A 115,343-nucleotide genomic window follows, 5' to 3' on the forward strand; every position below is an offset into this window, starting at 1 on the left:
ACGTGCCTCTTCAGACTCGCGATAAGCCTCTGCCAGCAGTACACGGCGCTGACGGTCGGCATCCGCACGGATACCTTCAGCCAGCTCGTTACCTTTGGCGCGATGCTCACGGGCTTCACGCTCACGCTCGGTGCTCATGCGCTCGAACACGCTGCGGTTCACTTCCTTCGGCAGGTCGATGGCCTTGACCCGAACATCGACTACTTCGATGCCCAGCTCTTTCTCTGCCATCGTGTTCAGCGAACGGGTGATGTCAGCCATCAGCGCATCACGTTCACCGGATACCACCTCGTGCAGGGTGCGTTTACCAAACTGGTCACGCAGGCCCGATTCCAGACGGCGCGACAAACGCTCATCGGCAATCTGCTTGAGGCCGGAGGTCGCGGTGTAGAAGCGCTCGGCATCCTTGACGCGCCACTTGGCGTAGGCGTCAACCATCACGGCTTTCTTTTCCAGGGTCAGGAAGCGTTGTGTCGGTGCATCCAGGGTCATCAGGCGGCCGTCGAACTTGCGCACCTGGTTCACGTAGGGGACTTTCACATGCAGGCCCGGCTGGACATCCGCCTGCACCACACGACCGAATTGCAGCAACACCGCGCGCTCGGTCTGAGACACGATGTAGAAGCAGTTCCAGGCAGCGATGACCACGACGACGCCCACAATCAGGGCGGTCAGCGATTTATTGCTCATCAACGACTCTCCCTGGTACGTGTTTGCTGTTGCAGCAAGTCAGCGGCCGCACGGGCGCTCGCTTCGTTGGCAGCGGCATTCGAGCTGCTCGACGGTGCGCTGGTGCCGCTACGACCACCTTCGATCATCTTGTCCAGCGGCAGGTACAGCAGGTTGTTCTGCCCACCCTTGCTGCCGGTCACGAGAACCTTGCTGGTGTTGCTGAAGACTTCCTGCATGGTGTCCAGGTACAGACGCTCACGCGTGACTTCCGGAGCCTTGCGGTACTCGGCAACCAGTTTGGTAAAGCGGTCCGCCTCACCCTTGGCGCGGGAGACCACTTCGTCGCGGTAACCGTTGGCATCTTCAAGGATGCGCTGGGCCTGACCACGGGCTTCCGGTACGACACCGTTGGCGTAGGTTTCAGCCTGGTTGCGCGAACGCTGCTCGTCTTCACGGGCGCGGATCACGTCATCAAAGGCTTCCTGCACTTCGCGCGGTGCCGCTGCGCTCTGTACGTTCACCTGAGTCACCGTGATGCCGGTGCGATAGGTATCGAGGAACCGTTGCAGGCGCTCCTTGATTTCGCTGGCCATCAATTCACGACCTTCGGTCAGCACCTGGTCCATGGCGGTGGAACCCACCACGTGGCGCAGGGCGCTTTCGGTTGCGTGTTGCAGGCTGATTTCCGGCTGATCAACGTTCAGCACGAAGTCCTGCAGGTTGCTGATCTTGTACTGCACGGTCAGCGGCACTTCGACGATGTTCTCGTCTTCGGTCAGCATCTGGCCCTGCTTGGTGTAGGCACGCTCACGCGTGACGTTCTCCATGTACTTCTTGTCGATCGGCGGGAAATAGATGTTCAGGCCTGGCCCGACAGTCTCGTAGTACTTGCCGAAGCGCAGCACCACGGCTTGCTCCTGCTCGTCGACTACGTACACAGCGCTGTACAGCCACACGGCTGCGAGCACGACAAGCCCGAGGCCCAGCAGGCCATAGCCGCCGCCCTTGCTTGTGCGACCGCCGTCGTCACCGCCACCACGTTTTTTTCCACCACCGAACAACCCATTCAGGCTTTCCTGCAGCTTTCGGAAGGCCTCGTCGAGATCTGGTGGCCCCTTGCGGTCGCCATTATTGCGGCGTTTACCACCCCAAGGATCCTGATTATTCGAGTTGCCACCCGGCTCATTCCAAGCCATAGCGCTCTCCATCTGATAAAGCAAAGACGCACCCACGGCGCGCCGACCAATGCTACAGAATGCCTGCTACTGCGGCACAACCGCTTTCGGAGGCTTTTATTGCAAAGTGTGTTGTTCGATGAACTCTGTCGGTACCACACCTTCACGGCTGACCAGCCGATTCAGCTCCGAGCGCGGCAATCGAACGGCCAGCAAGCTGACACCTTCTTCGTCGTATTCTTCTTTCTGTACGGCGCCCAGTTCGAAAAACTGTGCACGCAGTCGAGCAAAACGTTGCGGCAAGCGCAAGGTGCCGACAAACAAATCACTGCCCAGCAACTCGGCAATCGCCTGTTCAAGCAACTCCAGGCCACTGCCATCGCGTGCCGACAGCCAAACCCGCTGGGGCTTGCCGTCTTCATCGCGCTGGATTTGCGGCTCGACACCCTCAAGCAAATCGAGTTTGTTATAGACCTCGAGGATCGGCAAGTCTTGTGCACCAATCTCGCCCAGCACCACCATCACCTGCTCGATCTGCAACATGCGATCCGGTTCGGCCGCATCGATCACGTGCAACAGCAGGTCGGAATTGCTCGACTCTTCGAGCGTAGACCGAAATGCTTCGACCAGCTTGTGGGGCAGATGACGAATGAAACCTACGGTGTCGGCCAGGACAATCGGCCCCAGGTCGTCGATGTCCAGACGGCGCAAGGTCGGGTCGAGGGTGGCGAACAGTTGGTCGGCCGCGTACACGTCCGATTTCGTCACGTTGTTGAACAGCGTGGATTTGCCGGCGTTGGTATAGCCCACCAGGGACACGGTAGGGATATCCGCACGCGAGCGACCACGGCGTGATTGTTCGCGCTGGCTGCGTACTTTTTCCAGGCGGCCCTTGATCTGGCGCAGGCGCACCCGCAACAGACGACGGTCGGTTTCCAGCTGGGTTTCACCCGGGCCGCGCATGCCGATGCCACCACCCTGACGCTCAAGGTGGGTCCAGCCACGTACCAGCCGGGTGCTCATGTGGTCAAGCTGGGCCAGTTCGACCTGGAGCTTGCCTTCATGGGTACGGGCGCGTTGGGCGAAAATATCGAGAATCAGACCGGTGCGGTCGATCACGCGACACTCGAAAACACGTTCGAGGTTACGTTCCTGACTGGGCGTAAGGGTGTGATTGAAGATCACCAGATCGGCTTCTTCGGCGTGAACCAGGTCGCGCAGTTCCTCGACCTTGCCGCTGCCAATCAGGTATTTGGCGGTTGGCCGATGACGCGGTACGTTAAAAAACGCAACGGTCTCGGCGCCGGCCGAATTTGCCAACTCCTGAAACTCCTGCGGATCTTCGCGCGCCTCAGGGTCCTGTCCATCCAAGTGAACGAGGATTACTCGCTCACCACCACCGTGGCGCTCAAAGAACAAAGGAGACTCCTATCAGGCGTTACCTGGCTCAGCGTCACCCTGTTCATCACCTGCTGCGCTAGGCAGACGGATTGGACGAACTGGAACGACTGTCGAGATAGCGTGCTTGTAAACCATCTGGCTGACGGTGTTTTTCAGCAGGATCACGAACTGGTCGAACGACTCGATCGTGCCTTGCAGCTTGATACCGTTGACCAGGTAGATGGAAACCCCAACTTTCTCTTTACGTAAAGTATTCAAGTAAGGGTCTTGTAGCGAATGCCCTTTTGACATGTGCCGCACTCCTTTAAGGATCAATAATAAAATTCGGAAAATAGATAGCTCATGGCCGTCACACCCCCAAGGATAGACGGCAATTGCAAGGACTCAGCTCAATATGGAGACCGATCCCAAGTATTTCAAGGCGCGTGACAGATTGTCGCTGTCCAGGCTGTCCAACCAGTGCAAATCGCTCCAGCTGCGCAGCCAGGTGAACTGGCGCTTCGCCAATTGGCGCGTGGCAATGATGCCGCGTTCCTGCATTTCGGCTGACGTCAGCTTGCCATCCAGGTGTTCCCAGACTTGGCGATAGCCTACAGCACGCATCGAAGGCAACCCGGCATGCAGGTCACCTCTGGAACGCAGTGCTACGACCTCGTCCACAAACCCCTGTTCCAACATAATTGTGAATCTTTGTGCAATTCGTTCATGCAACACCTGGCGATTTGCCGGAGCAATGGCCAGATTCGCCACAGTATAGGGCAATTGTGACTGTCCAGATGCGCCTGCGTCAGCACTTTGCGCAGTTTGTTTCAGCCTGTGTTCAGTCATGGTCTGGCCGCTCACCCGCCAGACTTCCAGGGCGCGACTGAGGCGCTGGGGGTCATTGGGGTGAATGCGCGCAGCAGAAACCGGGTCGACTGCCGCCAACTGGTCGTGCAAGGCCTGCCATCCAAGGCGTGCAGCCTCTTCTTCGATTTCGCCGCGCACCTGGGCGTCGGCCGCCGGCATATCCGCCAAGCCTTCCTGCAAAGCCTTGTAATAGAGCATCGTACCGCCCACCAGCAGCGGAATATTGCCCCGCGCAGTGATTTCGGCCATGGCGGCCAGGGCATCGGTACGGAAATCGGCGGCGCAATAGCTCTCGGCCGGGTCAATAATGTCGATCAACCGGTGCGGATACTGTGCCAACAGTTCTTTTGAAGGCTTGGCCGTACCGATGTCCATGTCCCGGTAAACCAGGGCAGAGTCGACACTGATCAGCTCGCAGGGCAGCACCTTGGTCAGCTCGATGGCCAGGTCGGTCTTGCCGGCGGCCGTAGGGCCCATCAGGAAGATGGCGGGGGGCAAGGCGCTCATCAACGGCCGCGCAAGAACAGTTTGTCCAAGTCGTCCAGGCCCATTTGGGTCCAGGTCGGTCGGCCATGGTTACATTGCCCGCTGCGCTCGGTGTTCTCCATGTCGCGCAGCAAACCGTTCATTTCCGGCAGCGCCAGGCGGCGGTTGGCGCGGATTGCACCGTGGCAGGCCATGGTCCCGAGCAGTTCGTTGATATGTGCCTGGATGCGGTCGCTGGTGCCATATTCCATCAGGTCGGCCAGTACGTCGGCGACCAGGCGGTTGGCTTCGGCTTGCTTGAGCAGCGCGGGAATCTGGCGAATAGCCAGGGTTTCCGGGCCCAGGCGTTGCAGTTCGAAGCCGAGCTTCTGGAATACGCTGTGGTGTTCTTCGGCGCAATCGGCCTCACGCTGGCTGACCGCCAGGGATTCCGGCACCAACAACGGCTGGCCGCTCAGACCTTCACTGGCCATGGCGATCTTCAAGCGCTCGTACATGATCCGCTCGTGAGCGGCGTGCATGTCTACCAGCACCAGGCCGTGGGCGTTTTCGGACAGGATGTAAATGCCCTTGAGCTGCGCCAGCGCATAACCCAAGGGCGGAATATCACCGCCGCCCTCTGGCAACGCCACAGCGCCCGGTTCGGCACCCGGCAGCGGGGCAAAAAACTCGCGATAAGCGGCCTGGGCCTCGGCCACCGGCACTGTCGATTGCGGGCGTGGCGTGTATTGGTACTGGTAACCCGCGCCCGAACCGGAACCCGGTGCCGTATAGGAAGGCTGCGGCTGCGGCGATTGCAGCAGGTTGGCCGCCAGGCTCATTTCGCCCTGAGGGCCGAACTCGCCGGCCTCCGGACCGCTCGGCCTTACCACCGCCGTCACGATCGGCGCAGACAGTTGATCATCCGGGCGTACATCGCCCAAGGCGCGGTGCAGCGTGCCATAGAGGAAGTCATGCACCATGCGCCCGTCGCGGAAGCGCACTTCGTGCTTGGTCGGGTGCACGTTGACGTCGACCACCGACGGGTCGACTTCAAAGAACAGCACAAACGTCGGGTGCCGCCCATTGAACAGCACATCGCGATACGCCTGGCGCACTGCGTGGGCCACCAGTTTGTCGCGTACCGCGCGGCCATTCACGAAGAAGTACTGCAAGTCCGCCTGGCTGCGGGAGAAGGTCGGCAAACCCACCCAGCCCCACAGGCGCAAGCCATTGCGCTCGATTTCAATCGGCAGCGCCTGTTCCAGGAAGCCCGCTCCGCAAATAGCCGAAACCCGCCGAGCGCGCGCAGCGTCATCGTGGGCTTCGTGCAGGCTGAGGATGGTTTTGCCGTTGTGGCGCAAATGGAACGCCACATCAAAGCGCGCCAAGGCCAGGCGCTTGATGACTTCTTGCAGGTGATCGAATTCGGTTTTTTCGGCCTTGAGGAATTTGCGTCGCGCCGGCGTGTTGAAAAACAGGTCGCGAACTTCAACCGACGTGCCTACCGGGTGCGCCGCCGGCTGCACACGAGGCGCCATGTCACGACCTTCGGTTTCCACCTGCCAGGCCTGCTCGGCGCTGCGGGTGCGCGAAGTCAGGGTAAGGCGCGCTACGGAGCTGATGGAGGCCAATGCCTCACCGCGAAAACCCAGGCTCATCACCCGCTCGAGGTCTTCAAGGTCGCGAATCTTGCTGGTGGCGTGACGCGCCAGCGCCAGCGGCAGGTCATCCGAAGAAATACCGCTGCCGTCGTCACGCACCCGCAGCAGCTTGACGCCGCCCTGCTCCACGTCGACATCAATGCGCTTGGCGCCGGAGTCGATGCTGTTTTCCAGCAACTCCTTGATCACCGACGCCGGGCGCTCAACCACCTCACCTGCCGCAATCTGGTTGGCGAGGCGCGGGCTGAGCAGTTCGATGCGTGAACCGCTATTCAAAACTGATTCGCTCATTACTGCGCCGCCAATTCAGTGCCGGGAATGGTCAACACCTGGCCCACTTTCAACTCATCGGTCTTCAGGTTATTGGCGCTGCGCAAGGTCGCGGCCGAAACCTGGAAACGCACGGCCAGCATGGCCAGGGTGTCCCCGGGCTGCACGCGATGGTCACGCGGGCCCTGGGCGATTTTGCCGGAATCACGCAGCCAGGCAATGTAGGTGCCCGGCGGCGGGTTCTGCTGGAAGAACTGGCGAATACCGGCGCTGATCGAACGCGCCAGCGCCTGCTGGTGGCTGGCGCTGGCCAGCTTCGAGGCTTCGTTGGAGTTGGAAATAAACCCGGTTTCCACCAGGATCGACGGGATATCCGGCGACTTCAACACCATAAACCCGGCCTGCTCCACGCGTTGCTTGTGCAGGGACGTCACGCGGCCAATATTGCTGAGGACTTTTTGGCCGACGTTCAAGCTGGACGTCAACGAAGCGGTCATCGACAGGTCGAGCAGTACACCGGCGAGCATTTTGTCCTTGTCGTCGAGGGACACGTTGCCGGCCCCGCCGATCAAGTCGGAACGGTTTTCACTGTCGGCCAGCCAGCGTGCGGTTTCGGACGTAGCGCCACGGTCCGACAAGGCAAACACCGAGGCACCGAAGGCCGCTGCCGACGGTGCGGCGTCGGCGTGGATCGACACAAACAGGTCGGCGCCCTTCTTGCGGGCGATTTCGGTACGGCCACGCAGCGGGATGAAGTAGTCACCGGTACGGGTCAGCTCGGCACGGTAGCCTTTCATGCCGTTAACCTGGCGCTGCAGTTCACGGGCGATAGCCAGTACCACGTCTTTTTCATGCTGGCCGCGCGAGCCGGAGGCGCCTGGGTCTTCGCCGCCGTGACCGGCGTCAATCACCACGATGATGTCGCGCTTGCCCGCAGGCGCCGGCGGTGGCGGCGGCAATTTGACCTGCGGCTGCGACGGGTTGACCGGCACGGCCGGCACGGTCGCAACACTTGGCGGCGGCGCTGGCGGCGGGTTGGCATCGGCGGCGTTGTCGAACAGGTCGACCACCAACCGATTGCCGTATTGGGCGTTAGGTGCCAGTACAAAGCTTTTCGGGGTCACGGCCTTCTTCAGGTCGATGACCACGCGCAGGTCCGTCGGCGTGCGCTGGGCCGAGCGCATCGAGGTGATCGGGGTATTAGCGGTGGATACTTTCAGCGGCGCGCCCAGGGTGGCGCCGTTGATGTCGATCACCAGGCGATCGGGCGCCGTCAGGGTAAAGACACTGTGCTGGACCGGGCCAGACAGGTCGAACACCAGTCGCGTGTTATCCGGCGCTCGCCACAGGCGAACACTTTTCACCTGTGAAGCAGCCAGAGCATTGAAAGTCATTGCCGCAAGCAACACCCCTACGACAGCAACCATCGCGCGAAAGCGCATACCTAACCCCACCAATTTTATTTGAATTCCAATGCCAGGGCCGCGCACCAAGACTGGCCTCGCGCACTCTGGGGCAACAACTTCAGCTGACGTCCATGCTCATGCGGCGTAATGGTAATGGTCAGGTCCGGCTTTGGCAAAAAGCCTGTGCCTTTATCTGGCCACTCGATCAGGCACAGTGCATCTTCATCGAAGTAATCACGGATGCCCATGTACTCCAGTTCTTCGGGATCGACCAGCCGATACAGGTCAAAGTGGAAGGCGCGAACTGCCCCGATCTCGTAGGGTTCGACCAAGGTGAACGTCGGGCTTTTTACCGCGCCCGTGTGGCCCAGCCCACGAATAATCCCCCGCGACAGCGTGGTTTTGCCCGCGCCCAGGTCGCCTTCAAGGAAAATCAGCCCCGCGCCGGCCGTAACCTGTGCAATACGCTGACCCAACGCGACCATGGCGTCTTCATCAGCCAGAAAAAGGGTTACTTCAGACACGGCGACTGCTCCTCCAGCAATTGACGAATGGCAGGTATCAGGTCGCTGGCGGCCAGGCCGCGACCATAAGTGCCTTGGCGATCCCCCGCCGTGGCATGCAACCACACGGCCAGGCAGCTTGCCTCATAGGCGGGCATGCCTTGGGCCAGCAATGCGCCCACCAAGCCGCTCAGCACATCACCCAAACCGGCGGCAGCCATCGCTGGATGGCCTTGGTCACAGCGCGAAACACGGCCGTCCGGGCTGGCAATCAAACTGCCAGCACCCTTGAGGATAGCCACTGCATTGAATGTCTGGCTTAAAGCACGCGCCACGTTAAGGCGATCGGCCTGAACCGCGGCGGTGGTGATGCCCATCAACCGCGCCGCCTCGCCGGGATGCGGCGTGATCACGCTGTTGGCGGGCAGGCTTACACCGCCTGCGGCCAGCTGGTTCAAGGCGTCGGCATCCCAGACTTGCGGCTGCCGGGCGTTGGCGGCAACAGACAGCAGGCTTTTGCCCCAGGACGCTGCGCCCAGGCCAGGGCCGATAACGATCACCGACATTTTTTCCAGCAACCCCATCAACTGGTTGGCCGAACTCACGCCGACGGTCATCACCTCCGGCAAGCGCGCCAGTGCGGCTGGCACGTGCTCAGGGCGAGTCGCCAGCGAGACCATGCCGGCGCCACTGCGCAAAGCGCTTTCAGCACTCAACAGCGCAGCACCGCCAAAGCCATGGTCGCCGCCGATGACCAGCAGGTGGCCGAACTGGCCTTTATGGGCGTCCGGGTAACGTGCAGCCAGTTGCGGCAAATGGCCATGCAACAGCGGCTGTACGTCGGTAATTGGGTGTTTTGTCTGCGGCATGCGTCTTCAAGCTCCGATGTCTGGCAGAATTATACGCATCTAACCTGTGGTTTCCCGTGTCTCATGCCCGCAATTACCTCCGATCTGCCCGCCCTCGCCCAATCGATCAAAGACTGGGGCCGCGAGCTGGGCTTTCAACAAGTCGGCATCAGCGGCCTGGACCTGGCCGAGCATGAGCAGCACCTGCAACGCTGGCTCGACGCGGGCTACCACGGCGAGATGGACTACATGGGCGCCCATGGCAGCAAACGCTCGCACCCCGATGAACTGGTGCCGGGCACGCTGCGCGTGGTGTCGCTGCGCATGGATTATCTGCCAGGCGACACGCAAATGGCGCAGTTGCTGGCCAAGCCAGAAAAAGCCTACATCTCCCGTTACGCCCTGGGCCGCGATTACCACAAGCTGATCCGCAAGCGCGTGCAGCAGCTGGCCGACCGTATCCAGGCACAGATCGGCCCGTTTGGCTTTCGCGCCTTTGTCGACAGCGCACCCGTGCTGGAAAAAGCCATTGCCGAACAAGCCGGCCTCGGCTGGATCGGCAAAAACACCCTGGTGCTCAATCGCAAGGCCGGCAGTTACTTCTTCCTGAGCGAACTGTTTGTCGATTTACCCTTGCCGGTGGACGCGCCCCACGCCACCGAGCATTGCGGCCGCTGCACCGCCTGCCTTGATATCTGCCCCACCAATGCCTTCGTCGGCCCTTATGTGCTCGACGCACGGCGCTGCATTTCCTACCTGACCATCGAACTCAAGAGTGCGATCCCCGAGGACCTGCGCCCACTGATCGGCAATCGGGTGTTCGGCTGCGATGACTGTCAGATCGTTTGCCCGTGGAATCGTTTCGCCCGATCCACGGCCGAGAGCGATTTCAAGCCACGGCACAATCTGGATAACGCAGAACTGGCCGAATTGTTTATGTGGGACGAGGATAAATTCCTCAGCAGCACCGAAGGCTCGCCCCTGCGCCGCGCCGGGTATGAGCGCTGGTTACGCAATTTGGCGGTAGGCCTGGGCAATGCGCCATCGAGCATTCCGGTGCTCGAAGCCTTGAAAGCACGTCGCGATTATCCGTCCGAACTGGTGCGCGAACATGTGGAATGGGCGCTGAACCAGCACGCGGCCCGCTAGTGCACGTCGTCGTTGTAGACGAACTTGGGCATTTCCCAATGAAACCGGATCGCCAGCAGGCGCAGTAGAAAGCCGCTGAACAATGTCAGCAGAATCGCCTGTTCGCTCGGCAGTTCCAGATACAGGCACAGCAAGTAAAACCAGGCAGCCAGGAATGACACGCTGGCGTACAGCTCGCGACGAAAGATCAGCGGGATGTCGTTACAGAAGATATCTCGCAGAATACCGCCGAAGACCCCAGTGATCACCCCGCTGACCGACGCCACCAACATGCCGTGGCCCATCTCCAGGGCCGTCATGCAGCCGATCAGGGTAAACGCCACCAAGCCCAGGGCGTCCAGCGCCAGGAACAACGAACGCAGGCGGCGCATCAGCGGCGCGATAAAGATCGTCACCAGTGCTGCGATTGAGGTCAGCACCAGGTATTCCGGGTGTTTGACCCAGGTCAGCGGGTAATGCCCCAACAGCACATCGCGCACCGAACCACCGCCCAGTGCGGTGACGCAGGCGATCAGCACCACGCCAAACCAGTCCATGCCACGGCGCCCGGCGGACAGCGCGCCGGTCATGGCTTCGGCGGTGATGGCGATGAGGTAGAGCATCAACAGCATGAGGGCGATCCTTGCGAATAGGCGCGCATTCTAATCATTGGGTGATGGCACCAAAAGGGGGCGCATGGCGAAAGACCGTGTCGACAGCATCGCAGGCAAGCCAGCTCCCACACTTTGACTTGTGAACACATTCAAATGTGGGAGCTGGCTTGCCTGCGATAGGGCCAGAGCAGGCGCCACAGATTCAAGCCTTGATGAAATGCTTGCGGTAATGCTGCAACTCGGCGATCGACTCGCGAATGTCATCCAGCGCCAAATGCGTGCTGCCCTTATGGAAGCTGTCCTTGACCTCCGGCGCCCAGCGCGCCGCCAGTTCTTTGAGGGTGGACACGTCCAGGTTGCGATAGTGGAAGTAGCTTTCCAGCCCCTTCATGTGCGTATAAAGGAAGCGACGATCCTGGCAGATGCTGTTGCCGCAGATCGGCGACTTGCCCTTGGGCACCCACTTTTCCAGGAAAGCGATGGTTTCAGCTTCGGCGTCGCGCATGCTGATGCGGCTGTCGCGCACGCGCTGGGTCAGGCCGGAATTGCCGTGGGTGCGGGTGTTCCACTCGTCCATGGTGGCCAGTACAGCGTCGCTGTGGTGGATAGCGATCACCGGACCTTCGGCCAAGGTGTTGAGGTTGCTGTCGGTGACAATGGTCGCCATCTCGATGATGACGTCGGTGTCGGGGTTCAGACCGGTCATTTCCAGATCGATCCAAATCAGGTTTTGTGGGTTTTGCATGGCTTGATTCTCTTGGCCCTTGGCTTAGCTGCGCAGTTTAGCAGGCGGGGGCGTGCTAGACTCGCGACCGTTTTACCCAACCTTTGCATTATCGACACGGAACACCAATGGCCAAACGCCAGCTCAATCGCCGCCAAAACTGGCGCATCGAAAAGATTCAAGGCGAACGCGCCGCTCGCGCCGCCAAACGTGAATCCTCCGCCGTGGAAGCGCTCGAGGGCGGCGACCTGGGGCCTGAACAAACGGGCCTGGTGATCGCGCACTTCGGCGTGCAGGTCGAAGTCGAGGCGCTAGAAGGCGAACTCGCAGGTTCGGTGTCGCGCTGCCACCTGCGCGCCAACCTGCCTGCGCTGGTCACCGGCGACAAGGTCGTGTGGCGTGCCGGCAACCAGGGCATCGGCGTGATCGTCGCCCAGTTGCCGCGCACCACCGAACTGCGCCGCCCCGACAGCCGTGGCCAGCTCAAGCCGGTGGCGGCCAACGTCGACATGATCGTGATCGTGTTCGCACCGCTGCCCGAGCCGCACGCCAATTTGATCGACCGCTACCTGGTCGCAGCCGAGCACGCCGGCATTCGCCCGCTGCTGCTGCTGAACAAATTCGACCTGATCGACGAACAGAACGCCCCGGCGCTCAACGCGTTGCTGGCGGTCTACCGCACCCTGGGTTACCCGGTACTGGAAGTGTCTGCGCATCACGGCAATGGCATGGAACAGCTGCAACAGCAGTTGGACGGGCGCATCAGTGTGTTCGTCGGCCAGTCGGGCGTGGGCAAGTCATCGCTGGTCAACAGCCTGCTGCCGGAAGTCGACACGCGCGTGGGCCCGCTGTCGGAACTGTCCGGCCAGGGTACCCACACCACCACCACCGCGCGGCTGTTCCACTTCCCCGGCGGCGGTGAGCTGATCGACTCCCCAGGCATCCGTGAATTCGGCCTCGGCCACGTCAGCCGCAGCGATGTGGAAGCGGGCTTTATCGAGTTCAACGACCTGATCGGCACCTGCCGCTTCCGCGACTGCAAACACGACCGCGAGCCGGGCTGTGCGTTGCTCAAGGCCCTGGAAGATGGGCGTGTGCAGCAGCAGCGGATGAACAGCTATCGGTCGATTATTGCGAGCTTGCCGGAGAGCAGCTACTAAACCGCAGATACAACAAGGCCGCGATTATCGCGGCCTTGTTGTATCTGGACTACGAACCCGGCGCCGGCGCAGGCGCCGTAGGGTCTTTCACCCCGCCGTCATCAAACAGGTTCAGCTTCTGCCGCAGCTCATGGGCCGGCAACGGCTCCTGACCTGGCGGAATGGCATTCGGATCGGCCGGCACTTCACCCGGCGCGCCTACGCCCTGGGTCGGTGCCGCCGGGGGTGGCTGGTCACCTTCTATCGCACGCTGGGCTTTTTTAGTCAGTACCACGATATCGATACGGCGGTTGATCGGGTTGAACGGGTCTTTAGGGTCAAACAACTGCGAGGAGGCAAAACCCACTACGCGTGCCACTTGCGGGTCGGGATAGCTGCCCGCCACCAACGCACGGCGGGCGGCGTTGGCGCGGTTGGCCGAAAGCTCCCAGTTGCCGAAGTCGCCCTGGCCTGCATAAGGCTTGGCGTCGGTGTGGCCACTGATGCTGATCTTGTTCGGCACCGCCTTGATGGTGTCGGCCATGGCCAGCAGGATGTCTTCGAAGTACGGTTTCAAGCGCGCACTGCCGGAGTCGAACATCGGCCGATTGGCCGCATCGGTGATCTGGATGCGCAAGCCTTCCGGGGTGATCTCGAAGGAAATCTGATCCTTGAACTTCAGCAGCTGCGGGTTTTCTTCGACCTTGGTCTGCAGCTCTTGCAGCAGCAATTCCAGGCGCTCTTTCTCGACCTGTTCGGCCATGCTCTCGACGGTGTCGCGCTCGATCGGGATGTTTTCCTGCGGCGACTCGGTCTTGACCTCGGGGTTGATGGTGCGCTCAGGCGCCAGTTGCGGCGAGCCGCCCAGGTCGATCACGAAGGGCGTGCCGCTTTCCGAAAAGCCAATCGGGTCTTTGAAGTAACCGGCGATGGCAATCTTCTGTTCCGGCGTGGCGGTCGACATCAGCCACAGCACCAGGAAGAACGCCATCATCGCCGTGGCAAAGTCGGCGAAGGCGATTTTCCAGGCACCGCCATGGTGCCCCGCAGCGAAGCGCTTGACGCGCTTGATGATTATCGGCTGGTTGTTTTCCATGACTTAGCGACCGCGAACCGCTTGTTCCAGCTCGGCAAAACTTGGGCGATGTTTCGGGTACAGCACCTTGCGCCCGAACTCCACCGCCAGCGATGGTGGCATGCCGGACGCCGATGCCACCAGGCAGGCCTTGATCGCTTCGTACAAATTCACTTCTTCCTTGGCATCGTGGGCCAGGGACGTGGCCAGTGGGCCGAAGAAACCGTAGGCCGCGAGGATACCGAAGAAGGTACCGACGAGGGCCGCGCCCACGTGCATGCCGATAGCCTTCTGGTCGCCTTCACCCAGGGATGCCATGGTCACCACGATACCGAGTACTGCCGCAACGATACCGAAACCGGGCATGCCGTCGGCAACACCGGTCACGGCGTGGGAGGGATGTTCGAGCTCTTCTTTGAGGCTGAACAGCTCCATGTCGAACAGCCCTTCGAGCTCGTGCGGGGCCATGTTGCCGGAGGACATGATGCGCAGGTAATCACAGATGTAGGCGGTCATGCGCTCATCTTTGAGCACGGCCGGGTACTTGGCGAAAATCGGGCTGGCGGCAGCGTCTTCGATATCGCCTTCGATGGCCATCATGCCTTCGCGGCGGCTCTTGTTGAGGATCTCGTAGATCAGCCCCAGCACCTCGAGATAAAAGGTGTGGGAGAAGCGCGAGCTGAACATGCCCAGCGACTTCTTGATCACGTGCATGGTCATGTAGCCGGGGTTGGCCTGCAGGAAAGCACCAAACGCGGCGCCGCCGATGATCAGCACTTCGAAGGGTTGGATCAACGCGGCAATTTTACCGTGGGACAAGACGTACCCACCGAGCACACTTGCGATGACGACGATGATGCCGATAATTTTAGCCATAGGAGATTGGTACTTGCGCCGTCGGGTTCATGGACATAGTGGGTGCTGCAGAAAACTCTTGTACTACTTATCGGCAAAACTGCGCCAGACTATAGCCCGTTAAGGCGAAAAACCAATTCGGCCCGTTCCGGGCGTGTTGAACGCAAGTGATGATCGCGCCCCAATCATGGCAAACGAAACGACAGTTCCAAATACAAAACCCACCACCCTCGCCGCTTGGATCAAGCGCCTGGACGATGTGCTGCTGCCTGTTCCTCAGGCTAGTCACGAACGCGTGTGCAAGGCCATCCGCGACAGCCGTAGTTCTTTGCGAGATATTGCCGAGCTGATGCAAAACAGCCCGGCGCTGGTGCTCAGTGTGATGCGCGAGGCCAACAGCCAGGCGCACGGCAGTTTGTCGGGCCCGGCAGAAAACCTCGAAGTGGCGCTGAATCGCCTGGGCCTCAAACGCGCCGAAGAATTGCTCACGCGCCTGCCCGCGGTGCCGGAAAAAGACATCCCGGTGGCCTTGCGCCAATTGCTGCTGGTCAGCCAGCACGCCTCCCAGCAAGCCAGCGGTTTGTTCGCCAGCCGCCTGGCGCGGCTGTGGCAAGACATCCATTGGGGCAGCCTGCTGTTTCTGTCGCCACTGTGGCCGCTGGCCGTGGCCTACCCCAAGCTTCTGGAAGAATGGGAGCTGCGGGTCATCCACAAAGGCCAGTCGGCGCGCAAAGTCGAGCAGGAACTGTTCGGTGTACGCCTGCTTGACCTGTGCCTGGGCTTGACCGAAGCCTGGCACCTGCCGATCTGGGTATCCCAGGGCTACAACCTGCTGCTGACCGAACAGCGCTTGCTGGTCAAGGCGCTGCACATCGCCCGCGAAGACGACGCACTGCGCCAGCAGCAATTGCTCGATGCCGAACCCAACCTTCGGCGCTGGCTGAACCAGCCCGCCAATACCGTGCTGCTGGCCAACGGCCTGGCGATGTCGGCCCAGGAATCCTGGACCTGCCCGCACACCGAGCGCTGGCAATACCTCACCGCGCTGTACCTGCAAGCGCCGCTGTGTGACGTGCAGCAGCAGGCTCACCAACAAGCGGTGACCAGCGCGCGCACCACCTTGATGCCGGACCTGTGGCACCCGGCGCTGTCACTGATCTGGCCGTGGCATGTGCAGAAGGTCCATCGCGGCCTGCTGCCCGCGCCGCCGCCCACTGCCGAGGCGTTGGCCGTATGGCGCAGGCGCTGCACCGAGTTGCTGGTCGAGCCGAGCCGTTTTGCCAACGCCATGCACTTGACCACCTGCGCCAGGGAAGCCTTGGTGGCCAGTGGCATGCAGCGGGTTTTACTGTTTATGGCCGACCGCGCCTTGAGTACCTTGCGTGTGCATCAGGCCGATGGCTTGCCCAAGGACGCTGCCAACCTGAGCCTGGACGTCGTCAACAGCACGCTGCTGCAGCGCCTGCTGGAAAAGTCCGCCCAGGTGCGCCTCACGCCAGACAATCACGCGCAATTTTCCGCGTTGCTGCCGCCGATCCTGCGCCGCTGGTTTACCGGTGAACACCTGTTGCTACGCTCTCTGAGCTGCAATGGCCGCGTGGTGATGCTGATGGTTGCCGACCAGGGCGGCGGGCCGTTCTCGGAAACCACCGTGCAGGCTTTCGGCAAAACCGCTCAATGCATCGAGAAAGCGCTGCACAGCTTTACCAACCGCAGCGCCTGAAGCTTGCGCTACAATCGCGCTCTTTTATCGCCAACATTTGTGCCCAGGAGACCTCACATGCCTGACTTCTCTGGCTTGCCGCTGGTGATCGAGTCCAGCGACCTGCTTGGTCGCCTGGATGCCGATCACTTGATTCTGGTGGACCTCACCAGTGCCGCCCGCTACGCCGAAGGGCATATCCCCGGCGCGCATTTCGTTGACCCCAAGCGCACCCAACTGGGCCAGCCGCCTGCACCCGGCTTGCTGCCGCACAAGGCCGACCTGGAAAAGCTGTTCGGCGAATTGGGCCACACCCCGGACGCCACTTACGTCGTCTATGACGACGAAGGCGGCGGCTGGGCCGGGCGGTTTATCTGGTTGCTCGACGTGATCGGCCACCAGAAGTACCACTACCTGGATGGCGGCCTGCTGGCCTGGCTGGACGAAAAACACCCGGTGAGCACCGAAGTGCCCGCCCCGGTTGGCGGCCCGGTCAGCCTCACGCTGCACGACGGCCCCACCGCCACCCGCGAATACCTGCAAAGCCGTCTTGGTGCAGCCGACCTGGGCATCTGGGACGCGCGCGGCCCGCTGGAATATTCCGGCGAGAAAGTGCTCGCCGCCAAGGGCGGTCACATCCCCGGCGCCGTCAACTTCGAATGGACCGCCGGCATGGACAAGGCGCGCAACTTGCGCATCCGCCGCGACATGCCGCAGATCCTCGAAGACCTCGGGCTGACCCGCGACAAAGAAATCATCACCCACTGCCAGACTCACCACCGCTCTGGCTTCACCTACCTGGTGGCCAAGGCGCTCGGTTATCCGCGAGTCAAAGGTTATGCCGGTTCCTGGGGCGAATGGGGCAACCACCCCGACACCCCCGTCGAGATTTAAGGTTTAAGGACAGTTATGAAAAAGCAGTTGTTTATCCTCAGCCAGTACTTGCTGCCGCACCACTTGCTGTCGCGCCTGGCCGGCTGCATTGCCGAGTGCCGCGTGCGCTGGTTCAAAAATGCCTTCACGGCGTGGTTCGCCAAGCGCTACCAAGTGGACATGTCCCAGGCGCTGGTCGAAGACCTTACCGCCTACGAGCACTTCAACGCCTTCTTCACCCGCGCCCTGAAAGACGGCGCCCGACCGCTGGATGAAACCCCAGGCGCGGTGCTGAGCCCAGCCGACGGCGCGGTCAGCCAGCTTGGCCCGATTGAACATGGCCGGGTGTTCCAGGCCAAGGGCCACAGCTACAGCGTGCTGGAGTTGGTGGGGGGCGATGCGGCGCTGGCTGCACCGTTCATGGGCGGTGATTTCGCCACTATTTACCTGTCGCCGAAGGACTACCACCGCGTACACATGCCTTTGGCCGGTACGCTGCGCGAGATGGTCTATGTGCCGGGCCGGATTTTCTCGGTCAACCAGACCACGGCCGAAAATGTGCCGGAATTGTTTGCGCGCAACGAGCGTGTTGTCTGCCTGTTCGACACCGAACGCGGCCCGATGGCTGTGGTGTTGGTGGGCGCAATGATTGTGGCGTCGATTGAGACGGTGTGGGCCGGGCTGGTAACGCCGCCGAAGCGTGAGCTGAAAACCTTCCGTTACGACGAAGCTGCACGTGCGCCGATTCATCTGGAGAAAGGCGCTGAGCTGGGCCGTTTCAAACTGGGTTCGACCGCCATCGTGCTGTTCGGGCCGGACCAGGTGAAGTGGGCAGAAGAGCTGGTGGCAGGTACGCCGGTGCAGATGGGCCAGGGTATCGCCGCGCCTAAAGCCTGACCCGATCGCTCCCACGCTCTGCGTGGGAGCGCCCTCCTGTGACGCTCTGCGTCACGCCCTTGAAGCTGACGCGGAGCGTCAGGGGCGGCATTCCCACGCGGAGCGTGGGAACGATCAACAGTGCCAACCGATTACAGCTGCCCGTCGCGATCGCGAAAGCCCAGCAGATACAGCACACCATCCAACCCCAGCGTCGAAATCGCCTGCTTGGCCGATTGCTTGACCAACGGCTTGGCACGGAACGCCACGCCCAACCCGGCAATCGCCAGCATCGGCAAGTCATTGGCGCCATCGCCGACCGCAATGGTCTGCTCCAGACGCAAACCTTCCTTGTGGGCCAATTCCTTCAGCAGGTCCGCCTTGCGCTGTGCGTCGACAATCGGCTCGACCGCCACGCCGGTCACCTTGCCATCCACCACTTCCAGCTCGTTGGCAAACACGTAGTCGATGCCCAGCTTGGCCTGCAATTGCTTGGCGAAGTAGGTGAAGCCACCGGACAGGATGGCGGTTTTGTAGCCAAGGCGCTTGAGTTCGGCAAACAAGGTTTCGGCGCCTTCGGTCAGGCGCAGCGACGCACCGATCGAATCCAGCACGCTTACGTCCAAGCCCTTGAGCAGCGCCAGGCGCTCCTTGAAGCTGGCGCGAAAGTCCAGCTCACCGGCCATGGCGCGCTCGGTGATTGCGGACACTTGCTCACCCACACCCGCGGCCTTGGCCAACTCGTCGATGACTTCGGCTTCGATCAGTGTGGAGTCCATATCGAACACCGCCAGGCGGCGGTTACGGCGGAACAGCGAATCTTCCTGGAAGGCGATGTCGACGTTCAGTTCCTGGGCCACGCTGAGGAATTCGGCGCGCAGGGCTTGCGGGTCGGCCGGCTCGCCGCGTACGGAGAACTCGATGCAGCCCTTGCCTTTGTCCGCCGGTGTGTCCAATGGCATACGACCCGACAGACGGTCGATGTGGTCGATATTCAATCCATATTGAGCGGTGATCGAGCTGACCCGCTGCAATTGTTCGGCAGTTACTTTGCGAGTCAGCAGCGTCACGATGTGGCGCTTTTTGCCCTGGCCGTCGACCCAATGCTGGTAATCGGCTTCGGAAACCGGGGTGAAACGCACCTGCTGATCAAGCTTATAGGCCGTAAACAGGATGTCTTTGAGCACCGACGAGGCCTGCTCGGTGCTGGGGATTTCCACCAGGATGCCGAACGACAACGTGTCGTGGATCACCGCTTGGCCGATGTCGAGAATGTTCACACCACCCTGGGCCAGAACACCGGTAATGGCTGCGGTGAGACCCGGGCGGTCTTCGCCGGTGATGTTTATCAGGACAATTTCGCGCAAAGCGCACCCCCAGGCTGGAAAAAAACCGCATTCTACCCACTTTCAGTGACCATCGGGCACAGCGAGCGCTTTGCCGGTTCTAGGCCTGTCGCTATACTGCGCGTCAACTTCACGGACCAAGAGCCGAGCGCAAGTGAACCGGCCCACGCCAGTAAAAACCGATAACTTCTTCCTGCTGATCTTCCGGGCACTGCGCCACCGCCGTGTACCGATCGCATTACGCATCGCCAGCCATAACGTGATCCTGGTCGCTCTGGCCTTGGTGATCTACGCCTGCGTGATGGGTTTGCAGTTCAAGCAGGCCATGCACGAGCAAGCCGACGCCCTGGGCGAGAGCCTGACGACCCAGACCGCCACCTCGGCGACTGAGTTGCTGGTGTCCAACGACATCCTCAGCCTCAACGTGCTGCTCAATAACCTGACCAAGAACCCGCTGGTGGCGCATGCCGCCATCTACAGCGTGGACAACCGGATCATGGCCGAAGCCGGGCAGCGCCCGAAAAACGGCCTGTTGGGGGAGGCCGAAGGTCTGTATTCGAGCAATATTACGTTTCAGGATGTGAAGGCGGGGCAACTGCGCATCAGCCTCGACATGCAGCAATTCCAGCAGCCTATGACCATCAGCCTGCAAAGCATGGGCATCCTCAGCGCGATCCTGCTAGCCCTGGCCCTGGCCCTGAGCTTGCGCCTGGGTCGGCATATCTCCACGCCACTGATGCAACTGCGCATCTGGCTGCGCGATATCGACGAACACACCCCGGCCACCGACCGCCAGGATGAAATCGGCGACCTCGCCCGCCAGCTTCACGCCAGCTTTGCTCCCGAGCCGGTGGTGCCTGAGGTTGAACCCGAGCCTGAGTACGACGACACCGACTATGACGACGAGCCCGAGTTTGAAGTGCGCAACCTGCGTGACCCAGGCTTTGACGAAAGCGCGCCGGTGGCCGCCCTCAAGCCTGCGCCACGCCAGGTGATCAAGGCCGAAGAAGACGAACTGGACGATGAAGACCCGTTCGCCGACCTGCGCGACACCTCGGCCGCCGCACCCGTTGTCGCCCCGCAACCTGCGCCGGTGAAAAATACCGAGCCGCAGCACAGCGCCGTACTGGCTGTGCAACTGGGCTCGCAGGACCAACTGCGTCGCCTGCCCCGCGCCCGCTTGACGGAATTGCTGGAGCGCTACCGCGACTGCCTCGACCAGGCCGCCTCGCTTTACCAAAGCGAGCTGCACACCCTGAACGATGGCAGCACGTTGATGCTGTTCCACAGTGAAGACAGCGGCGAAGACTACCTGACCAACGCGATTTGCTGCGGCGAGCTGCTGCGCGCCCTCGGCCATGCCTTGCAAATTGAAGTGGCCGACAGCGGCATTACTTTGCAGCTGCAACTTGGCCTGACCGTCGGTGACGATCTGTTCGGCATGAGCCAGATCGACCTGCTGCTTACCGAGATTGCCCAGGATGCGCTGGCCTTGTCCCAACACAGCCGCAACCTGCTGCTGGTGGAGCGCAAGATCAGTGAAGATGCGTTGATCCGCCAGCGCGCACGTATCCGTCCGATTGCCAGCCCTGAAGGCGCGAGCTGTGTGGAGCGGCTGATGGAGCCGTACCCGTCGATGCTCGAACGGCAGTTGGCGCGGATGCACGAGACCCGTAACAAGCCCTGATGGCTGATCGTTCCCACGCTCCGCGTGGGAATGCATTCCGTGACGCTCTGCGTCACTGCTGCGCAGCGGGACGCGGAGCGTCCCAAGAGGCATTCCCACGCGGAGCGTGGGAACGATCCAAAAAGGCCCGCTGAGTAAGCGGGCCTTTTGTTTGGGCGCGATTCAGATCAAAACCTGAACACTTCCATATCCGTACGAATCGGCGTGGCCATCGGCATCTTAGGCTTCTGCGGAGCTGACGGTTTGGCCTGGGCCGGCGCTTGCTTGCGCGGCGCCTCGGCCACTGGCGGCTGGTTGGCCAATGGCTTGAGCGCCACCGACAACTGTTGCGCCAGATGCTGCAACAACACGCCCTGGGCCTGGACCTGGGACGCGGTGGTGCCGGTATGTTCTTCCTGCAGGTGCACGATGCGGTTATCGCGCACCTGGCCACGGCGGTCGATCAGGCGCCATTGGGCGTCAAGAATTGCCGGTTGCGAAGTACCCGAATCGAGCCGCGTGATGGTCAGCAATACCTGCACATCCGGGGTAAAACCCGCCGGCCCAGGTGCAAGCACCACACGCTGGCTGTCGAGATGGCCAGCCACCTGACGCAACATCAGCTGGTTGATATCGGACGACAAACTACCCGCCCAACGACCATCGGTTGAACCTTGCAGGCTGCCGTCGCTCTGACGTTGAAGCAGGGTTTCGCGTTGCAGGTAATCAGCAACGACGACCGGGCCAAGCAAAACGGCCATGCCTGCGGTTTGCGCAGGCTGAGCCGGACTTCCGCTGTCCAGCTGGTACAGCGACACCGGTTGGTGTGTGCTGCAACCCGCCAGCCCCAAAAGGCCAGCGAGCATCAAAAATAAAGGAAGGCGTGGAGCAGTCATCATCCCATCCAGGTGGCTGCCACAAGGCGAACCACAATGTAATACTAAAAATAACCTAAACACGCTCGGCCACGCCGGCGCTGGAAAGGCCATATCATCCGTGAATATGCGCCCTGACTCCAGCGCGAAAGCGTCGATCTACGCGTTAAATCCTAGATCGAGCCCTCTAAACCGCCTTAAACAGGCGTTTCCACCAGCAAAGCATCCACGCGCTGGAAGCCACGCGGCAGTTTATTACCCCGTCGGCCACGCTCACCCTTGTAGTGTTCAAGGTCGTCAGGGCGCAGAGACAACGTGCGTTTGCCGGCCTGGAGCACCAGGGTAGAACCTTCCGGAATCACGGCGATGTCGGTCACGTACTCTTCGCGACTGGCCACGCGCTCCCCGGGAATCCCGATAATCTTGTTGCCCTTGCCTTTACCCAGCTGCGGCAAATCGCTGATCTTGAACACCAGCAAACGCCCTTCAGTGGTCACCGATGCCAGCCAATTGCTCTCGCGGTCTTCCACGGTACGCGGCAGGATCACCTTGGCGTTGTTCGGCAAGCTCAACAACGCTTTGCCCGCCTTGTTCTTGGCCTGCAGGTCTTCACCCTTGACCACAAAACCGTAACCCGCGTCGGAGGCGATCACATACAGCGAATCGTCGTCCGGCAGCAGCACGCACTCGAAATTCGCCCCCGGTGGCGGCGTAAGGCGCCCGGTCAGCGGCTCGCCCTGCCCGCGTGCCGAGGGCAAGGTGTGCGCGGGCACCGAGTAGCTGCGCCCGGTGGAGTCGATAAACACCGCAAACTGGTTGGAACGCCCGGCCGCAGCGGTCTTGAAACCATCGCCGGCCTTGTACGAGAGGCCGGTGGCGTCAATATCATGCCCTTTGGCGGAACGAACCCAACCCTTTTCCGACAGAACGACGGTAATTTTCTCGTTAGGCAGCAACTCGGTTTCTGTCAGAGCTTTCGCTTCTGCGCGCTCGACAATCGGCGAACGACGGTCATCGCCATAGGTTTCGGCGTCTTTGATCAGTTCGCTGCGCACCAGCTTCTTGAGCTTGGATTCGCTGCCCAACAGGGCTTGCAGCTTGGCTTGCTCCTTGAGCAGTGCGTCTTGCTCGTCACGCAACTTCATCTCTTCAAGCCGCGCCAACTGACGCAAACGGGTGTCGAGGATGTAGTCGGCCTGGATCTCGCTCAGCTCGAAACGCGCGATCAGCTCGGCTTTCGGGTGCTCGGCGGTACGGATGATGTGGATCACTTCATCCAGGTTGAGGTAAGCAATCAGCAAACCGTCCAACAGGTGCAGGCGGCGCTCAACCTTGTCGAGACGAAATTGCAGGCGGCGGCGCACGGTCTGTACGCGGAACTCCAGCCATTCCACCAGCAGGTTGCGCAGGTTTTTCAGCTGCGGCTTGCCGTCCAGGCCGATGATGTTGACGTTGACCCGATAGCTGGACTCAAGGTCGGTGCTGGCGAACAGATGCTGCATGAGCACTTCGTGGTCGACCCGGCTGTTGGTCGGGATGATCACAATGCGGCAGGGGTTTTCGTGGTCGGACTCATCACGCAAGTCAGCCACTTGCGGCAATTTCGACGGCTTTGCCTGCATCAGCGCGGCGATCTGCTCCAGCACCTTGGCACCGGATACCTGGTGCGGCAGTGCGGTGACAATAATGTCGCCGTCTTCAATGTGGTAAACCGCGCGCATGCGCACCGAGCCCTTGCCGGTCTCGTACATCTTCAGCAGGTCGGCACGCGGCGTGATAATTTCCGCTTCGGTCGGGTAATCCGGGCCTTGAATATGCTCGCAAAGCTGCTCGACCGTAGCTTTTGGCTCATCAAGCAGACGCACACAGGCAGTCGCGACTTCGCGCAGGTTGTGCGGCGGCACGTCAGTGGCCATGCCGACCGCGATGCCGGTGGTGCCATTGAGCAGGATATTCGGCAAACGCGCCGGCAACACCAGCGGTTCGTCCAAGGTGCCGTCGAAGTTCGGCCCCCAGTTCGCGGTGCCCTGGCCCAACTCGCTGAGCAGCACTTCCGAGTAACGCGACAGACGCGCCTCGGTGTACCGCATGGCGGCGAAGGACTTGGGATCATCCGGCGCACCCCAGTTACCCTGGCCGTCCACCAAGGTGTAGCGGTAGCTGAACGGCTGGGCCATCAGCACCATGGCTTCGTAGCAGGCCGAGTCGCCGTGGGGGTGGAACTTACCGAGCACGTCACCGACGGTACGCGCCGATTTCTTGTGCTTGGAATCTGCGTCCAGGCCCAACTCACTCATGGCGTAGATAATGCGCCGCTGCACGGGCTTCAGGCCGTCGCCGATATGCGGCAAGGCACGGTCCATGATCACGTACATGGAGTAGTTGAGGTAGGCATTTTCGGTGAAGTCAGCCAGCGATCGGCGTTCTACGCCATCTAAGCTGTCTGCGAGGATGTCACTCATGCGGGCCTCATCATTGTTTGGTCTGGCGCAGCAGCATGGTGCCGCTGCGCTGGGTAAATTCAAGTTGTTTCAATGCACTCATGCCCAATAGCACCTGCTCGCCGCCCAGGCCCGGCGCTACCAGCGCACGCACGTCCTGCAGGACGATATCGCCCAGCTTCAGGCGATCAAGGCGGGTGCGGTAGCCCTGGCTACGCCCATTGGCGGTGCTCAAGGTCACTGGCGGGCCACGTTGGAGCCCGAGGCGGTCGGCCAACTCGGCCGGCACCGCCACATCGGTCGCGCCGGTGTCGAGCATAAACTCCACCGGTTGACCGTTGATCTGGCCGCTGGCGACAAAATGCCCTTGGCCGTTGCCCAGCAGTTTCACTTCGATGTAACCCTCGTGCTGCTCCGAGGTCACCACGGCATTGGGGTTTTCCTGACGCGCTTCCCACTGCCCAAAAAAACGCGTGGCCAAAAACAGCCCGGCGCCCCATGCCACGAACATCAGTACACGTCCGGCACGTTTGCCGGGCGGCGCTGCCGTCATGGTTGGGCGCCCCAGCCACCGGCCGGCGCGGCAAAACGATAGACCACCGGGCGTTTTTCACCGTCGGCACGCGGGCCAAAATTATTGTCGATGCCCAACCACGCCCCTTCGGCATCCACCACCAGGGCTTCGGCCAGGCCATAGGGCTGGGCATAACGCCGGTTCGGTGCCAGGGTTTCGTCGGCAAACGACCAGCACAGCTCGACTTTGGCCGTGACCCCATCGCGCCGGCAAATCTGGAACGCATTGCGCTCCAGGGTAAACAGCTTGCCGTTAAACAGCGCCAGGTCGGCAAAGTCCTTGGACACTGCCTTGGCATTAGTAAACTGCGCTGGCTGAACTTCCTGGCCGGCCTCGCTCAGCAGCACACAGGGCCCGTCGCAATCCCACACGCTCTGGCCACGCTTGATCGAGATCAACCCTCGTCGCTCACGCTCGGCCGCCAGCCAGATCTGATTGCCTTCGGGGTTGATCGCCAAGCCTTCGAACAAGGCATTGAAGTGCAGCAACATCCCGCTCGCCCGCGCTTCGCGGACCATGCCCGGAGCAATCTTCAACCATTCAGGCGCGCCGCTCACCGGCACTTGCAACACCGCCGCATGGGCTTCGCTGACAATGTAACGGTTGCCGGCCGCGTCACAAGTGATGCCTTCAAAATCCAGGTCGCCGCCCCGAATGAACGAGGCGGCCTTGGTGCGCGAGCGCAGCCCCCAAGGCAGACCGGACTCGGGCACCGGCGGCACCTCGATCTTGACGGTTTCGGCCTTCCAGGTCGGCGCGCTGATATCGAGGCGGTAGATCTGGTCGTCATCGCGGTCGGACACGGTCCACAGGTCCTGGCCACACAGCGCCAGGCCCGACAAGTTGCCACCGCGCATGCCGTCCACCGGGTGTTCGGAGACCAACTTAAGCTCAGCCACGGGCGCGGCCACCCCTTGGGTGGCCACCAACCCGCTCAACATCAGGATCGCCAGGGCGAAGCCTGTGCGCATCAGCCCAGTACCTCGGCCAGGTTACCCTTGGACTCCAGCCAGGCTTTGCGGTCCGGCGCACGCTTCTTCGCCAGCAGCATGTCCATCATTTCCGACGTGCCCGCGAAGTCTTCCAGGGTCAACTGCACCAGGCGCCGAGTGTTCGGGTCCATGGTGGTTTCGCGCAGCTGCGGCGGGTTCATCTCACCCAGGCCCTTAAATCGCGTGACCTGCGGCTTGCCGCGTTTCTTCTCGGCTACCAGGCGGTCGAGGATGCCATCGCGCTCGGCTTCGTCGAGGGCGTAGTAAATCTCTTTGCCCAGGTCGATACGGTACAACGGCGGCATGGCGACGTAGACGTGACCGGCATCCACCAATGGGCGGAAGTGCTGCACAAACAGCGCACAGAGCAACGTGGCGATGTGCAGGCCGTCGGAGTCGGCGTCGGCGAGGATGCAGATCTTGCCGTAGCGCAGCTGGCTCATGTCCGCCGCGCCCGGGTCTACACCAATGGCCACGGCAATGTTGTGCACTTCCTGGCTGGCCAGGACTTCGCTGCCGTCGACTTCCCAGGTGTTGAGGATCTTGCCACGCAACGGCAGGATCGCCTGGAACTCCTTGTCCCGCGCTTGCTTGGCGGAACCGCCGGCGGAGTCACCTTCGACCAGGAACAGCTCGGAGCGCATCGGGTCTTGCCCGGCGCAATCGGCCAGCTTGCCTGGAAGTGCCGGGCCCTGGGTGATGCGCTTGCGCTCGACTTTCTTGCTGGCCTTCAAACGACGGCCGGCGTTGTTGATCGCCAGCTCCGCCAGGGCCAGGCCCAGTTCCGGGTGCTCGTTGAGCCACAGGCTGAACGCGTCCTTGACCACACCGGAGACAAACGCCGCCGCCTCGCGGGACGACAAACGCTCTTTGGTCTGGCCGGAGAACTGCGGCTCCTGCATTTTCATCGACAGCACGAACGCGATGCGCTCCCACACGTCTTCCGGCGCCAGCTTCACGCCGCGCGGCAACAGGCTGCGGTATTCGCAGAACTCGCGCATGGCGTCCAGCAAACCCTGGCGCAAACCGTTGACGTGGGTGCCGCCCTGGGCCGTGGGGATCAGGTTGACGTAGCTTTCCTGCACGCTGTCGCCACCTTCGGGCAACCACAGCAGCGCCCAGTCGACGGCTTCTTTATTCCCCGCCAGGCTGCCGCAGAACGGCTCGTTGGGCAGGCGTTCAAAGTCGTTGACCGAGTCTTCCAGGTAGGAGCGCAGGCCATCTTCGTAGTGCCACTCGACCTTTTCGCCGGTGCCTTTGTCTTCAAAGCTGACCAGCAGGCCAGGGCACAACACCGCCTTGGCCTTGAGTACATGCTTGAGGCGGCTGATGGAGAATTTTGGTGAATCGAAGTATTTCGGGTCCGGCGCGAAGTACACGCTGGTGCCGGTGTTGCGCTTGCCGACGCTGCCGATCACTTCCAGATCGGTGGCCTTGTAGCCATCGGCGAAGGTCATCTGGTACTCGTTGCCGTCGCGCTTGACCTTGACCCGCACCAGTGTGGACAGGGCGTTGACCACGGAAATACCCACACCGTGCAAGCCACCGGAGAACTGGTAGTTCTTGTTGGAGAACTTGCCACCCGCATGGAGCTTGGTAAGGATCAGCTCGACGCCCGACACACCCTCTTCCGGGTGAATGTCCACCGGCATGCCGCGACCATCGTCGGACACTTCCAGGGAATGGTCGGCGTGGAGGATGACCTGTACCGACTTGGCGTGCCCGGCCAAGGCTTCGTCGACGCTGTTGTCGATGACTTCCTGGGCAAGGTGGTTCGGCCGACTGGTGTCGGTGTACATGCCGGGGCGTTTGCGCACCGGGTCGAGGCCCGAGAGGACTTCGATGGCGTCGGCGTTATAAGAGCTAGCGCTGGGAGTGGCCATGGGGTCTCGTCGTGAGTCGTTCGATTAAAAAGTAACCTTGGACTTTACAGTGCTGCAAAGTCCAAGGATTGATACTGATCTGCGCCAATGCCGGCAAAACTCAACATGGCCGGCAATTGCTGGGCGAACCCCTGGTAACCATGGTCGCCACCGGCCTGGATGCGCAAGGCACAGGCCCGGTAATACTGCTGGGCGAGGCGATAATCCAGGGTTTCGTCTCCGGTCTGCAACCACACTTGATAACGCGCGGCGTCCTGGGGTGCCGGCACTTCCAGTTCGGCCAGGGCCGTGACGTGGTCGTGGGTCAGCTCCCAGGTTTCATCGGTGTAGAGGTTCTTCTGGGTGCCCAGGTAACCGTCAAACATCCGATGCGGGCTGACCGCCGGGTTCACCAGCAGCGCCTTGAGGCCATGGCGTTCGGCAAGATGGGTTGCATAGTAGCCGCCGAGTGAGCTTCCCACCAGCAGCGGCCGTCCCAGCTCTGCAATGGCCTCTTCCAATTGAGGAATCGCCTGACGCGGATGGTGATGCAGGGCCGGCACACGCAATTGGTCGCTCAAACCGAGGCTGTCCATCACGGTGGTCAACTGGGTGGCCTTGTTGGACGCAGGCGCGCTGTTGAAACCGTGGATATATAGAATCGAAGCGGACATGCCGGGCTCTCCGTGCATCAGCCAAAGAGGCGCAGTTTACAGGGATCGGGGTGGTGTGTGAGTACCCTATTGTCCAGCCGGCAAAGAACCCATGTGGGAGCGGGCTTGCTCGCGAATGCGGTGGGTCAGCCAGCACATCTGTCGACTCTTAAACCGTATTCGCGAGCAAGCCCGCTCCCTCATTTTGGTCAGTGTTTACAGCCGTTAATAGCCGTTGCTGCCGTAGTCGACGGTAAATTCGAATCCTTTTACCCGCTCCACACCCGTCTCCAACCGTCCGTCGGCATGCAATCGCAGCCAGCGATACCCTGGCGCCTGCTCGCTGACCTTGAAGTCCTCGCTGCCCGGCGCGAACTGGATACAGGTGGACGGCGACGCCAGCAGGCGCACGCCATTACGCTCGCGGTCGATTTCCTGGTGCACATGGCCCCACAGCACCGCCTTTACCTGCGGGAAGCGGTCGAGTACGGCAAACAGGGCTTCAGGGTTGCGCAGGCCGATCGGCTCCATCCACGCACAACCGATGGAGACCGGATGATGGTGAAAACACACCAGATGATGACGGCTTGGCGCTTCGCTCAGGGCCTGGGCGAGCAATTGCAGTTGCTGGTCCTGCAAGTAACCGGGCACCGAGCCCGGTACCGCCGAATCCAGCAAAGTGACGCGCCAATGGCCAATGTCGACCACCGGCTCCAGCAAATCACTGTGCACGGCGGCATGGGCCATGACCTGCGGTTCGTCGTGGTTGCCGGGTATCCAGCGCGCCGGCGCGTCGATCTGCCCGGTCAGGTCGCGAAACTGCTGGTAAGACTCCAGCGAGCCGTCCTGGGACAAGTCCCCCGTGGCCAGCACCAGATCGATCTGCGGCTGCTGCTCGCGCACCAACCCGATCACGCGCTGCAGGCTGTCGTGGGTGTTCATGCCCAGCAGCGAACCGTCGGCCTCGGCAAACAGGTGGCTGTCGGACAACTGCACCAGCAGCGTCGGCGCATCAGGGTTCACGGTGGATACGCTCGGCAAGGCGCTCTCCCAAGGCAATCACAGGAATGGTTAACTGGCGCGATTATGCTGGGGCAGGACACAAAGAGGAAAGACGCAGTTCACATCTAGCGCACGACTTCAAATTCATGACCCAGGGCCAGGCAATGGCTCAGCCACTCACCGAGGAACACATTCAGTTGTGCTTTCTCATCGGGCTGGTGCATGAACACATTCGGATAAGGATAGATGCTGCGAAAGCGTCGCGCATGTTCGGCGCTGATGACTTCGGCCATGCGGGCATCGTGATACACCTGAACCTCCAGCTGCGGCACCGGCAGCCAGGGCAGGCTGTGCTCCTGGCGTACCCGCAAGGTGGTGGTGTACGGGCAGTTGACGATGACCTCAAGGGTCAGCACGCCCAGCATCTGGTCGCCATGGGTCACGGCAATCCGCCGCGCCTCAGGCGCGTGACGCATATCGGGGAGCAAGCGCATCAAGCGTGCATAGTTGGCCTCGCAGGCCGCTTGCAGCCCGATCAGGTCAACTCGGTATCGTTCCCGTGCCTTTACTGCCATAACCCCCTCACTTCCGCGCGATTAAGCGCAAGCCACTGCAGGGCGATAATGCTGGCTGCGTTGGAAATTTTGCCGTCACGCACCGCTTGCAGGGCATCTTCGAGCGCCCAAGGGGTGACGCGGATATCTTCTGCTTCTTCTTCCAGTCCATGGACGCCACCAGCACCCGAGCTGTCGCAACGGCCCAGATACAAGTGCACGAATTCGGTACTGCCACCGGGCGACGGGAAATATTTGGTGATCGGCCACAGCGCAGAGAACGTAAGGCCAGCTTCCTCCTCGGCCTCGCGGTGTGCAACCTCCTCCGGTTGTTCGTCCTTATCAATCAGGCCCGCGACCATTTCCACCAGCCATGGGTTGCCGGTACGGCCCATGGCGCCGATACGGAACTGCTCGATCAACACCACCTCATCGCGCTGCGGGTCGTAGGGCAGCACGCACACCGCGTCATGGCGAACGAAGACTTCACGATTGATCACCCGGCTCATGCCGCCATCGAACTTCTCGTGGCGCAGTTGCACGCGGTCAAGCTGGTAGAAGCCCTTGTAGGCATTGTCGCGCTGAACGATCTCGATGGTGTTCGGCGTCGATTTGGCAATGTCCGTCATATCCTTCCTCGTTACGCAGGTGCAATTCGCGCCATCCTAACGCGCCCATGGCTCTTGATGCAGCCCCTTTCCGGTTGCCGGGATAGACGGCGAGCGTCAAACTCACTCTAATCAGCTTAGTGGCGAACTGACGGCTTTGTTCGCAGTCGAAGCGCTACTCTTTTTCGCTTTCCATCGATTTCCGAAGGACGCACATGTCGCTTTTAAAAATCGCCTCCGTGGCCTGTATTGCCTTGACTCTGGGCGCTTGCCAGAGCCTGTTCCAGCCCAGCTACCTCAAGCCCCTGGACACCAGGCCGGACACTTCCGAACAGATCAAACCCGGCTGCAACAGCCCGGAATGCCCGCTGGTGAACATCGACACCGTGCACTTCCCCAGCGAGCCGCAGCTGGACAGCATTGTTGAGCAACGCCTGCTGCAAATGACCCGCACCACGCCCGGCGCCAGCGTGCCGCCGACCCTGAATGCCTACCGCGACAAGTTCCTGCGTGAGTCGCCGAACCGCAACAGCATGTACTTGCAAGCCAAGGTACGTGAGCAGCATGACGGACTGGTGATCGTTGAAGTGTCCAGTTACCTGGATACCGGCACCGCCCACGGCGCGCCCGGCCGCGGTTTCATCAACTATTCACGCCTGCTGCACAAAGAGCTGAGCCTGGCCGACATGCTGCTGCCGGGCCAGGAACAGGCGTTCTGGAACACCGCGAAAGTCGCCCACAACAGCTGGTTGATCAATTCGCAGATGGACCGCGACCCGGAGTTTGTGAAGAGCTGGCCGTTCCAGAAAACCCCGAACGTGGCCCTGACCAGCGCCGGTGTGGTGCTCAAGTACAACGTGAGCACCATCGCCCCTTACGCACTGGGGCTGATCGAAATGACCATCCCCTATGCGCGCCTCACCGGCGTGCTCAAGCCTGAGCTGATGCCGGCGCGCCACTGACCGCACGCCCCAGCACCAGCTGTAACAACCCTGCCAGTACCAGTGCCGGCAGGGTTGCGCCGATATCCGGATACAGGTTGGCCAGCACGTGATAGGTGGCGATGCCACCCAGCCAGGCCACCAGCGCCGGCCAATGCAGGTTGGCAACCCTGCCCTGGCCACGCCGGCGCAGGATAAAGTGATCCACCAGCACCACGCCGAACAGCGGCGCAAACACCGAGCCGATCAGCAGCAGGAAGTTCTGATACTGCGCCAACGGCGCCAGGCAGGCGATCAAGGTGCAGATCACACCGATGGCCAAGGCCAGGTGCTCGACCTTCAAGCGCAGCAACATACCGCTGGACACCGCCGCCGAGTGAATATCGGCAAAGGCGTTTTCCGACTCGTCCAACAGAATCAGCAGCAGCGGAATGCCCAAGCCGGCACCGGCCAGCGCCAGCAACAGCGCATTGACCTCACCGCTGGGCGCAAACGCCAGGGTGTAGGCCACGCCCAGGCTCATCAGCCAGAAATTACCGATAAAGAAGCCCAACGCCGTCCCGCCGAACACGCTTTTGGCGCGCTGGCCGAAACGTGAGTAATCGGCGATCAGTGGCAACCACGAAAGCGGCATGGCGATGGCGATATCAAAGCCCACCGCAAACGGCATCGAGCCATCGCCGGACTTGGCCCACAACCCCGCGAGGTCGGCCTTGGCGAACAGGTTCCAGGTCAGCCACAGGCAGGCGGCGAGCAGCAGCCAAATGCCCCATTTACGCAGGATTTGCCGCACAAACGTCAAAGGGCCGCTGACTGCCAGCAAGGTCGCCAAGCCACCGAAAAACAGGGTCCACAGCAATGGGCTGGCGAGCAGGCTGCCCTCGCTGAACGCGCGCGTGCCGAGCAAACTGGCGGCGTCGCGCATCACGATGATCTCGAACGAGCCCCAGCCAATCAATTGCAGCAGGTTCAGCAGTGCCGGCAGGCTCGCGCCCTTGCTGCCGAGGCTGAGTTTGAGCGCGGCCATGGCCGACAGGCCGGTATCGCTGCCGATCACACCGACGGCAGCCAGCAGCACTACGCCGACCAGCGTGCCGAGGAAAATCGCCAGCAACGAGCCGGACAAGCCCAGGCCCGGCGCGAGCAAGGCGCCGGTTTGCAGGACCATCAGGCCGATGCCGAGGGAGAACCACAGGGAGAACAGGTCGCGGGCGCCGAACACGCGCTTGTCAGCGGGCACCGCGGTTTCAGGGGAGTAAGTACTCGGTTGAATGCTCAAGGGTGTTATCTCTGAGGGACATGATCGTTCCCACGCTCTGCGTGGGAATGCCGCTAAGGACGCTCTGCGTCCGCCTTTGTGACGCAGAGCGTCACGGGATGCATTCCCAAGAGCGCGGGAACGATCGTGGGTGTCAGACCTTCTTGTACAGCTGACTGCCTTCCTGCTTGAACCGCTGCGCCTGCTCGGCCAGGCCCTTGGCCACGTCCACATCCACCGCTTCAATGCGCTGATTGGCGGCGTACTCGCGGACTTCCTGGGTGATTTTCATCGAGCAGAATTTGGGCCCGCACATCGAACAGAAATGCGCGACCTTGGCCGAATCTTTCGGCAAGGTTTCGTCGTGATAAGCGCGCGCCGTGTCCGGGTCCAGGCCGAGGTTGAACTGGTCTTCCCAACGGAACTCGAAGCGCGCCTTGCTCAAGGCATTGTCGCGAATCTGCGCGCCCGGATGCCCTTTGGCCAAATCCGCAGCATGGGCGGCGATCTTGTAGGTGATGATCCCGGTTTTTACATCATCCTTGTTCGGCAAGCCCAGGTGTTCCTTGGGCGTGACGTAGCAGAGCATGGCGCAGCCGAACCAGCCGATCATCGCCGCACCGATGCCCGAGGTGATGTGGTCGTAGCCTGGCGCAATGTCGGTGGTCAGTGGGCCGAGGGTGTAGAACGGCGCCTCGTCGCAGCATTCGAGCTGCTTGTCCATGTTCTCCTTGATCAATTGCATCGGCACGTGGCCGGGGCCTTCGATCATGGTTTGCACGTCGTGTTTCCAGGCGATTTTGGTCAATTCGCCAAGGGTTTCCAGCTCGCCGAATTGCGCTGCATCGTTAGCGTCCGCAATAGAGCCAGGGCGCAGGCCGTCGCCGAGAGAGAAGCTGACGTCATAGGCCTTCATGATTTCGCAAATTTCGTCGAAATGCGTGTAGGTGAAGTTCTCTTTGTGGTGCGCCAGGCACCACTTGGCCATGATCGAACCGCCACGGGACACGATGCCGGTCACGCGCTTGGCAGTCAGCGGCACATAGCGCAGCAGTACGCCGGCATGGATGGTGAAGTAGTCGACGCCCTGCTCGGCCTGTTCGATGAGGGTGTCGCGAAACAGCTCCCACGTCAGGTCTTCGGCGGCGCCGCCGACTTTTTCCAGGGCTTGATAGATCGGCACGGTGCCGATCGGCACCGGCGAGTTGCGGATGATCCACTCGCGGGTTTCGTGGATATGCTTGCCAGTGGACAGGTCCATCACCGTGTCCGAACCCCAGCGGATGCCCCAGGTCAGTTTCGCCACTTCTTCTTCAATGGACGAACCCAACGCACTGTTGCCGATATTGCCGTTGATCTTCACCAGGAAGTTACGGCCGATGATCATCGGTTCCAGTTCGGTGTGGTTGATGTTGGCCGGGATAATCGCGCGGCCACGGGCGATTTCTTCGCGCACAAACTCAGGCGTGATGATTTTCGGCACGCTGGCGCCGAAGCTGTGACCGGCGTGCTGCTGGTCGAGCAGGCCACTGGCACGGGCCTCTTCAAGCTTCATGTTTTCGCGGATGGCGACGTATTCCATTTCGGCGGTGATGATGCCTTTACGCGCGTAATGCATTTGCGTCACGTTGGCGCCGGCCCTGGCGCGACGCGGGTTCTTCACGTGGGCGAAGCGCAGCGCGGTGAGTTCGGCATCGCTGAGGCGCTGTTGGCCGAAGTGCGAACTCAGGCCGGGCAGGCGCTCGGTGTCGCCACGCACTTCGATCCATGGCGAACGCACATCGCCCAGACCTTTACGCACGTCGATGATGACATTGGGGTCGGTGTACGGGCCGGAGGTATCGTAAACCACTACCGGCGCGTTGATTTCACCGCCGAAATCGGTGGGGGTCACGTCCAGGCTGATTTCGCGCATCGGCACACGGATGTCCGGGCGGGTGCCTTGTACGTAGATTTTCTGCGAGCGGGTAAACGGCTGCACGGAACCTGCGTCGACCTTGGCCGATTCACTCAGGTGCACGGTATTTTTTGGTTTTGTAGTCATCACGGGCTCTCCAACTTATCCAGGCGGTGGATTTTTGTCGGAGCGAACCTGTGACGGATGGACGCACTGAAACCAGTGCTGTGCAAGGCACGAGGGCTGTTCGATTGTCGAACAACATCCCGGACGAAGCACAAGAGGACTCGCCGGGTGACGAGAAATCTTGTTCCCTACGCAGGCGTTAACCTGATCAGGTTCAACGGGATCCGGTATTTACCGATCTCAGCCTTCCAACAAGGCACCCCGACAAGAACGCGGCCAGTCTAGACCATGGCGTGGGCAAATTGCCAATAGCCGTGTATTCAGCGTGATGAATGGCGTGATTGCGGGATTGTTGCGCGGGGTCAGCGCCACTACACTCGGGCGTCGTCACAATGCTTGACGCCAGGAATGGCCAGCCTTAGCCTTGGGCGCTTAATTACAGCCGTAATATTCACACTAGGGATCGCCTCATGCTGCGCAAACTCTCACTGGCTCTTGCCGTGTCTTGTGCGACCAATGGAATGGTCTGGGCAGCTGAAGCGCCCTTGTCCGCCAAAACCGACTTGGTCAGCGTCTACCAGGAAGCGGTGAACAACAACGCCGACCTGGCCGCCGCCCGTGCGCAATACGGCGCGCAAAAAGAAGTGGTGCCCCAGGCCCGCGCCGGCTTGCTGCCGAACCTGTCGGCTGGTGCCGACAGCAATAACGTGCGCACCCAGATCGACCAGCCGGCAGCCACCGTCAACCGTGACGCGCATTCCTGGCGCGCAACCTTGAGCCAGCCGCTGTTCCGCGCTGATCGCTGGTTCCAGCTGCAAGCCGCCGAAGCGGTTAACGAGCAGGCCGCGCTGCAACTCTCGGCCACCGAACAGAACCTGATCCTGCAAAGCGCCGAAAGCTACTTTGCCGTGCTGCGCGCCCAGGACAACCTGGCCTCGACCAAGGCCGAAGAAAACGCCTTCAAGCGCCAGCTCGACCAGTCCAACGAACGCTTTGATGTGGGCCTGTCGGACAAGACCGACGTGCTGCAATCCCAGGCCAGCTACGACACCGCCCGCGCCAACCGCATCGTCGCCCAGCGCCAGGTGGACGACGCCTTTGAAGCGCTGATCACCCTGACCAACCGTCAGTACAATGCGATCCAGGGCATCGTGCACACGCTGCCGGTGCTGCCACCGGCGCCGAACGACGCCAAGTCCTGGGTTGAAACCGCCGGCCGCCAAAACCTGAACTTGCTGGCCAGCAACTACGCCGTGACCGCTGCCGAAGAAACCCTGCGCCAGCGCAAGGCCGGCCACCTGCCGACCCTCGACGCCGTGGCGCAATACGAGAAAGGCGACAACGACGCGCTGGGTTTCAGCAACCCGAACCAGTTGCCCGTGCCGTACGGCGGTGATGTGTCCCAGCGCACCATCGGCCTGCGCCTGAATATCCCGATCTACAGCGGCGGTTTGACCAGCTCGCAGGTGCGCGAATCCTATTCACGCCTCGACCAGACCGAACAGCAACGCGAAGGCCTGCGCCGTCAGGTGGTGGAAAACACCCGCAACCTGCACCGCGCGGTGAACACCGATGTGGAGCAGGTACAGGCGCGCCGCCAGTCAATCATCTCCAACCAGAGCGCGGTGGAAGCCACGGAAATCGGTTATCAGGTGGGTACGCGCAATATCGTCGATGTGCTGGACTCGCAGCGCCAGCTGTACTCGTCGGTTCGCAACTACAACAACAGCCGCTACGACTACATTCTCGACAACCTGCGCTTGAAGCAGGCGGCGGGAACCCTCAGCCCAGGGGATTTGCAGGACCTGACGCGCTACCTCAAGGCTGATTACAACCCGGACAAGGATTTCCTGCCGCCGGATCTGGCCAAGGCCGCCGCCGAGCAGCTCAAAGCCCGCCCCGGGTATTAACAACACAGCAAAACCAATGTGGGAGCTGGCTTGCCTGCGATGCAGGCAACTCGGTACATCAGACATGCCCAGTTGATGCTATCGCAGGCAAGCCAGCTCCCACATTTTGGTCCGTGTTGGTTCAGTGATTGAGCAGTTTGTCCAAACCATCCAGTAAGCGCTTGAGCGCGCCCTGGTTGGCCTGCATCACCTTCAATCCTGCCTCTGCCATCTTGCGCGCATCCTGCGGCAGTTCGAACAACTGCCGCACAGCTTCGGCCAATCCTTGCGCATCATCCACCTCACGCAACGCCCCGGCTTCACGCATCATCGCGCTGATTTCGAGGAAGTTGAACAGGTGCGGCCCCATGATCACAGGCTTGGCCAGCGCCGCCGGCTCCAGTGGGTTGTGGCCGCCGGTGGGCACCAGGCTGCCGCCAACGAAGGCGCTGTCGGCCAGCGCATAAAGGAACAGCAGCTCGCCCATGGTATCGCCGAGCAGCACGGAGGTCTGCGCCGTCACCGGCTCAGCGCTGGAGCGGCGCACCGTGGCAAAGCCTTGTTGCCCGCACAACTCGAACACCGGGCCGAAGCGCTCCTGATGACGCGGCACCAGAATCAGCAGCGCATTGGGGTAGCTTTCGAGCAGTTGGCGATGGGCGGCGAGCACCACTTCATCCTCGCCTTCGTGGGTACTGGCGGCGATCCACACCGGGCGCTCGGTGGCGCCCCATTGCTCGCGCAAGGCGGCGGCGCGTACCGGTAACTGAGGGTCGATGGTCAGGTCGAACTTGATCGAGCCGGTGACTTCGACAGTTTCCGGGCGTGCGCCCAGGCTCAAAAAACGCTGGGCTTCGGTTTTGGTCTGCACCGCAAACAGGCTCATCTCGGCCAACATCGGCGTGGTCAGCTTGGAGAAGCGCGCATAACCTTTGGCCGAACGTGCCGACAGTCGCGCATTGGCCAGCGCTACCGGAATACCGCGTTGAGCGCAGGCATGGATGTGGTTGGGCCACAGCTCGGTTTCCATGATCACGGCGAGCCTGGGCTGTACACGATCAAGAAAACGCTTGGCGGCGCAAGGCAAGTCATAGGGCAAGTAGCAGTGCTGAATGCGCGGTTCATTGGCGAACAGCGCCCGGATACGCTCCGAGCCGGTGGGCGTCATGCAGGTGACGGTGATCGGCAGCGTCGGGTGGCGCTCCATCAGCCCGCGAATCATCGGTGCGGCGGCAATGCTTTCGCCCACCGACACCGCATGCACCCAGATCCCCCCCGGTCGCACCACCGGCAAGCCATAGGAAAACCGCTCGCCGATACGTTTTGCATACGCCGGCGCCTTGCGCGCACGCAGCCACAGACGTAAAGCCACCAACGGCAGCGCCAGGTAAAACAGACAGCTGTAGAGAGTTCTATTCATGGCGGCGGAGTTTATCGGCTTTTTCAGTCGATCGCCTGCAAGCACTCGGCAAATCGCTCGGTCAGGAAGCGCGCGGCCGGGCCCAGGTGCTCATCGCGGCGCCAGACCAACTCCACTACCAGCGCCGGCGGCGTCCATTCGCTGTCCAGCTCGACCATCTGCTGTTGATAGGCCGGGTACTGCACGATGTGCCGAGGGAGCCAGGCCCAGCCCAGGCCACTCATCAGCCATTCGGCCAATACGTAGAAGCTGTCGGCACGCCACACCAAGGGGCTCGCGGCTTCGCTGCCGGGGTACACGCTGGTCTGGGTCGACATCAGCAATTGGCGAAACTGCGCCAGGCGCTGGCAGGTCACGTATTGGTCCTGGGCCAGCGGATGATTCACGCCGCACACCGTGACCATTTCCACACTACCCACCACGCGCCGCTCAAGCGCTTCGGGGATTTGGTCGTGATAGAACAGCAAACCCAGGTCGGCCTTGCGCTCCACCAGCTTGCGCGCCACATCGCCTTGCGCGGCGCTGGACAGTTGCACTTCCAGCAGCGGGTATTGCCGGGCCAGCGCCTCAAGGCTGTCGAGCACCGGCTGGAACAGCATGGCTTCATCCTGGGCCAGGCGCAGGCAGGCTTCTTCACCACGGGTCAGTGACAACGCCCTTCCATTGAGCCGTTCACATTGGCGCAGCACCTCGCGCGCCTCTTCCAGCAATACACTGCCGGCTTCAGTCAGGCGGGGCTGACGGCCGCTGCTGCGCTCGAACAGGCTCAAACCCAAGTCCGCTTCCAGCAGGGCGATCCCATTGCTCACTGCCGATTGCGCCTTGCGCTGCCCACGCGCCACCGCCGAAAACGAGCGCTGCTCGGCGACGCTGACAAACAGGCGCATCTGTTCCAGGTTCCATTGCACACTCATGACTCAACCCATCTTTAAATCGGATAGGTAATGACTTTATCTCATCTCGCGAAGGGTTAAAATGCGCACCTAATCAAGCCCGTATCACACCGAGGATTCACCATGAATGTTGCCTACGTTTACCTGGCCATTGCCATCTGCTCGGAAGTGATCGCCACCGTTTCCATGAAAGCCGTCAAAGGCTTGAGCACACCCATCCCGCTGCTGCTGATGATTGTGGGGTATGGCGTGGCCTTCTGGATGCTCACGCTGGTGGTGCGCACGGTGCCGGTGGGCATTGCCTACGCGGTCTGGGCCGGGTTGGGCATTGTAATGGTCAGTATCGCCGCGCTGTTTATCTACGGGCAGAAGCTGGATGTACCGGCCATGCTGGGCATGGGCCTGATTGTGCTGGGCGTGGTGGTGATTCAGCTGTTCTCGAAAACCGCCGGGCACTGACCGCCACGTAACAGCCTGTATACTACGCCTCTTGTCTTGAACACTGAGGTCGCCGATGCCATCCGTTATTTCCACCGACGTTCTGATTGTCGGCGCCGGGGTTGCCGGCCTCTGGCTTAACGCACGCCTGCGCCGCCAGGGGTTTTCCACGGTGGTGGTGGAAAGCGCTACCTTGGGCGGCGGGCAAAGCGTGAAGTCCCAGGGGATCATCCACGGCGGCGCGAAATACGCCCTGCACGGCGCCCTCACCGGTGCGTCCGAAGCCATTGCCGACATGCCGCGCCGCTGGCGCGAAGCCCTGGCGGGTAACGGCGAGCTGGACCTGACCGGCGTGCGCTTGCTCTCAGAAGCCCATTACCTGTGGTCGCCCGGCACGATCGCCGGCAACCTCACCAGCTTCTTCGCCAGTAAAGCCGTGCGTGGCCGCGTCGATCAGGTAAAAGGTGACGAATTGCCGCCTGCCCTGCAAGACCGGCGCTTCAAGGGCAAGGTCTATCGCCTGGCCGAACTGGTCATCGATGTGCCCAGCCTGATCGAGCGCCTGGCGCAACTGGCCGGCGACGGCCTGCTCGCCGGGCAACATATCGAACCGCTGCTGGAAGGCGACACGCTGGTGGGCCTGAAGGTCGATGGCCGCGAGATCCGCGCCCAGCGCATCGTGCTGAGTGCCGGTGGCGGCACGGCTGACCTGCTCAGCGCGCTGGGCCTGAGCCAGCCGGCCATGCAAACCCGGCCACTGCATATGATCATCGCCAAAGGCCCGGGCCTCAAGCCGCTGTATGCGCACTGCCTGGGCGGCGGCACCAAGCCGCGCCTCACCATCACCACTCATCCGGCTGCCGACGGCAATTGGGTATGGTACATGGGCGGCGATATCGCCGAGGCGGATGGCGTGGCCCGCACACCACAAGAGCAGATCGCCACTGCGCAAAAAGAGCTTGGGCAGTTACTGCCATGGATCGACATGAGCCAGACCCAATGGGCCACCCTGCGCGTCGAGCGGGCCGAGCCGCTGCAATCGGGCCTGAGCCGCCCCGACAACGCCTTCCTCGCCGAGCAGGACCGCCTGCTGGTGGGCTGGCCGACCAAACTGGCGTTGGCGCCGGACTTCGCCGATCGCGTAATCAACGCCCTCGAACGCGACGGCATCCGCCCAAGCGCCAGCGACGCGCTGCCTGAATTTCCAAAACCGGCCCTCGGCCAGCCTGCCTGGGAGCAACTGTTGCCATGAGCCTGCCAACCCTGCACGACCTGCATCGCCCGCTGGGCAGCACCGGCCTGCTGGTTTCGCCGCTGGGCCTGGGCACCGTCAAGCTGGGCCGTGATCAAGGGGTGAAATACCCCAACGGTTTTCAGATCCCCAATGATGACGAAGCCCGGATGTTGCTGCGCCAGGCCCGGCAGCTGGGCATCAACCTGATCGACACCGCGCCGGCTTACGGCCGCAGTGAGGAACGCCTGGGGCCGCTGTTGCGCGGTCAGCGCAACGATTGGGTGATTGTCAGCAAGGTCGGCGAAGAGTTTGCCGACGGCGTGTCCCATCACGATTTCAGTGCCGCGCATACGCGGATGTCCATCGAGCGCAGCTTGAAACGACTTGAAACGGATTTCATCGACCTGGTGCTGGTGCACTCTGATGGCAATGACCTGCATATCCTCAACGATTGCGAGGTGTATGAGACCCTGGCGCAGCTGAAAAAAGAGGGCAAGATTCGTGGTTTCGGCTTCTCCGGCAAAACCGTCGACGGTAGCGTGAAGGCTCTGGAACAAGGTGATTGCGCGATGGTCACCTACAATCTGAATGAACAGGCCGAGAAAGCCGTGATCGATTACGCCGCCGCCCACGGCAAAGGCATCCTGGTGAAAAAGGCCCTGGCCAGCGGCCACGTGTGTCTTGAGCCAGGAATGGATCCAATTCGCGCCAGTTTCATGCTGTTGTTTGCGCAAACGGGTGTCGCCAGTGCTATTGTCGGGACCATTAACCCGCTGCACCTGGCCCACAACGTGGCGACCGCTGCCCAAGTCATTCGTCAACTCTGACGCCGCCCACGCGGCCGACCCCGTCGCAAGAAGGAGCCGACATGCCGCGAACGCTGATTAGAAAAAACCCCAGCAACTTCAAGACACTGCCGCTGCACGTCGAAGCCACCCCCGAAGGCCTGAGTTACCAGAGCGTGGGCATGCCGCTCAACTTCGCCCAGACCCTGCAACGGCGCAAACCGGTGGAGGTGGCAGACTCTGAACGTTTCGCCCTGGAATTGGCCAACCTCGGCGTGTCGGTGCGCCTGACCCTGCATTGGCAGAACAAGGATTACTGGGTACTGGTGCGCCAGCGCCGCCAGGACCGTGGCGACGTGGTGCTCAAGCTGATCTCCGGCTATGTCCCCGCCCACGAACTGAACCTGCCGCTGCACACCGCCATCCAGGAAATTGCCGAAGAATGCCTGCTGGAGACACCCGAAGGCTGGCTGGGCGGGCGCTTCAATGACACCTGGCTGCCCGCGCCCTACTCCGCCGCCCTGCATTACCGTGAAGCCCTGCCGTTTCGCTTGAGCCCGCTGTCCGGCGCCGCCCGCCCGGTGCGCTGCGCCACTATGCAATTGATCGAGCGCCCACGGGCGTATGTGCATTTGCCGACTGCGTCGCTGCAATTGATTTATGACTTGCGCCTGGAAGTCCCCAAGGAAGCCAAGTCCTTGAGCCTGTTCCATGTGGATGAACGCCTCGAAGGCGACCAACTCGTGGCGCGCCTGGACCGTCAGCGGCCCGACCTGTACCTGATGCCGCTGAAGGACGGCCAGCCGCTGGCCGAGCTGTACACCGTCAAGAAAGACCAGCTGTATCCTGCCAGCACACGCGGCTTGTATCTGGCGGAAAGCTTCGCCCAGCAGGAAGGCTGGCTGGTACGCGATGAGCGCATTCGCTGGAAGGATTGGCTGCGTCAGCAAGGCTTGGCGGAGCCTGAGAAAGAGTCGAAGTTGAAGCGATTGGCGCAGCGGGTGCTGCGCAAGATCGTGCCGAAGAAGAAGGCCAAAGGCTAAAGGCACCTACTTATTGGGCTGCCGTGCTGCGATCCAAATGTGGGAGCAAGCCCGCTCCCACATTGGAATGCATCAAGCCTTTAGGAGCCGCTCCAGGCCGACCTTCAGCGGCGTAGGCTCAGGCAGCGCAAAGCTCGCCAACAAGCGCTGGTTATTCGCCCGCGAATGACGGATATCCCCCGAGCGCGCCGGCCCGTAAGTAATCACCGGCAACCGCCCCACCACTTCTTCCAGTGCCTGCAACACCTGCTTGAGCGTGGTCGTGCGGTTCCATCCCACGTTGATCGCGCCCAGTGGCGCTTCGGGCGCTTCGATGGCCTGGACCAGCACATCCACCAGGTCTTCCACGTACATGAAATCCCGGGTTTGCTCGCCGTCGCCAAACACGCTGATCGGCACACCCTGCTGCACGCGTTCGCTGAAGATACTGATCACGCCGGAATACGGCGATGACGGATCCTGGCGTGGCCCGAAGATGTTGAAGAAACGGAAAATCACCGGCTCCAGGCCATGCTGGCGGCGATAGAAATCGAAATAGTGCTCACCCGCCAGTTTGTCCGACGCGTAAGGCGTCAGCGGCGCCTTGGTGGTCTCTTCGTCAATCGAAGCGCCCTCGCCGTTGTTGCCATATACCGCCGCGCTGGAGGCAAACACCACACGCTTCACGCCGGCCTTGCGCATGGCTTCGCAGACATTCAGGGTGCCGACAAAATTGCTCTGGTGCGTGCTCACCGGATCATCCACCGAAGCCTGCACTGAGGCCACTGCGGCCAGGTGCACCACGGCGGTGGCGCCAATGGCAGCTTGCGCCACCAGCTCGGCATTGGCGACATTGCCTTCAATCAGTTCTACGCGGGGGTTACCCAGCGGCAGATTGCTGCGCTTGCCGGTGGACAAGTCATCCAGCACCCGCACGGCATAGCCCTTGGCGAGTAGCGCATCGACCAGGTGCGAGCCGATAAAGCCGGCACCTCCAGTGATCAACACCCACTTTTGAGCATTACTCATTGTTGCGGATCTTCTCGACAATGGCCGTGGTCGAGCTGTTTTCAACCAACCCCAGCACTTTGACCGTACCGCCGTAGGCGCTGACGATGTCGGCCCCCACAACCTGGTCGACAGAATAGTCGCCACCCTTGACCAACACGTCCGGCTTGACCTGGGCCAGCAGGTTTTCCGGGGTGCCTTCAGAGAAGCTGATCACCCAGTCCACCGCACCAAGACCGGCCAATACGGCCATGCGGCGATCGACACTGTTGATCGGCCGGCCGGGGCCTTTCAAGCGGCTCACCGAAGCGTCGTCGTTGACCGCCACGATCAGGCGGTCGCCTTGGGCGCGCGCCTGTTCCAGATAAGTCACGTGGCCGGCATGCAGGATGTCGAAGCAGCCGTTGGTGAACACGATGCTTTCTTTGTGGGCACGGGCGTCGTCAATGGCCAGCAGCAATTGCTCGATCCCCAGCACGCCGCGTTCCGAACCTTCGGAGCGCTGAATCGCACGGCGCAGCTCGGGTGCGCTGATAGCCGCCGTACCCAGTTTGCCGACCACAATGCCCGCCGCCAGGTTGGCCAGGGCCACGGCGTGGGGCAGTTCTTCACCGGCCGCAATCGAGGCGGCCAGGGTGGAGATGACCGTGTCACCGGCACCGGTGACGTCGAACACTTCACGGGCACGCGCGGGCAAATGCATCGCCGGGTGGTCCGGGCGCAGCAGGGTCATGCCGTGCTCGCCACGGGTGACCAGCAAGGCGCCCAGGTCGAGGTCGGCCATCAGCGCCGCGCCTTTGGTCACCAGCTCATGCTCATCGGCGCAACCGCCGACAATGGCTTCGAACTCGCTGAGGTTTGGCGTGATCAGGCTGGCGCCCCGATAAATCGAGAAGTCCTTGCCCTTGGGATCGGCCAGAACCGGAATGCCACGGGCCTTGGCGGCCTGGATCAGCATCTGGTGGTTTTTCAAGGCGCCTTTGCCGTAGTCGGACAACACCAGCACCTTGATACCTTCAAGCAACGCGTCGACCTGACCACTGAGGGCCAGGGCGTCGGTGGCGAAGGGTTCTTCGAAATCGATACGCAGCAATTGCTGGTGACGGCTCATGACCCGCAGCTTGACGATGGTCGGCTGATGGGCAATGCGCTGGAACAGCGCACGCACGCCGGCACCGCGCAGGCTGTTGGCCAGGCTGTCGGCGGCTTCGTCGTCGCCGGTCACACCCACCAGGGAGGCCGGGGCGCCGAGGGCGGCAATATTGAGGGCAACGTTGGCAGCGCCACCTGGACGGTCTTCGATTTGCTCGACCTTGACTACCGGTACCGGTGCCTCAGGGGAAATCCGTGAGGTACCGCCATGCCAGTAACGGTCGAGCATGACATCGCCGACCACCAAGACAGGGGCTTGATCGAATCGCGGCATGGACAACTTCATGGAGCAACCCACATACAAAATGAACAGGGGCGCGATATTAGCACAGGGTTATGGGAGGCTTGTGGAGGGTGTGACAGAAGATGAAGGACGCAGCAGTGAATCCACTGAGGAACAAATGTGGGAGCGGGCTTGCTCGCGAATGCGCAGTGTCAGTCACCGAAGATATCGACTGATCCACCGTATTCGCGAGCAAGCCCGCTCCCACCTTAAGCATCCACACCTTTAATTCAGGTGATGTCGGCCGGCACCGGGGCATCCAGGCCCATGGCATGCAGGCGGGCGTAGTAGCCGTTCTGGGCCAGCAGCTCGGCGTGGCTGCCGCGCTCGACAATCCGGCCGTCGTCCATCACCAGGATCAGGTCGGCCTTCTCGATGGTGGACAGGCGGTGGGCAATCACCAAGGTCGTGCGGCCTTGCATGACCTTGTCCAGGGCCGCCTGAATGTGCCGCTCGGATTCGGTGTCGAGGGCCGAGGTGGCCTCGTCCAGAATCAGCAGCGGCGCGTTCTTCAGCAAGGCCCGGGCGATTGCCAGGCGCTGACGTTGGCCGCCGGACAGCAGCACGCCGTTCTCACCGACCTGGGTATCGAAGCCTTTGGGCAACTGGTCGATGAAGTCTTTGGCGTAAGCATCCGCAGCCGCCGCTTCAACGTCGGCCCGTGGCGCGCCGGCCAGGTCGCCGTAGGCGATGTTGTTGGTCACGGTGTCGCTGAACAGCGTGACATGCTGGGTCACCTGGGCAATGTGCTTGCGCAGGTTGAGCAGCTTGTAGTCTTCGACCTCTACGCCGTCGAGCAGGATCTCGCCGCTTTCGTGGTGGTAGAAACGCGGGATCAGGCTGGCCAGTGTGGACTTGCCGCTGCCGGAACGGCCCACCAGGGCGATCATCTGCCCGGGCTCTGCGGTGAACGTGATGTCCTTGAGCACATGGCGCTCGGTGCCTGGGTAAGTGAAGTTCAGGTTACGCACTTCCAGACGGCCGCTGACCTTGTCGCGCTCGACGCTGCCGCGATCCACTTCCTGCTCTTCGTCCAGCTGTTCGAAAATGCTTTCAGCACCGGCCACACCTTTCTGGATGGTCGAGCTGACTTCCGACAGTTGGCGGATCGGCTTGGGCAACAGCCCGGCCAAGGTGATGTACGCCACCATGTCACCGGCCGATGCGTCACCACGAAGGTAGAGCACCAGGAACATCAGCACCGCCATGGCGGTGTAGATCACCAGTTGCAGCAACGGGGTGTAGATGGCCCCGGTGCGGGTCATGCGCAGTTGCTTGTCGGTGTTGCCCTGGCTGGCCTTGAAGAAGCGTTTCTCTTCGTAGACTTCACCGCCGAAGCTGCGCACCACGCGATAGCCCTGGATGGTTTCCGAAGCCACGTGGGTCACATCGCCCATGGCCACCTGGATTTTCTTGCTCTGCTTGCGGAATTTCTTGCTGGCCGTGCTGACCATCACCGCAATCAACGGCAGGATGGCGATCATCACCAGCGTCAGGCGCCAGTTCATGAACAGCAGCGAGGCAAACAGGAAGATCACCGTCATGCCTTCACGGATCACCACCTTGATGGCATCGGTGGCCGCGCCCGTCACCATGGTCACGTTGAAGGTGATGCGCGAAATCAGGTGCCCGGAGTTGTGGTTGTCAAAGTAGCGGTTGGGCAGCGTCAGCAGGTTGTTGAACAACTGCACGCGCAGGTCATGGACCAGGCCCAGGGATACCTTGGCCAGCAGGTAGTTGCCCAGGAACGAACCCAAGCCCTGCCAGGCAGCGATCAAAATGATCAGCAACGGCACGGCTTGCAACAATTTCATGTCACGCAGGAACGGTACGCTGGGGAACAGCACGGCGTCAGGGTTGGATAGGCCGTCGACAAAGTACTTGAGGATGTACCCCAGCATAGGCTGGGTCGACGCGAAAATCAGAAATCCGACGATACTCAACGCGAACAAGCCGGCGTAGGGCTTAACGTACATGAGCAGGCGGAAGTATATTTTCAAGCTCGAAGGGCTTGCGCTCGGACTGGAGTCGGTCATATCACGCGGCGTTTTGAAAAAGGAGGCTGACTTTAGCACAGCTTCTCTGTTGTACTTGCACCCGACGTAACCCGCGGCCCGGCGGGATCCAAAGGGCGACATTATATAGCCACTGTCTTAACATGGTCGGCTTTCTCTATTCTGGAACGGCTTTACTGTATGCACTCCAAGCGCCTTACCTACGGCACAAATCGCGTTTTCGACTTCCTGGTCCTCTGGATTTTGCCCATTGGCTTGCTGTTGCTTTTGAGTTCGCTGTTCTTCGTCAACAATCGCAATGTGATGCATCGCGGCTTCTACATTTTCTTCGCGCTGCCGGCCTTGCTCCTGCTGTGCCTGCGCCCACGGGAACTCAAACAGTTACTGCTCGAGCCGCTGGTGCTTGCCTTCACGGCGTTTTGCGCATGGGCCATGATCACGGTGCTCTGGAGCCCGGAGCCCACTGGCGACTCGAACCTGTTCAAGATCCCGCTGCAGACGTTCATGCTGTTTGCCGGCTGCGGGCTGCTGCTGCATTACCGCAATGACCTGTTCAAGCCGATCTTCTTCAGTGCCGCCGTGATTGCGCTGGTGGTGACGCTGTTGAACCTGGTGGCATTCGTCAAAGGCTTTGCGCCAAGCATGCGCATGATTGGCGGCCTGGGCGCCCTGGACAACCCGCTGCTCAGTTCCCACCTGTTCGGCTTTTTCTGCGTGTATTGGCTGTACCTCTGCGTCACCACCAAACGCTTGCGCGTACTGTGGCTCAGCGCACCGGCCCTGGCGGTCATGGCCCTGGCAATTCTGGCCACCGGTTCCAGGACACCATTGGTTGCACTGGTAATGGCCGTCCTCTGGATGGGCCTGCTCAGCCGCAATCGGCGCTCGGCGCTGATGATTGCCGCCCTGGTGCTGGCGGCCGCCGGCCTGCTGCTGTTTTACCCGCAACACATCACCGAGCGCGGCAGCTCATTCCGCTTCGAAATCTGGCAAATCATCCTCGACCGCATCTCCGACCATCCATGGCTCGGCCACAGCTACGACTCCGAACTGTATGTGAAACCTGCCAACTACGATTTTGAACCGCTGCGCGAACCCCACAGCTTTGCCTTGGGCGTGCTTTATTACGTCGGCATCATCGGCTTTATCCCGTGGATCTTCATGCTGGGCCGCGGGCTGTACGCAGGGCTTAAGGAACGCGCGCAGCCGCTGTTTATCCTGACCTCCTCGCTGCTGGCCTACGGCATCGGCGCGGGGCTCACCGAAGGCGGTGGCATCCTGTCGCGGCCCAAGGAGCACTGGTTCCTGCTGTGGATCCCCCTCGCCCTGATCGCCGGCCTGAGCATCGCCAAGCGGCGCCATAGCCTGCTGCGCATTGCGGTGAGCACGCCCAAGCCACAGGCATTCAAAGCCCTGTGCGAAGGCGCTCATATCGTCGAGGAAGATGGCCTGGGGCCCAAAGTCCTGCGCCTGGGCGATGGCAGCTTCCTCAAGCTGTTCAGGGCTCGACGCTGGTACACCTCGGGCACATTCAATCCGTATTCGGAACGGTTTGCCTGCAACAGCGAACAGCTGCAGGCACTGGGCATTGTGTCACCGCCGATTCTTGACCTGTACAGCCTGCACGACGGCAGCACCGCCGTGCGTTACCAGCCACTGCCGGGCCTGACGTTGCGCCAGGCCTTGCAAAGCCTGGACAGCAGCCTGCGCGAATCGCTGATCGAACGGTTTGGCCGGTTTATGGCCCAGCTGCATGAACGCGGCGTGTACTTCCGCTCCCTGCACCTGGGCAATGTATTGCTGCTGGAAGACGGAGAGTTCGGCCTGATCGACGTGGCGGATATGCGCGTCTATCCATCAGCGCTGCGCAACACCCTGCGCCAGCGCAACCTCAAGCATATGCAACGCTATGCGCAGGATCGCAATTGGTTGTTCGAAGCGCACTTTGAGCAATTGGCCAAGGGCTATGCCTCGGTGGCTTCGCCGCACGCCACGCAGAAAATCCGCGAACAGGTGCTGACACTCACGCGCCCGACGGCCTCACAGCCGACCTGATCCCTGAGGCTGTATTGGGCCAAATGTGGGAGCGGGCTTGCTCGCGAATGCGGTGGATCAGTCGACATCTTCGGTGACTGACACTGCCCATTCGCGAGCAAGCCCGCTCCCACATTTAGATCGCAGTACACCCAGCAGAGGTGTACCGCCCTGCTCTTGGTATCAGTCTTTTTCCAGCGGGGAAAAATACAGGCGACCCAAGCCGCGCCACGTCTTCTTGTTCCAGGCCCGAAACGGGATCTGCGCCAACAGCTCCCGCGCCAACGCACGGTTGCGGTTGGAGGTCTTGAGGAACATGGAGCTGAGGAATTTGTAACGCACCTCGTCGTACAGCGGGTGATCACTGAACAACGCGTAGGTGCGCAGGATGTTATCGATCATGAATCGATGATTCTTGTACGAATTGGTGGCGTGCTTGCGGTAGCGCGCCATCACCACGTTCAAACCATCGATGAAGTACCCGGCGTGGGTAATCTTCAACTCGATCAACAAATCTTCCAGGCGAATCTGCGGGTCAAACCCGCCGACCTTTTCCAGCGCTTCACGCCGGATCATCAGCGTAGGCGCCGGCGGGTAAGGTTTGCGCTCCAGGAACATGTCGTCGAAATCCAGGCGTCGAAACGGCACATCACGGCGCTGACGCTTCTCCGGAAACAACTCACCCTGGGAGTCGATCAGCTCGATATTGCCCGCACAGATTCCCACCTCAGGCTTGCCATCCATATAGGCCACCTGAGTCGCAATGCGCTCGGGCATCATGATGTCGTCCGAACCGAACGGCACGATCAGCGGCCCCTGGGACCGGGCAATCGCGCCATTGAGGGTGTTGGTCAGCCCCTGATTCTGCTGCACACGAAAGTCGAACGTATGATGTTCCTGCAGGCGACGGATGCGCTCGACACTGTCGTCTGTCGAGCCGTCATCCACCACCAGCAGTTCGATGTTGGGATAGGTCTGGTTCAACACACTGAGGATACTTTCCTCAATGTAGGGCGCGTGGTTATACGACGCAATGATCACCGTGACCAAGGGCTGACTCTGGTTCATACATTCTTCCCGCGTGCTTGAGCCAAGCCTGAATCGATCAGCTCCAGGTACTCCTGGCGGAATACCTCAATGTCGTGTTGCGCCTGAAGGTACTGGAAGGCCTGCTCGCCTTTTTGTGCGAGTGCCTCGTCGGACAGCGCCAGGTAAGTGTCCAGCGCCTCGGTCAACTGGGGCACGTTGGCCGGCTCCACCGCCAGGCCACCGGCGCCTTCGATCAACGGCAACATGGCCGGCACGCTGGAGGCAATCACCGGCAGGCGGCCGCTCATGCCTTCCAGCAGCGCCAGGCCCAGGCCTTCTGCGAGCGAAGGCATTGCCCAAATGTCAAAGGCACGCACGTATTGCAGCGCATTTTCCTTAAAGCCCAACAAGTGCACGCGCCCATCCAGGCCAAGGCTCTGGATTTGCGTGGCCAGGTTGGCCTCTTCGCGCCCGGCGCCAATGATCGCCAGCTGCGCGGTTGGGTATTTTTCTTTGAGCGCCGCGAACGCTTGCAGCAAATAGGTGTGGCCCTTGACCGGCACCAGCCGGCCCAAGGCACCGATCAAGCGCACCGAAGGGTCGATGCCCAGCAACTCGCGCGCGTGCGTGCGTGAATGCTGCAAGCCTTCGGCCTGTTCGATGTCGATGGCGTTGGTAATGGCGTAGGTATTCTGGTCGGTAAAACCGCACCGGCAATCGAGCAGGTACTGCTTGACCGCCGGCGACACGCCGACGAAGCGCCAGTGCGCGTCGATCCAGCGCTGCGCCTGCTTGCGCCGGTACAGGCGGTCATACTCGCCAAAACCGTGGGAGATGCCGATGCACAGCGGGATCTTCAACCAACGGTTGAGCTGCAACATCATGTTGACCGGCTTGAAGCGGTTGCACACCACCACGTCGAACTGTTCGCGGCGGCAAAACTTATACAGTTGCCACATGGCGCGCAGCCGCAAGCCTTTGAGCGACTTGTCGGAGAACTCGAAGTAGACCGACTTGGCCGCCCGGCTGACCGGTTCGCCAGGCGCCGGCTTGCCACGCAGGAACGCGGCGGTGACCTCGTAGCGCTCGGCAGGCAATGCCTTGACGATCTGCTCGGCCAGGTCGGCAAAGTCATGGGATTTAACATTGTAGTCAGGCTGCAGTTGCAGGACCTTGAAACGCCGACTCATAACTCTCCTCGATGGAAACCTGTGGCATCAACCACCCAGGCTGTTTCAGCCGCCAGCGTCTCGACGTACTCGGCGTCAGGCTCCGGTAGCAACGGCCATTGATTACGCTTCCAGCAGACAAAATGGAAATACGGAAATTCCCGTTCACCATCCCTGTCGTTGGTCAGGCGGCCCTTGTTCCAGAACCATTGATGCGGGAAGCAATCACTGCCGTCGTGCCATTTGATCACACCACCGGGCGTACTGAACGCCTCGGTGAACTCACTGCGCCGACGCCATGGGTTTAACTTGCCGACCAACTCGAACAGCGGCTTGGGGAAATTCTTGCGCCACAGGAAAATCCGACTGAAGGCGCCTTCATCCAGCGCATGATGCGCCTGATCGGTAAAACGCGCCTCCCAATCCTTGATGCGCATGAACGCATGCCGCTTGCGGGGCGTGTTGCGCATCAGGCACAAATGCCCGGCGACCCGTCGCTCATGGGTTGAAAACAAGTCATAGCTGGCCAAGCGCTCGGCGGTGAAATACTCGCGCAGGTTGCCGTAGATCAGGTCCAGATCGCCAAACGCCCAAAAATCGTAACCGTTGAGGCGGTCAGCGTGGATATGCCCCAGCGCCGGCTTGATGTCGCACAGCTTGTACGGCGCCTGGGGCGCAAAATTGATGTACAGCCGCTGGGAAACCAGCGTGCAGTAATCGGCAAAGGTGATGCTTTCGATGCGGACATTGTCCGGCACACTGGTCGGCATCGGGCAGTCGCTGAACAGCAACCAGTCAATGTCGGCGTTGTGGCGGCAGCTTTCGAGAAAAAACGGCATCCAGAATGGCCAGCGGCCAAAGTAAGGAATAATGAAAAGGATGCGGGGGCACGGATTGCTCAAGGGGGACTCACTGTCATTTGGTACTGGGGCACGCTACGCGCCACCACGTTGCTTAACGTTACTTGCGCTTGATGAACCAAAAGAGTTCATGACGCCGAATGGCCTTGCGGAAAAACTCGTTCTCACCCCACGGCGAGACGGCCCTTCCAGCCAGCAGACGCTGTATGACTCGCCGCACCCGCCGTTTGAACGGCATCTGCGGTTGCAAGTCATGCATCATGCCCAGCGACATGGCCTTTTCACACTGCCGCTCCTCCGATACTGGCAGGCAATATGGTTGCAAAATGTAAGAGGAGTCGAAGCATGGCGGCAAAGCGACACTATTGCCCGAATCCCCCATCGGCCAGCGGTCGTTGTCATGCAGATGGTTGGCGTAGCCGAGCAAGGTAGTCGGCTGCCATTCCAGGCCCTGCAAGGCTTGCAAGACGGCTTGCTGCGCGCAGATATGGTCGGGGTGCGGATCGATCACCGGATGCGGCAACACGATGACCTCAGGTCGCGCCCTCAACAGCACGGCCCGCAGGTCCGCCAGCAGGTTGTTCCAGGTCGGCTGGCCGTCGGCATCGGCGGGCAGCGGGAACGGGTTGAATTGGCGAAACAGGCGAATATCGCTCAACTCGGCTTCCCGCGACGCAACGGCGCGCGCAGGCTCAGCTTTCATCGCCGCCAACTGCAGGCAAAAGTACCCGAGCTGAACGCAGTGTTCCTGCGGCACGCCAGCCCAGCGCGGCACGGCAATACTGTCCCAGGCTCGCAGCCGGCCCTTGAGGCGTGCCGCTTCAGGCTTGCCCAGACCCATGTGCTGATAATGCTCGGCTTCGATCTCACCGGCGGTCAGCGTCACAATCCAGGGCTGTGCGGCCTGGCTGTACAGGCCAAAGGCAGCCAGTTCGGCGTCGTCGGCATGCGGTGCAATCACCATCACCCGCTGCTGACGCACATCCGGCTGGCGGAATACGGACAGCACAGGCTCACCCTGTATTCGGCAAAACCGGCCACGCAACAGCAACTGCCCAGCCAGCAAGGCTTGCGCCTGGCCGGTGAGGTTGAGGTAGCGCAGGCCGTTGACGCCGCGCTCGAACACCTGGCGGTCGCCGCCCGGTAACGCGACATAGGGGTCGATAAAGCGTCCGAGCAGGTTGCTCTTGAGCCGCAGTGCGAGGATCAAGGTCTCATCACCCGCCAGCTCCAGCGCCTGGCCGAGCACCAAACGGCCCTTGTCCAACGTTACCTTGGATTGTTCGGTATCGGCGGCAAATTGATACTGATAGTCGTCCTTGGGCGAGTAAAACAAGTGGTCGGCAAACCAGGCTTCATGGGCCACCCAGGCCAGCACTGCCAACAGCAGCGGCAACCACCAGGCCACCAGCACACCCACCGCAATCAGCACCAGCAGGCTGACCAGCAGCCCGATGCGCTTATTGCGGCGATGGCGCTTGAGCAGCGCCTGTTTGCGACTTGTCGAGGCACTCATACGGTGAACACCGGCACGGGGTTGCACCAGCGGTCCTTGTACTCACGGTCCGCGCGGCCGAACGAAAAACGCAGGGGCTTGCCCACGTCTCGCGCCTGTTCCCAGGCACTTTGCGTATTGAGAAAGCTCAGCACGCTGCCGGGGCTGAATGCGCGGGTTTCGGGGTCTACGCCGCCATTGATGTATTCGACGCTGACCCACTGCGGCGCTTCAACGCGATACACCAGTTGCACGGCAATCGGCGCATCGTTGAGGAAAATCACCGATCCGATCAGCCACTCACGCAGCAGCTCGATCACCTGCGCCATGTGCGCGGCACCGGTGGCCGCGAAGCCCCAGCGGCGCTGGAACAGGTCGCAGTAGATCGCCGCCAGCTCGGCGCTGGAGAAGTCCTGCACCGGCCGCACCACACCGCCCGCCTCTTCCAGCAGGCGCAATTCACGGCGCTGGTTATAGCGAAACTTTTTCGACAATTCTTCGGGAGTACGCGCCATGGCCAACTGTTCGGCCTGAAGCTTGATACCGGTAAAACGGCCTTCATTGAGGGCCGACAGGTAACGCGCGCGATGGCGCAGCGGCGCCTGGGCATCAACGGCGGCGGGCAGGATCAACTCGGCGTTGCCGAGGTCGAACAAGCCTTTTTTGCCATTGCGCTTGAGCACGTCCTTGGACAACGCCAGGTCGCGCCCCCAGGTCGCAATGCAGGCTTTAAGCTCACCGCTGTGCTCCCAGGCCAAATAGCGCACCGGAATTTCGGCCAGCCCGGCCAGACGCTCGACCACCTGCGGATGGGTGGCGACACTGCCGCCAAAACGCTGCCAGGCATCGCTGTAGGTCGGCGCGTCAACCACCGACCAACCGCGCTCGCGAAAGCCTTGGAATCGATTGAGCATCAAGCCCTCGCGGTCAGTTCGGTGACAGCAGGCAACTGCCAGAAGGTATCGCGCACAGCCTGATCCGAAAACCGCTGGTGCAGGCGCTCAAGCATCATCTCGGCGCACTGCTGGTGCTGCTGACGATCCATCGCGGCCAAATGCCGAAGGCCCTGCCCCAAGTGGTCGGCATCACCAAACGGAAACAGGATGCCCACGCCTTCAACCACTTCCCGCGCGCCGCCACACGAGGTGGCGAGCAGCGGCACGCCAGCGGCCATGGCCTCCAGCAGCACCATGCCGAACGGCTCATGGTCGGAGCTGAGGGCAAAGACGTCGAATGCACGGAAATACCGGCGCGCATCCGGCACCTGGCCGAGGAACAGTACCTGTTCGGCAATGCCCAGTTCGCGGGCCAGCGACTTGAGGTCTTGCTCCAGGCGGCCGGTGCCGAGGATCGCCAACCGGCTCTGCGCCGGCAAATGCGGCAAGGCCAAGGCAAAACCTTTGAGCAAGGTGGCTTGGTCCTTGTCCGGGTGCAGGCGGCCGACATTGCCGACCACCCACTCATCCGGCGACAGCCCCAAGGCATCACGCGCCTCATCGGCCGACACCTGCAACGCTTGCATGGCCTGCACATCGATGCGGTTATACAAGGTCTGGATACGGGCCGCCGGCCAGGCCGGGAGGCAGCGGCGCATATCGTCGCGCACCGCATCGGACACACCGAGCAGGCTCAGGCGCTTGCTGAAAATCGAAGCAAACAGCTTGCGGCTGCGGCGCTGATAATCACCAAAGGCGTGATGCACGCCGATCACCGGCAGGCGCGTACCGAGCAAGGCGATATAGATCGGCTTGAAGCGGTGGGCGATGCACAAACTGAAGTTGCGCGATGCGGCGATCTTGCGCAACTCACGGATGGCGCCCAGCTTGAGGCCACGAATGGCCCTGGAGCTGAACTCCATGAACAGCACCTCATCAGAGGCGCAAGCGGCGGCGACATCGGGGTCGGCGACCCCGGTGAGAAACACCGTGGTCACCTTGTAGCCGGTGCCTGCGAACAGGCTGGCGTACTGCCGCGCGCAGTCCAGGAACGGCCCGTCATAGCCGTGGCAGAACTGCAGGACGTGGCGCTCAGCCGACCGAGTCATAAGGGTCCACGCCGTCTTTGACGACCAGGATGTCTTCCATGATCAGGTACTGCAGGTCAGAGCCGAAGAACATGTTCAGCGCGTCGGTCGGCGAGCAGATCATCGCTTCGCCACGGCGGTTGAGCGAGGTGTTCAACGACACGCCGTTGCCGGTCAATACTTCCAGCTCTTTCATCATGTCGTAGTAACGCGGGTTGTATTCGCGCTTGAGCACCTGGGCGCGGGAGGTGCCATCTTCATGGACCACTTCCGGTACGCGGGTTTTCCACTCTTCGGACACTTCAAAGGTGAAGGTCATGAACGGCGCCGGGTGATCGACCTTGATCATCTGCGGGGCCACGGTGTCGAGCATCGACGGGCAGAAAGGCCTCCAGCGCTCGCGGAACTTGATCTGGTGGTTAATGCGGTCGGCCACGCCGGTCGCGCTCGGGCAACCGATGATCGAACGACCGCCCAAGGCACGCGGGCCGAACTCCATGCGGCCCTGGAACCAGGCCACCGGGTTGCCGTCGACCATGATCTTGGCGATGCGCTTGGGCATGTTTTCGATCTTGCGCCATACCGGCTTGCTTTCGTGCCTGGCGCACGCGGCAATCACGTCTTCGTTGCTGTAGGACGGGCCGAGATAGACGTGTTCCATCTTCTCCACCGGCACACCACGGGCGTGGGACACATAGGCCGCGGCGCCAACCGCGGTGCCGGCATCGCCGGACGCAGGCTGCACGAACAGCTCTTTCACGTCATCGCGGGCAATGATCTTCTGGTTCAGCTTGACGTTCAGCGCGCAACCACCGGCGAACGCCAGCTTGCCGGTGTCCTTGAGGATGTCGCCCAGGTAGTGGTCGATCATCTGCAAGGCCAGTTTTTCGAACAGCGCCTGCATGCTGGCCGCGTAGTGGATGTACGGCTCGTCGGCGATATCGCCTTCGCGCTTGGGCCCCAGCCACTCGATCAGTTTCGGCGAGAAGTAGAACCCCTTGCCCTTCTCTTTGTAACGGCGCAGGCCGATGACGTTGGCGTAGTCGGTGTTGATCACCAACTCGCCGTTTTCAAACGAGGCCAGGCGCGAGAAATCGTATTTGCTGGCGTCACCATAGGGCGCCATGCCCATGACCTTGAACTCGCCGTCGAGCATCTCGAAACCGAGGAACTCGGTGATCGCGCCATACAGGCCGCCGAGGGAGTCCGGGTCGTAGAATTCCTTGATCTTGTGGATCTTGCCGTTTTCGCCGTAGCCGAAGAACGTGGTGGCGTACTCACCTTTGCCGTCGATGCCCAGGATCGCGGTTTTTTCCTGGAAACCCGAGCAGTGGTAGGCGCTGGAGGCGTGAGCCAGGTGGTGTTCAACCGGTTCGATCTTGATTTTCTTCGGATCGAAGCCCAGTTGCTCCAGGCACCAGACGATCTTGTTGCGGTAACGCTTGTAGCGACGGTTGCCCATCAGGATCGCGTCAAGGGCGCGGTCCGGGGCGTACCAGTAACGCTTGGCGTAGTGCCAGCGCGCCTCGCCGAACAGGCTGATCGGGGCGAACGGAATCGCCACCACGTCAACGTCGGAAGGCTTGATGCCGGCTTGTTCCAGGCAGAACTTCGCCGATTCGTAGGGCATGCGGTTCTTTGCATGTTTGTCGCGTACGAAGCGCTCTTCTTCGGCGGCCGCGATCAGCTTGCCGTCGATATACAGGGCTGCGGAAGGATCATGGCTAAGGGCGCCGGACAGGCCAAGAATCGTCAATGCCACTGGGGTCTAGCCTCTTTTAGTCTGCATGCAGGCGGGTTGCGCCTGAAAAAAGTGTGCCTCCCGCCTGAGCGAGAAACAGCTAAAGGGCGGGATTATAACTTAAAAGCAGCAGGAAGCTGTTAGCGGCAAGCGGCAAGCGGGTTACGGGTAGGTCTCGGTGCTGCCGTCCTTGCTTCGGCCAATGATGATCCCCGTGGCTACGAGCGACCGGGGCGCCAGTAAATGCCCATATTGCCCAGCGTGCCCTGCTGGTAGATCGTATAGGGCAGCACCACGGTATCAACAATACCCGAGGCGGTCATATCCACCAGTATCACCGGCACCAGTACGCCCGTGATGTCCGGGGGCGCGTTGAGCAGGCAAAAGTTGAATGCCAGGCCGCTATAGGCACGGGGAATGGACTCGCAGTAGGTTTTTTGCTTGCGCAACTCGCGGGTCGCTGACAGATCATCGCGAAAAACCGTGTTAACGGTTCCGCACCCACTTAACGCCAATGAAAACGCCCCCAGTGCAGCCGCCAGTTTTGTGCCCATCGCCAACCCCTCGAATAGTCGTCAGCCACGCTAGCATCGGGATGCTGTGAGCCCCCAGATCACAATGTCCCAATGTTTCGTGGGAAATATCCCGAGCAACAGCACTAACCAACTGGTTAAACTCTCGCCTCTTTTGCGCGTTTACAGCGTTAAGCGCCACAGATTCCGGCTGACTGATGAAAACCCTCGCCCGCTTTACCCTTCTGCTGCCCGGCCTGTTCGCCGTGTGCGACACCGCCGTGGCTGAAGACACCGCCCTGGTCCTCGACCCCAGCGTCGTTACCGGCTCACGCAGCGCCAGCCCGACGTTCGGCCTGCCGTACTCGGTCGACAGCATCAGCCATGAGCAGATCAGCGACGGCCAGCTCGGCATCAACGCCTCCGAGGCCTTGTCCCGCGTGCCGGGCCTGGTGGTGCAAAACCGCCAGAACTACGCCCAGGACCTGCAGATTTCCTCCCGTGGCTTCGGCGCGCGCTCGGCGTTTGGCGTGCGCGGCATCAAGTTGATCGCCGACGGCATCCCGGCCAGCACTCCGGACGGCCAGGGCCAGGCGGCCACCTTCAACCTCGACACCGCCGAGCGCATTGAAGTGCTGCGCGGCCCGGCCGCCACCTTGTATGGCAGCAACGCCGGCGGCGTGATCCAGATGTTTTCCCGCGACGGCGAAGGCCCGCCACGCATCGGCGCCGAAACCCTGGTGGGCAGCGACGGCCTGAGCAAAAACCACCTTACCGCCGAAGGCGCGGCGAACGGTGCAGGTTTTGTGCTCGACGCTTCGCGCATGGACACCGATGGCTATCGCGACCACAGCAGCGCACGACGCGACCAGACCTTTGCCAAGCTCAACGTGCAGCCGGATGACGACAGCAAGTTGGCGCTGATCTATAGCAGCCTGGAACAGAACGGCACGCAGGATCCGCTGGGGCAAACCTGGGAAGCCTACAAAGCCGACCCGCGCTCGGTCGCGCCGGCTGCGTTGCAGTACAACACGCGAAAAAGCATCGATCATCAGCAATTGGGCATGAATTACGAACGTTATATCGGTGATGCGACGTTGCAGGTAAACGCGTATACCGGGCGCAGGAGTGTGATTCAGTACCTGTCGATTCCGGACAAGTTCGCCAGTGGCGCGCCCAACCCGGCAAACGCTCGCGGCGGCGTGGTCGCGTTCGACCGCCAGTTCTACGGTGGCTCCGTCCACTGGCTGCAACCCATCACCAGCGCCCCCGGCGAGTTGACCCTGATCACCGGCCTCGATTACGACCGCAGCCAGGATGACCGCCAAGGCTATTCCAACACCCTGGATGGCGTGCACGGCGTCAAAGGCGCCCTGGGCCGTGACGAGATCGACACCGCCACCAGCCTCGACCCGTTCGTGCAGGCCAACTGGCTGCTGGGCGACTGGACCCTGCAAGCCGGCCTGCGCCACAGCAGTATGAAGATGGACGTGGACGACCACTTCACCAGCGACGGTAATGACAGCGGCAGCAAGACCTACCAGAAGAACACGCCTTCGGTCAGCGTGATGTACGCCTTTACGCCGGACCTGCATGGCTATGTGAGCGCGGGCAAAGGCTTCGAAACCCCGACCCAGGCGGAGTCGGCGTATTCGAGTAGCGCCAATGGCTTTAACTTTGCGCTCGAGCCGTCGGTCAGCAAACAGTATGAAGTCGGCCTGAAAGCCAAGCTTGGCCAGGACACGCGCCTCAACGCTGCGCTATTCCAGATCACGACTGACGACGAGTTGGTCGTGCAGCAATCCAGCGGCGGTCGCACCACCTACCAGAACGCCGGTAAAACCCTGCGCCGAGGCTTCGAGCTGGGCCTGGAAAGCCAACTCGGCGAACAGTGGAGCACCACCCTCGCCTACACCCGCCTGCAAGCGACCTACAACAGCGACTTTACCAACAGCGGGAAGGCTATCGACAAGGGCAACTACTTGCCCGGCGTGCCGCAAACCACCCTCTTCGCCGAGCTGAACTGGAAACCCCGCGACTGGGTCAGCACCGCCCTCGAAGGCCTGTACCGCAGCAAGGTCTACGTCGAAGACACCAACCAGCAACGCGCCGCGCCGGGCTACAGCGTGTTCAACTGGCGGGCGCGCTTTGAGCAGAAGGTGGAGCACTGGACCTTTCACCAGACGGTGCGCCTGGATAACTTGCTGGATCGCCAGTATGTGGGTTCGGTGATTGTGGGGGACGGCAACTTCCGCTACTACGAAGCGGCGCCTGGAAGGTCCTGGTATGCCGGGGCCGGGGCTGAATATCAGTTCTGATGATCGTTCCCACGCTCCGCGCGGGGATGCATCCCGTGACGCTCCGCGTCACCTTGCACGTGGCTTGAGGAGCGGGACGCAGAGCGTCCGGGGCGGCATTCCCACGCAGAGCGTGGGAATGATCATTGCACCTGTTTGGGCAAACGTGCATCGATCAGCTGGTACAACGCACTGCTCTCAGGCCAGTTACGCATAAACCGCGCGCGGTCCTTGGCGAACGCCGGCGCGAAGCTGGCGACCGAGCTGTGCTGACACATGGCGTCCAGGTCGATCAACGCCCAGCGATCCTCGGCCCAGAACAGGTTATGGCCCTTGAAATCACCATGGCTGATGCGCTCGCGGATCAGCTCGGCGAACAAATGGTCCAGGGCCAGCAGTTCATTTTCGGGCGCATCGCCTTTCTCAACATAGGGCGCGAAGCGCTCGATGATGTCCGGCCCCGGCAAGTATTCCGTCACCAGGTAAGCCCGGCTGCGCAGCCACAAAAAGCGTTTTTCCAACACCGCCAGCGGCTTGGGCGTGGCGATGCCAAGGAACGCCAGGCGGTTGCCCTCGCGCCACGAATGCCAGGCCCGGCTGGGGCGCCAGAAGCGCTTGAGCCAATGGGCAAAACCCTTGATGTTGTAGCGCTTGATCACCAGCGGCCGCCCGCCCGCTTCGACCTTGGCAACCGTGGCCGCGCCACCGGTTTTGTACACATGGCCTTGGTCGAGCAACGCGTCGGCCTGTTCCAGCACCGGCAGCATCGCCGCCTCTTCCTCGCGACGAATCGCACGCAAGGCAAAGGCGCCACGCACCACGCTGAACAGCGTGCATTCACGGCCAACCTTGTTCAGAAAGTCTTTCAAGCGCCAGGCGCTGACCTTGCGCACCTGTTTTTCCAGGGCCTGCAGCGGCAAGGCGTGTTCGCCGTTGCTCAGCAGGTAGTACACCAGCAATTCTTCGGTAAACGGTTCGAGGTTTTTCGGCAACTGGGCGAAGAACACGCCAAGGTTTTCCAGCACCCGGTTGCGCGACAGCGGCTTGCCCGCCTCCTCAACACGAATCCCGGCGCCATCGATCAGGTACAGCTTGCCGTCCTGGCGCAGCAGGTTGTCCAGGTGCAGGTCTTCTTGCCACAGGCCTTTGGCGTGCATCTGCGCAATCGCGCCCAACGCCTCGGCGAGTACGGCGGTTTGCTCGTCCGCCAGTGGCGGCAACCCCTCGACCGCCTGCCAGGCATCGGCGAGGCTTTCGGCACCTTCGATAAATTCAAACAGCAGCCAGCCGCCCTCGCCTTCCTGCAAGCCATCGGCCAGCAATTGTGGCGTGGTCAGGCCTTGCTCGGCCAGCAGGCGCACGCCGCAGAGCTCACGCTGAAAATGCCGCGCGGCCTTGCTGCCTACCAGCAACTTGGCCAACACCGGGCGGCCGCGCCAGACGGCGGCGCCCACGTAGCGTTCGCCCGGCAACACGCGCAACAGGTTGAGCAGTTGCAGCTGGCCTGTGCCTGCGGCGTCGGCCAGCTCGAGGGTCAGCGGCAGCTCGGGCGTGCGGCCGGCTTTTTTCAGTTCGGACAAGCGCATCAGCGCTTCTCCTTGTGGCTGCGCCGGGCCGTCAGGCGCTCGAACCAGGCGCCCACCAGCGCGCTGTCTTCAGGCTGGTCCAGATACGCCGCCAGCAGTTGCCGCACTTGCGCATCCGACCACTGCGGCGCACGGCGCAGCAACGGCTCCAGGTCCTTGACCCGATCACGCCGGCCGAACAGCAGCGGGCGGGTTTTCTCCAGGTCGATCAACTGCGCGGCATAACCGTCTCCGAGCGGTTGCAGGAAAATATGCTTGGGGTAAAAACAGCCATGCACCTGACCGACGCTGTGCAGGTGGCGCGCCAGCTGCCCACACGCCAGCAGGATCGCACGGTGCTGGGCGTCGCTCAGTTGCGGCCATTGCTCGAGCAATGAGTCCAGGTCATTCCAGCCGTCCAGGGCGCGGGTCAGCAGCATCGCGCGGCGCTCGCCTTCAACCTTGCGTTCACCGAAAAACGCTGCCTGCAACGCCGGAATACCCAGCTGCCGGTAGCGGCTGATATTACGAAACTCGCGGGCAAAGGTCGGCTCGCCGAACGGCTTGCTGAGCGTGCGCGTCAGGTAGTTGCTCTGGCGCTTGAGGTAGTAACCCTGGCCTTCAAGCTCCAGGCGAAACACGCTGCTCCAGCCGCCGTCGCTGGTATTGGGTTCATCCACCGCGTCCAGTTGCCTGGCCCACAGCGCATCGAAGTCAGCCAGGCCGTGGCGCGCAAGCAATGCGCGATCATCGGCCGCCAGAAAATCAGTCATTCGCGCCCCTCGAAAAACTTCACCACGTGGCGGATTCGCTGTTTGTCCGAAGCCGTCAGGTGCGTGCGTTGGCGGTATTGCAGGTAGAAGCGCAGGCGCTGGGTGGCCGACAAGTGATACTTGGCGACTTTATCCAGGCAGGCCAGGTCCTTGGTAATACGGTACTTGAGCCAGAAACCGCGCCAGAAATCGCCGTTGGGGCAATCGATCAGGTACAGGGTGCGGTTATCGTCAACCAGCAGGTTGCGCCACTTCAAGTCGTTATGGGTAAAACGGTGCTCGTGCATTGTGCGCGTATATTCGGCCAGTTGACGGCTGATCACGTTGACCCACGTGGGGTCTTTCAAGCACGGATCGTTACGATCGGCCAGCACCGACAGGTCTTCGGTCTTGGGCAACTCGCGGGTGATCATCGCCCCGCGCGCATAAGCCAGCCCCTTGCGCTCAAGGCCCCAGGCCACCACGTCGGCGGTGGGAATCCCCCACTTGGCGAAGCGCTTGAGGTTCTGCCATTCGGACTTCACCCGAGGTTTGCCCAGGTACCGGCGCAGGCCCTTGCCGGCACCGACGTAGCGTTTGACGTAGTAATTGACCCCGCCACGCTCCACCCGAATCACTTCCGACAAGGGGTCGCGCGTCAGTCGCTCACCCTGCAAGGCAAACACTGCCTCCAGGCTGCCAAAGTCATCCGCCAGGGCGGCGTAAGCAGGTTCCAGGTTCCAACCCGCCATCAGATCGCATCCCCCAGGCGTTGCTTGCGCGCATACAGCTTGTCGGCCTTGCGCTGCAACAGGCTCAGGGACGCCGACTGCTCGGCCAGGATCTGGCGCAGCGGCTGGCGGAAGTAGCCTTTGAGAAAGCGCAGCTTGTCGCGCTGAGTCAGGCCGATGTCCAGCGCCGAGTAGTACAGCGCGGACAAGTCCTTGTCGCGCCAGCGCAGCGGCAGGTGGGCGCGCAATTGGGCACGGTGCAGGTCGATCACTGAAAGCTTGATATTACGCGCATCGATCGGCCGGGACGTATCCAGCAGAAAGTGGCACAGGTAGCAGTCGCGGTGATTGACGCCGCCACGGTGCATGTCGCCGACCATGCGTGCCAGTTCAGCGGTGAGCGCATGGCGCAATGCCGGTGCCGGCGGCTCGGCCACCCAGTTGACGGTCAGGTCTTCCAGGCTGATGGTCGGCGCCAGTTCTTCGGTGATGATGAACGAGTGCTGGTCCGCCGGGTTGCTGCCTTTTTCACCGAAGGCCACGCCGGTCATGGTCGGCACGCCCAGTTCCTGCAGGCGGTGGATGGCCGACCATTCCAGGCCGGCACCCAGCACCGGCAACTTGGCGGTGATCAGGTTCTTGAAGATCTCGCCCCAACCGATGCCCCGGTGAATTTTCACGAAATACGGGCGGCCCTCCACCTCGGTACGCAAGGTGCGACGCGCCGCCAGTTCACGAAATACCTGGCCTTGCAGTTTCTCGACTTCGGCAAAGGCATCACGCCCGGCCCATAACGTCTTGAACGGTTCGGCAAGAATCAACTTCATCGTTTCGGCTCCGCCAGAATCACATCTGCCGCGTGCTGCGGCATGCTGTAGAGGTCGGCCGTCTCGGCGAAGGCCAACCCATTGCGGCCCCAGGCCGCGCGCTGTGCAGTGTCGGTGAGCATATGCGTGAGGTACTGGTTGAGCTGCGCTTGTTCAAACGGCTCATCCAGCACCAGCCCGCTGTCGGCTTCGGCAATGTAGTGGGCATAACCACACACCGCCGAGACCAGCACCGGCAACCCGGCCACCAGGGCTTCGAGCAACACGGTACCGGTATTTTCGTTGTACGCCGGGTGAATCAACAGGTCGGCGCCCAGCAGGAAACGCGGGATATCGCTGCGGCCCTTGAGGAACTGCACGTTATCGCCCAGCCCCAAGGTGGCGCTCTGCAAGTGGAATACTTTGGGGTCGTCCTGGCCGATTACAAACAGGCGCGTGCGTTTTTTAAGTTCGGCAGGCAAAGCGGCCACGGCCTTGAGGCTGCGGTCGACGCCCTTGGTCTTGAAGCCGGAACCGATTTGCACCAGCAGCAACTCGTCGTCACGCAGGTTGAATTCCTTGCGGAAACCTTCGCGAATTTCAGCCGCATTCGGCGGCGCGCGGCGGTCCTGGGCAATGCCCGGCGGCAGCAGGTGGAAGCGCTCCAGCGGCGTGTCGTAATGCTTGATGAACAGCGGTTGCTGCACTTCGGAGATCATCAACACTTCGGTCCTGGCGTCTTTGGCGAACACCGCACGTTCGTACTCGGCAAAGTGCTTGTAACGGCCAAAGCTTTTGTACAGCGAGTGGCGCAGGTTTTGCGCCTTGTCTTCAAAGCAGCCGTCGGCGGCGTAGTACACGTCCAGGCCGGGCATTTTGTTGAAGCCGATCAAACGGTCCACCGGGCGCTTGGCCAGGTCGGCTTCCATCCAGGCCAACAGCTTCTCGTTGCGCCGATGGTTGAAGAACGCCTTGACCGGCGCCACCAGCACTTCGAAACCGGGGGGAATGTCGCCTTCCCAGATCAGCGTGTAGACCCGAATCTTATGGCCGCGTTGCTGGCACTCCAGGGCGATGCGCATGAAGTCGCGCTGCAGGCCACCGAAGGGGAAATATTTGTACAAAACAAAAGCCAGTTGCATCAGTGCAGCTCCTCAGCCAATAACAACGTGCTCAGTCGGCTTGCCACACGCTCAGGGTTCAAGCGCGTGAAGCACAGGGGCGACTCGCGCTTGATGTCGAACCGACGCAGGTCGTCGGCCGTCGGTTGATAGGTACAGGTTTTTTGCAGGCACGGCGCGCACGGGAAGTCGCTGGCCAGGTGAATCTGGCCCTTGCCGTAGGCGCCGGTGAGGCCCGGGTTGGTGGGGCCGAACAGGGAGATGGTCGGCACGTCCAGCGCAGCGGCCAAATGGCCCAGGCCCGTGTCCACCGCCACACAGGCGCGGGCACCGGCGAGCACACGGGCGACGCCGGCCAGGTTGAGTTTGGGCAGCACTTCGGCGTTTTGCAGGCCTTGGGCCAAACGCTCGGCGCGGGCCTTTTCGGCGGCATTGCCCCACGGCAACTTCACGTCCACCCCCAGGCGGCCCATGCGTTCGGCCAGCTCACGCCAGTAGGCTTCGGGCCAGTGCTTGGTGTCCCAGGTGGTGCCGTGCAGCAGCAATACAAAGGGGTTTTTCGGCGGCAGGCCGAGCAGCTTGTCGACGCTGAGGCCGTAATCGCCCAGGCCTTTGGGCAAGTCATAACCCAACGCCACGGCGAACAGCTGGCGCAAACGCTCTACCGCATGCTGCCCACGGGCCACGGCCAGCCGGCGCGAGTAGAAACGCGCAGCCAGCGGCTCACGGGCAGAATTTTTATCAAAGCCGGCCACCGGCGCGCGTACATAACGCGTCAACCAGGCGCTTTTGAGCAGCCCTTGGGCATCGATCACCAAATCGTATTTGGTCGACTGCACGCTCTGTTTGAAGCGCCGCCATTCACCGCTCTTGATGGTTTGCCAGATGTTCTTGCGCCAGCGGCGAATCGCCACCGGGATCACTTTGTCCACGGCCGGGTGCCAGGTGGGAATCTCGGCAAAGCCTTCTTCCACCACCCAGTCAAAGCGGATGCCAGGGATCGCCCGCGCCGCGTCGGTCAGTGCCGGCAAGGCGTGGATCACATCGCCCAGGGATGAGGTCTTGACTACCAATACGCGCAAACTAGCGAACCTCGACCGCAGAACCCTGCAACCGCTGCAAGGCTTCATTCACCGGCTGCGGCAGCAACTGACGCATGCAGTTGTAATGGCCAAACCGGCAGGTACGCTCAAAGCACGGGCTGCAATCCAGGCCCAGGCGCACCACTTCAACCTTATCGGCCAAAGGCGGGGTAAAACCGGGCGACGTCGAGCCATATACCGCCACCAAGGGGCGGTTCAGCGCGGCGGCCACGTGCATCAGGCCGGAGTCGTTGGACACCACCGAATCGGCGCAGGAGAGTAAATCGATAGCCTCGGCCAGCGACGTGTCGCCACTGAGGTTCACCGCTTCTTCACGCAGGCCGGGGATCAGGCGCTGGCGAATATCCTCGCCCACCGGATGGTCCTTCTTCGAACCAAACAGCCACACCTGCCAGCCTTCGCGAATCTTCGTCTCGGCGACTTTGGCGTAATGCTCCGACGGCCAGCGCTTGGACTCGCCAAACTCGGCGCCGGGGCACAGCGCCAGCACGGGACGGTCAAGCGCCAGGCCGAACTTGGCCAGCGCTGCGTCACGGCTCACCGGATCGATCTGCAGGCTCGGGCGCGGATAAGGCGCGGGCAACTCGGCACCGGGCTCGTAGGCCAGCGCCATGAAGCGTTCGATCATCAGCGGGTAGCGCGCCTTGTCGAGGGTGCGCACGTCATTGAGCAACACGTAGCGAAACTCGCCGCGCCAGCCGGTACGTTTAGGGATGCCGGCAAAGTACGGCACCAACGCCGACTTGAGCGAGTTGGGCAGCAAAATCGCCTGATCGTACTGGCCGACCATGGATTTGCCGATGCGCCGGCGCGTCGCCAATTCGAGGGCGCCATGGCCAAGCGGGAAGCTCAAGGCCGCGCGCACTTCGGGCATGCGTTCGAGGATCGGCCGGCTCCACTCAGGGGCGAGCACGTCGATTTGGCAGTCAGGATGGCGTTGCTTGAGGCACTGGAACAGTGTCTGCGCCATCACCATGTCACCGACCCAACTAGGCCCAACGATCAGAATATTCATGTAGTTTCCACAAACGATGCGGGGAGGCTTATGCCTCCCCGCATCGTTATTTACTGTAGGTCACGGTAGCCACTTTGTGTCAGAGCTGGCTTGTGTGGGAGCTGGCTTGCCTGCGAAGGCATCAACTCGGTATCACTGATAAACCGAGGCGTCTGCATCGCGGGCAAGCCCGGTTCCCACACAAAGCTGTGTGTCCACATTAGATTGGCATCCCACATTTAATCGAGTTTCAGCTTAACCCCAGTTCATTCCAGATTCGCATCACCTGGCGCCGTTCGTCGGCGAACTGATCCCCGGCTACCGTGCCGGCCTCGTTTTGCAAGGCCTGGCGGTGCGCGGCGGAACGGTAGGCCTTGTACACCTCACGCAACAGATGGGCATCGGCGGCGGGCATCAGCCCGACCTGCTCCAAGCCTTCCAGAATGCGGATATTGTCGGTATAGCGCAGCAACGATGGATGTTGCGCAGACCACGCCAAAGCCGCGTATTGCACCATAAATTCAATATCGACGATACCTCCGGCGTCTTGCTTGAGGTCGAACACGGTCGCCGGCTCGAAGGCATTCGCCCCCGTCCCGGCAGCCGTAGCCTTGGTGCCCAGGTTGTCGCGCATCTTGGCGCGCATCTCGCTGACTTCCTGGCGCAGCTTCGCCAAGTCACGTTCACGCCCCAGTACTTTAGCCCGTACCTGTTCAAACGCGTGGCCCACATCCTGGCTGCCCACCAGCACCCGCGCGCGGATCAGGGCCTGATGTTCCCAGGTCCAGGCTTCATTTTCCTGGTAGCGCTCAAACGCCCCAAGCGAGCTGACCAGCAAACCGGAGGCGCCGGAAGGTCGCAGGCGCATGTCCACTTCATACAATTGGCCGGAGTTGGTCTGGGTGGTGAGCAGGTGAATGATCCGCTGGCCCAGGCGCGTAAAGAACTGCGCGCCGTCGATGGGTTTGGCGCCATCGGTTTCGGCCTGCGGGTCGCCGTCGTGGACGAACACCAGATCCAGGTCCGAGCCATGCCCCAACTCGATACCGCCGACCTTGCCATAACCCACAATAATGAAACCCGGGTCGCACAGGCTGCCGTCCACCCGCTGTGGAGAGCCATGGCGGGCGACCGTCTGGCGCCAGGCCAGGGCCAGCACTTGTTCGAGAATGGCCTCGGCGAGCCAGGTCAAATAGTCGCTGACTTTCATCAACGGCAGGCTACCGGCAATTTCCGAGGCGGCTACACGCAGGCGGTGGGCCAGTTTGAAATGCCGCAAGGCCTCCATCTGTTGCTCAAGGTCATCTTCGGGGATGCGTGTGAGGCGCTCACGCAGCTCAGCGGCGAGTTCCGGCGCCAACGGTGGTTTGAACAGGCGGCCTTCGTTGAGCAATTCGTCGAGCAGCAGCGGGAAGCGCGTGATTTGCTCGGCAATCCAGGGGCTGGCGGCGCACAGCGTCAACAAGCGGCGCAGGGCGTCGGGGTTTTCGGTCAGCAGTACCAGATAGGCAGAGCGTCGCGCCACGGCCTCCACCAGCGGCAGCACGCGTTCGAGCACCAGATCCGGGTTGGCGTGTTCGACCGCCTGGGCCAGCAGGCGCGGGATAAAGGCGTCGAGCCGCTCGCGACCGAGGCGCTGCATGGCGCGCAACTGCGGGCTGCCACGCAGGCCCGCCAGGGCTTTGAGGGCTTTGGGCGCGTCGGTAAAACCGCCTTCGGCCAGTTGGCGACACGCGGCGTCTTCGTCCTGGGACTCTTCCCACAACGGCAACCACTCCCCACCCACCACCAGCTCGCTTTCTGCGCCTTCCTCTTCGTCCGGATCAGCGATCACCTGACGGAAGTGCCAGTCCACACGGCCACGCCAATACATCAGTCGCTCATGGAACGCGGCCCAATCGGCAAAGCCCAGCATAAAGGCGATGCGCGCCTGATCTTCCGGGCTGTCCGGCAGCATTTGCGTCTGACGGTCGGCAATCGCCTGGATCGCGTGTTCGGTATAACGCAGGAATTCATAGCCATTGCGCAGTTCGGCGATCACTGCAGGCGGCAAGTAGCCCTGGCCTTCAAGCGTGCCGAGCACCATCAGCAGCGGCCGCTGCTGCAGGCTCAGGTCGCGGCCACCGTGGATCAACTGGAACGCCTGGGCGATAAATTCCACCTCGCGAATGCCGCCCGAGCCCAGCTTGATATTCTCGGCCATGCCCTTGCGCCGCACTTCCTGCTGGATCAACTGCTTCATGGTGCGCAGCGCTTCAATCGCGGAAAAATCCAGGTAACGGCGGTAAACGAACGGGCGCAGCATATCCAGCAATTGCGCACCGGCCACTTGATCGCCGGCCACCACGCGCGCCTTGATCATGGCGTAGCGTTCCCAGTCGCGGCCTTGATCCTGGTAGTACTGCTCCAGCGCATTGAAGCTGAGCACCAGCGCACCAGCCGAACCGTAGGGGCGCAGGCGCATGTCGACACGGAAGACAAAACCATCGACCGTCATCGGGTCGAGGGCCTTGATCAGTTTTTGACCAAGGCGAATGAAAAACTCCTGGTTGTCCAGCGCGCGCTTCACGCCCACGGTTTCGCCGCCTTCGGGGTAGGCGAAGATCAGGTCGATGTCCGACGACAGGTTCAACTCCACCGCGCCGAGTTTGCCCATGCCAAGAATGACCATGTGCTGGGCTTCGCCGCTGCGCCGGCCGGTGGGTGTGCCGAACTGCACGCAGTGGCGCTGGTACAGCCACTGGTACGCCTGGTCGATGCTGGCGTCGGCCATGTCGGAGAGGTCGCGACAGGTTTGCACCAAGTCCGCCTGTCGGGTCAGGTCGCGCCAGATAATGCGCACTTGCTGGCGCGTGCGCTGGCGGCGCAGCACGCGGCCCAACTCATCTTCTGTTTCGGCCTGTTGCACGGCACCGGCGATCTGGCTGCACAGCTCACCGGGCGCAAAGCCGCGGTCCAGCTCGCCCCATGCCACCAGCTCAAGCAACATCAAAGGGTCACGAACACTCTGTTCAATGACGAAATCACTGGCGGCGCACACCCGGGCAAAGTCGGCCCACCGTTGCGGCGTCCACGCAGAAAGTCCATGATCGGCGTCCAGCGCGGCCACTGCGTCACGAAATGACTGCTCGGCCCGCTGGGCAAAAGGCAAGAGAATGGCCGGCAGTTCGGCCAGCGTTGGAAGGCTCATGGTCTATCCTTGATCGGCGCGCAAAAGGCGTGTGGTTGTGAAGGCAAGAACCACGCTTGGTGAAGGACTGTCGAACAAAGGTTAGAAATAGCTGAAATTAATTTCATCTTGGCAGCCAACATCAAACTTTCACCTTTTCTTGTTCGCAAATGATCAACAATAACGATTATGCTCACCAGCCAGACCGAGCCATACGCTCAGTCTTGTGTAGTTTTACTACTCGTATATACATTCGAAAGGCTGAAATGGCCGACGATTTGTAGTAAAACTACAGGACGCCGAAGCAACCTTCGGCCATCCAAGAATTTATGTCGTCTGCCCACAAGGCCAGTCGCAAACTTCAGGCAACCGATTCTGGTAGCCTTTCCGCCCTGGAGCAAGCCATGCAAGACCTCGATCCCGTCGAAACCCAGGAATGGCTGGACGCCCTGGAATCGGTTCTCGACAAAGAAGGCGAAGACCGTGCTCATTATTTGATGACCCGTATGGGCGAACTCGCGACCCGCAGCGGCTCGCAATTGCCCTACGCCATCACCACGCCATACCGCAACACCATCCCCGTTACCCACGAAGCACGCATGCCTGGCGACCTGTTCATGGAACGCCGCATTCGCTCGCTGGTACGCTGGAACGCCATGGCGATGGTAATGCGCACGAACTTGAAAGATTCTGACCTGGGCGGTCACATCTCCAGCTTCGCTTCCAGCGCAACCCTGTATGACATCGGCTTCAACTACTTCTTCCAGGCCCCGACCGACGAACACGGCGGCGACCTGATCTACTTCCAGGGCCACACTTCTCCAGGCGTTTACGCCCGTGCGTTCATGGAAGGCCGCATCACCGAAGAACACATGAACAACTTCCGCCAGGAAGTGGACGGTAACGGCCTGTCGTCGTACCCGCACCCTTGGCTGATGCCTGATTTCTGGCAGTTCCCGACGGTATCCATGGGCCTTGGCCCGATCCAGGCGATCTACCAGGCACGCTTCATGAAGTACCTGGAAGCCCGTGGCTTCATCCCTGAAGGCAAGCAGAAAGTCTGGTGCTTCCTGGGCGACGGCGAGTGTGACGAGCCGGAATCCCTGGGCGCCATCTCCCTGGCCGGCCGCGAGAAGCTCGACAACCTGATCTTCGTCATCAACTGCAACCTGCAGCGCCTCGACGGCCCGGTTCGCGGCAACGGCAAGATCATCCAGGAACTCGAAGGCGTGTTCCGCGGTGCTCAGTGGAACGTGACCAAAGTCATCTGGGGCCGTTTCTGGGACCCACTGCTGGCCAAAGACGTCGACGGTATCCTGCAACGTCGCATGGACGAAGTCATCGACGGCGAGTACCAGAACTACAAAGCCAAAGACGGCGCGTTCGTACGTGAACACTTCTTCAACACGCCTGAACTCAAGGCAATGGTTGCAGACCTGTCCGACGACGAGATCTGGAAACTCAACCGTGGCGGCCACGACCCGTACAAGGTCTACGCGGCGTACCACGAAGCGGTCAACCACAAAGAACAACCGACCGTCATCCTGGCCAAGACCATCAAGGGTTATGGCACCGGTGCCGGCGAAGCGAAGAACACCGCGCACAACACCAAGAAAGTGGATGTTGAAAGCCTGAAGCTGTTCCGTGATCGTTTCGACATCCCGGTCAAGGACGAAGAGCTGGAGAACCTGCCGTTCTTCAAGCCGGAGCCAAACAGCGCCGAAGCCCGCTACCTCAGCGAGCGTCGCACTGCACTGGGCGGTTTCGTGCCACAGCGCCGCGCCAAGTCCTTCGACATTCCTACACCGCCACTCGATACCCTCAAGGCTATCCTGGACGGCTCGGGCGACCGTGAAATCTCCACCACCATGGCGTTCGTGCGCATCCTGGCGCAGTTGGTCAAGGACAAGGAAATCGGTTCGCGCATCGTCCCGATCATCCCGGACGAAGCCCGTACCTTCGGTATGGAAGGCATGTTCCGTCAGTTGGGCATCTACTCCTCCGTCGGCCAGCTCTACGAGCCAGTCGATAAAGACCAGGTGATGTTCTACAAGGAAGACAAAAAGGGCCAGATCCTCGAAGAAGGCATTAACGAAGCGGGCGCCATGAGCTCCTTCATCGCTGCCGGTACTTCGTATTCGAGCCACAACCAGCCGATGCTGCCGTTTTACATCTTCTACTCGATGTTCGGCTTCCAGCGTATCGGCGACCTGGCGTGGGCAGCAGGCGACAGCCGTACCCGTGGTTTCCTGATCGGCGGCACCGCCGGCCGCACCACGCTGAACGGCGAAGGCCTGCAACACGAAGACGGTCACAGCCACATCCTGGCTGCCACCATCCCGAACTGCCGCACCTTTGATCCAACCTACGGCTATGAGCTGGCGGTGATCATCCAGGACGGCATGAAGAAGATGACCGAAGAGCAGCAGGACGTTTTCTACTACATCACTGTGATGAACGAGTCTTACCAGCAACCTGCCATGCCGGCCGGTGTTGAGGAAGGCATCATCAAGGGCATGTACCTGCTCGAAGAAGACACCAAGGAAGCGGCGCACCATGTGCAGCTGATGGGCTCCGGCACCATCCTGCGTGAAGTGCGTGAAGCGGCGAAGATCCTGCGTGAAGAGTTCAACGTCGGCGCTGACGTGTGGAGCGTTACCAGCTTCAACGAACTGCGTCGCGACGGCCTGGCGGTGGAGCGCAACAACCGCCTGCACCCAGGTCAGAAACCAGCCAAGAGCTACGTCGAAGAGTGCCTGGCCGGCCGTAAAGGTCCAGTCATTGCCTCTACCGACTACATGAAGCTGTTTGCTGAACAGATTCGCCAGTGGGTCCCGTCCAAGGAATTCAAAGTCCTGGGCACCGACGGTTTCGGCCGCAGTGACAGCCGCAAGAAGCTGCGTCACTTCTTCGAAGTTGACCGTCACTTCGTGGTGTTGGCAGCCCTGGAAGCCTTGGCTGACCGTGGTGAGATCGAACCCAAGGTGGTAGCAGACGCTATCGTCAAGTTCGGGATCAACCCGGAAAAACGCAACCCACTGGACTGCTGAGGAGATTTTTTGTGAGCGAACTCATTCGCGTACCTGACATCGGCAGCGGTGAAGGTGAAGTAATCGAGCTGTTTGTGAAGGTCGGCGACAAAGTCGAAGCTGACCAGAGCATCCTGACCCTGGAGTCGGACAAGGCGAGCATGGAAATTCCTGCTCCCAAGGCCGGCGTGGTCAAGAGCCTGAAAGTGAAGCTGGGCGACCGCCTCAAAGAAGGCGACGAACTGCTGGAACTGGAAATCGAAGGCGCCGCTGATGCGGCCCCTGCGCCAGCCCCGGCTGCCGCTGCTGCACCCGCACCTGCCGCTGAAAAACCTGCTGCCGCTGCCGAGACCCCTGCGGCCCCGGCTCCGGCTGCTGCCACCGTTCAGGACATTCATGTTCCGGACATCGGTTCGTCGGGCAAGGCCAAGATCATCGAGCTGCTGGTCAAGGTCGGCGACACCGTCGAAGCCGACCAGTCGCTGATCACCCTGGAGTCCGACAAGGCCTCCATGGAAATCCCTTCGCCGGCTGCCGGCGTGGTGGAAAGCATTGCGGTCAAGCTGGAAGACGAAGTCGGCACTGGCGATTTCATCCTCAAGCTCAAAGTACAAGGCGCTGCACCTGCTGCTGCGCCAGCACCGGCTGCTGCTCCGGCTGCCAAGGCTGAAGCTGCTCCGGCCGCTGCTGCACCTGCCGCACCGGCTGCAAAAGCCGAGGCCGCACCGGCCCCTGCGGCTGCTGCGCCTGCGCCAAGCGGTGCCAAGGTTCACGCCGGCCCTGCCGTGCGTCAGCTGGCCCGTGAGTTCGGCGTTGAGCTCAACGCTGTGTCGGCCACCGGCCCGCACGGTCGTGTGCTCAAAGAAGACGTGCAGGTCTACGTCAAAGCCATGATGCAGAAGGCCAAGGAAGCTCCGGCTGCCGGCGCTGCTACGGGCGGCTCGGGCATTCCACCGATCCCGGTCGTGGACTTCAGCCGCTTCGGCGAAACCGAAGAAGTGCCGATGACCCGCCTGATGCAAATCGGCGCGTCGAGCCTGCACCGCAGCTGGCTGAACATCCCGCACGTGACTCAGTTCGACCAGGCCGATATCACCGACCTGGAAGCTTTCCGCGTTGCGCAGAAAGCCGTGGCCGAAAAAGCCGGCGTGAAACTGACCGTGCTGCCACTGCTGCTCAAGGCCTGCGCGCACCTGCTCAAGGAGCTGCCGGACTTCAACAGTTCGCTGGCACCAAGCGGCAAGGCGATCATCCGCAAGAAGTACGTGAACGTAGGTTTCGCGGTGGATACCCCGGACGGCCTGCTGGTTCCTGTGATCAAGAACGTTGATCAGAAGAGCCTGCTGCAACTCGCCGCTGAAGCTGCTGCACTGGCTGCCAAGGCCCGCGACAAGAAGCTCACCGCCGACGACATGCAAGGCGCGTGCTTCACCATCTCCAGCCTCGGTCACATTGGCGGCACTGGCTTCACGCCAATCGTCAACGCGCCGGAAGTGGCGATCCTGGGTGTGTCCAAGGCCACTATCCAGCCTGTGTGGGACGGTAAAGCGTTCCAGCCCAAGCTGATGCTGCCGCTGTCGTTGTCCTACGATCACCGTGTGATCAACGGCGCTGCTGCTGCCCGCTTCACGCAGCGCCTGAGCCAACTGCTCAACGACATCCGTACCATCTTGCTGTAAGCCTTCAACGGGCCTCCCTGTCACCAGGGAGGCCTGGCACTACCGATTTCCGAGCGCCACGCTCGTACCTCAACCCCGCCACTTGGCGGGGCTTTTTTTGGGCGCCCGTTGAACACGCAAAACAGGTTTGTACACCTTCCATCACCCCGATTGCAGAAATCCCCCGCGCGGCCGATAACAGGGTTATAGCACTTAGCCTTCATCCTCTCTTGTCAGTGCGTGCTGCATGATGCAACCTTGCCGCAAATGACAGTAAAGAGGGCGTGAGCCCGGCGCCGTGCGCATCTTCCCAAGCGAGTTTCCCCCATGAAAAGCCAACCCGATGTCGCCCGTATGGCGGCCGAGGTAGTGACGCAATTACCGGTGCCTTCGCGCCTCGGTATGCTGCGTTTCGAGCGGCTTAATGAGGCAAGCTGGGCGCTGCTGTACCTGGACCCTAACTGCGAGCGCCAATTCGGCCTGCCGGCGGTGGAACTGTGCGCCTTGATCGGTACCCCTTACGCCAGCCTGATGGAACCCCAGGCGCGCTATCAATTGCATGACACCATCCAGCAGCAGCTGGCCCATAGCCCGCATTACCTGGTGCGCTACACCCTGCACACCAACGATGGGCCCTTGAGCCTGCTGGAGATGGGTGAGGCGTATAAACAGCACAATCGCCACCTGTTGCGCGGCTACCTGATGGTGGTCGACGGCCTGTTCAGCGAAATCCCGATGACAGCCCCGACCGCCGACCTGGAAAACCAGAACAGCCGCCTGCAGATCGCCCTGGAACTCAACCAGCGTGCCCAGCAGGAACAACTGCAACACCTTGAACGGGTACGCGCCCAACAGGAGCTGATCCTGCTGCTGGCGCGCCAGCGCTACACCACACCGAATTCGCTGCAAGAAGCCGCCGAGCTGATTACCCGCAGTGCCTGCGATATCTACCAGATCGACTGCGCCAGCATCTGGAACCTCGAAGGCCAGCGCCTGGTGCCGATCTCGGCCTACCACCGCGACGACCAGCAGTACCACTTGCCCGAAGCGATCGACGCCAGCGGCTTCCCGGACTACCTGGAAGCCCTGCATTCGAGCCGCGCCATCGACGCCACCCACGCGATGCGCGACCCGCGCACCCGGGAAATGGCCGAGAGCCTGCGCGCCAAGGACGTCCACGCCATGCTCGACGCCAGCATCCGCGTGGATGGCCAGGTGGTCGGTGTGTTGTGCCTGGAGCAAAGTGGCAGCTCGCGTGCCTGGCAGTCGGATGAGATCGCCTTTGCCGGCGAGTTGGCGGACCAGTTCGCGCAAGTGATCAACAACCACAACCGCCGCACCGCCACCAGCGCCTTGCACCTGTTCCAACGCGCAGTTGAGCAAAGCGCCAACGCCTTTCTGCTGGTCAATTGCGACGGCGTGGTGGAGTACGTCAATCCAAGCTTTACCGCGATCACCCAGTACAGCGCCGAAGAAGTCCACGGCCATCGCCTGGCGCAGCTGCCGGCGTTGGAAAACCTCAGCGAACTGCTGTTCGATGCACCGTCGAGCCTGGCCAAGAGCAACAGCTGGCAAGGTGAATTCAAGAGCCGGCGCAAAAACCTGGAACCCTATTGGGGCCAGCTGTCGATCTCCAAGGTGTATGGCGACAACCGTGAGTTGACCCACTACATCGGCATCTACGAAGACATCACCCAGACCAAGCTCGCGCAGCAGCGTATCGAGCGCCTGGCCTACACCGACAACCTGACCAACCTGGGCAACCGCCCGGCGTTTATCCGCAACCTTGATGAGCGCTTCGCCCGCGACAGCGACAGCCCGATCAGCCTGCTGCTGGTGGACATCGACAACTTCAAGCGGATCAACGACAGCCTCGGCCACCAGACCGGCGACAAGCTGCTGATCAGCCTGGCCCGGCGCCTGCGCAACAGCCTGAGTGCCGGCGGCAGCCTGGCGCGTTTTGCCAGTAACGAGTTCGCGGTACTGCTGGACGACACCGACCTTGAGACCGGCCAACAGGTGGCCAGCCAATTGCTGACCACCCTCGACAAGCCGATGTTTGTCGACAACCAGCTGATCAGCGTCACCGGCTCCGTGGGCCTGGCCTGCGCGCCGCTGCACGGCCGCGACCCGCAAACCCTGATGCGTAACGCAGGCTTGGCGCTGCACAAGGCCAAGGCCAACGGCAAGCATCAGGTGCAGGTCTTCACCGAGGCGTTGAACGCCGAAGCCAGCTACAAGCTGTTCGTGGAAAACAACCTGCGCCGCGCCCTGACCCAAAACGAGCTGGACGTGTTCTACCAGCCCAAGCTGTGCCTGCGCAGCGGCCGCTTGCTGGGCATGGAAGCACTGTTGCGCTGGAACCACCCGGAAAAGGGCATGATCCGCCCCGACCAGTTCATCAGCGTGGCCGAAGAAACCGGGCTGATCATCCCCATCGGCAAATGGATCGCGCGCCAGGCCTGCCGCATGAGCAAACAGTTGAGCGCGGGCGGCATGGGTAATCTGCAGGTGGCGATCAACCTGTCGCCCAAGCAGTTCTCCGACCCGGACCTGGTGGCGTCGATTGCCACCATCCTCAAGGAAGAGCAACTGCCGGCCAACCTGCTGGAGCTGGAGCTGACCGAGGGTTTGCTGCTGGAAGCCACCGAAGACACGCGCCTGCAACTGGACCAGCTCAAGAGCTTCGGCCTGACCCTGGCCATGGACGACTTCGGCACCGGCTACTCGTCGCTGAGCTACCTGAAAAAATTCCCCATCGACATCATCAAGATCGATCGCAGCTTTATCCATGAAATCCCGGACAACCAAGACGACATGGAAATCACCTCGGCGGTTATCGCCATGGCCCACAACCTCAAGCTCAAGGTGGTGGCCGAGGGCATCGAGACGGCCGAACAGCTGGCGTTCCTGCGCCGCCACCGCTGCGATGTAGGCCAGGGCTACCTGTTCGACCGGCCGATCCCCGGCGCAGAGCTGTTGGAAAAGCTTAAACGCTACCCGCGCGGGCCAATCACCTGACAGCGCTGTAACACTCGGGCACACTGGCTGTCTGTCTTAATACATAACTCAATCTGACTGAGAGGACTGATCATGGTCTTGCGCTCGGAAATTCTGGTGAACAAAAACGTGCTGCCGACTCAAGAACAAGCTTTGCCTGGCCGTGAAACGCCGATGAACCTGCCGGAAACTCACTTCGTCAACGGCAACCCGCTGCTCGGCCCCTTTGTCGACAACGTAGAGTTCGCGATCTTCGGCCTCGGGTGCTTCTGGGGTGCCGAACGACGCTTCTGGCAGCGCGACGGCGTGGTCAGCACCGTGGTCGGTTACGCCGGCGGTTACACGCCGAACCCGACGTACGAAGAAGTCTGCTCGGGCCTGACCGGCCACAGCGAAGTGGTACTAGTTGTGTTTGACCAGGACAAGATCAGCTATGAAGAACTGCTGAAAATGTTCTGGGAACTGCACAACCCCACCCAGGGCATGCGCCAGGGCAACGACATCGGCACCCAATACCGCTCGGTGATCTACGCGGTGAAACCTGAGCATCTGGAGGCGGCCAAGGCCAGCGCCGATGCCTATCAGGCTCAATTGTCCAAGGCGGGCCTGGGTGTGATCACCACAGAAATCGAAGAAGCCCCGACGGTGTATTTCGCCGAGGCGTACCACCAGCAATACCTGGCGAAGAACCCGCAAGGCTATTGCGGCATCGGCGGTACCGGCGTGACCTGCCCTATCTGAAGGCATGATCGTTCCCACGCTCCGCGTGGGAATGCCGACAGGGACGCTCTGCGTCCGCTCTTAAGGCGTGACGCGGAGCGTCACAGGATGCATTCCCACGCGGAGCGTGGGAACGATCAGTTACTCAGCGATGAGCCAATCCATTTGCCACCCACCTTGGGTCTGGCCAAGTTTTTTGGACAGCCACGGCAGCAGCTCACGCAGCTCCTCCTCCAGGCCCCACGGCGGGTTGGCAATCGCCAGGCCCGAGCCGGTCAGGGTGTTGGGCGTATCCAACGGATGCACCAGCAACTCCACACGCAGCAGCTTCGGCGCGCCGGTGCCGGCCAGGTCCTGGTAGAAACGCCGCAGCATGCGCTGGTCTTTCACCGGGTACCAGATCGCCGCGACCGTCTGGCGCATACGGCTGACCGCTTCCTTGAGGGACGCCGCGCAGCGCTGCATTTCATCGAGCTGTTCAAACGGCGGATCAATCAGCATCAACGCGCGTTTTTCCGGCACCGGCAGCAAGGCACGCGGCACGTGCCAGCCTTCGCCCAAGTGCACTTTGACCCGGCGATCGCCCTTCATGTTGTCCTTGAGCAGCACGCCGTCTTCCGGGTGCTTCTCATTGAGCAACACACGGTCCTGGGGCCGCGTGAGGCGGCGCGCCAGCTCCGGGGAGCCTGGGTAGTAGCGCAACTGGCCGTCCGGGTTCATCTCGTGCAGCACACGCATGTAGTCGGCGGTGAGTGGCGGCAGGTCGCTCTCGCCCCACAGGCGTGCAATGCCTTCCAGGTATTCGCCGGTGCGGTTGGCCTGGTCGCCCTGCAAGTCGTACAGCCCAATCCCGGCGTGGGTGTCGAGATAGGCGAACGGCTGTTCCTTGCGCGACATCAGGGCGATGAGGCGGGTCAGGGTCAGGTGTTTAAAGACATCGGCGTGGTTGCCGGCGTGAAAGGCGTGACGATAATTCATGGTTGCTCCTGCGCAGGGGGCGAAGTTTACCTTCTACGCAAGCAAAGGTGCAGGGCTGCGTGTCGGGTGGCGCTTATGTCGCAAAGGCAGACGCACTGCCGAAAACAATCTATGCCGGCTGTGGGAGCTGGCTTGCCTGCGATGGCATCGCCGCGGTATTACCCGTACACCGCGGTGATGCCATCGCAGGCAAGCCAGCTCCCACATTGTCTGGGGGCAACTCTGGAATCCAAGGAGGTCAACCCGCATCATGAAAGACGCCACCATTGCATTGCACCACGGCTTCAAGTCGGACCCGACCACCAAGGCCGTCGCCGTGCCGATCTACCAGAACGTCGCCTTCGAGTTCGATAATGCCCAGCATGGCGCAGACCTGTTCAACCTGGACGTGCCCGGCAACATCTACACACGCATCATGAACCCCACCAACGACGTGCTGGAGCAGCGCATTGCCGCCCTTGAAGGCGGTATCGCCGCCCTGGCCGTATCGGCAGGTAGCGCGGCAATCCACTATGCAATCCAGACCCTGACCCGTGCCGGTGACAATATCGTCACCACGCCCCAGCTTTACGGCGGCACCTACACCTTGTTCGCCCACCTGCTGCCAAGCTTTGGCGTCGACGTGCGCTTCGCCCGCGACGACTCTGCCCAGGCCATCGCCGAACTGATCGACGACAACACCAAGCTGGTCTACTGCGAAAGCATCGGCAACCCCGCGGGCAATATCATCGACATTCAAGCCCTGGCTGATGTCGCCCATGGGCGCGGCGTACCACTGATGGTGGATAACACCGTGGCCACGCCGATCCTGTGCAAGCCGATTCAGTTCGGCGCCGACATCGTGGTGCACTCGGTCACCAAATACGTGGGCGGCCATGGCAACTCCCTGGGCGGTGTCATCGTCGACAGCGGCACCTTCCCCTGGACCCGATACCCGGAAAAATTCCCCGGCCTCAACCAACCGGAGCCGGCCTATCACGGGGTGGTTTACACGGAAAAGTTCGGCCCCGCCGCCTTCATTGCCCGCGCCCGCACCGTGCCGTTGCGCAACACCGGGGCTGCGCTGGCGCCGATGAATGCATTTCTGTTGCTGCAAGGCCTGGAAACCCTGGCCTTGCGCATGGAACGCCATACCGAAAACGCGCTGAAGGTTGCGCAATTCCTGCAAGGCCACGCCGAGGTGGAATGGGTCAGCTACGCCGGGTTGCCGGACCACCCGCACCACGCCCTGGCGCAGAAATACATGCAGGGAAAACCCTCGGCGATCCTGTCATTCGGCTTGAAGGGCGGCTATGACGCGGGCGTGCGTTTCTACGATGCGCTGCAAATCTTCAAGCGGTTGGTGAATATTGGCGATGCCAAATCCCTGGCCTGCCACCCCGCATCCACCACTCACCGGCAGATGAACGAGCAGGAACAGGCCAAGGCCGGCGTGAAGCCGGAGATGATTCGCCTGTCGGTCGGCATTGAGGCGATTGAAGACCTGATCGAGGACCTGCAACAGGCCCTGGCCTCAACGCAACTCTGAAGCCAAATAACCCGCCAGCGCTTGAGGGCTGACGCCGGGCCTGCGCGAAAAGTAGGCGACCTTGTGCTGCAAGGTCGCAGGCGTAAACGCGGTGTAGAGGTCCGGGCGTTGTTCTTCGAGCCATTGCAGCAGGTTGCCGATCAGCACCTGGGGCGAGTGCTCGGCCAAGTGCTCAAGCAGCGACGCCGGCACTTGCCACCATGGGCTGGCCTTGGCTGCCGTGGCCGGGCCGGTGCTGACGGCCAGCGGCTGGCCATTGATCAGGTAGCGCTGAAACACCGGCAACACGCGTGCGGCCTCGTCGCCCAGCTTCTGCAAAATGGGCAGCCAGTGAGCGCCATCCCAAAAACGCAAAAACACCGCCTGCTCATCCGGCAACAACACTTTGGTCAAGCCTTGCAGGTGCGCAGTCACCTTCTCCGGCGGGCTGGACGAGACCGCGAGCCAACCCCAGTCCGTTGCCTCGGTGCTGGCGACCCAATCAAGGAAGGCACTGCCCGGCTCAACAATGCCCACATAAGGCATGACTTCGACCCAATCGGCGTAAGCCGTACCGGCCCATATCGAATGCGGCAATTTCCCCGGCGCCAGGGTTTGCCATGCATTAAGCGGCCTGGCTTCGCTGGCGCTGCCCAACACCGCGTAGAGCTGCTCTTCGGGTTGTAGCGGCCACTGTGCAAGCCAGGCGCCGGGAACCATGGGCTGAGACATCGGGATAAATTCCATTTAAGGGTGAGAGTGTTCGGGGATATCACACTGGCCGTTCTTGCAGCGCTCACACTCTTCGCAAAACGGCGCACTGCGCTTGAGGCTGGCAACCTGTACGCCACTGAGTGGTGCAGCAACAGCCGCTGACAACTTATCGGTGACACCCGGCATCAACGGCATCGGCACGGCAGCGGGCGCACCGCCAACCTGAATCGGCACACTGCTGAAAATCCCGGCGGCCGACAGTGTGATCGATTGCCCTCCGGCCTGGATGGTCACGCTGGCGCCCGCATCGATGACCACGCTGTGCCCGGCGCCGATCTGGATGGTCCGCCCGGCCCGCACCTGCTGCGAGCCACCGACGACCAGATGATCATCCTGCTTGAGTTCAGTCAGGCGATTGCCATGGGTGATGCGCTGCTCTTCACCCAGCAGCTCATGGTGGGATTCGCCGCCCACCTTCACCTGCCGCTGGTTATCGACCTGTACCTGCTGGTCATGCAACACATGTTCGGTCCAGTCCCGCTGGGCGCGCAGATAGATTTCCTCGGCGCCCTTGCGGTCTTCGATGCGTAGCTCGTTGTAGCCGCCGCCACCTGGGCTGCTTTGGCTGCGAAAGATGCTGCGGGTTTTGTCTGCCGGCAGGTCCAGCGGCACAGGATTTGCCGCATTGGGCAAGCAGCCCATCACCAGCGGCATATCTATGTCGCCATTCACGAAACCTACCAACACCTCCATGCCGACCCTGGGGATCAGCACCGCACCATAACGGTCGTGGGCCCAGCCGCTGGCTACCCGCAGCCAGCAACTGGAATGCTCGTTATGCTCCCCATCGCGATCCCAGGCCATTTGCACTTTGACGCGACCGTATTCGTCGCAGTGGATCTCACTGTCTGCCGGCCCTGTGACCACCGCGTTCTGGTAACCGGATATTTGCGGGCGGGACAGGATCAGCGGCGATCGAAACGGCACTTCCCAAGGTGTTGCATGAAAATCGTTGTTGTAGCCCTGATGCGATTCATCGCCAGGGGCTGACTCCTCCAATACTTGAGGCTGATGCCCCACATGGTGCACATGGGTGACCAGCCACAAATCATTCCATTCCTGACGAGGGTGACCGGTCATCTTCAGGAACTGCCCGGTGACCAACGCCGGTTGGTCGCTGAAACCGCTGGCTTTTCGATAATCGCTGCGATGACGTTCCAACCGTCGCTGCGCCTGGTACTTGCCATGCTCGCGATCCGTGAAGTAACCGGGGTAGAGCTGCTCACACAGGGCGGGCCCTTGCTCGCCGGATGCTGCGCTTTCCAATAGAAGTCTCGGCTTCTTGAAATCGTAGTCGCGCAGATCGACACCGGTCGTGCTGGTTTCCAATGCCAGGGTAAAGCGCTTGATCGCCGGCGTATCGGCAACCATCCCGGTACCGGGCGAGTAAGGGGTGGTTTGATCCTGCTGGATGAAGACACTCTGGTCGTCGCCGAACACCAGCAGGTGACGCTCGGGGCTGTGCTGGAAGTGGTAGTGAATGCCCGACTCGTCACACAAGCGTTGAATGAACTCAAGGTCGGTTTCACCGAACTGAACACAGTACTCACGTTCGGGGTACTTGCCGCTCAGTTGAAACGCGAAGGTGTCAGCCTGGATCGCCTGGGCCTCCAACACTTGCGCAATGATCTTGGGCACAGTCTGTTTCTGGAAAATCCGCTGGTGCGTACTGTGATGCAGATAAGCCAACTGCGGCACCAAGGTGATCTGGTAACGGGTAAGGCGCTTGCCCGTATCGCCCTGGGCCACCTTATGCACCAGGCCGTGAATACCGTGGCCATCAGCGTCAAACCCCAGGAAAGCCTGACGGTGCATCAGACTTTCAAGGTCAAGATCGGCTTGTTCGCTGACCAGTTCAAGATCAAAGCTAAAGGGCAGGCTAAGAAATTCACTCCCGGAGAACCCATAGATTTTTAGATCACTGGGTTTCCCATCGAGGGCCAGGGTAAACGCGCTTTCGTTGGCAGGAGCGAACATCCGGTGTTTCTCTGCGAGGAGTGGGTGAGCGATTCTGCACCAGCTTTTCACCCACCAGAGCGCACCACAGGCAAATCAGTAAGCTCCTACAACCTGGGTGCCGGATTCTTCATGTAGCTGGCGGAGAAGGCACGCCAAAGCCGTGCTAGCGTAAAGTGCCTACTCACCGGATCACTGGAAAAAGTCTGATCACGACGCCGTGGATGTGGCACGCGGCCTATGTGCTGATCATCTTCGGCGAAGCGCTCACCGCTGTGCTGCTGGCGCGCTGTCGCTGTGGCTGTGGCGCGCGCGGCACGCAGTCGGCGCCGATTTCAACCGCGCCAAGTCAGGCGCAACCGCCGGCCTGACCCTCGGTTTTGTGGTGTGGTTCTTTGGTTTTATGGTGGTGGGCGGTGAGTGGTTTCTGATGTGGCAATCTCATCAGTGCAATGGCCAATCAGCCGGAGGCTGGCTGAACTGACAGCGGGACGCGGAGCGTCCGGGGTGGCATTCCCACGCGGAGCGTGGGAACGATCAAAAAAGGCCCGCCATCCAAAGGATGCGGGCCTTCTTTCTAACTCAATTGGCGCTAAACGCCCACCGAGTTACTTGTTGAGGTTGTAGTCTTTTTCCGCTGCATCAAAGCGCTCGACCATACCGGCAGTCGGTGCGCCCATCTTGCTCACGAAATAGATCGCCAGGCTGGCGAAGATAAAGCCCGGGATGATTTCGTACAGACCCAGCAGATTGAAGTGCTTCCACACGATCACGGTGATCGCGCCGACCAGGATACCGGCCAGTGCGCCGTTACGCGTCATGTTTTTCCAGATCACCGAGATCAGCACCACTGGGCCGAACGCAGCGCCGAAGCCTGCCCAGGCGTAGCTCACCAGGCCCAGTACGCGGTTGTCCGGGTTGGCGGCCATGGCGATGGCGATCAGGGCCACCAACAGCACCATCGCGCGACCCACCCACACCAGTTCAACCTGGGAGGCGTTTTTGCGCAGGAAGGTTTTGTAGAAGTCTTCAGTCAGCGCGCTGGAGCACACCAGCAGTTGGCAGCTCAGGGTGCTCATCACCGCCGCCAGGATCGCCGACAGCAGCACGCCCGCGATCCACGGGTTGAACAGCAGCTTGGCCAGTTCGATGAACACACGCTCGTGGTTCTCGTTAACCGGGCCGGCCACTTCCGGGTGCACCGAGAAGTAAGCGATACCGAAGAAGCCCACCGCCACGGTGCCGGCGAGGCACAGGATCATCCAGGTCATGGAGATGCGACGCGCCTTGGCGATCGACTTTACCGAATCCGCCGCCATGAAACGCGCGAGGATGTGCGGCTGGCCGAAGTAGCCCAGGCCCCAGCCCATCAGCGAGATGATGCCGATGAAACTGGTGTTTTTGAGCATGTTGAAGTTGTCGGGGTTCTTGGCTTCGATCGCCAGGAACGTGGTGTCGACGCCACCGGTGGCCAGCAGCACGATGATTGGCGTGAGGATCAGCGCGAAGATCATCAGCGTGGCTTGTACGGTGTCGGTCCAGCTGACCGCCAGGAAGCCGCCAACAAAGGTGTAGGCAATGGTCGCCGCAGCACCGGCCCACAGCGCTGTCTCGTAGGACATGCCGAAGGTGCTTTCAAACAGACGGGCGCCGGCCACGATGCCGGACGCGCAGTAGATGGTGAAGAACACCAGGATCACCACCGCCGAGATAATCCGCAGCAGGCCGCTTTTATCTTCGAAACGGCTGGAGAAGTAATCCGGCAGCGTCAGGGCGTCACCGTTGTGCTCGGTCTGTACCCGCAGGCGACCGGCCACGAACAGCCAGTTGAGGTAGGCACCGACGATCAGGCCGATGGCAATCCAGCTTTCCGACAGGCCGGACATGTAGATCGCGCCCGGCAAGCCCATCAGCAACCAGCCGCTCATGTCCGAGGCACCGGCCGACAAGGCCGTGACCACGCTACCGAGGCTGCGACCGCCGAGGATGTAATCAGAAAGGTTATTGGTGGAGCGATAGGCCATGAAGCCGATCAGCACCATTGCTGCGATGTAGATCACGAAGGTGATCAGGGTTGGATTGCTAACGCTCATAGGAGTGACGCCCTGGCTTTGTTTTTATGTAGCAGCGGTCTGGCAGACGGCCACCCATTGGTTACGGGTAGACGAAACGGCGAGCCGCGCATTTATGACTGGCGTTTCCCCAGGAAAGCCGCCAGCCGATGAACCGACCCTTGCGGGTGGTTGCACCTTGGTCGCGAATGCTATTCAACAAAGTAAATAAGGTGCAACCAGTTTCTTGAGAATAAGTTGCACCTTGATGTGTTTTCGCGGAAATACCGGTTTTTTGCTCCTTTTCGGAGCAAGAACAGCCGATCTCAGAAGCAAATGCACCAAGACGCAGCGGATTCAGTCGAGGGCCGGAATTTTTCCCGATCACGATCGAAAAATTCCTGAACAATTTGGGTTGCACCCGGTTGCACCTCTTCATGCGCAAAGCTAATCTTGCCGCCAGCAGATGCCACTCGGTAGTGGCACCCATGAGGATAAAAAGATGGCAACGACCACCCTTGGGGTCAAACTCGACGACCCGACCCGCGAACGCCTGAAGGCGGCCGCGACCTCCATTGATCGCACGCCGCACTGGCTGATCAAGCAGGCGATTTTCAATTACCTGGAGAAACTCGAGGGTGGTGCAACCCTGACCGAGCTCAATGGTTCGGGCAGCAAGGACGCTGAAGACGCTGGCGAAGTGCAACCGGACCACGCCCACCAGTGCTTCCTGGAGTTTGCCGAAAGCATCCTGCCGCAATCGGTACTGCGCGCCTCGATCACCGCCGCTTACCGTCGCCCGGAGCCGGAAGTGGTGCCGATGCTGATCGAGCAGGCCCGCCTGCCGCAGCCAATGGCCGAGGCCACCAACAAGCTGGCCGCCTCGATTGCCGAAAAACTGCGCAATCAGAAGAGCGCCGGCGGCCGTGCCGGTATCGTTCAAGGCCTGCTGCAAGAGTTCTCCCTGTCGTCCCAGGAAGGCGTAGCGCTGATGTGCCTGGCCGAAGCGCTGCTGCGCATCCCGGACAAAGGCACCCGCGACGCGCTGATCCGCGACAAGATCAGTACCGGCAACTGGCATCCGCACCTGGGCAACAGCCCGTCGCTGTTCGTTAACGCCGCCACCTGGGGCTTGCTGCTGACCGGCAAACTGGTCGCCACCCATAACGAAGCGGGCCTGACCTCGTCCCTGAGCCGCATTATCGGCAAGAGCGGCGAGCCGATGATCCGCAAGGGCGTCGATATGGCCATGCGCCTGATGGGCGAGCAGTTCGTCACCGGCGAAACCATCGCCGAAGCCCTGGCCAACGCGAGCAAGTTCGAAGCCAAGGGTTTCCGCTATTCCTACGACATGCTCGGTGAAGCCGCGCTGACCGAACACGATGCCCAGAAGTACCTGGCCTCGTACGAACAAGCCATTCATTCCATCGGCAAAGCCTCCCACGGCCGTGGGATTTATGAAGGCCCGGGCATCTCCATCAAACTCTCGGCACTGCACCCGCGTTACAGCCGTGCGCAGTACGAGCGCGTGATGGACGAGTTGTACCCGCGCCTGCTGTCGTTGACCTTGCTGGCCAAGCACTACGACATCGGCCTGAACATCGACGCCGAAGAAGCCGACCGCCTCGAGCTGTCGCTGGATCTGCTCGAGCGCCTGTGCTTCGAGCCGCAACTGACCGGCTGGAGCGGCATCGGCTTCGTGATCCAGGCGTACCAGAAGCGTTGCCCGTATGTGATCGACTACGTCATCGACCTGGCACGCCGCAGCCGCCATCGCCTGATGATCCGCCTGGTAAAAGGCGCGTACTGGGACAGCGAAATCAAGCGCGCCCAGGTTGAAGGCCTGGAAGGCTACCCGGTGTACACCCGCAAGGTGTACACCGACGTTTCCTACATTGCCTGCGCACGCAAACTGCTGTCGGTGCCGGACGTCATCTACCCGCAGTTCGCCACGCACAACGCCCACACGCTGTCGGCCATCTACCATATCGCCGGTCAGAACTATTACCCTGGCCAGTACGAGTTCCAGTGCCTGCACGGCATGGGCGAACCGCTGTACGAGCAGGTTGTAGGCAAGGTTTCCGATGGCAAACTGAACCGTCCGTGCCGCGTATACGCACCGGTCGGCACCCACGAAACACTGCTGGCGTACCTGGTACGTCGCCTGCTGGAAAACGGCGCCAACACTTCATTCGTCAACCGCATTGCCGACCACACCATCTCGATTCAGGAGCTGGTGGCCGACCCAGTGGCCAACATCGAGCAGATGGCCACGCTGGAAGGCGGCTTCGGCCTGCCGCACCCGCGTATCCCGCTGCCGCGCGACCTGTATGGCAGCGACCGCGCCAACTCGGCCGGTATCGACCTGGCCAACGAACATCGCTTGGCGTCGCTGTCTTGCGCGCTGCTGGCCACCGCGCATAACAACTGGAAAGCCACGCCGATGCTGGGCTGCGCTTCCAGCACTGAAGCTGCTGCACCGGTGCTGAACCCGTCCGATCTGCGTGACGTGGTGGGCCATGTACAGGAAGCCACCGTCGAAGACGTCGACAATGCGATCCAGTGCGCGATCAACGCCGGCCCGATCTGGCAGGCCACCCCGCCTGCCGAACGTGCCGCGATCCTGGAGCGCGCCGCCGACTTGATGGAAGGCGAGATCCAGCCGCTGATGGGCCTGCTGGCCCGTGAAGCCGGCAAGACCTTCGCCAACGCCATCGCCGAAGTGCGTGAAGCCGTGGACTTCCTGCGTTACTACGCAGTGCAGGCGCGCAACGATTTCACCAACGATGCCCACCGCCCATTGGGCCCGGTGGTCTGCATCAGCCCGTGGAACTTCCCGCTGGCAATCTTCAGCGGCCAAGTGGCCGCCGCACTGGCCGCCGGTAACCCGGTACTGGCCAAGCCTGCCGAACAAACCCCGCTGGTGGCGGCACAAGCCGTGCGCATCCTGCTCGAAGCCGGTATCCCGGAAGGCGTGCTGCAGCTGCTGCCGGGCCAGGGCGAAACCGTCGGTGCCCGTCTGGTCGGTGATGATCGCGTCAAAGGCGTGATGTTCACCGGTTCCACCGAGGTGGCGCGCCTGCTGCAACGCAATGTCGCCGGTCGCCTGGATGCCCAGGGCCGCCCGATCCCGTTGATCGCCGAAACCGGTGGCCAAAACGCGATGATCGTCGACTCTTCGGCACTCACCGAACAAGTGGTGATCGACGTCGTTTCCTCGGCCTTCGACAGCGCCGGCCAGCGTTGCTCGGCCCTGCGTGTACTGTGCCTGCAGGAAGATTCGGCAGACCGCGTGATCGAAATGCTCAAGGGTGCCATGGCTGAATGCCGCCTGGGCAACCCGGAGCGCTTGTCGGTGGATATCGGCCCGGTGATCGACGCCGAAGCCAAGGCCGGCATCGAGAAACACATCCAGGCCATGCGCGACAAAGGCCGCAACGTGTACCAGGTGGCGATCGCCGACGGCGAAGAGATCAAGCGCGGCACCTTCGTGATGCCAACCCTGATCGAACTGGAAAGTTTCGACGAGCTGCAACGCGAAATCTTTGGCCCGGTACTGCACGTGGTGCGCTACAAGCGCAAAGAGATCGACCAGCTTATCGGCCAGATCAATGCCTCCGGCTACGGCCTGACCCTGGGCGTGCACACGCGCATCGACGAGACCATCGCCAAGGTGATCGACAACGTGCATGCCGGTAACGTCTATGTGAACCGCAACATCGTCGGTGCCGTGGTCGGTGTGCAACCGTTCGGCGGCGAAGGCCTGTCGGGTACTGGCCCGAAAGCGGGCGGCCCGCTGTACCTGTACCGCCTGCTGTCGACGCGCCCTACGGATGCCATCGAGCAATCCTTCGTGCGCGGCGACAAGCTCGCTGCACCGGACGTGCGTCTGCGTGATGCCATGAGCCAACCGCTGACCGCCCTGAAAACCTGGGCCGACAGCAATAAGTTCAGCGACCTGAGCGCCCTGTGCAGCCAGTTCGCCGCGCAATCGCAAAGTGGTATCACCCGCCAACTGGCCGGCCCGACCGGCGAGCGCAACAGCTACGCCATCCTGCCCCGCGAGCACGTGTTGTGCCTGGCGGAAGTGGAAGGCGACCTGCTGACGCAACTGGCGGCGGTATTGGCTGTGGGCGGTTCGGCGGTATGGCCGGAAACTGACCTGACCAAGGCCTTGTTCCCACGCTTGCCGCGGGAAGTTCAGGCGAAGATCAAGCGTGTGGCTGACTGGACCAAGGATGAAGTGGTGTTCGACGCGGTCGTGCACCACGGCGATTCCGACCAACTGCGTGCGGTGTGCCAGCAAGTGGCGCAGCGCGGTGGCGCGATTGTTGGGGTGCATGGTTTGTCGCAAGGTGAGACGGCGATTGCGCTGGAACGCCTGGTGATCGAGCGGGCGTTGAGCGTTAACACCGCTGCGGCCGGTGGTAATGCGAGCCTGATGACTATCGGTTAACCACCACTGATCGTTCCCACGCTCTGCGTGGGGATGCAGCCAGGGACGCTCTGCGTCCCAAAGCGTGACGCGGAGCGTCACAAGAGGCATTCCCACGCGGAGCGTGGGAACGATCTCACGCGCTCCACCTTCCGCCCGCGTTCTGCCCCTCCATCACGCAAATCAATCTTGCTATCCAGCCTCTATTCGCGCACTTAGACTCAGGCGATTCCCTTCAAAGGTAAGCCGCCATGTCCGAGATGCTGCTCAGTTCCCGCAATCTGGCTTTCGAGCTGTATGAAGTCCTCGATGCCGAGGGCCTGACCCAGCGCGAGCGGTTTGCCGAACACAACCGCGAAACCTTCGATGCCGCCATCAGCACGGCGCGCAGCATTGCCGAGAAGTACTTCGCGCCGCACAACCGCAAAAACGACGAAAACGAACCGCGCTACGAAGACGGCCAGGCGATCCTGATCCCGGAAGTCAAACCCGCCGTGGACGCTTTTCTGGAAGCGGGTTTTCTGAACGCTGCCCGCAGTTTCGAAGCCGGTGGCATGCAGTTGCCGACCCTGCTTTCCCAAGCCTGTTTCGCGCATTTTCAGTCGGCCAACGCCGCTTCAACGTCCTACCCGTTCCTGACCATGGGCGCCGCCAACCTCATCGAAAGCTTCGGCACCGAGGAACAAAAACAGCGCTTCCTGCAGCCGATGATCGAGGGCCGCTTCTTCGGCACCATGGCCCTCACCGAGCCGCATGCCGGTTCGTCGCTGTCGGATATTCGCACCCGCGCCGAGCTTGCGGCCGACGGCACGTATCGGCTCAAGGGCAACAAGATCTTCATCTCCGGCGGCGACCACCCGCTGTCGGAAAACATCGTGCACATGGTGCTGGCCAAGCTGCCGGACGCGCCGCCTGGGGTGAAGGGCATTTCGCTGTTTATCGTGCCCAAATTCCTGGTCAACGAAGACGGCAGCCTGGGCGCACGCAATGATGTGCTGCTGGCCGGGCTGTTCCACAAGATGGGCTGGCGCGGCACCACGTCCACGGCGCTTAACTTCGGCGATAACGGCAACTGTGTCGGCTACCTGGTGGGTAAACCCCATCAAGGCTTGAGTTGCATGTTCCAGATGATGAACGAAGCACGCATCGGCGTCGGCATGGGTGCAGTGATGCTGGGTTACGCCGGCTACCTCTATTCCCTGGAATACGCCCGCGAACGCCCGCAAGGTCGCCTGCCCGACAGCAAAGACCCGAGCACCGCGCCGGTTTCGATCATCCAGCACGCCGATATCAAGCGCATGCTGCTGACCCAAAAAGCCTATGTGGAAGGCGCCTTCGACCTGGGCCTGTACGCGGCTCGGTTGTTTGACGACACCACCACGCTGGCAACCGAAGCCGAGCGCAAGCACGCCCACGAACTGCTCGACCTGCTCACGCCCATCGTCAAATCCTGGCCATCGGAGTTCTGCCTCAAGGCCAACGAACTGGCGATCCAGATCCTCGGCGGCCACGGCTACACCCGCGAATACCCGGTGGAGCAGTACTACCGCGACAACCGCCTGAACCCGATCCACGAAGGCACCCATGGCATTCAGTCCCTGGATTTGCTCGGGCGCAAGCTCGCGCAAAACGGCGGCGCGGGCTTGAAGCAACTGATCCGCCTGATCGCCGAAACCGGCGCTCGGGCTCAGGAATATCCGTCACTGACGGCGCTGCGCGAACCGCTGGAGCAACTGGTCAACCGCCTGCAAAGCGTGACGATCGGCCTGCTGACGGATCTCGCCCACGGCAAGGTCAACAGCAGCCTGGCGAACTCGGCACTGTACTTGAAAGTGTTCGGACACACGGTGATTGGCTGGCGCTGGCTGGAGCAGGCGATTCGCGCCGAGGAAGGTTTGGCCAAGGGTCATGCGGCCGATGTGGCCTTTTACAAAGGCAAGCTCCAGGCCGCCCGGTACTTCCTGACCTGGGAAGTACCGAGCTGCCATCATGAACTGGCGATTCTGGAGGCACGCGATGACACGTGCCTGGGCATGCAGGACGCGTGGTTCTAAGGCGTTCCGATCGCCTTGGAAATCACTTCGACCGTGGCGCTGACTTGCTCTTGGTAACGGTCGAGTTCCTGCTGGTGATGCTTTTGCATGTCGATCTGCTCGGCGCACAGGTTCAGCGCGGCCAGTACCAATAATTTGTCACCGATCAGGGTCGGGTACTTTTTCTTGGTGGTGGCCAGGGAGGCCTTGAGCATGGTCACGGCGTGCATCAGGGTTTGATCCTCCCCTTGCGGCGCCTTGATCGAGTAATCCTCTCCGAGAATCGAAACGACCTTTATCCCTTCATTCATGCGCCGACAGGCCCTGCGCTCACACGCTCAACCAGCGCCTGGATACGCGCGGCGGTGGCGCCGTGCTTTTCTTCCTGTTCCATCAGGTTCAGTTGCAGGCTGTCGTTTTCGTCCTTGGCGCGGGCCAGTTCCGCTTTCAGGGCTTCATTGCTGCCGAGCAGGTCTTGATTCTGTTGTACGAGGTCAGTGACCAGCTGTTCAAGCTGGCTGAGGGATGCTTCTAACATTTTGATTTCTCGGGCTTTTTCAAAGGGCGGTGACGATAAAGAAAATTCACCTCGGATGCCAGGGTTATCCCCGGCGCGCAGCCCGATTTTTAAGGGCCGGGCCGCACTTTCGAGCCTTAGTGACTGCATTTACCCGATCTGGTTCCTGAATCCGCCCAACCCCTCGTCAGATGCGACAAAAGCGCGCGCCTCCTTAAGACTTTAGTCGCATGGCCGATACGTAATGCACACCTCGTCTCATGGCCGCACGGATCGCGCTTCTCCCCAGGATTCCCGCATGTCTCTTCGTAATATGAATATCGCTCCGAGGGCCTTCCTTGGCTTTGCGTTTATTGGCGCGCTGATGTTGTTTCTCGGTGTGTTCGCCTTGAACCAAATGAGCAAAATTCGCGCAGCCACCGAAGACATCACCCAAGCCAGCGTGCCGAGCATCCGCGCCCTCGACGAATTCACCCAACTGACCCTGCGCCTGCGGGTGCTGTCGTACCGCTTGCTGACCAACCGCGAGCCGGACGTGCAGCAAAAGACCCTGGAAGCCTTCGAACTGCGTAACCAGCAGATACGTGCTGCCCAAGGCGTTTACGAAAAACTCATCGACAGCCGCGAAGAGCGCAGCGCCTACGATGAATACGTGCGTTTGCTCGGCCAGTACCATCAGATCGAGGAGCGCATGAAGAGCCTGTCGCGCGCCAACCAGATCGATGAGCTGCGCACCTTGCTCAACACCGAAATGCTGAGCAATTCCGAGCAAGTCAATGCGGTGCTGACGCGCCTGCTGGACCTCAACAACCAGATGGCCAACACCACCAACCAAGAAGCCAAAGACCAATACGACATGGCCTTTGACCTGGTGGTGGGCCTGCTGATCATTGCCACGGCGCTGACCCTGCTGTTCGCCTGGTTGCTGACCCGCAGCATCACGCTGCCCATCGCCCAGGCGCTGGAAGCCGCCGAAGAAGTCGCCGAAGGCAACCTCACCCGCCCGATCAAGGTTGACGGCAACGACGAAGCCGGCCGCCTGCTCGCTGCCATGGCCAAGATGCAGGACAAGCTGCGCGACACCCTGCAACGCATTGCCGGCTCCGCGACCCAGCTGGCGTCTGCGGCAGAAGAACTGAATGCCGTCACCGACGAAAGTGCCCGTGGCCTGACCCAGCAGAACAACGAAATCGAGCAAGCCGCCACCGCCGTCAACGAGATGACCAGTGCCGTCGAAGAAGTCGCACGCAACGCGGTGAGCACCTCCGAAGCCTCGCGCAACGCCACCACGTCTGCCGGTGACGGCCGTGACCTGGTGCAGGAAACCGTCAGCGCCATCGAGCGCATGAGCGGCGACGTGCAAGCCACCGCCACGTTGATTGGCGACCTGGCCAATGAGTCCCGCGATATCGGCAAAGTGCTCGACGTGATTCGCGGCCTGGCCGACCAGACCAACCTGCTGGCCCTGAACGCCGCGATTGAAGCGGCGCGTGCCGGTGAAGCCGGTCGTGGGTTTGCCGTGGTGGCCGATGAAGTGCGCGCGCTGGCCCATCGCACCCAGCAGTCGACCAGCGAAATCGAACGGATGATCGGCAGCATTCAGGCCGGCACCGAGCATGCGGTGGATTCGATGCGCAACAGCACCGAACGTGCGGAATCGACGCTGAACATTGCCAAGGGCGCAGGGATGTCGCTGGACACCATCAACACGGCGATTGTGGAGATCAACGAACGCAACCTGGTGATCGCCAGCGCGGCCGAAGAGCAGGCGCAAGTGGCGCGGGAAGTGGACCGCAACCTGGTGAACATTCGTGATTTGTCGGTGCAATCGGCCACGGGTGCCAGCCAGACCAGCGCGGCGAGCAGTGAGTTGTCGCGCCTGGCGGTGGACCTGAACGGGATGGTGGGGCGCTTCAGGCTTTAACAGACACCGGCGATCCCACATTGACAGCGGACGCAGAGCGTCCAACGAGGCATTCCCACGCAGAGCGTGGGAACGATCTTTTGACAGCACAGCAATTCAACAGGTTAGAATCGCTGGCACGCAGACTGCATGGTCAGTTTGCGCCCTGTCTTCCCAGTTCTGGAGTACTGCCTTTGAATGCGACGACCATCAACAGCCTGTTCTTGATCGGCGCGTTGCTGGTGGGTGCGAGCATTCTGGTGAGTTCTCTTTCCTCGCGCTTGGGGATCCCGATTCTGGTGATCATCCTGGCCGTGGGCATGGTCGCCGGCGTCGATGGCGGCGGCATCATCTTCGATAACTACCCAACCGCGTACCTGGTGGGCAACCTCGCATTGGCCGTCATTCTGCTCGACGGCGGTTTGCGCACACGGGTGGCGAGTTTTCGCGTGGCACTCTGGCCGGCGTTGTCGCTGGCCACGGTGGGGGTGTTGATTACCACCGGCCTCACCGGCATGGCGGCGGCCTGGCTGTTCGACCTCAATATTATCCAAGGCTTGCTGATCGGCGCGATTGTCGGCTCCACAGACGCCGCAGCGGTATTCTCGCTGCTCGGCGGCAAGGGCCTGAACGAACGGGTGACCGCCAGCCTGGAAATCGAATCCGGCAGCAACGACCCGATGGCCGTGTTCCTCACCGTCACCCTGATCGACATGCTTGCCAGTGGCCAGACCGGCCTGCACTGGAGCCTGCTGACTCACCTGATCCGCGAATTCGGCATCGGCGGCATCGTCGGCCTGGGCGGCGGCTGGCTGATGCTGCAAATGGTCAACCGCATCAACCTGGCCACCGGCCTGTACCCGATCCTGGTGATCGCCGGCGGCCTGGTAGTGTTCGCCCTGACCAACGCCCTGCACGGCAGCGGCTTTCTCGCCGTGTACCTGTGCGGCCTGGTGATCGGCAACCGCCCGGTGCGCAGCCGTCATGGCATTTTGCATATGCTCGACGGCATGGCGTGGCTGGCACAGATCGGCATGTTCCTGGTGCTGGGCCTGCTGGTCACACCCCACGACCTGCTGCCCATCGCCTTGCCGGCGCTGGGCCTGGCGCTGTGGATGATCCTGTTTGCGCGGCCGCTGTCGGTGATGGTCGGCCTGCTGCCGTTCAAGGCCTTCCACGGACGCGAAAAAGCCTTTATCGCCTGGGTCGGTTTGCGCGGCGCGGTACCGATCATTCTGGCAGTGTTCCCGTTGATGGCCGGCCTGCCGCACGCGCAGCTGTACTTCAACCTGGCGTTCTTCATCGTGCTGGTGTCGCTGCTGGTGCAGGGCACGAGCCTGCCGTGGGTGGCCAAGTTGCTGAAAGTCACCGTGCCGCCGGAACCGGCGCCCATCTCCCGCGCCGCCCTGGAAGTGCACGTCACCAGCGAGTGGGAGCTGTTCGTCTACCGCCTGGGCGCGGAGAAATGGTGCATCGGCGCCGCCCTGCGCGAGCTGAAAATGCCCGAAGGCACGCGCATCGCGGCGCTGTTCCGTGGCCAGCAACTGCTCCATCCGTCGGGTAGTACGGTGCTGGAAGTCGACGATTTACTCTGCGTGATCGGCCACGAACACAACCTGCCGGCCCTCGGCAAACTGTTCAGCCAGGCGCCGCAGCGCGGCCTCGACCTGCGCTTCTTCGGCGATTTCGTGCTCGAAGGCGACGCCCAACTGGGCGCGGTCTCGGCCTTGTACGGGCTCAAGCTCGACGGCATCGACCCGGACATGCCGCTCAGCAGCTTCATCACCCAGAAGGTCGGTGGCGCGCCCATCGTCGGCGACCAGGTGGAGTGGAACAACACAATCTGGACCGTCGCGGTCATGGACGGGAACAAGATCGGAAAAGTCGGCGTCAAATTCCCCGAAGGAAGTCGTCCAGGCCCTGGACTCTTCCTCTAAACTGCGAGGCTACGGCGCCACGCCACCAGCCTCTTTAGCTTGCTCGACCGGTATCCATGACCCTACTGCGCACCTTTTTAGCCACTGCCCTGCTGGGCCTGACCCTCTGTGTAGGCAACGTTTACGCCGCCGACCCGCCCAGCGCCGATGCCATCCAGCAAAGCCTGGACAAGCTGCCCGACCGCAAGCTGCCCGACGCCGACATGAAGGCGTTGCAGAGCATCCTGCAACAGACGTTGACGTACCTGGGCAACAAGCAGGATTACGAGCAGCGCCTGGTCGACCTCAAGCGTCAACTGGCAGAGGCCCCACGCCAGACCACCGACAACCAGCGTGAATTGGTGCGGCTCAAGGCGACTAAAATCGTCCCCGTGGCCCAACGCTATGCCACGTTGCCCGTGCCGCAACTTGAGCAATTGCTGGTGCAGCGCAGCACCCAGCAAGGCGACCTGCAAAAAGAGTTGGCCGAAGCCAACAGCTTGACCATCGCCGCCCAAACCCGCCCCGAGCGCGCCCAGACCGAAATCAGCAGCAGCCAGACGCGCATCCAGCAGATCAATTCGATCCTCAAGGCCGGTAAAGACAACGGCAAAACCCTCAGCGGCGACCAGCGCAACCAACTGAATGCCGAACTTGCGGCCCTTAATGCCCTGATCCCGCTGCGCCGCCAGGAACTGGCCGGCAACAGCCAACTGCAAGATTTGGGCAACAGCCAGCATGACCTGGTGGTGGAAAAGACCGCGCGCCTGGAGCAAGAGATTCAGGACCTGCAAACCCTGATCAACCAGAAACGCCTGGCCCAGTCCCAGCAGACCGTGACCCAGCAGTCCATCGAAGCGCAAAAGGCCGGCGGCAGCAGCCTGCTCGCGACCGAAAGCGCGGCCAACCTTGAGCTCTCCGACTACCTGCTCAAAAGCACTGACCGCCTCAATGACCTGACCCAGAAAAACCTGCAGACCAAGCAGCAACTGGACACCGTCACCCAAAGCGACTCGGCCCTGGACGAACAGATCAACGTGCTCAAGGGCAGCCTGCTGCTCTCAAAGATCCTCTACAAACAAAAACAGGCACTGCCGCGTCTGACCGTCGACCGCAACCTGGCAGACGACATCGCCAACATTCGCCTGTACCAGTTCGAGGTCAACCAGAAACGCGAACTGATCAGCACGCCCAGTACCTATGTGGATAACCTGTTGGCCAACCAGTCGCCGGATGACGTAACGCCACAATTGCGCCGCACCCTGCTGGAACTGGCAATCACTCGCAGCGACCTGCTCGAACGCCTGAGCCGTGAGCTGAGCGCGCTGCTGAACGAATCCATCACCCTGCAACTGAACCAGAAACAACTGCTCAGCACCGCCACCAACCTGCGCGCCACCCTCGACGAGCAAATGTTCTGGATCCCCAGCAACAAGCCGCTGGACACCGAGTGGCTGGAAACCGTGCCGGACCACCTGACCAAGCAAGTCACCACCCTGCCGTGGGCTTCGAGCGTCAGCGAACTGTATGACGGCCTGACCCAGCGCCCGCTGCTGTTCCTGCCTTTGCTGCTGTTGATTGGGGCACTGCTGTGGCGGCGTAAAGCCTTGTACGCGCGCCTGAAAAAGATCCACCTCGATATTGGCCACTTCAAGCGCGACAGCCAATGGCACACGCCGGTGGCCATCCTGGTGAATATCCTGCTGGCGCTGCCGGTGGCCCTGGCGCTGGCATTGTGCGGTTACGCGCTGCAAATCGACGCCCGTGGGCAAAACGCCAACTTGGGCGCGGCCTTGCTGCTGATCGCCCAAGCGTGGCTGGTGTTCTACACCGCGTACCGGATTCTCGCGCCGGGTGGCGTGGCCGAACTGCATTTCCGCTGGGAAAAGCCACAAGTCGAATTCCTCCAGGGCTGGATCCGCAAGCTCGGGCTGGTGGTGCTGGCCCTGGTCGCCGTAGTGGCCATCGCCGAACACCAGCCGGCCGCGCTGGCCGACGACGTGCTGGGCATTGCCGTGGTGCTGACCTGCTACGCGCTGATGGCCTGGCTGCTGAGTCGCCTGCTGCTGCACAGCCCGACCCACGAAAAAGCCTCATTGTTCCGCAAGGCCGTGGGCCTGGTGTTTACCGCCCTGCCCGTCGCGCTGTTTATCGCCGTGTGCTTCGGCTACTACTACACCGCGCTCAAACTCAGCGACCGGCTGATCAACACCCTGTACCTGCTGATGTTCTGGCTGGTCATCGAGGCCACCTTTGTACGCGGCCTCGGCGTTGCTGCTCGGCGCCTGGCCTATGCCCGCGCCCTGGCCAAACGCCAGGCCGCCAAGGAAGCCGGCGACGGCGAAGCGGTGATCGAAGAACCGACCCTGGACATCGAACAGGTCAACGAACAGTCAATGCGCCTGATCCGCCTGGCCTTGCTCGGCGGCTTTATCGCCGCGCTGTACTGGGTGTGGAAAGACCTGATTACCGTGTTCTCCTACCTGGACAACGTGACCCTCTACGAATACACCAGCGGCACCGGCGCCAATATCAGCATGGTGCCGATCAGCATCGGCGACTTGCTCGGCGCCTCGATCATCGTCGGCATCACCTTTGCCCTGGCGCGCAACCTGCCCGGTTTGCTCGAAGTACTGGTGCTGTCCAAGCTGGACCTGGCCCAGGGCAGCGCCTATGCCACCACCACCTTGCTGTCCTATGTGATCGCCGGCGTCGGTTTCGTCTCCACCTTGTCCACCCTCGGCGTGAGCTGGGACAAGTTGCAATGGCTGGTGGCGGCACTGTCGGTGGGGTTGGGCTTCGGGATGCAGGAGATCTTCGCCAACTTTATCTCCGGCATCATGATCCTGTTCGAACGCCCGGTGCGCATCGGCGACACCATCACCATCGGCAACCTGTCGGGCACGGTGAGCAAGATCCGCATCCGCGCCACCACGATCACCGACTTTGACCGCAAGGACATCATTGTCCCGAACAAGACGTTTATCACCGGGCAACTGATCAACTGGTCGCTGACCGACACCATCACCCGCGTGACGCTGAAGCTGGGCGTGGACTACGGCTCTGATCTGGATCTGGTGAAGGAATTACTGCTCAAGGCCGCGCGCGAAAACCCGCGTGTGCTGAAGGAGCCGGAACCCCATGTGTACTTCCTCAACTTCGGCGAAAGCACCCTCGACCACGAACTGCGCATGCACGTGCGCGACCTGGGTGACCGCAACCCGGTGATCGACGAGGTGAACCGCTTTATCAACCGCGAGTTCAAGAACCACCACATCAACATCTCGTTCCGCCAGATGGAGGTCTACCTCAAGAACCTTCACGGCCAGGAATACAAACTGGTGGAAGTCGACACGCCGGCCAAACCCGCCAACGACGGCGGGGTGCAAGAGCCACCGCCGAGCAAACTCGACTAAACGCCCTATCCCCAGCAGAATGCTCGGACATTCTGCTGGAGATGGCCGGTGAAAGCCCTCGACGAACTGACCTTCGACAACCGCTTCGCACGCCTGGGCGACGCGTTCTCAACCCACGTACTGCCCGAACCCCTCGACGCGCCTCGCCTTGTGGTGGCGAGCAATGCCGCCATGGCCTTGCTCGACCTTGACCCGGCCGTGGCCGAAACGCCGGTATTTGCCGAGCTGTTTGGCGGGCACAAACTGTGGGCCGAAGCAGAACCGCGGGCGATGGTCTATTCCGGGCACCAGTTCGGCGGCTATACCCCACAACTGGGCGATGGCCGCGGGTTGTTGCTGGGCGAGGTGTACAACCAGGCCGGCGAGCATTGGGACCTGCACCTCAAGGGCGCCGGGATGACGCCGTACTCACGCATGGGCGATGGGCGTGCCGTGTTGCGCTCCTCCATACGTGAGTTTCTCGCTTCCGAAGCCCTGCACGCGCTGGGCATACCCAGCAGCCGCGCCTTGTGCGTGATCGGCTCCGACACGCCGGTATGGCGTGAAAAACAAGAGCGTGGCGCCATGGTATTGCGCCTGGCTCACAGCCATATCCGCTTCGGGCATTTCGAGTATTTCTACTACACCAAAAAGCCCGAGCAACAGGCCGAGCTGGCCGAACACGTGCTTAACCTGCACTACCCTGAGTGCCGCGAACAGCCCGAGCCGTACCTGGCTATGTTCCGCGAAATCGTCGAGCGCAATGCCGAAATGATCGCCAAATGGCAGGCCTATGGCTTCTGCCACGGCGTGATGAACACCGACAACATGTCGATCCTGGGCATCACCTTCGACTTCGGGCCGTTTGCGTTTCTGGATGACTTTGACGCGCATTTCATCTGCAACCATTCCGACCATGAAGGGCGCTACTCCTTCAGCAATCAGGTGCCGATCGGGCAGTGGAACCTCAGCGCACTGGCCCAGGCGCTCACGCCGTTTATCAGGGTGGATGCGTTGAAAGAAGCGCTGGGCCTGTACCTGCCGCTGTATCAAGCGCACTACCTGGACCTGATGCGCCGCCGCCTGGGGCTCACCACCGCCGAAGACGATGACCAGCCACTGGTGGAACGCTTGCTGAAACTGATGCAAAACAGTGGCGTGGACTACACGCTGTTCTTCCGGCGCCTGGGTGATGAGTCGGCGGCGCTGGCCGTGGCGCGCTTGCGCGATGACTTTGTCGACCTGGGCGGCTTCGATGCCTGGGCTGATCAGTACAAGGCTCGCGTCGCACGGGATGGCGATTACAGCGAGGCACAGCGCCGTGAACGCATGCACGCGGTAAACCCGCTGTACATCCTGCGCAACTATCTGGCGCAAAACGCCATCGCGGCTGCCGAGTCAGGCGACTACAGCGAAGTGCGCCGGCTGCATGAAGCGCTTTCCAAACCCTTTGAAGAACAGCCTGGGATGGAGCAATACGCCCAGCGGCCACCGGACTGGGGCAAGCATTTGGAGATTAGTTGCTCGTCGTAAGATGATCGTTCCCACGCTCTGCGTGGGAATGCCGCCTGGGACGCTCCGCGTCCCGCCTTTTGCCCTGCGCACGGGTGACGCAGAGCGTCACGGGATGCATTACCACGCGGAGCGTGGGAACGATCAGAACGGAACTAAATAAAGGTTTCGACCGTTACGCCAAAACGTTCGGCCAACCAACGAATTTGCCGCAGATTGAGCTGGCGCTTGCCGCTCAATACCTCAGAGACGACCGATTGTGCGCCTACTCCGGGTAGGTCACTCTGGGTGAGACCGTGTTCGCGCATCATGTATCGCAGCACATCAACACCACTGGCGACCGGCATTGGACGGTGTTCATGGTCGTAGGCCTCAATCCAGTCACTGAGAATATCCACCAGGCTCATCAGCGGGCTGTCTTCGTTTTCCCCGATCAGGCTCAACAGCTCGTCCAAGCCACACACCAGCGCGTCGTAGTCCGACTCGTTTTCTGGTTTGCGCATCACGGGTGAAACAAACTGCCAGTGTTCGGCCGCTACTCGCATAAGCGCGCTCATTTTATCTTTTCCTTCCATTTGTCTTTCTCATAATCTCGGTGATCAAGCAGATACTTGATGTAAACGCGCTGCGCCCGATACTCCACGCTAGCGATCAACCTCAGCTTGTTGCCTCCGATATCGAATACGTGGAAATCCCCAACCTTATCCGTGGCGGGAAACGTGGCTTTCATCGCCGCGAAGTCTTTGGGCGTGTTTCGCCTCATTAGCCGATACCACTGATCCAACGCTGTTGCTGAACGCGGCCACTTTTCCTTTGCTTCCCAAATCCTTTTCTCGCTGATCACTCGCATGCAACATCCTTATCGCATCTTGCTATGAAGGTTAAACCCGTTTCCCGACTATCGCAATTTGCGATAACCGCAAACAGACAGATGGCGCAAAACAGAACACGCTCGAACAGCCTAGATACTGGGCCTCGCATCGACACGGGCAAACTGTGAGCGGATGCGTCATTGCCTGTGCATCTTGATAAACCCCGGACCTGGCTCCAAATACAGTCTATTGGCCGTACCTAAGGAGCCCACCATGTCCGAACCTCTTGTAATCCCCTGCCCGCACTGCAACGGCCTCAACCGCATCCCTGGCGAACGCCTGGGTGATGCGCCTAAATGCGGGCGCTGCAAGCAGCCTGTGTTGCTGAACAAACCTTTTGAATTGAAACAAGGCGACTACGCCAGCCAGATCAAGGGCGACCTGCCGTTGCTGGTGGATGTGTGGGCCGAGTGGTGCGGGCCGTGCAAGTCATTTGCGCCGGTGTTTGAGCAGGCGGCTGGGCAGTTGGAGGGTAAATGCCGGTTGGCCAAGCTTGATAGTGAGGCGAACCAGCAGCTGTCCGCGCAGTTGGGTATTCGTTCGATTCCGAGTTTGATTCTGTTCAAGAACGGCCGTGAAGTGGCGCGCCAGAGTGGCGCGTTTCCGTTGCCGCAGTTGATGAGCTGGTTGCGTAGCCAAGGGGTGTAAACCAGCCCTTCAATCAACGGGGGTCAACTGTGGGAGCTGGCTTGCCTGCGATGGCATCACCTTGGTCTGACTGATAGACCGAGTTGTCTGCATCGCAGGCAAGCCAGCTCCCACATTTTGACCGTGTTTTAAGCTCGGGCTACGGGGGTTTCGTGGTCCATCATCTGGCCGACCAGCATTACGCCGAGTTCGCTTAATTGATGGATGGCCAGGGCCACGTCGCGGTGTTCGCCGGTGAGGCCGTTGGACAGCTTGAGTAACAGCGTACGGACGGAAGAGAAAGTTTCGTAGCTGTTGAGTACGAGGGCTTCGGTAGGGAGGTTGGGTGCAACGGTGAATAGGTTAGAACCTGCTTCAAACATACTTTTCATTCTCTGCTGGGGCCATCGCCTATTCGCTACTAAACGAAGGGCGGCGGCTGTGCGCAGGTTAGTAGACCGGTAGAACGAAAGCAAAACCCGGCGCACCCGAAGGCGCCCTGCGCACAACCACCATCAGACAGGCGAAAAATCGCCAAACTTTTGGAGCCATACACATGCTTTCGTCTAGATGGGCTACTAAACCCGATCACTGAACATTCAGTGACCCGAGAACCTTAGAGACGCCCATCCAGACGCACAAGCCGGGCGATTCTGGCTTAGCTGTAGGCAACGATACAAGCCACAACCCCATTTGCCAGACCCTTCCTACAGCCTCCGTAGGAACAATCCAAATCCCCTGCTGAAACACAATACAAATGTGGGAGCGGGCTTGCATCGCCTGTAAAATCAGGCATTTTCCAGCAAGTTATGCAGCTCCACAAACTGCAACGTCAGCTTGTGCCGAGGGTCCAGGTGGATCAGCGGCTTGCTCTCCTGGTGCGACTCGCGCATGCGCACCGAGCTGGCCAGGTACACCGGCAGTACCGGCAAACCTTCGGCAATCAACTCATCCAGCATCTGCTGCGGCAGGCTCGCACGGGCCTGGAACTGGTTGACCACAATGCCCTCCACTTCGAGGCCTTCGTTGTGGTCTTCCTTCAATTCATCGATTTCACGCAACAGGCCATACAGCGCCTGGCGTGAGAAGCTGTCGCAATCAAAGGGGATCAGTACGCGATCAGCGGCAATCAACGCCGAAACCGCATAAAAATTCAGCGCCGGAGGCGTATCCAGGTAAATCCGGTCGTAGTCTTCGCTCAACTCATCCAGCAGCTTTCGCAGCTTGTTGATCTTGTGCTTGGCCTCAAGCTTGGGCTGCAGGTCTGCAAGCTCGGCGGTCGCGGTGATCACATGCAGGTTGTCGAACGGCGTTTCGTAGATATCCACCTGGTTTTTCTTCGCAAACGGCCCCGAAGACAGGGTTTGCTTGAAGAAGTCGGCAATGCCCATCGGGATATCGTCGCCGGTCAGCCCCGTGAGGTACTGGGTTGAGTTGGCCTGTGCATCGAGGTCCACCAACAGGGTCCGATAGCCTTCACTGGCGCTCACCGCCGCCAGGTTGCAGGCGATGCTGGACTTGCCAACGCCGCCTTTTTGATTGAACACCACACGCCGCATGGAAAAAACCTCCGTGTATCAATGAATGTCCGAGTGTAGAGGGCAAAAGCGCCTGTTAGCTACCTCGTTCATCCATGCACTGGCGCATCAGCCGTCGCACAAAAGGAAGAGTCCTACAATCCACGCACGGCACAGGTAAAGGACAATCTGTAAATCTTTTCCGGCAAATTGTATTCATCCGCGAACAATTCTTTACCAAAGTTTGCTAGAACCCCACGGCACCGGGATAATGCGCGCCATTCGGCCATGGTTCCCTGTCCCGGTATTCGGGGCCAACGGCTGCACATGGAAGCCCGCAGGGGCGGGATAACTTCTCAGTGATCACTTTCAATATCGACCAATGGCGCGCCTGGGCTCCGGGCCTGGAGACTGCGCACGACTGGCGTGCCTGGTGCCAGGCTCCGGTGGTAGTGCCGCCCAGCGATGCGTCGCCCGATGTGTCCTTCCTGCCCGCCATGCAGCGCCGCCGCCTGAGCCGGCTGGCGCGCATGGCGTTCAGCGTGGGCTGGCCGTTGGCCGAGGGCCGGCAAGACCTGCCGCTGGTGTTTATTTCCCGGCACGGCGAAACCCCGCGCACCCTCGACATCCTCAGCGACCTGGCCAACGACGAGCCGCTGTCGCCCACCCAGTTCAGCCTGTCGGTGCATAACGCGGTGATTGGCCTGTGGTCGATCCTGCGCAATGAAACCTGCGAAATGACCGCCCTCGCCGCCGCCGGCGACGGCCTGGAACACGGCATGCTCGAAGCCGCCGCGCTGCTCAACGAAGGCGCCCCGGCGGTACTGCTGGTGATCACCGAAGAACAACCGCCTGCGGCTTACGCCGACTGGATCCATGATGTGCCCTTCCCCTACGCCCTCGGCCTGCTGCTGACCCCGGGCGACGAGTGGCAACTGGAACTAAACAGCGGCGCTGTCCAACTCAGTCAAACTCAGTGGCCCCACGCCCTGAACCTGCTGCGCACCCTGCTCACCGAGCAGGCCACCTGCCAACATGCCTGGAAGAACCGTGTATGGAACTGGCAACGCAAGCCCTGACCGACAAGCCACGGGACGCCTACTACTGGCGCCTGTTCGCCACCGCCGCAAGCTTCTTCTGCTTCGGCGTCGGCGGGCTGTGCTTGCGTTTGCTGGTGTTCCCGCTGCTCAGTTGCCTGCCAGGCAGCGCGGCCAAACACCAGCGCCGTGCCCGCCACACCATCAGCAAGCTGTTCTGGCTGTTTATTCGCCTGATGCAACGCGCCGGCGTGCTGACCTACAGCGTTGAAGGCGCAGAAAAACTCGGGCGCCCAGGCCAAATGATCGTCGCCAACCACCCGTCGCTGATCGACGTGGTGTTTTTGATCGGCCTGATGCGCCAGACCAACTGCGTGGTCAAGCAGAGCCTGTTCCAGAACCCGTTCACCCGTGGGCCGGTGCGCGACGCCGGTTACATCAGCAATGACGGCAGTGCCGATATGCTCGATGCGGCGGCCGATGCGCTGCGCGAAGGCCAGACGCTGATCATCTTTCCCGAGGGCACGCGCACCACACCCGGCGCACCACCGGCCTTTCATCGCGGTGGCGCCGCCATTGCCCTGCGTGGTGCGACAATCATCACCCCGGTGGTGATCAAGGTCAGCCCCACCACCCTGACCAAGGCCGAACCCTGGTATCGCATCCCCAAGCGCCGTTTTCACTTCAGTTTGCGCGTGGGTGCCGATATAGACCCACAGGCGTTTGCCACATTGGGGCCAGCGCCCCAGGCTTCACGCAAGCTCAACGATTACCTGCATCACTATTTCATTAAGGAGCTCGCCGAAGATGAGCAACCAACACCGCCTTGAGCACGACATAAAGGTGCTGATCATCGAGGCCCTGGGCCTGGAAGACATCAGCCCCGACGACATCGACAGCGACCAGACCCTGTTCGGCGAAGGCCTGGGCCTGGATTCGGTGGACGCCCTGGAGTTGGGCCTGGCGATCCAGAAAAAGTACGGCATCAAGATCGATGCCGACGCCAAAGACACGCGCAATCATTTCACCAACGTGGCCAGCCTTGCGGCATTCGTCACGGCCAGACAGGCAGCTTGAGACCGGACCATGCAAACTCGTGACGATATTTTCAACACCCTGCGCGATGCCTTGGTGGAACTGTTTGAACTGCCGCCTGAGCGCGTCACCCTCGACGCCAACCTGTACCAGGACCTGGAAATCGACAGCATCGATGCCGTCGACCTGATCGACCATATCAAGCGCCAGACCGGCAAGAAGATCGCCGCTGAAGAATTCAAGGCGGTGCGCACCGTCAACGACGTGGTTGAGGCGGTGTACCGTCTGGTCCAGCCTGCCGCATGAGCCGACTGATCGGCCTTGGCCTGTTGCTGGCGGGGCTGCTGTACCCTTTTGCGGTGTATTACGGCACCGAACACTTTGCGCCGTGGCAATTTGGCCTGCTGCTGGGCAGCCTGTGGTTGCTGCGCGCACTGACCGGCGCACGGCGCCCCGGCAGCCGCTGGATGGCGGTGGCGGTGATCGTGTTTTGCCTGCTGTTGGCCTGGTTCGACAACCCGCAGTTGCTGCGCTGGTACCCGAGCCTGGTCAGCGCGTTCATGTTGGCGCTGTTCGGCTTGAGCCTCAAATACGGGCCGCCGATGGTCGAGCGCCTGGCGCGCATGACCGACCCGCAGCTGCCGCCCAACGCAATTGTGTACACGCGCCAGGTCACCGTGGTGTGGAGCGTGTTTTTTCTGTGTAATGGCCTGCTCGCCGCCGCCCTCACGCTGTGGGCGCCGCTGAGCTGGTGGACGTTGTACAACGGCCTCATTGCCTACGGGCTGATGGGGCTGCTGTTTGCCGTGGAATGGCTGGTACGACAAAGGGTTCGAGGCCGCGTATGAATGGGTTGAAACTTGAGCACGTGCTGCTTGAGGCGCTGGAACAACGTTCGGTCACCACCGAACCTGCGATGAATCACGTGCAACTTTGCGAGCAGGCCCTGAGCCTGGCGGCGGGCCTGCAGGCGCGCGGCATCCGGCGCTTGGCGGTGCACCTGGAAGACGCCGGTGTGCTGGCGATTGCCCTGCTGGGCGCCTGGCGGGCCGGGGTCAGCGTACTGCTGCCCGCCGACTTGCAGCCGCAGACCCGTCAACGCTGGGACGACAGCGTAGACGCCTGGCTGGTTGAGGCCACCGATCTGGACGCGTTGTATCAAGCGCCGTTGAGCCCTGCCGCGCTCGACCTCGACGCCTGCCAATTGAGCCTGTGCACCTCCGGCTCCAGCGGCGAACCCAAGCGCATCGACAAGACCCTGCGCCAACTGGCCAACGAAGTGGCGGCGCTGGAAGCACTGTGGGGTGCAGACCTCAAAGACGCCTGCATCATCGGCAGTGTGGCCACCCAGCATATCTATGGTTTGCTGTTTCGCGTGTTGTGGCCGCTGTGCGCCGGTCGCACTTTTGTGCGCAAGCAACTGGCCTTCCCTGAAGACATGCAGCGCGCCAGCCGCGAGCATGCACAATTTGCCTGGGTCGCCAGCCCCGCGCTGCTCAAGCGCATGGGCGACAACCTCGACTGGCCCGCACTGAGCCAAGTGTCGCGAGTATTCTCCTCCGGCGGCGCGCTGCCGGTGGAAGCCGCCGGCAGCCTGTACGACCGCTTGCAGCAATGGCCGACGGAAATCCTCGGCAGCTCGGAAACCGGCGGCATCGCCTGGCGCCAGGGCGCACAGCCATGGCAGCCATTTGCCGATGTCGTGCTGAGCCAGGATGCCGACGGCGCCCTGCGCATTGCCTCGCCGTACCTGCCGGCCGGGCATATCGAACAAACCGCCGACGCGGCGCGCATTCATTGCGATGGCCGCTTCGAGCTGCTCGGGCGCCTGGACCGCATCGTCAAACTGGAAGAAAAACGCATCTCCCTGCCCATGCTCGAACAGGCATTGCTGACCCACGCCTGGGTCGCTGAAACCCGTCTGGGCGTGGTGCAGGAAAACCGCGCCTCACTCGGCGCACTGGTGGTGTTGAGCACCGAGGGCCTGCATGCGCTGCGCAACCAGGGCCGCCGCACCGTCACCCAAACCCTGCGCGAACATTTGAGCCAGCATTGCGAAGCCCTGGCCCTGCCCCGTCGCTGGCGCTTGCTGCGCCAGCTGCCGCTGAACAGCCAGGGCAAACTGCCCCAGGCCGACGTCGAGGCGTTGCTGCTGGCACCACGGCCAAAGGCGCCGGAAGTGTTGGAGCAAGTCGAAGCCAACGGCGAGTGGACTGTGCAACTGAGCATTCCGCCGGACCTGGCCTACTTCAGCGGCCATTTCCCGGTCACGCCGGTGCTGCCGGGCGTGGTGCAGGTGGAATGGGCCTTCAACCTCGGCCAGCAACTGCTGGACTTACCCACGACCTTTGCCGGGATGGAAGTGCTCAAGTTCCAGCAACTGGTGCGCCCAGGTGACCAGATCGAACTGCACCTGCGCTTCGACCCGGAGCGCGGCAAGCTGTACTTCGCGTACCGCAACGGCGATGCGGCGTGCTCCAGTGGCCGGATCAAACTGGTAAGCGCGCATGCATAACCCCTGCGCCCTCATCCCGGTCTACAACCACGAAACCGCCGTACCCGCCGTGGTGCACAGCCTGTTGAACAGCGGCCTGCCGTGCCTGCTGGTCGATGACGGCAGCAGCCCGGCGTGCGCCGCGGTATTGGCGCACCTGGCAACGCTCGATCACGTCACCTTGCTGACCCTGCCAAACAACCAAGGCAAAGGCGGCGCGGTCATGGCCGGTTTTCGCGAAGCCGCGCGCCTGGGCTTTACCCACGCCCTGCAAGTAGACGCCGACGGCCAGCACGACCTGCGTGAAGTCGACAGTTTCCTCGACGCCTCGCGCACGCACCCAAACGCGGTGATCTGCGGCTACCCCGAATACGACGACAGCGTGCCAAAAGGCCGCTTGTACGCGCGCTACCTGACCCACGTGTGGGTGTGGATCAACACCCTGTCACTGCAGATTCGCGACTCGATGTGCGGTTTTCGCGTGTACCCATTGGCGCCCACCCTGGCGTTGATGGACTCGGCGTACATTGGCACGCGCATGGATTTCGACTCTGACATCCTGGTGCGCCTGGCCTGGCGCAACCAGCCGATGCGCTGGCTGCCGACTCAGGTGCATTACCCCACCGACGGCGTGTCACACTTCCGCCTGTTCCGCGACAACGTGCGCATCAGTGCCATGCACACCCGGCTGTTCTTCGGCATGCTGGTGCGCGCGCCGATGATTGTGTGGCGACGGTGGCAGGCATGAGTGACAGCACCAAACACTGGGCCGACCGTGAAGAACGCGGCAGCTTCTGGCTGATGAAACTCACCGCGTTCGCGGCCAAAGTGCTGGGCCGTCGCCTGTTGAGCCCGGTGCTGTACGGCATTGTTTTGTACTTTTTCCTGTTCGGCCGCACGGCGCGGCAAAGCACCTGGGAATACCAGCAGCGCCTGGCCGACTGGAGCGGGCGCGACGCGTTGCGGCCCAGCCATAAAAGCGTGTTCGGCCAGTTCATGGCCTTCGCCGACTCCCTGCTCGACAAGCTCGACGTGTGGAACGGCAAGCTGCGCATCGGACAGATCGAAATCAACGACCCGGCGCAGTTGCGCGGGCAACTGCGCGGCGAGCGCGGCCAGATGCTGGTGGGCGCGCACTTGGGCAACCTTGAGGTGTGCCGTGCACTCGCAGAGATCGGCGAGCAAGTCACCATGAACGTGCTGGTGCACACCAAGCACGCCGAACAATTCAACCGCCTGCTGGGCGAAGCCGGGGCCACGCATTTGCGCCTGATTCAGGTCAGCGAGCTGGACCCGGCGACCATGCTGCTGCTCAGCCAGCGACTGGACGAGGGCGAGTGGCTGGCGATTGCCGGTGACCGCGTGCCGCTGCACGGCGGGCGCAAGGTGCGCGTGGATTTCCTTGGGCATGCCGCCGCCTTCCCTCAAGGCCCGTGGCTGCTGGCCGGCCTGCTCAAATGCCCGGTCAACCTGCTGATGTGCCTCAAGCACAATGGCCGCTATCGCCTGACCATCGAGCCGTTCGCCGCCTTGATCGAATGGAAGCGCAGCACCCGCGAGCAGGTCATTGCCCTGTGGACCGCCCGCTACGCCGCACGCCTGGGCCAGTTTTGCCTGGAGGCGCCCCAACAATGGTTCAACTTTTACCCTTTCTGGAAGACCGATGACCCCGCATCTTGAACCGGTAATTTTTGGCGAACGCCACCTGCCAATCGAAGACGTGCTGGCCCTGGCCAACCGCCAGGCGCCCACGCAAATGCAGGCTGACGCCGCTTATCGCCAGCGCATCGCCAAAGGCGCGCAGTTCCTCGACTCGCTGCTGGACAAGGAAGGCGTGATCTACGGCGTGACCACCGGCTACGGCGACTCCTGCGTGGTGGCGGTGCCGTTGCAGCACGTCGAAGCGTTGCCGCGCCACCTCTACACCTTCCACGGTTGCGGCCTGGGCAAGTTACTCGACGCCCAAGCCACCCGCGCTGTGCTCGCCGCACGCTTGCAGTCGCTGTGCCATGGCGTATCCGGTGTGCGTGTGGAGTTGCTGGAGCGCCTGCATGCCTTCCTCGAACACGACGTGCTGCCGCTGATCCCGGAAGAAGGTTCGGTGGGCGCCAGCGGCGATCTGACGCCGCTGTCCTATGTGGCTGCGACCCTGTCCGGTGAGCGCGAAGTGCTGTTCCGTGGCGAACGCCGCCAGGCTGCCGACGTGCACCGTGAACTCGGCTGGGAACCGCTGGTGCTGCGCCCCAAGGAAGCCCTGGCCTTGATGAACGGCACCGCCGTGATGACCGGCCTTGCCTGCCTGGCTTTCGCCCGTGCCGACTACCTGCTGCAACTGGCCACGCGCATCACCGCGTTGAACGTGGTGGCGCTGCAAGGCAACCCGGAACACTTCGACGAGCGCCTGTTCGCCGCCAAGCCGCATCCGGGGCAGATGCAAGTGGCTGCGTGGCTGCGCAAGGACCTGGCGATCGATGCGCCGACCGCGCCGCTGCACCGCTTGCAGGATCGCTATTCGCTGCGCTGCGCACCGCATGTGCTGGGCGTGTTGGCCGACAGCTTGAACTGGCTGCGTTCATTTATCGAAATCGAACTGAACAGCGCCAACGACAACCCGATCATCGACGCCGAAGCAGAACGCGTGCTGCACGGCGGTCACTTCTACGGCGGGCATATCGCTTTTGCCATGGACAGCCTCAAGACCCTGGTGGCCAACGTCGCCGACCTGCTCGACCGCCAACTCGCGCTGCTGGTAGACGTGCGTTACAACCATGGCCTGCCGAGCAACCTGTCCGGCGCGCCGGCAGACCGCGCGATGATCAACCACGGCTTCAAGGCCGTGCAGATCGGCACCAGCGCCTGGACCGCCGAAGCGCTGAAAAACACCATGCCGGCCAGCGTGTTCTCGCGCTCCACCGAGTGCCACAACCAGGACAAGGTGAGCATGGGCACCATCGCTGCCCGCGACGCAATCCGCGTGCTGGAGCTGACCGAACAGGTCGCCGCCGCCACGCTGCTCGCCGCCAACCAGGGCGTGTGGCTGCGCGCCCAGGCTGAAGACGCACGCCCACTGCCACCGGCCCTGGCGGCCATGCATATCGAGCTGGCCAAAGACTTCCCGCCGGTGATCGAAGACCGCGCCCTGGAAGGCGAACTGCGCCTGTGCCTCAAACGTATCGCCGAGCAACACTGGAGGCTGCATGCGTAGCCAGGGCGTTTTGCATTGCGACACGCAAATACTCGTGCCGTTTTTTGATGTCGACACCATGAACGTGGTGTGGCACGGGCATTACGTGAAGTACCTGGAAGTGGCGCGCTGCGCGTTGCTGGACAAGCTCGGCCACAACTACACGGCGATGCTCGAATCCGGCTACGCCTGGCCGGTGATCGACATGCAGCTGCGCTATGTGCGCGGCGCGGTGTTCGGCCAGACCCTCAACGTGCGCGCCAGTTTGGTGGAATGGGAGAACCGTTTGAAGGTGAACTACCTGATTACCGACCTCGCCAGCGGCGAGCGCCTGACTCGCGCCAGCACCGTGCAAGTGGCGGTTGAAATCGCCAGCCGCGAGATGCAGCTGGCCTCGCCAAAAGTATTCACCAACGCCGTAGAGAGAGCCCTGAAATGAGATCCCCTGTGGGAGCGGGCTTGCCCGCGAAGGTCGTCAACGATAACGTGGGTCGCCTGACACTACGCGGCGCACTCAGGCTATTCGCGAGCAAGCCCGCTCCCACATTGATCGGGTTCGTTCTGTTGTTGTGTATTCCAGGTCTGGCTCACGCTTTCGACTTGCAGCAGCTCAGCGACCAACTGGCCAAACCCTCCGTCATCCACGGCAACTTCACCCAGGAAAAACACCTGCGCGCCCTGCCCCAGCCCTTGGTCAGCAAAGGCACGTTCGTACTCGCCAAAGACCACGGCCTGCTGTGGCTGCTCAAAACCCCGCTGCAACAGGACTACCGCATCAGCGCCCAAGGCATTGCCCGGCGTGACGCCAATGGCTGGCAATTGCTGCCGAACAAGAGCGCCGGTGCCGAGCAGAATCGCCTGTTTCTGGCCGTGCTTCAGGGCGACAGCAGTGGCTTGCAGCGTGATTTCGAGCTGCAACTGCAAGGCGAAGCCCGACAGTGGAAGCTGACGCTGGTCCCACGCTCGCTGCTGCTCAAGCAGGTGTTCACCCGGATCAATATCGACGGCGGCGAGCTGGTGCAAACAATCGAACTGCTGGAAACCCAGGGCGACAGCACCGTGCTGCGCATGCAGGACAGCACTGCCGGCCAACCGTTGAGCGAATCGGAGCAACACGACTTTGCCCAGTGAGCGCTGGCTGCCGCGCCTGTTCTTGATCCTGCTGGTGGCGGTATTGGCCCTGGCCGGCTGGCAATGGCGCCAGGGTGCGCCGTTGTCGGCCAACCTGATGGAGCTGGTGCCGGGCAGCACGCCGGACGCGCTGGAACTTAAGGCCGAACAGCGCATGCAGGAACCGCTGAACCGCGAAATGCTGGTGTTGGTAGGGCATGCCGATCGGCAAAAAGCCGTAGCAGTGGCGCAGCAGATGGGCGAACGCTGGCAGGCCAGCGGGCTGTTTGAAAAAGTGCAGTGGAACCTGCAAGCCGACTTGCCCGCCCTGCGTGAACAACTGCTGCGCGGGCGGCTGGCAATGCTCTCGGCCAAGGACCGCAAGCAGTTGATCGAACAGCCCGACGTGTTCATCCAGCAGCGCGTGCAGGCTTTGTTCGACCCGTTTACCGGGTTCAGCCTGGTGCCGAGCCAGGACGACTGGCTGGGCCTCACCGGGCGCATCCAGAACAGCCAGCCGCAGCACGGTTCGGTGCAGCTGGATATCGGCAGCGGCGCATTGATTGCCGATGCCGACGGCAAAAGCTGGGTGCTGCTGCGTGCGCGCACCACCGGCAATGCCTTTGACATGAAACTGCCGCTGCAAGTGGCGGATCTGCTCCAGGCCGGTCGCGAACAGGCCCGCGAGCAAGGCGCGCAATTGCTCGCTGCCAGCGGCCTGCTTTACGCCGCCAACGGGCAGCAACAAGCCACGCGGGAAATCACCTGGGTGGGTGGCGGCGCCACGCTGGGCATCCTGTTGTTGCTGTTGCTGGCGTTCCGGCGCTGGCGCGTGTTGCTGGCGTTTGTGCCGGTGCTGGTGGGCATGCTGTTCGGCGCGGTGGCCTGTGTGGCGCTGTTCGGCCATATGCATGTGATGACCCTGGTGCTGGGCTCCAGCCTGATCGGCGTGGCGGTGGATTACCCGCTGCACTACCTGTCCAAAAGCTGGAGCCTGCAACCCTGGCGCAGTTGGCCGGCCTTGCGCCTGACCTTGCCGGGGCTGAGCCTGAGCCTGGCGACCAGTTGCATCGGCTACCTGGCGCTGGCCTGGACGCCGTTCCCGGCGCTGACGCAAATCGCGGTGTTCTCCGCCGCCGGCCTGGTCGGTGCTTACCTGTCGGCCGTGTGCCTGCTGCCCGCGCTGCTCAAGGACGTGGAACTGCGCCCGGCGCAATGGCCGCTGCGCATCGCCGAATGCCTGTGGCTATTGCGCGCCGCGTTGCTCAAGCGCGTGCCAAGCCCGGTATTGCTGGCGCTGCTGCTGTTGTTTTGCGCGGGCGGCCTGTGGCACTTGAACAGTAAAAACGATATCCGCCAGTGGATCGGCGCCCCGCCGCAATTGCTGCAAGAGGCGCAGGCCGTGGCGCGTATCACCGGGTTCCAGCCCACCAGCCAGTTTTTCCTGGTGCGCGCCGACAACCAGCAGCAGTTGCTGGAACGCCAGGCCGCCCTGGGCGAACGCCTGGA

The 115,343-nt window shown here is 61.6% G+C and carries 95 protein-coding genes, 1 pseudogene and 1 riboswitch (2 of these 97 only partly in view); of the genes and pseudogenes, 39 read left to right on the plus strand and 57 right to left on the minus strand.

Going from position 1 to position 115,343, the window contains the following annotated elements; all coding sequences use genetic code 11:
• From hflC to BFP92_RS19260, 9 genes are all read right to left on the minus strand, one after another.
• Window positions 1-690, minus strand: partial view of a protease modulator HflC gene (gene hflC / locus BFP92_RS19220; RefSeq protein ID WP_017138460.1) — the 5' portion only. The gene continues 177 nt to the left of window position 1, outside the view; the window shows 690 of its 867 coding nt (coding positions 1-690); its start codon is at window positions 688-690; the stop codon falls past the left edge of the window.
• Entirely contained in the window at window positions 690-1,868 is a 1,179-nt protein-coding gene (gene hflK / locus BFP92_RS19225; RefSeq protein WP_017138461.1) for an FtsH protease activity modulator HflK, read from the minus strand. Before hflK ends, hflC begins: the two co-directional genes overlap by 1 nt.
• Before the next feature lie 96 nt (window positions 1,869-1,964).
• The gene (gene hflX / locus BFP92_RS19230; protein ID WP_017138462.1) at window positions 1,965-3,266 is read right to left on the minus strand and encodes a ribosome rescue GTPase HflX; all 1,302 of its coding nucleotides are present in this window, start codon (window positions 3,264-3,266) and stop codon (window positions 1,965-1,967) included.
• Between the two features lie 12 nt (window positions 3,267-3,278).
• A complete protein-coding gene (hfq, locus tag BFP92_RS19235; protein ID WP_003188059.1) occupies window positions 3,279-3,539 on the minus strand; it encodes an RNA chaperone Hfq in 261 nt (86 codons plus the stop codon).
• A gap of 93 nt (window positions 3,540-3,632) precedes the next feature.
• Window positions 3,633-4,604: a tRNA (adenosine(37)-N6)-dimethylallyltransferase MiaA gene (gene miaA / locus BFP92_RS19240; RefSeq protein ID WP_065930677.1), complete on the minus strand. Its 972-nt coding sequence runs from the start codon at window positions 4,602-4,604 to the stop codon at window positions 3,633-3,635.
• On the minus strand, window positions 4,604-6,502 hold the full coding sequence (mutL, locus tag BFP92_RS19245; RefSeq protein ID WP_162238859.1) for a DNA mismatch repair endonuclease MutL: 1,899 nt from the start codon (window positions 6,500-6,502) through the stop codon (window positions 4,604-4,606). The genes miaA and mutL overlap by 1 nt, the downstream gene beginning before the upstream one ends.
• A 14-nt stretch (window positions 6,503-6,516) precedes the next feature.
• On the minus strand, window positions 6,517-7,938 hold the full coding sequence (locus BFP92_RS19250) for an N-acetylmuramoyl-L-alanine amidase (RefSeq protein ID WP_056860529.1): 1,422 nt from the start codon (window positions 7,936-7,938) through the stop codon (window positions 6,517-6,519).
• Between the two features lie 17 nt (window positions 7,939-7,955).
• The gene (gene tsaE / locus BFP92_RS19255) at window positions 7,956-8,426 is read right to left on the minus strand and encodes a tRNA (adenosine(37)-N6)-threonylcarbamoyltransferase complex ATPase subunit type 1 TsaE (RefSeq protein WP_065930678.1); all 471 of its coding nucleotides are present in this window, start codon (window positions 8,424-8,426) and stop codon (window positions 7,956-7,958) included.
• Window positions 8,414-9,274 (minus strand): NAD(P)H-hydrate dehydratase, encoded by an 861-nt coding sequence (locus BFP92_RS19260; RefSeq protein WP_065930679.1) that lies wholly within the window; start codon window positions 9,272-9,274, stop codon window positions 8,414-8,416. Before BFP92_RS19260 ends, tsaE begins: the two co-directional genes overlap by 13 nt.
• A gap of 63 nt (window positions 9,275-9,337) precedes the next feature.
• Between BFP92_RS19260 and queG the strand changes: the two genes are divergently transcribed.
• Window positions 9,338-10,402 (plus strand): tRNA epoxyqueuosine(34) reductase QueG, encoded by a 1,065-nt coding sequence (gene queG, locus BFP92_RS19265; RefSeq protein ID WP_065930680.1) that lies wholly within the window; start codon window positions 9,338-9,340, stop codon window positions 10,400-10,402.
• Here queG and BFP92_RS19270 read toward each other — a convergent pair.
• Together BFP92_RS19270 and orn are read right to left on the minus strand one after the other, a co-directional pair.
• Entirely contained in the window at window positions 10,399-11,013 is a 615-nt protein-coding gene (locus BFP92_RS19270; RefSeq protein ID WP_065930681.1) for a trimeric intracellular cation channel family protein, read from the minus strand. The two genes, queG and BFP92_RS19270, sit on opposite strands and share 4 nt — an antisense overlap.
• Before the next feature lie 184 nt (window positions 11,014-11,197).
• Window positions 11,198-11,740: an oligoribonuclease gene (gene orn / locus BFP92_RS19275; RefSeq protein WP_056860533.1), complete on the minus strand. Its 543-nt coding sequence runs from the start codon at window positions 11,738-11,740 to the stop codon at window positions 11,198-11,200.
• A gap of 107 nt (window positions 11,741-11,847) precedes the next feature.
• On the opposite strand from orn, the gene rsgA reads away from it, so the two are divergent.
• Window positions 11,848-12,879 carry a small ribosomal subunit biogenesis GTPase RsgA gene (gene rsgA / locus BFP92_RS19280; protein WP_003171340.1) on the plus strand — a complete coding sequence of 344 codons (1,032 nt, stop codon included), beginning with the start codon at window positions 11,848-11,850 and terminating at the stop codon, window positions 12,877-12,879.
• A 49-nt stretch (window positions 12,880-12,928) separates the two neighbouring features.
• Here the strand turns inward: rsgA and motB are convergent, their stop codons facing one another.
• On the minus strand, window positions 12,929-13,954 hold the full coding sequence (gene motB, locus BFP92_RS19285; protein ID WP_065930682.1) for a flagellar motor protein MotB: 1,026 nt from the start codon (window positions 13,952-13,954) through the stop codon (window positions 12,929-12,931).
• A gap of 3 nt (window positions 13,955-13,957) precedes the next feature.
• The gene (gene motA / locus BFP92_RS19290) at window positions 13,958-14,809 is read right to left on the minus strand and encodes a flagellar motor stator protein MotA (protein ID WP_017138472.1); all 852 of its coding nucleotides are present in this window, start codon (window positions 14,807-14,809) and stop codon (window positions 13,958-13,960) included.
• 166 nt (window positions 14,810-14,975) lie between these two features.
• Here motA and BFP92_RS19295 point away from each other — a divergent pair, with 166 nt between their 5' ends.
• From BFP92_RS19295 to asd, 3 genes are read left to right on the plus strand one after another with little or no spacing between them, the layout of a single operon-like run.
• Window positions 14,976-16,511 (plus strand): HDOD domain-containing protein, encoded by a 1,536-nt coding sequence (locus BFP92_RS19295; protein WP_065930683.1) that lies wholly within the window; start codon window positions 14,976-14,978, stop codon window positions 16,509-16,511.
• A gap of 57 nt (window positions 16,512-16,568) precedes the next feature.
• Window positions 16,569-17,384, plus strand: a complete 816-nt coding sequence (rhdA, locus tag BFP92_RS19300; protein ID WP_058422428.1) for a thiosulfate sulfurtransferase — start codon at window positions 16,569-16,571, stop codon at window positions 17,382-17,384.
• A gap of 15 nt (window positions 17,385-17,399) precedes the next feature.
• Window positions 17,400-18,260, plus strand: a complete 861-nt coding sequence (gene asd / locus BFP92_RS19305) for an archaetidylserine decarboxylase (protein ID WP_056860536.1) — start codon at window positions 17,400-17,402, stop codon at window positions 18,258-18,260.
• Between the two features lie 131 nt (window positions 18,261-18,391).
• Here the strand turns inward: asd and serB are convergent, their stop codons facing one another.
• Window positions 18,392-19,606: a phosphoserine phosphatase SerB gene (gene serB, locus BFP92_RS19310; protein ID WP_065930684.1), complete on the minus strand. Its 1,215-nt coding sequence runs from the start codon at window positions 19,604-19,606 to the stop codon at window positions 18,392-18,394.
• A 133-nt stretch (window positions 19,607-19,739) separates the two neighbouring features.
• Here serB and BFP92_RS19315 point away from each other — a divergent pair, with 133 nt between their 5' ends.
• Window positions 19,740-21,272, plus strand: a complete 1,533-nt coding sequence (locus BFP92_RS19315; RefSeq protein ID WP_065930685.1) for an AhpA/YtjB family protein — start codon at window positions 19,740-19,742, stop codon at window positions 21,270-21,272.
• 167 nt (window positions 21,273-21,439) lie between these two features.
• Here the strand turns inward: BFP92_RS19315 and BFP92_RS19320 are convergent, their stop codons facing one another.
• The 9 genes from BFP92_RS19320 to BFP92_RS19360 form a co-directional block, all read right to left on the minus strand.
• Window positions 21,440-22,147, minus strand: a complete 708-nt coding sequence (locus BFP92_RS19320) for a PqiC family protein (protein ID WP_074854465.1) — start codon at window positions 22,145-22,147, stop codon at window positions 21,440-21,442.
• Window positions 22,148-22,323: 176 nt separating this feature from the next.
• Complete coding sequence (parC, locus tag BFP92_RS19325; protein ID WP_056860538.1) at window positions 22,324-24,588, minus strand: DNA topoisomerase IV subunit A; 2,265 nt, start codon at window positions 24,586-24,588, stop codon at window positions 22,324-22,326.
• Window positions 24,589-24,598: 10 nt separating this feature from the next.
• Entirely contained in the window at window positions 24,599-25,120 is a 522-nt protein-coding gene (locus BFP92_RS19330; RefSeq protein WP_065930687.1) for a retropepsin-like aspartic protease family protein, read from the minus strand.
• Window positions 25,117-26,112 carry an esterase-like activity of phytase family protein gene (locus BFP92_RS19335; RefSeq protein ID WP_065930688.1) on the minus strand — a complete coding sequence of 332 codons (996 nt, stop codon included), beginning with the start codon at window positions 26,110-26,112 and terminating at the stop codon, window positions 25,117-25,119. The genes BFP92_RS19330 and BFP92_RS19335 overlap by 4 nt, the downstream gene beginning before the upstream one ends.
• Window positions 26,112-28,016 carry a DNA topoisomerase IV subunit B gene (parE, locus tag BFP92_RS19340; RefSeq protein ID WP_065930689.1) on the minus strand — a complete coding sequence of 635 codons (1,905 nt, stop codon included), beginning with the start codon at window positions 28,014-28,016 and terminating at the stop codon, window positions 26,112-26,114. The genes BFP92_RS19335 and parE overlap by 1 nt, the downstream gene beginning before the upstream one ends.
• 44 nt (window positions 28,017-28,060) lie before the next feature.
• Window positions 28,061-28,669 (minus strand): YqiA/YcfP family alpha/beta fold hydrolase, encoded by a 609-nt coding sequence (locus BFP92_RS19345; protein WP_065930690.1) that lies wholly within the window; start codon window positions 28,667-28,669, stop codon window positions 28,061-28,063.
• 204 nt (window positions 28,670-28,873) lie between these two features.
• The gene (gene cpdA, locus BFP92_RS19350) at window positions 28,874-29,689 is read right to left on the minus strand and encodes a 3',5'-cyclic-AMP phosphodiesterase (protein WP_065930691.1); all 816 of its coding nucleotides are present in this window, start codon (window positions 29,687-29,689) and stop codon (window positions 28,874-28,876) included.
• Between the two features lie 86 nt (window positions 29,690-29,775).
• The gene (locus BFP92_RS19355; protein WP_017138485.1) at window positions 29,776-30,225 is read right to left on the minus strand and encodes a DUF1249 domain-containing protein; all 450 of its coding nucleotides are present in this window, start codon (window positions 30,223-30,225) and stop codon (window positions 29,776-29,778) included.
• Window positions 30,216-30,833 (minus strand): NUDIX domain-containing protein, encoded by a 618-nt coding sequence (locus tag BFP92_RS19360; protein ID WP_065930692.1) that lies wholly within the window; start codon window positions 30,831-30,833, stop codon window positions 30,216-30,218. The genes BFP92_RS19355 and BFP92_RS19360 overlap by 10 nt, the downstream gene beginning before the upstream one ends.
• Before the next feature lie 194 nt (window positions 30,834-31,027).
• On the opposite strand from BFP92_RS19360, the gene BFP92_RS19365 reads away from it, so the two are divergent.
• On the plus strand, window positions 31,028-31,774 hold the full coding sequence (locus BFP92_RS19365; protein WP_065930693.1) for an RsiV family protein: 747 nt from the start codon (window positions 31,028-31,030) through the stop codon (window positions 31,772-31,774).
• Here BFP92_RS19365 and cytX read toward each other — a convergent pair.
• On the minus strand, window positions 31,743-33,032 hold the full coding sequence (gene cytX / locus BFP92_RS19370) for a putative hydroxymethylpyrimidine transporter CytX (RefSeq protein ID WP_065930694.1): 1,290 nt from the start codon (window positions 33,030-33,032) through the stop codon (window positions 31,743-31,745). The two genes, BFP92_RS19365 and cytX, sit on opposite strands and share 32 nt — an antisense overlap.
• A 133-nt stretch (window positions 33,033-33,165) precedes the next feature.
• Complete coding sequence (gene thiC / locus BFP92_RS19375) at window positions 33,166-35,055, minus strand: phosphomethylpyrimidine synthase ThiC (protein ID WP_065930695.1); 1,890 nt, start codon at window positions 35,053-35,055, stop codon at window positions 33,166-33,168.
• Window positions 35,056-35,202: 147 nt separating this feature from the next.
• Window positions 35,203-35,308, minus strand: a riboswitch (TPP riboswitch).
• A 196-nt stretch (window positions 35,309-35,504) separates the two neighbouring features.
• On the opposite strand from thiC, the gene BFP92_RS19380 reads away from it, so the two are divergent.
• The gene (locus tag BFP92_RS19380) at window positions 35,505-36,944 is read left to right on the plus strand and encodes a TolC family outer membrane protein (protein WP_065930696.1); all 1,440 of its coding nucleotides are present in this window, start codon (window positions 35,505-35,507) and stop codon (window positions 36,942-36,944) included.
• A gap of 121 nt (window positions 36,945-37,065) precedes the next feature.
• Here BFP92_RS19380 and waaA read toward each other — a convergent pair whose 3' ends face one another.
• On the minus strand, window positions 37,066-38,343 hold the full coding sequence (gene waaA, locus BFP92_RS19385) for a lipid IV(A) 3-deoxy-D-manno-octulosonic acid transferase (RefSeq protein ID WP_065930697.1): 1,278 nt from the start codon (window positions 38,341-38,343) through the stop codon (window positions 37,066-37,068).
• A gap of 23 nt (window positions 38,344-38,366) precedes the next feature.
• Window positions 38,367-39,257: a LysR family transcriptional regulator gene (locus BFP92_RS19390; RefSeq protein ID WP_065930698.1), complete on the minus strand. Its 891-nt coding sequence runs from the start codon at window positions 39,255-39,257 to the stop codon at window positions 38,367-38,369.
• Window positions 39,258-39,359: 102 nt separating this feature from the next.
• Between BFP92_RS19390 and BFP92_RS19395 the strand changes: the two genes are divergently transcribed.
• From BFP92_RS19395 to BFP92_RS19410, 4 genes are read left to right on the plus strand one after another with little or no spacing between them, the layout of a single operon-like run.
• Entirely contained in the window at window positions 39,360-39,695 is a 336-nt protein-coding gene (locus tag BFP92_RS19395) for a DMT family transporter (RefSeq protein WP_017138493.1), read from the plus strand.
• Window positions 39,696-39,750: 55 nt separating this feature from the next.
• Complete coding sequence (locus BFP92_RS19400) at window positions 39,751-40,926, plus strand: NAD(P)/FAD-dependent oxidoreductase (protein ID WP_065930699.1); 1,176 nt, start codon at window positions 39,751-39,753, stop codon at window positions 40,924-40,926.
• Complete coding sequence (locus BFP92_RS19405) at window positions 40,923-41,735, plus strand: aldo/keto reductase (RefSeq protein ID WP_065930700.1); 813 nt, start codon at window positions 40,923-40,925, stop codon at window positions 41,733-41,735. The genes BFP92_RS19400 and BFP92_RS19405 overlap by 4 nt, the downstream gene beginning before the upstream one ends.
• 41 nt (window positions 41,736-41,776) lie before the next feature.
• Window positions 41,777-42,736, plus strand: coding sequence for a hypothetical protein (locus tag BFP92_RS19410; protein ID WP_056860552.1), 960 nt, complete (start codon window positions 41,777-41,779; stop codon window positions 42,734-42,736).
• 72 nt (window positions 42,737-42,808) lie between these two features.
• Here BFP92_RS19410 and BFP92_RS19415 read toward each other — a convergent pair whose 3' ends face one another.
• The 3 genes from BFP92_RS19415 to msbA all read right to left on the minus strand — a co-directional run bounded on the left by BFP92_RS19415 (window position 42,809) and on the right by msbA (window position 47,194).
• Complete coding sequence (locus tag BFP92_RS19415; protein ID WP_065930701.1) at window positions 42,809-43,744, minus strand: NAD-dependent epimerase/dehydratase family protein; 936 nt, start codon at window positions 43,742-43,744, stop codon at window positions 42,809-42,811.
• Entirely contained in the window at window positions 43,737-45,161 is a 1,425-nt protein-coding gene (gene hldE / locus BFP92_RS19420) for a bifunctional D-glycero-beta-D-manno-heptose-7-phosphate kinase/D-glycero-beta-D-manno-heptose 1-phosphate adenylyltransferase HldE (protein WP_017138498.1), read from the minus strand. Before hldE ends, BFP92_RS19415 begins: the two co-directional genes overlap by 8 nt.
• A gap of 227 nt (window positions 45,162-45,388) precedes the next feature.
• Window positions 45,389-47,194, minus strand: coding sequence for a lipid A export permease/ATP-binding protein MsbA (gene msbA / locus BFP92_RS19425; RefSeq protein ID WP_017138499.1), 1,806 nt, complete (start codon window positions 47,192-47,194; stop codon window positions 45,389-45,391).
• Window positions 47,195-47,353: 159 nt separating this feature from the next.
• Between msbA and BFP92_RS19430 the strand changes: the two genes are divergently transcribed.
• Window positions 47,354-49,228: an O-antigen ligase family protein gene (locus BFP92_RS19430; RefSeq protein ID WP_065930702.1), complete on the plus strand. Its 1,875-nt coding sequence runs from the start codon at window positions 47,354-47,356 to the stop codon at window positions 49,226-49,228.
• A gap of 162 nt (window positions 49,229-49,390) precedes the next feature.
• Here the strand turns inward: BFP92_RS19430 and BFP92_RS19435 are convergent, their stop codons facing one another.
• The 8 genes from BFP92_RS19435 to BFP92_RS19470 all read right to left on the minus strand — a co-directional run bounded on the left by BFP92_RS19435 (window position 49,391) and on the right by BFP92_RS19470 (window position 58,078).
• Window positions 49,391-50,275: a glycosyltransferase gene (locus BFP92_RS19435; RefSeq protein ID WP_065930703.1), complete on the minus strand. Its 885-nt coding sequence runs from the start codon at window positions 50,273-50,275 to the stop codon at window positions 49,391-49,393.
• Complete coding sequence (locus BFP92_RS19440; protein ID WP_065930704.1) at window positions 50,272-51,426, minus strand: glycosyltransferase family 4 protein; 1,155 nt, start codon at window positions 51,424-51,426, stop codon at window positions 50,272-50,274. The genes BFP92_RS19435 and BFP92_RS19440 overlap by 4 nt, the downstream gene beginning before the upstream one ends.
• Entirely contained in the window at window positions 51,423-52,307 is an 885-nt protein-coding gene (locus BFP92_RS19445) for a DUF6625 family protein (RefSeq protein ID WP_065930705.1), read from the minus strand. Before BFP92_RS19445 ends, BFP92_RS19440 begins: the two co-directional genes overlap by 4 nt.
• Window positions 52,308-52,365: 58 nt before the next feature.
• Window positions 52,366-53,781, minus strand: coding sequence for a PIG-L deacetylase family protein (locus tag BFP92_RS19450; protein WP_065930706.1), 1,416 nt, complete (start codon window positions 53,779-53,781; stop codon window positions 52,366-52,368).
• Entirely contained in the window at window positions 53,778-54,674 is an 897-nt protein-coding gene (locus BFP92_RS19455) for an antimicrobial resistance protein Mig-14 (protein ID WP_065930707.1), read from the minus strand. The genes BFP92_RS19450 and BFP92_RS19455 overlap by 4 nt, the downstream gene beginning before the upstream one ends.
• Window positions 54,674-55,804, minus strand: coding sequence for a glycosyltransferase (locus BFP92_RS19460; protein ID WP_065930708.1), 1,131 nt, complete (start codon window positions 55,802-55,804; stop codon window positions 54,674-54,676). Before BFP92_RS19460 ends, BFP92_RS19455 begins: the two co-directional genes overlap by 1 nt.
• Entirely contained in the window at window positions 55,788-57,545 is a 1,758-nt protein-coding gene (locus tag BFP92_RS19465) for a carbamoyltransferase family protein (RefSeq protein WP_065930709.1), read from the minus strand. The genes BFP92_RS19460 and BFP92_RS19465 overlap by 17 nt, the downstream gene beginning before the upstream one ends.
• A gap of 197 nt (window positions 57,546-57,742) precedes the next feature.
• Window positions 57,743-58,078, minus strand: coding sequence for a YceK/YidQ family lipoprotein (locus tag BFP92_RS19470; RefSeq protein WP_065930710.1), 336 nt, complete (start codon window positions 58,076-58,078; stop codon window positions 57,743-57,745).
• Window positions 58,079-58,254: 176 nt separating this feature from the next.
• Here BFP92_RS19470 and BFP92_RS19475 point away from each other — a divergent pair, with 176 nt between their 5' ends.
• Window positions 58,255-60,354 (plus strand): TonB-dependent receptor family protein, encoded by a 2,100-nt coding sequence (locus tag BFP92_RS19475; RefSeq protein ID WP_065930711.1) that lies wholly within the window; start codon window positions 58,255-58,257, stop codon window positions 60,352-60,354.
• 122 nt (window positions 60,355-60,476) lie between these two features.
• Here the strand turns inward: BFP92_RS19475 and BFP92_RS19480 are convergent, their stop codons facing one another.
• The 8 genes from BFP92_RS19480 to glnE form a co-directional block, all read right to left on the minus strand.
• A complete protein-coding gene (locus BFP92_RS19480; RefSeq protein ID WP_065930712.1) occupies window positions 60,477-61,919 on the minus strand; it encodes a lipopolysaccharide kinase InaA family protein in 1,443 nt (480 codons plus the stop codon).
• On the minus strand, window positions 61,919-62,671 hold the full coding sequence (locus BFP92_RS19485; RefSeq protein WP_056860565.1) for a lipopolysaccharide kinase InaA family protein: 753 nt from the start codon (window positions 62,669-62,671) through the stop codon (window positions 61,919-61,921). Before BFP92_RS19485 ends, BFP92_RS19480 begins: the two co-directional genes overlap by 1 nt.
• Window positions 62,668-63,402: a lipopolysaccharide kinase InaA family protein gene (locus tag BFP92_RS19490; RefSeq protein ID WP_056860566.1), complete on the minus strand. Its 735-nt coding sequence runs from the start codon at window positions 63,400-63,402 to the stop codon at window positions 62,668-62,670. Before BFP92_RS19490 ends, BFP92_RS19485 begins: the two co-directional genes overlap by 4 nt.
• The gene (gene rfaP, locus BFP92_RS19495; RefSeq protein ID WP_065930713.1) at window positions 63,402-64,208 is read right to left on the minus strand and encodes a lipopolysaccharide core heptose(I) kinase RfaP; all 807 of its coding nucleotides are present in this window, start codon (window positions 64,206-64,208) and stop codon (window positions 63,402-63,404) included. The genes BFP92_RS19490 and rfaP overlap by 1 nt, the downstream gene beginning before the upstream one ends.
• Window positions 64,205-65,329 (minus strand): glycosyltransferase family 4 protein, encoded by a 1,125-nt coding sequence (locus tag BFP92_RS19500; protein WP_065930714.1) that lies wholly within the window; start codon window positions 65,327-65,329, stop codon window positions 64,205-64,207. Before BFP92_RS19500 ends, rfaP begins: the two co-directional genes overlap by 4 nt.
• Window positions 65,329-66,390, minus strand: coding sequence for a lipopolysaccharide heptosyltransferase I (waaC, locus tag BFP92_RS19505; protein ID WP_065930715.1), 1,062 nt, complete (start codon window positions 66,388-66,390; stop codon window positions 65,329-65,331). Before waaC ends, BFP92_RS19500 begins: the two co-directional genes overlap by 1 nt.
• Before the next feature lies 1 nt (window position 66,391).
• The gene (gene waaF / locus BFP92_RS19510) at window positions 66,392-67,426 is read right to left on the minus strand and encodes a lipopolysaccharide heptosyltransferase II (RefSeq protein ID WP_065930716.1); all 1,035 of its coding nucleotides are present in this window, start codon (window positions 67,424-67,426) and stop codon (window positions 66,392-66,394) included.
• A 229-nt stretch (window positions 67,427-67,655) separates the two neighbouring features.
• A complete protein-coding gene (gene glnE / locus BFP92_RS19515) occupies window positions 67,656-70,595 on the minus strand; it encodes a bifunctional [glutamate--ammonia ligase]-adenylyl-L-tyrosine phosphorylase/[glutamate--ammonia-ligase] adenylyltransferase (protein WP_065930717.1) in 2,940 nt (979 codons plus the stop codon).
• A gap of 383 nt (window positions 70,596-70,978) precedes the next feature.
• On the opposite strand from glnE, the gene aceE reads away from it, so the two are divergent.
• The 4 genes from aceE to msrA all read left to right on the plus strand — a co-directional run bounded on the left by aceE (window position 70,979) and on the right by msrA (window position 79,002).
• Window positions 70,979-73,624 (plus strand): pyruvate dehydrogenase (acetyl-transferring), homodimeric type, encoded by a 2,646-nt coding sequence (aceE, locus tag BFP92_RS19520; protein WP_017138519.1) that lies wholly within the window; start codon window positions 70,979-70,981, stop codon window positions 73,622-73,624.
• Window positions 73,625-73,635: 11 nt separating this feature from the next.
• Complete coding sequence (aceF, locus tag BFP92_RS19525; RefSeq protein WP_065930718.1) at window positions 73,636-75,282, plus strand: dihydrolipoyllysine-residue acetyltransferase; 1,647 nt, start codon at window positions 73,636-73,638, stop codon at window positions 75,280-75,282.
• 306 nt (window positions 75,283-75,588) lie between these two features.
• Window positions 75,589-78,282 (plus strand): putative bifunctional diguanylate cyclase/phosphodiesterase, encoded by a 2,694-nt coding sequence (locus BFP92_RS19530; protein WP_065930719.1) that lies wholly within the window; start codon window positions 75,589-75,591, stop codon window positions 78,280-78,282.
• Between the two features lie 72 nt (window positions 78,283-78,354).
• The gene (gene msrA / locus BFP92_RS19535) at window positions 78,355-79,002 is read left to right on the plus strand and encodes a peptide-methionine (S)-S-oxide reductase MsrA (protein ID WP_056860574.1); all 648 of its coding nucleotides are present in this window, start codon (window positions 78,355-78,357) and stop codon (window positions 79,000-79,002) included.
• 120 nt (window positions 79,003-79,122) lie between these two features.
• Here the strand turns inward: msrA and rlmJ are convergent, their stop codons facing one another.
• Window positions 79,123-79,959, minus strand: coding sequence for a 23S rRNA (adenine(2030)-N(6))-methyltransferase RlmJ (gene rlmJ, locus BFP92_RS19540; RefSeq protein ID WP_017138523.1), 837 nt, complete (start codon window positions 79,957-79,959; stop codon window positions 79,123-79,125).
• A 250-nt stretch (window positions 79,960-80,209) separates the two neighbouring features.
• Here rlmJ and BFP92_RS19545 point away from each other — a divergent pair, with 250 nt between their 5' ends.
• Window positions 80,210-81,487: an O-acetylhomoserine aminocarboxypropyltransferase/cysteine synthase family protein gene (locus BFP92_RS19545; RefSeq protein WP_065930720.1), complete on the plus strand. Its 1,278-nt coding sequence runs from the start codon at window positions 80,210-80,212 to the stop codon at window positions 81,485-81,487.
• Here the strand turns inward: BFP92_RS19545 and BFP92_RS19550 are convergent.
• Together BFP92_RS19550 and BFP92_RS19555 are read right to left on the minus strand one after the other, a co-directional pair.
• A complete protein-coding gene (locus BFP92_RS19550) occupies window positions 81,473-82,198 on the minus strand; it encodes a DUF4123 domain-containing protein (RefSeq protein WP_065930721.1) in 726 nt (241 codons plus the stop codon). The genes BFP92_RS19545 and BFP92_RS19550 overlap by 15 nt on opposite strands.
• A 15-nt stretch (window positions 82,199-82,213) precedes the next feature.
• Window positions 82,214-84,217 (minus strand): type VI secretion system Vgr family protein, encoded by a 2,004-nt coding sequence (locus BFP92_RS19555; protein ID WP_065930722.1) that lies wholly within the window; start codon window positions 84,215-84,217, stop codon window positions 82,214-82,216.
• Between the two features lie 179 nt (window positions 84,218-84,396).
• On the opposite strand from BFP92_RS19555, the pseudogene BFP92_RS30580 reads away from it, so the two are divergent.
• Window positions 84,397-84,662, plus strand: a pseudogene (locus tag BFP92_RS30580) (DUF2165 domain-containing protein); the annotation flags it as partial.
• Between the two features lie 142 nt (window positions 84,663-84,804).
• On the opposite strand, the gene putP reads toward BFP92_RS30580, so the two are convergent.
• Together putP and BFP92_RS31365 are read right to left on the minus strand one after the other, a co-directional pair.
• Window positions 84,805-86,289, minus strand: a complete 1,485-nt coding sequence (gene putP, locus BFP92_RS19560) for a sodium/proline symporter PutP (RefSeq protein ID WP_065930723.1) — start codon at window positions 86,287-86,289, stop codon at window positions 84,805-84,807.
• 61 nt (window positions 86,290-86,350) lie between these two features.
• The gene (locus BFP92_RS31365) at window positions 86,351-86,668 is read right to left on the minus strand and encodes a hypothetical protein (protein WP_139114088.1); all 318 of its coding nucleotides are present in this window, start codon (window positions 86,666-86,668) and stop codon (window positions 86,351-86,353) included.
• An 81-nt stretch (window positions 86,669-86,749) separates the two neighbouring features.
• Here BFP92_RS31365 and putA point away from each other — a divergent pair, with 81 nt between their 5' ends.
• Both putA and BFP92_RS19570 read left to right on the plus strand, forming a co-directional pair.
• Window positions 86,750-90,703: a trifunctional transcriptional regulator/proline dehydrogenase/L-glutamate gamma-semialdehyde dehydrogenase gene (gene putA / locus BFP92_RS19565; protein ID WP_065930724.1), complete on the plus strand. Its 3,954-nt coding sequence runs from the start codon at window positions 86,750-86,752 to the stop codon at window positions 90,701-90,703.
• 230 nt (window positions 90,704-90,933) lie between these two features.
• Window positions 90,934-92,736, plus strand: a complete 1,803-nt coding sequence (locus BFP92_RS19570) for an acyl-CoA dehydrogenase (protein ID WP_065930725.1) — start codon at window positions 90,934-90,936, stop codon at window positions 92,734-92,736.
• Here BFP92_RS19570 and BFP92_RS19575 read toward each other — a convergent pair.
• Together BFP92_RS19575 and BFP92_RS19580 are read right to left on the minus strand one after the other, a co-directional pair.
• The gene (locus BFP92_RS19575; RefSeq protein ID WP_017138531.1) at window positions 92,733-93,026 is read right to left on the minus strand and encodes a cell division protein ZapA; all 294 of its coding nucleotides are present in this window, start codon (window positions 93,024-93,026) and stop codon (window positions 92,733-92,735) included. The two genes, BFP92_RS19570 and BFP92_RS19575, sit on opposite strands and share 4 nt — an antisense overlap.
• Entirely contained in the window at window positions 93,023-93,253 is a 231-nt protein-coding gene (locus tag BFP92_RS19580; RefSeq protein WP_017138532.1) for a hypothetical protein, read from the minus strand. Before BFP92_RS19580 ends, BFP92_RS19575 begins: the two co-directional genes overlap by 4 nt.
• 277 nt (window positions 93,254-93,530) lie before the next feature.
• Between BFP92_RS19580 and BFP92_RS19585 the strand changes: the two genes are divergently transcribed.
• From BFP92_RS19585 to BFP92_RS19600, 4 genes are all read left to right on the plus strand, one after another.
• Window positions 93,531-95,156 (plus strand): methyl-accepting chemotaxis protein, encoded by a 1,626-nt coding sequence (locus BFP92_RS19585; RefSeq protein ID WP_065930726.1) that lies wholly within the window; start codon window positions 93,531-93,533, stop codon window positions 95,154-95,156.
• Between the two features lie 173 nt (window positions 95,157-95,329).
• The gene (locus tag BFP92_RS19590) at window positions 95,330-97,072 is read left to right on the plus strand and encodes a potassium/proton antiporter (protein WP_058422393.1); all 1,743 of its coding nucleotides are present in this window, start codon (window positions 95,330-95,332) and stop codon (window positions 97,070-97,072) included.
• Window positions 97,073-97,128: 56 nt separating this feature from the next.
• Window positions 97,129-100,467 carry a mechanosensitive channel MscK gene (mscK, locus tag BFP92_RS19595; RefSeq protein WP_065930727.1) on the plus strand — a complete coding sequence of 1,113 codons (3,339 nt, stop codon included), beginning with the start codon at window positions 97,129-97,131 and terminating at the stop codon, window positions 100,465-100,467.
• 48 nt (window positions 100,468-100,515) lie between these two features.
• Entirely contained in the window at window positions 100,516-101,979 is a 1,464-nt protein-coding gene (locus BFP92_RS19600; protein ID WP_065930728.1) for a protein adenylyltransferase SelO, read from the plus strand.
• A gap of 134 nt (window positions 101,980-102,113) precedes the next feature.
• Here BFP92_RS19600 and BFP92_RS19605 read toward each other — a convergent pair whose 3' ends face one another.
• Together BFP92_RS19605 and BFP92_RS19610 are read right to left on the minus strand one after the other, a co-directional pair.
• On the minus strand, window positions 102,114-102,515 hold the full coding sequence (locus tag BFP92_RS19605) for a helix-turn-helix domain-containing protein (RefSeq protein ID WP_065930729.1): 402 nt from the start codon (window positions 102,513-102,515) through the stop codon (window positions 102,114-102,116).
• A complete protein-coding gene (locus BFP92_RS19610) occupies window positions 102,512-102,808 on the minus strand; it encodes a type II toxin-antitoxin system HigB family toxin (RefSeq protein ID WP_065930730.1) in 297 nt (98 codons plus the stop codon). Before BFP92_RS19610 ends, BFP92_RS19605 begins: the two co-directional genes overlap by 4 nt.
• Before the next feature lie 235 nt (window positions 102,809-103,043).
• Here BFP92_RS19610 and trxC point away from each other — a divergent pair, with 235 nt between their 5' ends.
• A complete protein-coding gene (gene trxC / locus BFP92_RS19615; RefSeq protein WP_017138537.1) occupies window positions 103,044-103,478 on the plus strand; it encodes a thioredoxin TrxC in 435 nt (144 codons plus the stop codon).
• 128 nt (window positions 103,479-103,606) lie between these two features.
• Here the strand turns inward: trxC and BFP92_RS19620 are convergent, their stop codons facing one another.
• Complete coding sequence (locus tag BFP92_RS19620; protein WP_065930731.1) at window positions 103,607-103,840, minus strand: DUF6124 family protein; 234 nt, start codon at window positions 103,838-103,840, stop codon at window positions 103,607-103,609.
• Window positions 103,841-104,245: 405 nt separating this feature from the next.
• Window positions 104,246-105,016, minus strand: coding sequence for a ParA family protein (locus BFP92_RS19625; protein ID WP_065930732.1), 771 nt, complete (start codon window positions 105,014-105,016; stop codon window positions 104,246-104,248).
• A gap of 317 nt (window positions 105,017-105,333) precedes the next feature.
• On the opposite strand from BFP92_RS19625, the gene BFP92_RS19630 reads away from it, so the two are divergent.
• The 12 genes in view from BFP92_RS19630 to BFP92_RS19685 are tightly spaced (at most 9 nt apart) and all read left to right on the plus strand, a layout consistent with a single transcriptional unit that may run on beyond the window.
• The gene (locus BFP92_RS19630; RefSeq protein ID WP_065930733.1) at window positions 105,334-106,053 is read left to right on the plus strand and encodes a beta-ketoacyl synthase chain length factor; all 720 of its coding nucleotides are present in this window, start codon (window positions 105,334-105,336) and stop codon (window positions 106,051-106,053) included.
• Complete coding sequence (locus tag BFP92_RS19635) at window positions 106,029-106,841, plus strand: lysophospholipid acyltransferase family protein (RefSeq protein WP_065930734.1); 813 nt, start codon at window positions 106,029-106,031, stop codon at window positions 106,839-106,841. Before BFP92_RS19630 ends, BFP92_RS19635 begins: the two co-directional genes overlap by 25 nt.
• Complete coding sequence (locus tag BFP92_RS19640; RefSeq protein WP_065930735.1) at window positions 106,819-107,088, plus strand: phosphopantetheine-binding protein; 270 nt, start codon at window positions 106,819-106,821, stop codon at window positions 107,086-107,088. Before BFP92_RS19635 ends, BFP92_RS19640 begins: the two co-directional genes overlap by 23 nt.
• 9 nt (window positions 107,089-107,097) lie before the next feature.
• On the plus strand, window positions 107,098-107,352 hold the full coding sequence (locus tag BFP92_RS19645) for an acyl carrier protein (RefSeq protein ID WP_003187949.1): 255 nt from the start codon (window positions 107,098-107,100) through the stop codon (window positions 107,350-107,352).
• Window positions 107,349-107,894 carry a COG4648 family protein gene (locus tag BFP92_RS19650; RefSeq protein WP_065930736.1) on the plus strand — a complete coding sequence of 182 codons (546 nt, stop codon included), beginning with the start codon at window positions 107,349-107,351 and terminating at the stop codon, window positions 107,892-107,894. The genes BFP92_RS19645 and BFP92_RS19650 overlap by 4 nt, the downstream gene beginning before the upstream one ends.
• Window positions 107,891-109,561 (plus strand): acyl-CoA synthetase family protein, encoded by a 1,671-nt coding sequence (locus BFP92_RS19655; protein WP_065930737.1) that lies wholly within the window; start codon window positions 107,891-107,893, stop codon window positions 109,559-109,561. The genes BFP92_RS19650 and BFP92_RS19655 overlap by 4 nt, the downstream gene beginning before the upstream one ends.
• Window positions 109,554-110,288 carry a glycosyltransferase family 2 protein gene (locus BFP92_RS19660; protein WP_065930738.1) on the plus strand — a complete coding sequence of 245 codons (735 nt, stop codon included), beginning with the start codon at window positions 109,554-109,556 and terminating at the stop codon, window positions 110,286-110,288. Before BFP92_RS19655 ends, BFP92_RS19660 begins: the two co-directional genes overlap by 8 nt.
• Window positions 110,285-111,220, plus strand: a complete 936-nt coding sequence (locus tag BFP92_RS19665) for an LpxL/LpxP family acyltransferase (RefSeq protein ID WP_065930739.1) — start codon at window positions 110,285-110,287, stop codon at window positions 111,218-111,220. Before BFP92_RS19660 ends, BFP92_RS19665 begins: the two co-directional genes overlap by 4 nt.
• On the plus strand, window positions 111,204-112,745 hold the full coding sequence (locus BFP92_RS19670; protein ID WP_065930740.1) for an HAL/PAL/TAL family ammonia-lyase: 1,542 nt from the start codon (window positions 111,204-111,206) through the stop codon (window positions 112,743-112,745). Before BFP92_RS19665 ends, BFP92_RS19670 begins: the two co-directional genes overlap by 17 nt.
• Window positions 112,738-113,163: an acyl-CoA thioesterase gene (locus tag BFP92_RS19675; RefSeq protein ID WP_065930741.1), complete on the plus strand. Its 426-nt coding sequence runs from the start codon at window positions 112,738-112,740 to the stop codon at window positions 113,161-113,163. Before BFP92_RS19670 ends, BFP92_RS19675 begins: the two co-directional genes overlap by 8 nt.
• A complete protein-coding gene (locus BFP92_RS19680) occupies window positions 113,160-113,855 on the plus strand; it encodes an outer membrane lipoprotein carrier protein LolA (RefSeq protein ID WP_065930742.1) in 696 nt (231 codons plus the stop codon). The genes BFP92_RS19675 and BFP92_RS19680 overlap by 4 nt, the downstream gene beginning before the upstream one ends.
• Window positions 113,845-115,343 carry the 5' portion of an MMPL family transporter gene (locus tag BFP92_RS19685; protein ID WP_065930743.1) on the plus strand. Its footprint extends 814 nt past the window's final position, so the window shows 1,499 of its 2,313 coding nt (coding positions 1-1,499); the start codon lies at window positions 113,845-113,847; its stop codon lies off the right edge, out of view. Before BFP92_RS19680 ends, BFP92_RS19685 begins: the two co-directional genes overlap by 11 nt.

Origin of the sequence: Pseudomonas sp. 58 R 3 (assembly GCF_900006605.1) — a bacterium.
Classification (GTDB): Bacteria; Pseudomonadota; Gammaproteobacteria; order Pseudomonadales; family Pseudomonadaceae; genus Aquipseudomonas; species Aquipseudomonas salomonii.

Bases quoted from the DNA above. Each gene is read 5' to 3' on its own strand.
- BFP92_RS19500 (WP_065930714.1), bottom strand. From the start codon at position 65,329: ATGCAACTGGCTTTTGTTTTGTACAAATATTTCCCCTTCGGTGGCCTG.
- BFP92_RS19575 (WP_017138531.1), bottom strand. From the start codon at position 93,026: ATGAATGAAGGGATAAAGGTCGTTTCGATTCTCGGAGAGGATTACTCG.
- BFP92_RS19455 (WP_065930707.1), bottom strand. From the start codon at position 54,674: ATGCTCAATCGATTCCAAGGCTTTCGCGAGCGCGGTTGGTCGGTGGTT.
- motB (WP_065930682.1), bottom strand. From the start codon at position 13,954: ATGGAAAACAACCAGCCGATAATCATCAAGCGCGTCAAGCGCTTCGCT.
- orn (WP_056860533.1), bottom strand. From the start codon at position 11,740: ATGCAAAACCCACAAAACCTGATTTGGATCGATCTGGAAATGACCGGT.
- BFP92_RS19625 (WP_065930732.1), bottom strand. From the start codon at position 105,016: ATGCGGCGTGTGGTGTTCAATCAAAAAGGCGGCGTTGGCAAGTCCAGC.
- hldE (WP_017138498.1), bottom strand. From the start codon at position 45,161: ATGAAGTTGTCCATGCCGCGATTCGATCAAGCCCCTGTCTTGGTGGTC.
- BFP92_RS19345 (WP_065930690.1), bottom strand. From the start codon at position 28,669: ATGTCCGCTTCGATTCTATATATCCACGGTTTCAACAGCGCGCCTGCG.
- BFP92_RS19405 (WP_065930700.1), top strand. From the start codon at position 40,923: ATGAGCCTGCCAACCCTGCACGACCTGCATCGCCCGCTGGGCAGCACC.
- BFP92_RS19355 (WP_017138485.1), bottom strand. From the start codon at position 30,225: ATGGCAGTAAAGGCACGGGAACGATACCGAGTTGACCTGATCGGGCTG.
- rhdA (WP_058422428.1), top strand. From the start codon at position 16,569: ATGCCTGACTTCTCTGGCTTGCCGCTGGTGATCGAGTCCAGCGACCTG.
- BFP92_RS19390 (WP_065930698.1), bottom strand. From the start codon at position 39,257: ATGAGTGTGCAATGGAACCTGGAACAGATGCGCCTGTTTGTCAGCGTC.
- BFP92_RS19380 (WP_065930696.1), top strand. From the start codon at position 35,505: ATGCTGCGCAAACTCTCACTGGCTCTTGCCGTGTCTTGTGCGACCAAT.
- BFP92_RS19580 (WP_017138532.1), bottom strand. From the start codon at position 93,253: ATGTTAGAAGCATCCCTCAGCCAGCTTGAACAGCTGGTCACTGACCTC.
- parE (WP_065930689.1), bottom strand. From the start codon at position 28,016: ATGGCCACTCCCAGCGCTAGCTCTTATAACGCCGACGCCATCGAAGTC.
- BFP92_RS19440 (WP_065930704.1), bottom strand. From the start codon at position 51,426: ATGAGTCGGCGTTTCAAGGTCCTGCAACTGCAGCCTGACTACAATGTT.
- BFP92_RS19295 (WP_065930683.1), top strand. From the start codon at position 14,976: ATGGCAAACGAAACGACAGTTCCAAATACAAAACCCACCACCCTCGCC.
- waaF (WP_065930716.1), bottom strand. From the start codon at position 67,426: ATGAATATTCTGATCGTTGGGCCTAGTTGGGTCGGTGACATGGTGATG.
- motA (WP_017138472.1), bottom strand. From the start codon at position 14,809: ATGGCTAAAATTATCGGCATCATCGTCGTCATCGCAAGTGTGCTCGGT.
- BFP92_RS19635 (WP_065930734.1), top strand. From the start codon at position 106,029: ATGGAACTGGCAACGCAAGCCCTGACCGACAAGCCACGGGACGCCTAC.
- BFP92_RS19400 (WP_065930699.1), top strand. From the start codon at position 39,751: ATGCCATCCGTTATTTCCACCGACGTTCTGATTGTCGGCGCCGGGGTT.
- aceE (WP_017138519.1), top strand. From the start codon at position 70,979: ATGCAAGACCTCGATCCCGTCGAAACCCAGGAATGGCTGGACGCCCTG.
- msrA (WP_056860574.1), top strand. From the start codon at position 78,355: ATGGTCTTGCGCTCGGAAATTCTGGTGAACAAAAACGTGCTGCCGACT.
- BFP92_RS19330 (WP_065930687.1), bottom strand. From the start codon at position 25,120: ATGACGGCAGCGCCGCCCGGCAAACGTGCCGGACGTGTACTGATGTTC.
- BFP92_RS19530 (WP_065930719.1), top strand. From the start codon at position 75,589: ATGAAAAGCCAACCCGATGTCGCCCGTATGGCGGCCGAGGTAGTGACG.
- BFP92_RS19555 (WP_065930722.1), bottom strand. From the start codon at position 84,217: ATGTTCGCTCCTGCCAACGAAAGCGCGTTTACCCTGGCCCTCGATGGG.
- BFP92_RS19610 (WP_065930730.1), bottom strand. From the start codon at position 102,808: ATGCGAGTGATCAGCGAGAAAAGGATTTGGGAAGCAAAGGAAAAGTGG.
- rlmJ (WP_017138523.1), bottom strand. From the start codon at position 79,959: ATGAATTATCGTCACGCCTTTCACGCCGGCAACCACGCCGATGTCTTT.
- waaA (WP_065930697.1), bottom strand. From the start codon at position 38,343: ATGAATAGAACTCTCTACAGCTGTCTGTTTTACCTGGCGCTGCCGTTG.
- rsgA (WP_003171340.1), top strand. From the start codon at position 11,848: ATGGCCAAACGCCAGCTCAATCGCCGCCAAAACTGGCGCATCGAAAAG.
- BFP92_RS19490 (WP_056860566.1), bottom strand. From the start codon at position 63,402: ATGGCGGGTTGGAACCTGGAACCTGCTTACGCCGCCCTGGCGGATGAC.
- msbA (WP_017138499.1), bottom strand. From the start codon at position 47,194: ATGACCGACTCCAGTCCGAGCGCAAGCCCTTCGAGCTTGAAAATATAC.
- BFP92_RS19430 (WP_065930702.1), top strand. From the start codon at position 47,354: ATGCACTCCAAGCGCCTTACCTACGGCACAAATCGCGTTTTCGACTTC.
- BFP92_RS19250 (WP_056860529.1), bottom strand. From the start codon at position 7,938: ATGCGCTTTCGCGCGATGGTTGCTGTCGTAGGGGTGTTGCTTGCGGCA.
- BFP92_RS19450 (WP_065930706.1), bottom strand. From the start codon at position 53,781: ATGAGTGCCTCGACAAGTCGCAAACAGGCGCTGCTCAAGCGCCATCGC.
- mscK (WP_065930727.1), top strand. From the start codon at position 97,129: ATGACCCTACTGCGCACCTTTTTAGCCACTGCCCTGCTGGGCCTGACC.
- miaA (WP_065930677.1), bottom strand. From the start codon at position 4,604: ATGAGCGCCTTGCCCCCCGCCATCTTCCTGATGGGCCCTACGGCCGCC.
- BFP92_RS19475 (WP_065930711.1), top strand. From the start codon at position 58,255: ATGAAAACCCTCGCCCGCTTTACCCTTCTGCTGCCCGGCCTGTTCGCC.
- BFP92_RS19470 (WP_065930710.1), bottom strand. From the start codon at position 58,078: ATGGGCACAAAACTGGCGGCTGCACTGGGGGCGTTTTCATTGGCGTTA.
- BFP92_RS19680 (WP_065930742.1), top strand. From the start codon at position 113,160: ATGAGATCCCCTGTGGGAGCGGGCTTGCCCGCGAAGGTCGTCAACGAT.
- putP (WP_065930723.1), bottom strand. From the start codon at position 86,289: ATGAGCGTTAGCAATCCAACCCTGATCACCTTCGTGATCTACATCGCA.
- parC (WP_056860538.1), bottom strand. From the start codon at position 24,588: ATGAGTGACATCCTCGCAGACAGCTTAGATGGCGTAGAACGCCGATCG.
- BFP92_RS19620 (WP_065930731.1), bottom strand. From the start codon at position 103,840: ATGTTTGAAGCAGGTTCTAACCTATTCACCGTTGCACCCAACCTCCCT.
- BFP92_RS19655 (WP_065930737.1), top strand. From the start codon at position 107,891: ATGAATGGGTTGAAACTTGAGCACGTGCTGCTTGAGGCGCTGGAACAA.
- BFP92_RS19550 (WP_065930721.1), bottom strand. From the start codon at position 82,198: ATGTCTCAGCCCATGGTTCCCGGCGCCTGGCTTGCACAGTGGCCGCTA.
- BFP92_RS19260 (WP_065930679.1), bottom strand. From the start codon at position 9,274: ATGCCGCAGACAAAACACCCAATTACCGACGTACAGCCGCTGTTGCAT.
- asd (WP_056860536.1), top strand. From the start codon at position 17,400: ATGAAAAAGCAGTTGTTTATCCTCAGCCAGTACTTGCTGCCGCACCAC.
- BFP92_RS19675 (WP_065930741.1), top strand. From the start codon at position 112,738: ATGCGTAGCCAGGGCGTTTTGCATTGCGACACGCAAATACTCGTGCCG.
- BFP92_RS19585 (WP_065930726.1), top strand. From the start codon at position 93,531: ATGTCTCTTCGTAATATGAATATCGCTCCGAGGGCCTTCCTTGGCTTT.
- BFP92_RS19660 (WP_065930738.1), top strand. From the start codon at position 109,554: ATGCATAACCCCTGCGCCCTCATCCCGGTCTACAACCACGAAACCGCC.
- BFP92_RS19480 (WP_065930712.1), bottom strand. From the start codon at position 61,919: ATGCGCTTGTCCGAACTGAAAAAAGCCGGCCGCACGCCCGAGCTGCCG.
- BFP92_RS19670 (WP_065930740.1), top strand. From the start codon at position 111,204: ATGACCCCGCATCTTGAACCGGTAATTTTTGGCGAACGCCACCTGCCA.
- hfq (WP_003188059.1), bottom strand. From the start codon at position 3,539: ATGTCAAAAGGGCATTCGCTACAAGACCCTTACTTGAATACTTTACGT.
- BFP92_RS19270 (WP_065930681.1), bottom strand. From the start codon at position 11,013: ATGCTGTTGATGCTCTACCTCATCGCCATCACCGCCGAAGCCATGACC.
- BFP92_RS19320 (WP_074854465.1), bottom strand. From the start codon at position 22,147: ATGACTGCTCCACGCCTTCCTTTATTTTTGATGCTCGCTGGCCTTTTG.
- BFP92_RS19650 (WP_065930736.1), top strand. From the start codon at position 107,349: ATGAGCCGACTGATCGGCCTTGGCCTGTTGCTGGCGGGGCTGCTGTAC.
- BFP92_RS19335 (WP_065930688.1), bottom strand. From the start codon at position 26,112: ATGCGCACAGGCTTCGCCCTGGCGATCCTGATGTTGAGCGGGTTGGTG.
- BFP92_RS19460 (WP_065930708.1), bottom strand. From the start codon at position 55,804: ATGACTCGGTCGGCTGAGCGCCACGTCCTGCAGTTCTGCCACGGCTAT.
- BFP92_RS19365 (WP_065930693.1), top strand. From the start codon at position 31,028: ATGTCGCTTTTAAAAATCGCCTCCGTGGCCTGTATTGCCTTGACTCTG.
- BFP92_RS19605 (WP_065930729.1), bottom strand. From the start codon at position 102,515: ATGAGCGCGCTTATGCGAGTAGCGGCCGAACACTGGCAGTTTGTTTCA.
- queG (WP_065930680.1), top strand. From the start codon at position 9,338: ATGCCCGCAATTACCTCCGATCTGCCCGCCCTCGCCCAATCGATCAAA.
- BFP92_RS19640 (WP_065930735.1), top strand. From the start codon at position 106,819: ATGAGCAACCAACACCGCCTTGAGCACGACATAAAGGTGCTGATCATC.
- thiC (WP_065930695.1), bottom strand. From the start codon at position 35,055: ATGACTACAAAACCAAAAAATACCGTGCACCTGAGTGAATCGGCCAAG.
- BFP92_RS19360 (WP_065930692.1), bottom strand. From the start codon at position 30,833: ATGACGGACATTGCCAAATCGACGCCGAACACCATCGAGATCGTTCAG.
- BFP92_RS19570 (WP_065930725.1), top strand. From the start codon at position 90,934: ATGTCCGAGATGCTGCTCAGTTCCCGCAATCTGGCTTTCGAGCTGTAT.
- BFP92_RS19435 (WP_065930703.1), bottom strand. From the start codon at position 50,275: ATGAACCAGAGTCAGCCCTTGGTCACGGTGATCATTGCGTCGTATAAC.
- BFP92_RS19415 (WP_065930701.1), bottom strand. From the start codon at position 43,744: ATGAGTAATGCTCAAAAGTGGGTGTTGATCACTGGAGGTGCCGGCTTT.
- BFP92_RS19485 (WP_056860565.1), bottom strand. From the start codon at position 62,671: ATGACTGATTTTCTGGCGGCCGATGATCGCGCATTGCTTGCGCGCCAC.
- hflK (WP_017138461.1), bottom strand. From the start codon at position 1,868: ATGGCTTGGAATGAGCCGGGTGGCAACTCGAATAATCAGGATCCTTGG.
- BFP92_RS19665 (WP_065930739.1), top strand. From the start codon at position 110,285: ATGAGTGACAGCACCAAACACTGGGCCGACCGTGAAGAACGCGGCAGC.
- BFP92_RS19545 (WP_065930720.1), top strand. From the start codon at position 80,210: ATGAAAGACGCCACCATTGCATTGCACCACGGCTTCAAGTCGGACCCG.
- rfaP (WP_065930713.1), bottom strand. From the start codon at position 64,208: ATGAAGTTGATTCTTGCCGAACCGTTCAAGACGTTATGGGCCGGGCGT.
- BFP92_RS19395 (WP_017138493.1), top strand. From the start codon at position 39,360: ATGAATGTTGCCTACGTTTACCTGGCCATTGCCATCTGCTCGGAAGTG.
- BFP92_RS19410 (WP_056860552.1), top strand. From the start codon at position 41,777: ATGCCGCGAACGCTGATTAGAAAAAACCCCAGCAACTTCAAGACACTG.
- trxC (WP_017138537.1), top strand. From the start codon at position 103,044: ATGTCCGAACCTCTTGTAATCCCCTGCCCGCACTGCAACGGCCTCAAC.
- putA (WP_065930724.1), top strand. From the start codon at position 86,750: ATGGCAACGACCACCCTTGGGGTCAAACTCGACGACCCGACCCGCGAA.
- BFP92_RS19645 (WP_003187949.1), top strand. From the start codon at position 107,098: ATGCAAACTCGTGACGATATTTTCAACACCCTGCGCGATGCCTTGGTG.
- glnE (WP_065930717.1), bottom strand. From the start codon at position 70,595: ATGAGCCTTCCAACGCTGGCCGAACTGCCGGCCATTCTCTTGCCTTTT.